Origin of the sequence: Rhodococcus sp. IEGM 1354, from assembly GCF_030056855.1 — a bacterium.
Classification (GTDB): domain Bacteria; phylum Actinomycetota; class Actinomycetes; order Mycobacteriales; family Mycobacteriaceae; genus Rhodococcoides.
In genome coordinates this window covers 112,498-227,840 of record NZ_JASHKT010000006.1, presented here as the reverse complement: position 1 = coordinate 227,840, position 115,343 = coordinate 112,498, and the positions used below count along the sequence as shown (strand labels likewise).

At 64.4% G+C, this 115,343-nt stretch carries 106 protein-coding genes and 4 tRNA genes (2 of these 110 only partly in view); 31 read left to right on the top strand and 79 right to left on the bottom strand.

Annotation, left to right across the window (positions count from 1 at the left end):
• The 17 genes from QM588_RS15390 to QM588_RS15310 all read right to left on the bottom strand — a co-directional run.
• Positions 1–1,963, bottom strand: the 5' portion of a protein-coding gene (locus tag QM588_RS15390; RefSeq protein ID WP_283314500.1) for a polynucleotide kinase-phosphatase. 563 nt of this gene lie to the left of the window's left edge; only the first 1,963 of its 2,526 coding nucleotides appear in the window; the start codon lies at positions 1,961–1,963; its stop codon lies beyond the left edge, outside the window.
• Positions 1,960–3,270: a 3' terminal RNA ribose 2'-O-methyltransferase Hen1 gene (locus tag QM588_RS15385; protein WP_283314499.1), complete on the bottom strand. Its 1,311-nt coding sequence runs from the start codon at positions 3,268–3,270 to the stop codon at positions 1,960–1,962. Before QM588_RS15385 ends, QM588_RS15390 begins: the two co-directional genes overlap by 4 nt.
• 282 nt (positions 3,271–3,552) lie before the next feature.
• Entirely contained in the window at positions 3,553–4,743 is a 1,191-nt protein-coding gene (gene tuf / locus QM588_RS15380; protein WP_008714056.1) for an elongation factor Tu, read from the bottom strand.
• Positions 4,744–4,845: 102 nt separating this feature from the next.
• Entirely contained in the window at positions 4,846–6,948 is a 2,103-nt protein-coding gene (gene fusA, locus QM588_RS15375; protein ID WP_032407315.1) for an elongation factor G, read from the bottom strand.
• 95 nt (positions 6,949–7,043) lie between these two features.
• A complete protein-coding gene (rpsG, locus tag QM588_RS15370) occupies positions 7,044–7,514 on the bottom strand; it encodes a 30S ribosomal protein S7 (RefSeq protein WP_003941856.1) in 471 nt (156 codons plus the stop codon).
• A 1-nt stretch (position 7,515) separates the two neighbouring features.
• Complete coding sequence (rpsL, locus tag QM588_RS15365) at positions 7,516–7,890, bottom strand: 30S ribosomal protein S12 (protein ID WP_027498160.1); 375 nt, start codon at positions 7,888–7,890, stop codon at positions 7,516–7,518.
• 276 nt (positions 7,891–8,166) lie between these two features.
• Positions 8,167–8,676, bottom strand: coding sequence for a DUF3558 domain-containing protein (locus QM588_RS15360; protein ID WP_283314825.1), 510 nt, complete (start codon positions 8,674–8,676; stop codon positions 8,167–8,169).
• Positions 8,677–8,705: 29 nt separating this feature from the next.
• Positions 8,706–9,224 carry a DUF3558 domain-containing protein gene (locus QM588_RS15355; RefSeq protein WP_283314496.1) on the bottom strand — a complete coding sequence of 173 codons (519 nt, stop codon included), beginning with the start codon at positions 9,222–9,224 and terminating at the stop codon, positions 8,706–8,708.
• A 74-nt stretch (positions 9,225–9,298) separates the two neighbouring features.
• Positions 9,299–10,714 (bottom strand): guanine deaminase, encoded by a 1,416-nt coding sequence (locus tag QM588_RS15350; RefSeq protein WP_283314494.1) that lies wholly within the window; start codon positions 10,712–10,714, stop codon positions 9,299–9,301.
• A 46-nt stretch (positions 10,715–10,760) separates the two neighbouring features.
• On the bottom strand, positions 10,761–11,384 hold the full coding sequence (locus QM588_RS15345; RefSeq protein ID WP_032375521.1) for a TetR/AcrR family transcriptional regulator: 624 nt from the start codon (positions 11,382–11,384) through the stop codon (positions 10,761–10,763).
• Between the two features lie 10 nt (positions 11,385–11,394).
• Positions 11,395–12,147: an enoyl-CoA hydratase family protein gene (locus tag QM588_RS15340; RefSeq protein WP_283314493.1), complete on the bottom strand. Its 753-nt coding sequence runs from the start codon at positions 12,145–12,147 to the stop codon at positions 11,395–11,397.
• On the bottom strand, positions 12,147–13,337 hold the full coding sequence (locus QM588_RS15335; RefSeq protein ID WP_283314492.1) for an acyl-CoA dehydrogenase family protein: 1,191 nt from the start codon (positions 13,335–13,337) through the stop codon (positions 12,147–12,149). Before QM588_RS15335 ends, QM588_RS15340 begins: the two co-directional genes overlap by 1 nt.
• A complete protein-coding gene (locus tag QM588_RS15330) occupies positions 13,334–15,325 on the bottom strand; it encodes an acetyl/propionyl/methylcrotonyl-CoA carboxylase subunit alpha (RefSeq protein ID WP_283314490.1) in 1,992 nt (663 codons plus the stop codon). The genes QM588_RS15335 and QM588_RS15330 overlap by 4 nt, the downstream gene beginning before the upstream one ends.
• A gap of 7 nt (positions 15,326–15,332) precedes the next feature.
• Positions 15,333–16,931, bottom strand: coding sequence for an acyl-CoA carboxylase subunit beta (locus QM588_RS15325; protein WP_027498168.1), 1,599 nt, complete (start codon positions 16,929–16,931; stop codon positions 15,333–15,335).
• Entirely contained in the window at positions 16,928–18,076 is a 1,149-nt protein-coding gene (locus tag QM588_RS15320; protein ID WP_283314485.1) for an acyl-CoA dehydrogenase family protein, read from the bottom strand. Before QM588_RS15320 ends, QM588_RS15325 begins: the two co-directional genes overlap by 4 nt.
• Positions 18,073–19,767 (bottom strand): acyclic terpene utilization AtuA family protein, encoded by a 1,695-nt coding sequence (locus QM588_RS15315; RefSeq protein WP_283314483.1) that lies wholly within the window; start codon positions 19,765–19,767, stop codon positions 18,073–18,075. The genes QM588_RS15320 and QM588_RS15315 overlap by 4 nt, the downstream gene beginning before the upstream one ends.
• A complete protein-coding gene (locus QM588_RS15310) occupies positions 19,764–20,576 on the bottom strand; it encodes a TIGR03084 family metal-binding protein (protein ID WP_283314481.1) in 813 nt (270 codons plus the stop codon). Before QM588_RS15310 ends, QM588_RS15315 begins: the two co-directional genes overlap by 4 nt.
• A gap of 94 nt (positions 20,577–20,670) precedes the next feature.
• On the opposite strand from QM588_RS15310, the gene QM588_RS15305 reads away from it, so the two are divergent.
• The 3 genes from QM588_RS15305 (at position 20,671) to QM588_RS15295 (ending at position 24,189) form a co-directional block, all read left to right on the top strand.
• Complete coding sequence (locus tag QM588_RS15305) at positions 20,671–21,729, top strand: endonuclease/exonuclease/phosphatase family protein (RefSeq protein ID WP_283314479.1); 1,059 nt, start codon at positions 20,671–20,673, stop codon at positions 21,727–21,729.
• Between the two features lie 7 nt (positions 21,730–21,736).
• Positions 21,737–22,135 carry an ASCH domain-containing protein gene (locus QM588_RS15300; protein ID WP_283314478.1) on the top strand — a complete coding sequence of 133 codons (399 nt, stop codon included), beginning with the start codon at positions 21,737–21,739 and terminating at the stop codon, positions 22,133–22,135.
• A gap of 200 nt (positions 22,136–22,335) precedes the next feature.
• Positions 22,336–24,189 carry an HNH endonuclease signature motif containing protein gene (locus QM588_RS15295; protein ID WP_283314476.1) on the top strand — a complete coding sequence of 618 codons (1,854 nt, stop codon included), beginning with the start codon at positions 22,336–22,338 and terminating at the stop codon, positions 24,187–24,189.
• Between the two features lie 44 nt (positions 24,190–24,233).
• Here QM588_RS15295 and QM588_RS15290 read toward each other — a convergent pair whose 3' ends face one another.
• The gene (locus tag QM588_RS15290) at positions 24,234–24,863 is read right to left on the bottom strand and encodes a class F sortase (protein WP_283314474.1); all 630 of its coding nucleotides are present in this window, start codon (positions 24,861–24,863) and stop codon (positions 24,234–24,236) included.
• 49 nt (positions 24,864–24,912) lie between these two features.
• Positions 24,913–26,385 (bottom strand): ice-binding family protein, encoded by a 1,473-nt coding sequence (locus QM588_RS15285; RefSeq protein ID WP_283314473.1) that lies wholly within the window; start codon positions 26,383–26,385, stop codon positions 24,913–24,915.
• A 407-nt stretch (positions 26,386–26,792) separates the two neighbouring features.
• On the opposite strand from QM588_RS15285, the gene QM588_RS15280 reads away from it, so the two are divergent.
• Entirely contained in the window at positions 26,793–27,470 is a 678-nt protein-coding gene (locus tag QM588_RS15280) for a TetR/AcrR family transcriptional regulator C-terminal domain-containing protein (RefSeq protein WP_283314472.1), read from the top strand.
• A gap of 222 nt (positions 27,471–27,692) precedes the next feature.
• On the opposite strand, the gene QM588_RS15275 is transcribed toward QM588_RS15280, so the two are convergent.
• Both QM588_RS15275 and QM588_RS15270 read right to left on the bottom strand, forming a co-directional pair.
• Positions 27,693–29,387, bottom strand: a complete 1,695-nt coding sequence (locus QM588_RS15275; RefSeq protein ID WP_283314471.1) for an MDR family MFS transporter — start codon at positions 29,385–29,387, stop codon at positions 27,693–27,695.
• 128 nt (positions 29,388–29,515) lie between these two features.
• Positions 29,516–30,823: an MFS transporter gene (locus tag QM588_RS15270; protein WP_442972931.1), complete on the bottom strand. Its 1,308-nt coding sequence runs from the start codon at positions 30,821–30,823 to the stop codon at positions 29,516–29,518.
• A gap of 72 nt (positions 30,824–30,895) precedes the next feature.
• Here QM588_RS15270 and aroQ point away from each other — a divergent pair, with 72 nt between their 5' ends.
• The 5 genes from aroQ (at position 30,896) to QM588_RS15245 (ending at position 35,251) form a co-directional block, all read left to right on the top strand.
• Positions 30,896–31,330 (top strand): type II 3-dehydroquinate dehydratase, encoded by a 435-nt coding sequence (gene aroQ, locus QM588_RS15265; RefSeq protein WP_283314470.1) that lies wholly within the window; start codon positions 30,896–30,898, stop codon positions 31,328–31,330.
• Positions 31,331–31,409: 79 nt separating this feature from the next.
• Entirely contained in the window at positions 31,410–32,180 is a 771-nt protein-coding gene (locus QM588_RS15260; RefSeq protein ID WP_283314468.1) for a DsbA family protein, read from the top strand.
• 20 nt (positions 32,181–32,200) lie between these two features.
• Positions 32,201–32,785, top strand: coding sequence for a vitamin K epoxide reductase family protein (locus tag QM588_RS15255; RefSeq protein WP_283314467.1), 585 nt, complete (start codon positions 32,201–32,203; stop codon positions 32,783–32,785).
• Positions 32,786–32,919: 134 nt separating this feature from the next.
• Entirely contained in the window at positions 32,920–34,422 is a 1,503-nt protein-coding gene (locus QM588_RS15250; RefSeq protein ID WP_283314466.1) for a C40 family peptidase, read from the top strand.
• 37 nt (positions 34,423–34,459) lie between these two features.
• On the top strand, positions 34,460–35,251 hold the full coding sequence (locus QM588_RS15245; protein WP_081701724.1) for an acyl-[acyl-carrier-protein] thioesterase: 792 nt from the start codon (positions 34,460–34,462) through the stop codon (positions 35,249–35,251).
• Here the strand turns inward: QM588_RS15245 and QM588_RS15240 are convergent.
• From QM588_RS15240 to QM588_RS15210, 7 genes are all read right to left on the bottom strand, one after another.
• Positions 35,155–36,618: an AMP-binding protein gene (locus QM588_RS15240; RefSeq protein WP_283314465.1), complete on the bottom strand. Its 1,464-nt coding sequence runs from the start codon at positions 36,616–36,618 to the stop codon at positions 35,155–35,157. The genes QM588_RS15245 and QM588_RS15240 overlap by 97 nt on opposite strands.
• Complete coding sequence (locus tag QM588_RS15235; RefSeq protein ID WP_283314463.1) at positions 36,608–37,243, bottom strand: energy-coupling factor transporter transmembrane component T family protein; 636 nt, start codon at positions 37,241–37,243, stop codon at positions 36,608–36,610. Before QM588_RS15235 ends, QM588_RS15240 begins: the two co-directional genes overlap by 11 nt.
• On the bottom strand, positions 37,240–37,920 hold the full coding sequence (locus QM588_RS15230) for an energy-coupling factor ABC transporter ATP-binding protein (RefSeq protein WP_283314462.1): 681 nt from the start codon (positions 37,918–37,920) through the stop codon (positions 37,240–37,242). The genes QM588_RS15235 and QM588_RS15230 overlap by 4 nt, the downstream gene beginning before the upstream one ends.
• Positions 37,917–39,038: a thiolase family protein gene (locus QM588_RS15225; protein ID WP_283314461.1), complete on the bottom strand. Its 1,122-nt coding sequence runs from the start codon at positions 39,036–39,038 to the stop codon at positions 37,917–37,919. Before QM588_RS15225 ends, QM588_RS15230 begins: the two co-directional genes overlap by 4 nt.
• Complete coding sequence (locus QM588_RS15220) at positions 39,035–40,168, bottom strand: AMP-binding protein (RefSeq protein ID WP_283314459.1); 1,134 nt, start codon at positions 40,166–40,168, stop codon at positions 39,035–39,037. The genes QM588_RS15225 and QM588_RS15220 overlap by 4 nt, the downstream gene beginning before the upstream one ends.
• Positions 40,165–40,716 carry a biotin transporter BioY gene (locus tag QM588_RS15215; protein ID WP_371828234.1) on the bottom strand — a complete coding sequence of 184 codons (552 nt, stop codon included), beginning with the start codon at positions 40,714–40,716 and terminating at the stop codon, positions 40,165–40,167. Before QM588_RS15215 ends, QM588_RS15220 begins: the two co-directional genes overlap by 4 nt.
• Positions 40,717–40,874: 158 nt before the next feature.
• A complete protein-coding gene (locus QM588_RS15210; protein ID WP_283314455.1) occupies positions 40,875–43,037 on the bottom strand; it encodes an HNH endonuclease signature motif containing protein in 2,163 nt (720 codons plus the stop codon).
• A gap of 75 nt (positions 43,038–43,112) precedes the next feature.
• On the opposite strand from QM588_RS15210, the gene QM588_RS15205 reads away from it, so the two are divergent.
• A complete protein-coding gene (locus QM588_RS15205; protein WP_283314453.1) occupies positions 43,113–43,625 on the top strand; it encodes a GNAT family N-acetyltransferase in 513 nt (170 codons plus the stop codon).
• On the opposite strand, the gene QM588_RS15200 is transcribed toward QM588_RS15205, so the two are convergent.
• Complete coding sequence (locus QM588_RS15200) at positions 43,615–44,562, bottom strand: CPBP family glutamic-type intramembrane protease (RefSeq protein ID WP_283314450.1); 948 nt, start codon at positions 44,560–44,562, stop codon at positions 43,615–43,617. The genes QM588_RS15205 and QM588_RS15200 overlap by 11 nt on opposite strands.
• Positions 44,563–44,771: 209 nt before the next feature.
• On the bottom strand, positions 44,772–45,959 hold the full coding sequence (locus tag QM588_RS15195) for an MFS transporter (protein ID WP_283314449.1): 1,188 nt from the start codon (positions 45,957–45,959) through the stop codon (positions 44,772–44,774).
• Positions 45,960–46,021: 62 nt separating this feature from the next.
• On the opposite strand from QM588_RS15195, the gene QM588_RS15190 reads away from it, so the two are divergent.
• Together QM588_RS15190 and QM588_RS15185 are read left to right on the top strand one after the other, a co-directional pair.
• A complete protein-coding gene (locus tag QM588_RS15190; RefSeq protein WP_283314448.1) occupies positions 46,022–46,564 on the top strand; it encodes a GtrA family protein in 543 nt (180 codons plus the stop codon).
• Positions 46,551–47,084, top strand: a complete 534-nt coding sequence (locus tag QM588_RS15185) for a SixA phosphatase family protein (protein WP_032390682.1) — start codon at positions 46,551–46,553, stop codon at positions 47,082–47,084. The genes QM588_RS15190 and QM588_RS15185 overlap by 14 nt, the downstream gene beginning before the upstream one ends.
• Positions 47,085–47,090: 6 nt before the next feature.
• Here QM588_RS15185 and QM588_RS15180 read toward each other — a convergent pair whose 3' ends face one another.
• A complete protein-coding gene (locus tag QM588_RS15180; protein ID WP_222072580.1) occupies positions 47,091–47,291 on the bottom strand; it encodes a hypothetical protein in 201 nt (66 codons plus the stop codon).
• Positions 47,292–47,448: 157 nt separating this feature from the next.
• On the opposite strand from QM588_RS15180, the gene QM588_RS15175 reads away from it, so the two are divergent.
• The 3 genes from QM588_RS15175 to QM588_RS15165 are packed head-to-tail and all read left to right on the top strand — an operon-like array spanning position 47,449 to position 49,966.
• On the top strand, positions 47,449–48,027 hold the full coding sequence (locus tag QM588_RS15175) for a hypothetical protein (protein WP_283314444.1): 579 nt from the start codon (positions 47,449–47,451) through the stop codon (positions 48,025–48,027).
• Positions 48,027–49,313 (top strand): sensor histidine kinase, encoded by a 1,287-nt coding sequence (locus tag QM588_RS15170; protein ID WP_283314442.1) that lies wholly within the window; start codon positions 48,027–48,029, stop codon positions 49,311–49,313. Before QM588_RS15175 ends, QM588_RS15170 begins: the two co-directional genes overlap by 1 nt.
• On the top strand, positions 49,310–49,966 hold the full coding sequence (locus QM588_RS15165; protein WP_283314440.1) for a response regulator transcription factor: 657 nt from the start codon (positions 49,310–49,312) through the stop codon (positions 49,964–49,966). Before QM588_RS15170 ends, QM588_RS15165 begins: the two co-directional genes overlap by 4 nt.
• 13 nt (positions 49,967–49,979) lie before the next feature.
• Here QM588_RS15165 and QM588_RS15160 read toward each other — a convergent pair whose 3' ends face one another.
• Positions 49,980–51,302 carry an NAD(P)/FAD-dependent oxidoreductase gene (locus tag QM588_RS15160; protein ID WP_283314439.1) on the bottom strand — a complete coding sequence of 441 codons (1,323 nt, stop codon included), beginning with the start codon at positions 51,300–51,302 and terminating at the stop codon, positions 49,980–49,982.
• A gap of 131 nt (positions 51,303–51,433) precedes the next feature.
• Between QM588_RS15160 and QM588_RS15155 the strand changes: the two genes are divergently transcribed.
• The gene (locus QM588_RS15155) at positions 51,434–52,369 is read left to right on the top strand and encodes a LysR substrate-binding domain-containing protein (RefSeq protein WP_283314438.1); all 936 of its coding nucleotides are present in this window, start codon (positions 51,434–51,436) and stop codon (positions 52,367–52,369) included.
• Here QM588_RS15155 and QM588_RS15150 read toward each other — a convergent pair.
• A complete protein-coding gene (locus QM588_RS15150; protein WP_442972930.1) occupies positions 52,345–53,343 on the bottom strand; it encodes an MsnO8 family LLM class oxidoreductase in 999 nt (332 codons plus the stop codon). The two genes, QM588_RS15155 and QM588_RS15150, sit on opposite strands and share 25 nt — an antisense overlap.
• A gap of 64 nt (positions 53,344–53,407) precedes the next feature.
• Between QM588_RS15150 and QM588_RS15145 the strand changes: the two genes are divergently transcribed.
• Entirely contained in the window at positions 53,408–53,782 is a 375-nt protein-coding gene (locus tag QM588_RS15145) for a VOC family protein (RefSeq protein ID WP_283314437.1), read from the top strand.
• On the opposite strand, the gene QM588_RS15140 is transcribed toward QM588_RS15145, so the two are convergent.
• Positions 53,779–54,729, bottom strand: a complete 951-nt coding sequence (locus QM588_RS15140; protein WP_283314435.1) for an endonuclease/exonuclease/phosphatase family protein — start codon at positions 54,727–54,729, stop codon at positions 53,779–53,781. The genes QM588_RS15145 and QM588_RS15140 overlap by 4 nt on opposite strands.
• Positions 54,730–54,865: 136 nt before the next feature.
• On the opposite strand from QM588_RS15140, the gene QM588_RS15135 reads away from it, so the two are divergent.
• On the top strand, positions 54,866–56,506 hold the full coding sequence (locus tag QM588_RS15135; RefSeq protein ID WP_442972929.1) for a GMC oxidoreductase: 1,641 nt from the start codon (positions 54,866–54,868) through the stop codon (positions 56,504–56,506).
• A gap of 23 nt (positions 56,507–56,529) precedes the next feature.
• On the top strand, positions 56,530–57,096 hold the full coding sequence (locus QM588_RS15130) for a GNAT family N-acetyltransferase (protein ID WP_283314433.1): 567 nt from the start codon (positions 56,530–56,532) through the stop codon (positions 57,094–57,096).
• A 17-nt stretch (positions 57,097–57,113) separates the two neighbouring features.
• Here the strand turns inward: QM588_RS15130 and QM588_RS15125 are convergent, their stop codons facing one another.
• Positions 57,114–58,733, bottom strand: coding sequence for an alkaline phosphatase D family protein (locus tag QM588_RS15125; RefSeq protein WP_283314432.1), 1,620 nt, complete (start codon positions 58,731–58,733; stop codon positions 57,114–57,116).
• A gap of 78 nt (positions 58,734–58,811) precedes the next feature.
• Positions 58,812–59,306 carry a MarR family winged helix-turn-helix transcriptional regulator gene (locus tag QM588_RS15120; protein WP_283314430.1) on the bottom strand — a complete coding sequence of 165 codons (495 nt, stop codon included), beginning with the start codon at positions 59,304–59,306 and terminating at the stop codon, positions 58,812–58,814.
• Between the two features lie 68 nt (positions 59,307–59,374).
• Between QM588_RS15120 and QM588_RS15115 the strand changes: the two genes are divergently transcribed.
• On the top strand, positions 59,375–59,737 hold the full coding sequence (locus tag QM588_RS15115) for a nuclear transport factor 2 family protein (protein ID WP_283314429.1): 363 nt from the start codon (positions 59,375–59,377) through the stop codon (positions 59,735–59,737).
• A gap of 38 nt (positions 59,738–59,775) precedes the next feature.
• On the opposite strand, the gene soxR is transcribed toward QM588_RS15115, so the two are convergent.
• A complete protein-coding gene (gene soxR / locus QM588_RS15110) occupies positions 59,776–60,213 on the bottom strand; it encodes a redox-sensitive transcriptional activator SoxR (protein ID WP_283314816.1) in 438 nt (145 codons plus the stop codon).
• 67 nt (positions 60,214–60,280) lie between these two features.
• On the opposite strand from soxR, the gene QM588_RS15105 reads away from it, so the two are divergent.
• The gene (locus QM588_RS15105) at positions 60,281–61,666 is read left to right on the top strand and encodes an MFS transporter (protein ID WP_283314428.1); all 1,386 of its coding nucleotides are present in this window, start codon (positions 60,281–60,283) and stop codon (positions 61,664–61,666) included.
• Between the two features lie 17 nt (positions 61,667–61,683).
• Here the strand turns inward: QM588_RS15105 and QM588_RS15100 are convergent, their stop codons facing one another.
• The 3 genes from QM588_RS15100 to rpoB all read right to left on the bottom strand — a co-directional run bounded on the left by QM588_RS15100 (position 61,684) and on the right by rpoB (position 69,799).
• Positions 61,684–62,073 carry a VOC family protein gene (locus QM588_RS15100; protein WP_283314425.1) on the bottom strand — a complete coding sequence of 130 codons (390 nt, stop codon included), beginning with the start codon at positions 62,071–62,073 and terminating at the stop codon, positions 61,684–61,686.
• A 166-nt stretch (positions 62,074–62,239) separates the two neighbouring features.
• On the bottom strand, positions 62,240–66,196 hold the full coding sequence (locus QM588_RS15095) for a DNA-directed RNA polymerase subunit beta' (RefSeq protein WP_283314423.1): 3,957 nt from the start codon (positions 66,194–66,196) through the stop codon (positions 62,240–62,242).
• A gap of 96 nt (positions 66,197–66,292) precedes the next feature.
• The gene (gene rpoB / locus QM588_RS15090) at positions 66,293–69,799 is read right to left on the bottom strand and encodes a DNA-directed RNA polymerase subunit beta (RefSeq protein WP_135041849.1); all 3,507 of its coding nucleotides are present in this window, start codon (positions 69,797–69,799) and stop codon (positions 66,293–66,295) included.
• A gap of 931 nt (positions 69,800–70,730) precedes the next feature.
• Here rpoB and QM588_RS15085 point away from each other — a divergent pair.
• Positions 70,731–70,943, top strand: coding sequence for a hypothetical protein (locus QM588_RS15085; RefSeq protein ID WP_283314422.1), 213 nt, complete (start codon positions 70,731–70,733; stop codon positions 70,941–70,943).
• Here the strand turns inward: QM588_RS15085 and QM588_RS15080 are convergent.
• The 19 genes from QM588_RS15080 to QM588_RS14990 all read right to left on the bottom strand — a co-directional run bounded on the left by QM588_RS15080 (position 70,937) and on the right by QM588_RS14990 (position 92,952).
• Positions 70,937–73,507, bottom strand: a complete 2,571-nt coding sequence (locus QM588_RS15080) for an aminotransferase class III-fold pyridoxal phosphate-dependent enzyme (RefSeq protein WP_283314420.1) — start codon at positions 73,505–73,507, stop codon at positions 70,937–70,939. The two genes, QM588_RS15085 and QM588_RS15080, sit on opposite strands and share 7 nt — an antisense overlap.
• A gap of 212 nt (positions 73,508–73,719) precedes the next feature.
• A complete protein-coding gene (locus tag QM588_RS15075) occupies positions 73,720–74,634 on the bottom strand; it encodes a hypothetical protein (protein ID WP_283314419.1) in 915 nt (304 codons plus the stop codon).
• A gap of 58 nt (positions 74,635–74,692) precedes the next feature.
• Positions 74,693–75,370, bottom strand: coding sequence for a hypothetical protein (locus tag QM588_RS15070; RefSeq protein WP_283314416.1), 678 nt, complete (start codon positions 75,368–75,370; stop codon positions 74,693–74,695).
• A gap of 83 nt (positions 75,371–75,453) precedes the next feature.
• Complete coding sequence (locus QM588_RS15065; RefSeq protein ID WP_283314414.1) at positions 75,454–76,701, bottom strand: MCE family protein; 1,248 nt, start codon at positions 76,699–76,701, stop codon at positions 75,454–75,456.
• Positions 76,698–77,990, bottom strand: a complete 1,293-nt coding sequence (locus QM588_RS15060; RefSeq protein ID WP_283314413.1) for an MCE family protein — start codon at positions 77,988–77,990, stop codon at positions 76,698–76,700. The genes QM588_RS15065 and QM588_RS15060 overlap by 4 nt, the downstream gene beginning before the upstream one ends.
• Positions 77,987–79,270 (bottom strand): MCE family protein, encoded by a 1,284-nt coding sequence (locus QM588_RS15055; RefSeq protein WP_283314412.1) that lies wholly within the window; start codon positions 79,268–79,270, stop codon positions 77,987–77,989. Before QM588_RS15055 ends, QM588_RS15060 begins: the two co-directional genes overlap by 4 nt.
• Entirely contained in the window at positions 79,270–80,268 is a 999-nt protein-coding gene (locus tag QM588_RS15050) for an MCE family protein (RefSeq protein WP_283314411.1), read from the bottom strand. Before QM588_RS15050 ends, QM588_RS15055 begins: the two co-directional genes overlap by 1 nt.
• The gene (locus QM588_RS15045) at positions 80,265–81,332 is read right to left on the bottom strand and encodes an MCE family protein (RefSeq protein ID WP_283314409.1); all 1,068 of its coding nucleotides are present in this window, start codon (positions 81,330–81,332) and stop codon (positions 80,265–80,267) included. Before QM588_RS15045 ends, QM588_RS15050 begins: the two co-directional genes overlap by 4 nt.
• Positions 81,329–82,684 (bottom strand): MCE family protein, encoded by a 1,356-nt coding sequence (locus QM588_RS15040; protein WP_283314407.1) that lies wholly within the window; start codon positions 82,682–82,684, stop codon positions 81,329–81,331. Before QM588_RS15040 ends, QM588_RS15045 begins: the two co-directional genes overlap by 4 nt.
• Positions 82,681–83,541, bottom strand: a complete 861-nt coding sequence (locus QM588_RS15035; protein ID WP_135041184.1) for an MlaE family ABC transporter permease — start codon at positions 83,539–83,541, stop codon at positions 82,681–82,683. The genes QM588_RS15040 and QM588_RS15035 overlap by 4 nt, the downstream gene beginning before the upstream one ends.
• Positions 83,542–83,546: 5 nt before the next feature.
• Positions 83,547–84,341, bottom strand: a complete 795-nt coding sequence (locus tag QM588_RS15030; protein ID WP_032365269.1) for an MlaE family ABC transporter permease — start codon at positions 84,339–84,341, stop codon at positions 83,547–83,549.
• Between the two features lie 5 nt (positions 84,342–84,346).
• On the bottom strand, positions 84,347–85,531 hold the full coding sequence (locus QM588_RS15025) for an ATP-binding cassette domain-containing protein (protein ID WP_283314405.1): 1,185 nt from the start codon (positions 85,529–85,531) through the stop codon (positions 84,347–84,349).
• Between the two features lie 466 nt (positions 85,532–85,997).
• Entirely contained in the window at positions 85,998–86,384 is a 387-nt protein-coding gene (gene rplL / locus QM588_RS15020) for a 50S ribosomal protein L7/L12 (protein ID WP_032365267.1), read from the bottom strand.
• Between the two features lie 81 nt (positions 86,385–86,465).
• Complete coding sequence (gene rplJ / locus QM588_RS15015) at positions 86,466–87,047, bottom strand: 50S ribosomal protein L10 (RefSeq protein ID WP_032365266.1); 582 nt, start codon at positions 87,045–87,047, stop codon at positions 86,466–86,468.
• A 333-nt stretch (positions 87,048–87,380) separates the two neighbouring features.
• Positions 87,381–89,618 carry an MMPL family transporter gene (locus QM588_RS15010; RefSeq protein ID WP_283314402.1) on the bottom strand — a complete coding sequence of 746 codons (2,238 nt, stop codon included), beginning with the start codon at positions 89,616–89,618 and terminating at the stop codon, positions 87,381–87,383.
• Entirely contained in the window at positions 89,615–90,781 is a 1,167-nt protein-coding gene (locus tag QM588_RS15005) for a hypothetical protein (RefSeq protein ID WP_283314401.1), read from the bottom strand. Before QM588_RS15005 ends, QM588_RS15010 begins: the two co-directional genes overlap by 4 nt.
• Positions 90,778–91,518 (bottom strand): phosphatidylserine decarboxylase, encoded by a 741-nt coding sequence (locus QM588_RS15000; protein ID WP_283314398.1) that lies wholly within the window; start codon positions 91,516–91,518, stop codon positions 90,778–90,780. Before QM588_RS15000 ends, QM588_RS15005 begins: the two co-directional genes overlap by 4 nt.
• Complete coding sequence (locus QM588_RS14995; RefSeq protein ID WP_283314396.1) at positions 91,518–91,715, bottom strand: serine/threonine protein phosphatase; 198 nt, start codon at positions 91,713–91,715, stop codon at positions 91,518–91,520. Before QM588_RS14995 ends, QM588_RS15000 begins: the two co-directional genes overlap by 1 nt.
• A 1-nt stretch (position 91,716) precedes the next feature.
• A complete protein-coding gene (locus QM588_RS14990) occupies positions 91,717–92,952 on the bottom strand; it encodes an SDR family oxidoreductase (protein WP_283314395.1) in 1,236 nt (411 codons plus the stop codon).
• 236 nt (positions 92,953–93,188) lie between these two features.
• Here QM588_RS14990 and QM588_RS14985 point away from each other — a divergent pair, with 236 nt between their 5' ends.
• Together QM588_RS14985 and QM588_RS14980 are read left to right on the top strand one after the other, a co-directional pair.
• A complete protein-coding gene (locus tag QM588_RS14985; RefSeq protein ID WP_283314393.1) occupies positions 93,189–95,135 on the top strand; it encodes a CocE/NonD family hydrolase in 1,947 nt (648 codons plus the stop codon).
• Positions 95,136–95,145: 10 nt separating this feature from the next.
• On the top strand, positions 95,146–96,057 hold the full coding sequence (locus QM588_RS14980; protein ID WP_283314392.1) for an alpha/beta fold hydrolase: 912 nt from the start codon (positions 95,146–95,148) through the stop codon (positions 96,055–96,057).
• A gap of 73 nt (positions 96,058–96,130) precedes the next feature.
• Here QM588_RS14980 and rplA read toward each other — a convergent pair whose 3' ends face one another.
• The 11 genes from rplA to QM588_RS14925 form a co-directional block, all read right to left on the bottom strand.
• Positions 96,131–96,850 carry a 50S ribosomal protein L1 gene (rplA, locus tag QM588_RS14975; protein ID WP_027498276.1) on the bottom strand — a complete coding sequence of 240 codons (720 nt, stop codon included), beginning with the start codon at positions 96,848–96,850 and terminating at the stop codon, positions 96,131–96,133.
• A gap of 83 nt (positions 96,851–96,933) precedes the next feature.
• On the bottom strand, positions 96,934–97,368 hold the full coding sequence (gene rplK / locus QM588_RS14970) for a 50S ribosomal protein L11 (protein ID WP_008713829.1): 435 nt from the start codon (positions 97,366–97,368) through the stop codon (positions 96,934–96,936).
• A 65-nt stretch (positions 97,369–97,433) separates the two neighbouring features.
• Positions 97,434–98,258, bottom strand: a complete 825-nt coding sequence (gene nusG, locus QM588_RS14965; protein WP_283314391.1) for a transcription termination/antitermination protein NusG — start codon at positions 98,256–98,258, stop codon at positions 97,434–97,436.
• Positions 98,259–98,323: 65 nt separating this feature from the next.
• On the bottom strand, positions 98,324–98,785 hold the full coding sequence (gene secE / locus QM588_RS14960; RefSeq protein WP_057472931.1) for a preprotein translocase subunit SecE: 462 nt from the start codon (positions 98,783–98,785) through the stop codon (positions 98,324–98,326).
• Between the two features lie 30 nt (positions 98,786–98,815).
• Positions 98,816–98,888: transfer RNA gene (locus tag QM588_RS14955), tRNA-Trp, on the bottom strand.
• Positions 98,889–99,078: 190 nt separating this feature from the next.
• Positions 99,079–99,504, bottom strand: a complete 426-nt coding sequence (hadB, locus tag QM588_RS14950) for a (3R)-hydroxyacyl-ACP dehydratase subunit HadB (protein WP_283314390.1) — start codon at positions 99,502–99,504, stop codon at positions 99,079–99,081.
• Positions 99,491–100,003, bottom strand: coding sequence for a (3R)-hydroxyacyl-ACP dehydratase subunit HadA (gene hadA / locus QM588_RS14945; protein WP_048316186.1), 513 nt, complete (start codon positions 100,001–100,003; stop codon positions 99,491–99,493). Before hadA ends, hadB begins: the two co-directional genes overlap by 14 nt.
• 91 nt (positions 100,004–100,094) lie before the next feature.
• On the bottom strand, positions 100,095–100,262 hold the full coding sequence (gene rpmG / locus QM588_RS14940; protein WP_027498281.1) for a 50S ribosomal protein L33: 168 nt from the start codon (positions 100,260–100,262) through the stop codon (positions 100,095–100,097).
• An 81-nt stretch (positions 100,263–100,343) separates the two neighbouring features.
• Positions 100,344–100,416, bottom strand: a tRNA-Met gene (locus QM588_RS14935).
• Positions 100,417–100,478: 62 nt separating this feature from the next.
• A tRNA-Thr gene (locus QM588_RS14930) sits at positions 100,479–100,551 on the bottom strand.
• 147 nt (positions 100,552–100,698) lie between these two features.
• Positions 100,699–100,781, bottom strand: a tRNA-Tyr gene (locus QM588_RS14925).
• Between the two features lie 175 nt (positions 100,782–100,956).
• Between QM588_RS14925 and QM588_RS14920 the strand changes: the two genes are divergently transcribed.
• Complete coding sequence (locus QM588_RS14920; RefSeq protein WP_027498282.1) at positions 100,957–101,457, top strand: YajQ family cyclic di-GMP-binding protein; 501 nt, start codon at positions 100,957–100,959, stop codon at positions 101,455–101,457.
• 66 nt (positions 101,458–101,523) lie between these two features.
• Here the strand turns inward: QM588_RS14920 and htpX are convergent, their stop codons facing one another.
• Together htpX and QM588_RS14910 are read right to left on the bottom strand one after the other, a co-directional pair.
• Complete coding sequence (htpX, locus tag QM588_RS14915) at positions 101,524–102,393, bottom strand: zinc metalloprotease HtpX (protein ID WP_283314384.1); 870 nt, start codon at positions 102,391–102,393, stop codon at positions 101,524–101,526.
• 87 nt (positions 102,394–102,480) lie between these two features.
• Entirely contained in the window at positions 102,481–103,500 is a 1,020-nt protein-coding gene (locus tag QM588_RS14910; protein ID WP_032365250.1) for a polyprenyl synthetase family protein, read from the bottom strand.
• A 295-nt stretch (positions 103,501–103,795) separates the two neighbouring features.
• Between QM588_RS14910 and QM588_RS14905 the strand changes: the two genes are divergently transcribed.
• Positions 103,796–105,043, top strand: coding sequence for a geranylgeranyl reductase family protein (locus QM588_RS14905; RefSeq protein ID WP_283314382.1), 1,248 nt, complete (start codon positions 103,796–103,798; stop codon positions 105,041–105,043).
• A 12-nt stretch (positions 105,044–105,055) separates the two neighbouring features.
• Here QM588_RS14905 and QM588_RS14900 read toward each other — a convergent pair whose 3' ends face one another.
• From QM588_RS14900 to QM588_RS14885, 4 genes are all read right to left on the bottom strand, one after another.
• Positions 105,056–105,751, bottom strand: coding sequence for a demethylmenaquinone methyltransferase (locus QM588_RS14900; protein ID WP_027498286.1), 696 nt, complete (start codon positions 105,749–105,751; stop codon positions 105,056–105,058).
• Positions 105,752–105,765: 14 nt separating this feature from the next.
• Complete coding sequence (locus tag QM588_RS14895) at positions 105,766–106,905, bottom strand: glycosyltransferase family 4 protein (protein ID WP_283314380.1); 1,140 nt, start codon at positions 106,903–106,905, stop codon at positions 105,766–105,768.
• 63 nt (positions 106,906–106,968) lie between these two features.
• A complete protein-coding gene (locus tag QM588_RS14890; protein WP_283314378.1) occupies positions 106,969–107,394 on the bottom strand; it encodes a glutaredoxin domain-containing protein in 426 nt (141 codons plus the stop codon).
• Positions 107,387–107,854: a DUF3592 domain-containing protein gene (locus tag QM588_RS14885; protein WP_283314376.1), complete on the bottom strand. Its 468-nt coding sequence runs from the start codon at positions 107,852–107,854 to the stop codon at positions 107,387–107,389. The genes QM588_RS14890 and QM588_RS14885 overlap by 8 nt, the downstream gene beginning before the upstream one ends.
• A 55-nt stretch (positions 107,855–107,909) precedes the next feature.
• Between QM588_RS14885 and QM588_RS14880 the strand changes: the two genes are divergently transcribed.
• Positions 107,910–108,413, top strand: a complete 504-nt coding sequence (locus QM588_RS14880) for a DUF2505 domain-containing protein (RefSeq protein WP_094665472.1) — start codon at positions 107,910–107,912, stop codon at positions 108,411–108,413.
• Here the strand turns inward: QM588_RS14880 and menD are convergent.
• Positions 108,410–110,020, bottom strand: a complete 1,611-nt coding sequence (gene menD, locus QM588_RS14875) for a 2-succinyl-5-enolpyruvyl-6-hydroxy-3-cyclohexene-1-carboxylic-acid synthase (protein WP_283314374.1) — start codon at positions 110,018–110,020, stop codon at positions 108,410–108,412. The two genes, QM588_RS14880 and menD, sit on opposite strands and share 4 nt — an antisense overlap.
• A gap of 62 nt (positions 110,021–110,082) precedes the next feature.
• Between menD and QM588_RS14870 the strand changes: the two genes are divergently transcribed.
• The 4 genes from QM588_RS14870 to QM588_RS14855 are packed head-to-tail and all read left to right on the top strand — an operon-like array spanning position 110,083 to position 114,049.
• The gene (locus tag QM588_RS14870) at positions 110,083–110,670 is read left to right on the top strand and encodes a flavin reductase family protein (protein WP_283314373.1); all 588 of its coding nucleotides are present in this window, start codon (positions 110,083–110,085) and stop codon (positions 110,668–110,670) included.
• Positions 110,667–111,731, top strand: coding sequence for an AbrB family transcriptional regulator (locus QM588_RS14865; RefSeq protein WP_283314370.1), 1,065 nt, complete (start codon positions 110,667–110,669; stop codon positions 111,729–111,731). The genes QM588_RS14870 and QM588_RS14865 overlap by 4 nt, the downstream gene beginning before the upstream one ends.
• 49 nt (positions 111,732–111,780) lie before the next feature.
• Positions 111,781–112,629, top strand: a complete 849-nt coding sequence (locus QM588_RS14860; RefSeq protein ID WP_283314369.1) for a siderophore-interacting protein — start codon at positions 111,781–111,783, stop codon at positions 112,627–112,629.
• A 22-nt stretch (positions 112,630–112,651) separates the two neighbouring features.
• Complete coding sequence (locus QM588_RS14855; protein ID WP_283314368.1) at positions 112,652–114,049, top strand: DUF2252 domain-containing protein; 1,398 nt, start codon at positions 112,652–112,654, stop codon at positions 114,047–114,049.
• Positions 114,050–114,100: 51 nt separating this feature from the next.
• Here the strand turns inward: QM588_RS14855 and QM588_RS14850 are convergent, their stop codons facing one another.
• Positions 114,101–114,544, bottom strand: a complete 444-nt coding sequence (locus tag QM588_RS14850) for a DUF6918 family protein (RefSeq protein ID WP_027498296.1) — start codon at positions 114,542–114,544, stop codon at positions 114,101–114,103.
• A gap of 50 nt (positions 114,545–114,594) precedes the next feature.
• Positions 114,595–115,343, bottom strand: the 3' portion of a protein-coding gene (locus tag QM588_RS14845; RefSeq protein ID WP_283314367.1) for an o-succinylbenzoate synthase. 223 nt of this gene lie beyond the right edge of the window; 749 of the gene's 972 nt are visible here — the last part of the coding sequence; the start codon falls outside the window, past its right edge — the gene reads right to left on this strand; it ends in the stop codon at positions 114,595–114,597.

Genomic DNA, 115,343 nt, shown 5'->3' with positions numbered 1-115,343 from the left:
CGGCGAGGTTACGCTGCCGACTCACGTTCCGTTCCTGCAGTTCGGACACGGCCAGGCCACGCGAGGCCGCCCGAGCGAGCACCGACTCCTCGGCCTCGAGATTCGCCCGCGACACGGCAGCAGGCGCCGCATACTCGGACTTGATCAGGCCCTCCGCCTTGGCAGACCACGGCATCAGTTCGCAGTCGAGAACCAGCCAGTGCGAGGACAATTCATCCCACACGCCGGCCCCCTTCAGAGCGTCGGCCACCCCAGCGATCAGCACCCCGGTCACGGTCTCGTCGAACACCGGCCGACCGGTCCGCGTGTACGCGGTGCCGAGGACACCGTCGGGAGAGTCGAACTTCGCCCGAGCGGCGTCGGCATCGCGGCACACCACGACGACCACCCTCGAACCCATGTGCTTCTCCTCGCAGATCACCGTCGACGCACCGAGCGCCCGATACGCGTCGAATGCCTCCGTCGGGTACTCGAGATAACCCTCTCGTTCCGAGGTACGACTCGGTGCCATGGTCGGCGGAAGGTAGTGCAGCCACTGCGGAGCCAAGGCGAACCGGCTCATCACTTCCAGTGCGCCCGCGGCATTCTCCGGCCGAATCGACACGCGCCCGCGCAGCGCAGTCTCCACTCCGGTCGGTCCGATGACGTCCGACAGGTCCAGCGAGGACGACTCCCGAACGAACCCGCCCAGCGGCCGGGTCGGCTCGTACCAGACCTGCTCCGCCGGCACCGAGACGACCTCACGCTCCGGATACCGCAGCGCCGTCAACTTGCCGCCGAAGACGCACCCCGTGTCCAGACACGCAGTGTTGTTCTCCCACTGCACCTCCGGCACCGGCGTGTGTCCGTACAGAACAGTCGCCGATCCGCGGTAGTCCTGAGCCCACGGGTACCGAACCGGCAACCCGAATTCGTCGGTCTCTCCGGTGGTGTCGCCGTACAGGGCGAAGCTGCGCACTCGGCCCGACGCGCGGTTGTGGTACTTCTCGATCAACCCCGCGTGCGCAACGACGAGTCTTCCGCCGTCGAGCACCAGGTGTGCGACGAGACCATCACAGAATTCGAGCACCTCGCGGCGGAACTCCTCGGTCTCGCCGTCGAGCTGCTCGAGTGTCTCGGCCAAACCGTGTGAGGCAGTGACCTTCCGCCCGCGCAGCGCCTTGACGAGCTTGTTTTCGTGGTTGCCCGGAACTGCCAGTGCTGAACCCTCTGCCACCATCCCCATCACGAGCCGCAGCACGCCGACCGAATCCGGCCCACGATCGACGTAGTCTCCGACGAACACCGCAGTTCGGCCCTCCGGCGGCGTTGCACCGACTGCCTTACCGTCTGCGTCGCGCTCGAGTATGTAACCCAGTGTCGTGAGCAGGCTTTCGAGCTCCGACAGACATCCGTGAATGTCGCCGATCACATCGAACGGCCCGGAAAGCTCCCGTCGGTCGCTCCGCAGCGGGGTACGAACGAACGTCGCCGACGCCACCGCGTCGACGCCGTCGAGGACATGGACCGAGCGAAAGCCTTCTTTGGACAGCCCTCGCATCGAGCGCTGCAACTGGGACTGCTGGCGGCGCAGCACGTCTCGGCCGAACGTCCTGTCGCTGCGGTCCGCGTTGCGCTGTGCGCAGACCGGTTCCGGCACGTCCAGCACGACGGCAACCGGAAGGACATCGTGCTCACGAGCCAAGGCGATCAGGGCCTTTCGAGCCGCCGGTTGCACGTTGGTGGCGTCGACGACGGTGAGCAGACCGGCCCGCAGCCTGGTTGCGACGAGGAATTCCAGGAGCGCGAACGCATCCTTCGTGGCGCTCTGCAGGTTGGGGTCGTTGCTGACCATCCCTCGACAGGCATCACTCGACACGGTTTCGTACGGGCCGAACCGGTCTGCAGCGAAGGACGACTTCCCTGATCCACTGATGCCGACGAGGACGACGAGGGACAGGTCCGGAATCTCGAAGGTACTCACTGGGACTGCTCCTCTCTGGTGAATATTGCGATCTGGGTAGGGCTACCGAGCACGTCGTCGACGGGTCCGATGCGGTCGAAGCGAACCGTGTAGGCGTGTGCGTCGGCCACCGACGTTGCCCACTGCTCGAATTGGGCACGGGTGAACTCGAAGCGGTGATCGACGTGCCGAAAGGCCCCGGTGTCGAGGCCCGGGTACAGCACGTTGTATTCCGAGTTCGGTGTGGTGACGAAGACCATTGTCGGCCGCGCCTCTCGAAAGACCGAGCGCACCAACGCCGGAAGGCGTTCGAGGTCGATGTGCTCGATGACCTCCATGAGCACCATCGCGTCGAATCCCTGCAACCGCACGTCTCGATAGGTCGCCGACGACTGAAGCAGTTCGATGCGTCCACGCTGCCGATCCGACATCTCGTCGAGACGAAGCCTGCGCTGTGCCTTCGCCAACGCACGATCACTCACGTCGGCACCGACTATCCGCTCGATTGCGTTGTGTGTCAGCAATTCACGCAACAGTCGGCCCTCTCCGCAACCCATGTCGACGACCGACTTCGCACCGGCATCACCGAGTGCGGCCAGTACAGCATGTAGTCGCTGCTCGGCCAACGTCGGATCCCGTGGGCTGACGACCTCTTCTGGTGCATCGGGGACCAGACGATCGAGTGCGGACTCGACGAGCTCACGCCGGTGCGCCAGATATCGGGAGGCGATCAACGACGACTCTGGATGCTCGCCGAGCCAATCCCCCGCGGCCCGAACGAGTTTGTCTGCCTCGTCCTCACCGACCCAGTAGTGCTTTGCGTCGTCGAGCACTGGCAGCAGCACGTACAGGTGCCGCAGCGCTGCCGACAGAGTGAAGGTGCCGGTGAGTACCAGATCCACGTATTCGGAGTCGCCCCAGTTCGGCTGCGTCGAATCCAGTGCGATCGGGGTGGTCTCGACATTCCATCCGAGGGGACCGAACAGCCGAGGCGCAAGGTCTATCGCACCGCGCGACGGCGCGGCCGGCATCGTGACGCTCAGATCGATTGCCGCAGAGACCAACTCGGGTTTCGTGGTGCAGACGCCCGCCAGCGTCTGCTTGAACAGGCGAGACAACGCCACAGCAAGCCCGGATGCGGCAGGACTCTTGCCGTCTGTGGCGTCGAGCAGTACTGCGAGGGTTGTCCGCTCTGCCGAGACCTCGGGATACAACACCGTGGTCTGGCCCATGGGCAGGTTGCGAGTCTGTACGCGATCGGGGTGCTTGTGCAACAAATACCCGATATCGGAGGCGTCCGGGAAATCGGTTGTGGCATTTGCAGTCACGGTCAGTAGCACCGCAGCGACGTTACGGGACAGCCGCGTCCGATGCGTCCCATTTTTCTGCCACCTCGGTCCGTGTGAATGGACCATTGCATACGTCTGAGCGGTGCAACGGTCCATTCACCCACTGCGGGCCCCCACCTCGGACCGCGTGAATGAACCATCGCATACGTCTGAGCGGTGCAAGGGTCCATTGACGCGGGCGGCGGAGCCGGCCCCCACACACGCGAAAGCGGCACCCACCAGAAGGTGGGTGCCGCTTTCGTAGAGCTGGGTGAAGCTAGATCACTTGATGATCTTCGTGACGCGACCGGCTCCGACGGTACGACCGCCCTCACGGATTGCGAAACGCAGGCCGACGTCCATGGCGACCGGCTGGATCAGCGTGACGGACATCTCGGTGTTGTCACCGGGCATGACCATCTCGGTGCCCTCGGGGAGGGTCACAACGCCCGTAACGTCCGTGGTACGGAAGTAGAACTGCGGGCGGTAGTTGTTGAAGAACGGCGTGTGGCGGCCGCCCTCGTCCTTGGACAGGATGTAGGCGTTGCCCTCGAACTCCGTGTGGGGAGTCGTGGTGCCGGGCTTGATGATGACCTGTCCACGCTCGACGTCTTCGCGCTTGATGCCACGAACGAGGAGGCCGACGTTGTCGCCTGCCTGACCCGAGTCGAGCAGCTTGCGGAACATTTCGATGCCGGTGACGGTGGTCTTGGTCGAGCCGGGGCGGATGCCGACGATCTCGACCTCTTCGTTGACGTTGACCGAGCCGCGCTCGATACGTCCGGTGACCACGGTGCCACGACCGGTGATGGTGAAAACGTCCTCGACGGGCATGAGGAACGGCTTGTCGGTCTCACGGACGGGGTCCGGAACCGAATCGTCGACGGCCTGCATGAGCTCCAGAACCGACTCGCCCCACTTCTCGTCACCCTCGAGTGCCTTGAGTGCGGAGACCTTGATGACCGGTGCGTCCTCGTCGAACTCCTGCGAAGCGAGGAGCTCGCGGACCTCCATCTCGACGAGCTCGATGATCTCGTCGTCGTCGACCATGTCGGCCTTGTTCAGTGCGACCAGGATGTACGGCACGCCGACCTGGCGGGCGAGCAGCACGTGCTCGCGGGTCTGCGGCATCGGGCCATCGGTAGCTGCCACGACCAGGATTGCGCCGTCCATCTGAGCCGCGCCGGTGATCATGTTCTTGATGTAGTCGGCGTGACCCGGTGCATCGACGTGCGCGTAGTGGCGCTTCTCGGTCTGGTACTCGACGTGGGAGATGTTGATCGTGATACCACGAGCCTTCTCCTCCGGAGCCTTGTCGATCTGATCGAAAGCCGAGGCCTCGTTCAGGTCCGGGAACTTGTCGTGCAGAACCTTGGTGATTGCAGCCGTCAGCGTCGTCTTACCGTGGTCAACGTGACCGATGGTGCCGATGTTGACGTGCGGCTTCGTCCGATCGAACTTCGCCTTCGCCACTGTGTGTCCTCCTGGACTGATCTGTGCGTACCCCTGCGGGGCAAGCACGCGTATGTGTTGTTACTTATTACAGGTCGAGCGTGGTCCAGCAAACGAAGAGATTTACTCTCCGTTGACCTTCGCGATGATTTCCTTCGCTACGTTCGCGGGAACTTCTGCGTACGAATCGAAGACCATGGAGTAGTTAGCGCGGCCCTGCGTCTTCGACCGAAGGTCTCCGATGTAGCCGAACATCTCCGACAGCGGAACCAGTGCCTTGACGATACGGGCACCGCTGCGTTCCTCCATGGCCTGGATCTGACCACGGCGGGAGTTCAGGTCGCCGATGACCTCACCCATGTAATCCTCGGGCGTGATGACCTCGACGGCCATGACGGGTTCGAGGATGACGGGGCTGGCCTTGCGGGCGGCTTCCTTGAACGCTTGTGAGCCGGCGACCTTGAAGGCCATTTCCGACGAGTCGACGTCGTGGTACGCACCGTCGAGCAGTGTGACCTTGACGTTGACCAGGGGGTATCCGGCGAGAACACCGTACTGCATGGCGTCCTGTGCACCGGCGTCGACCGAGGGGATGTACTCCCTGGGCACTCGACCACCGCTGACCTTGTTCTCGAACTCGTACGTCGCGCCGTCTTCGCCCTCGAAAGGCTCGAGCTTGATGATGACCTTCGCGAACTGGCCGGAGCCACCGGTCTGCTTCTTGTGCGTGTAGTCGTGCTTCTCGACCGTCTTGCGGATGGTCTCGCGGTACGCAACCTGCGGCTTGCCGACGTTGGCCTCGACCTTGAACTCGCGACGCATACGGTCGACGAGGATGTCGAGGTGGAGCTCGCCCATGCCGCCGATGACGGTCTGGCCGGTGTCCTCGTCCAGCTTCACCGAGAACGTGGGGTCCTCTTCGGCGAGCTTCTGGATGGCTGTTCCCAGCTTCTCCTGGTCGGACTTGGTCTTGGGCTCGATAGAGACCTGGATGACCGGGTCCGGGAAGCTCATGGACTCGAGGATGATCTGGTTCTGCGGATCGCAGAGCGTGTCACCCGTCGTGGTGTCCTTGAGGCCGATGACGGCGTAGATGTGACCGGCAGACGCGGTCGCGATCGCGTTCTCCTTGTTGGAGTGCATCTGGAAGAGCTTGCCCAGACGCTCCTTCTTGCCCTTGGTCGAGTTGATGACCTGAGCGCCGGAGTCGACCTTGCCCGAGTACACCCGGACGTAGGTCAGCTTGCCGAAGAAGGGGTGAGTCGCGATCTTGAACGCGAGAGCTGCGAACGGCTCGTCTGCGGACGGCTTGCGAGTGATCTCCTTCTCCTCGTCGCCGACGGCGTGTCCGATGGTCTCGGCAACGTCGAGGGGAGACGGGAGGTAGTCGATGACCGCGTCGAGCATGGGCTGAACGCCCTTGTTCTTGAACGCGGATCCACACAGGATCGGGTACAGCTCGCTGTTGACCGTCATCTTGCGGATGGCGCCCTTGATCTCGTCGATCGTGAGCTCTTCGCCGCCGAAGTGCTTCTCCAGAAGCGCTTCGTCGGACTCGGCCACGGTCTCGAGCAGCATCGTGCGGTACTCGTCTGCGCGCTCCTTGAGGTTTTCCGGGATCTCCTGGATCTCGTACTTCTCACCGAGCTTGGTCTCGCCACTCCACACGAGAGCCTTCATCTGCACGAGGTCGATGACGCCCTCGAACTCGTTCTCTGCACCGATGGGCAGCTGGATGACCAGCGGCTTGGCACCGAGACGATCGATGATGGTCTGCACGGTGTAGTAGAAGTCCGCGCCGAGCTTGTCCATCTTGTTGACGAAGCAGATACGCGGCACGTCGTACTTGTCGGCCTGACGCCACACCTGCTCGGACTGCGGCTCGACACCCTCTTTGCCGTCGAACACTGCGACAGCGCCGTCGAGGACGCGGAGCGAACGCTCCACCTCGACGGTGAAGTCGACGTGACCGGGGGTGTCGATGATGTTGATCTGGTTGTCGTTCCAGAAGCACGTCGTGGCAGCAGAGGTGATCGTGATGCCACGCTCCTGCTCCTGCTCCATCCAGTCCATGGTGGCTGCGCCATCGTGAACTTCACCGATCTTGTAGGAGATACCGGTGTAGAAGAGGATGCGTTCGGTAGTGGTGGTCTTGCCGGCATCGATGTGGGCCATGATGCCGATGTTGCGGACCTTGTTGAGGTCGGTCAGCACGTCCTGTGCCACGAGTTAACCCGCCTTGGTGTTGGAAGAGGTATTGCCTGAGCTGATCAACGCTCCGGCGGTATCGGATAGTTCCGAATACCGCCCGAGCGAGGAGATCACCAGCGGTAGTGGGCGAACGCCTTGTTGGCTTCGGCCATCTTGTGAGTGTCTTCGCGGCGCTTCACAGCGGCACCGAGGCCGTTGCTGGCGTCGAGCAACTCGTTTGCCAGACGCTCGACCATGGTCTTCTCACGACGAGCGCGCGAGAACGTGACCAGCCAGCGCAGTGCCAGCGTGGTGGAGCGGCCGGGACGAACCTCGACGGGCACCTGGTAGGTGGCACCGCCGACGCGTCGGCTGCGAACCTCGAGAGCCGGCTTGACGTTGTCGAGTGCACGCTTGAGCGTGACGACGGGGTCGGTGCCGGTCTTCTCGCGAGCCTGCTCGAGCGCCTGGTAGACGATGCGCTCTGCGGTCGACTTCTTGCCGTCGAGAAGGATCTTGTTGACGAGCTGCGTGACCAACGGCGATCCGTAGACCGGGTCGTTGATCAGCGGCCGCTTGGGTGCTGGGCCCTTGCGTGGCATATCAGCTCTTCTCCTTCTTGGCTCCGTAGCGGCTGCGAGCCTGCTTGCGGTTCTTGACACCCTGGGTGTCGAGCGAGCCGCGGATGATCTTGTAACGCACACCCGGGAGGTCCTTCACACGACCGCCGCGAACGAGCACCATCGAGTGCTCCTGCAGGTTGTGGCCCTCACCGGGGATGTATGCGGTGACCTCTACCGAGGTGGTCAGGCGAACACGCGCGACCTTACGGAGAGCGGAGTTCGGCTTCTTGGGGGTGGTGGTGTACACGCGAGTGCACACACCACGGCGCTGGGGACTGCCCTTGAGGGCAGCGGTCTTCAGTTTCGCGACCTTGTCGGTGCGACCCTTACGGACCAGCTGGTTGATCGTTGGCATAAACCGGCTTTCTTCGTGTCGATAAACAGGGATCTAGCAGTTGGAGCAAGAGAACACTGCTCCTCACCCATGACGTCTCCGCGGGTCTCTTGCACCCCGCGGTCGGGTGTGTCGCATACCCCCACACGTCCAGCCGGTTGCGCGCTCTCGAGACGAACGTGCGCACGGCTGTACCTCGCATAGGCACACAAACGGTCCGGCCAGGCCGGACACGACCCATAACGATACCCGGCGGCGCGGCCTCGGGTCAAAACACCCTTCGCTCTGATACGCAACCTATCTGCTCAGGTTGAGTGTGAGGTCTGCCAGCTTCGCGGCCGCCTGGCAGGGATCGGGGTGTGCGACGCCCGGGCGGTACTGCACCCACCACCCGAAGATGCCTGCCTGGTCTGCTCCGGCCGACACTCCGCACGAGTCCGGGTCGTTGGGCCGTTGGGCCTGTATTGCCTTGCGTCCCTGCACCGTTGTGTCGCTGACGGAGTACGTCATCTTCTCGTCCGCCGCCCGCTCCGCGGCCAGGGTGCCGGACTCGAACCAGTTGAACGTCACCTTCACGATGCCCGACGAACCGATCAGATCCCATCGGCAGATCGCTCCGAAGAAGCCGCGAGCGATGTCGTCGGCTCCGGTGGCATCGGCGATCTGGTCATCGGAGACGGCATCGCACTCGGTCAACAACTTGGTGAATTCTTGGTTGCCCGAGCCGGCAAAGGACTCGGGCGTCGCGGTCCCCTGGACGGTCTGGGTGCATCCGGCAACGAGCAACACCGTCGCCGCTGCGGCCATCACGCGTCTCGTCGCCACCGCACGTCCGGTCACTGCTTGCGCTCCACGGTCAACTTCGCCAGCTCGTTCCCGACGTCGCACGGCGGGCGCGCCGGAATTTGCTCGGAGTAGGTGACCGACCAATGGAAGAAGTCGTCTCCGAACTGGACACCGATCTCGCACAGCGGGCCCTGTTCGGCCTCGAATCCGGGGTTGCCGTCGATGGCGATGTCCTTGGCCGGGCGGCCGATCAGCTCGGAACCGGCGCGTTCGCGGCCGATCGGACTGCCGCGGTACCAGGAGAAGCTGACGCTCGGTCCGCTGATGGCCACGGTTTCCCACTGGCAACCGACGGAGTTGCGGGTGACTTGGGCAAACGGTCCGGCACCGAACGCAGTCTGTACCTCGGTGTCGGTGATCGATCCGCATTCACCGAAGAACGGCCCGGGCTCGTACGCGGCCTTGCTGGTCGACGACTCGGGCCCGGTGTCGGCGGCATCGGTATCCGAGCCACCGCAGCCCGCAAGCAGCGCGGCGACCGCGGTGATGACCAGTGCCACTCGCTTCATGGGCGTCCTTCGCGTGCTGGTCCGATGCTGCAGTTCGACGTCGCACAGAACCTATCAACCGAACCGGGCACCGGTCATCTGCCGTGCACAGCGCGTCCCTGGACGTACACGCCCACGACGGCCGGCTCTCGCATGGCCATCAGCAGGGCGAACAGCGTTTGGTCTCCGGCCAACGCCGGGTCGTCGGCCCGCACGCCGTGGTCGATCGCTGCGGCGAGCTGCGGCCACGCGCCGGGATCGACGACGACGAAGTCCGCCTCCTTCCCCGCGTCGAAGTTGCCGATGCGCTCCTCCATGTCGAGTGCACGTGCCCCGGCGAGCGTTCCGGTGAACAGCAGTTCGGCCGGATGCAGCGACAGGCCCGCGTCCCCCGGTTCGGAGATGTGCACCTTGAACGCGTCGGCGAGTACCTGCGGTAGTAGCCACTCGTCACCGCCGCCGAAATCGGACCCGATGGCGATGGTCACCCCGGCGGCGACGGTTCTCTTCCACGGCATCGTGCCCGAGCCCAGGAACTGCTGCGACGTGGGACAGTGCGCGATGGACGTACCCGTCTCGGCCAACCTCGTCAGTTCCGCGTCTTCACAGTGCACCGCGTGCGCCAGAATCGACCGTCTGCCGAGCAGGCTCTTGCCCCCTACTTTCGAGCCCGGCAGGAACTTGCCGTCGTAGGTATCGAGGTAACTCTCGACCTGGTACGCGCCCTTGGTGGCGTCGATCTCGCCGGTGCCCGGTCGGTTGTTCTCGTTGAGGTGCGTGTGGAAGTAGACCCCTCTGCCGCGTACGGAGTCGTAGAGCTCGCCGAGGTTCCTCAGCGTTTCCGTCGTCACCGACAGAGAAAAACGCGGTACGACGGCGACGTGCAGCATCGCCGTGTCGACGTCGCCGGTATCGGCGGCGTGCCACTTCTCTATCTCCTCGGACACCAGGCGGATCGCCTCGTCCTCACCGGTGATCAGTGCGTGCGCCGAGGCGGGGCCGGTGGTCTGGATCCCGCGGCCACTCACGATGCGCAGTCCGTGCTCGAGCGTCTCGGAGAACAAAGAATCCTGTGCGTGCGGGAATGCCGACCCGAACACCATGGCCTGCGTCGTCCCGGCGCGAATGCGTGCTGCGCAGAAGTCGCGCGCAGCGGCCGCCGCGAACTCCGGATCGGCGAAGCGCGACTCGGACGGAAAGATGCAGGTGTTCAGCCATTCGAGCAACTGCCCGCCGCCGTAGGAATCGCCGGCATAGGTCTGTGGGAAGTGGATGTGCGTGTCGACGAATCCAGGCAGTAGGAAGCCGGGCCGATGATCGAACACATCCGAATGGGCGTAGTGCGTTGGTAGAGAATCGAACTCGCCGCAGAACTCGATCCTGCCGTCGTCGCCGACCACGAGGGCACCGTCGGGAATGGACACCAACGCGGTTGCGGCCTCGAGCACCGTGGGCGAGCCCGCGATGTGAAAGATATGGCCACGGTGGACGCGTGCGGAATCGGAAGTCACGAGCCGACTCAAGCACAGGTCGATCGGAACTGCAGATCGTGCGCTTCTAGTGCGCTACCGCTCCTACGGCGGACAGCCGCGCGTTCAGCGAGGCATCGAGCACATCGGCCCAGGCTCGCACGATTTCGACGCGGCGACGCGCGTCGTCGGTCAGGACGTCCGCGAGACCGAGCCCACGCGCCAGGTCGAGCGTCGCCTGAACGAGACGGTGGGTGACGGGATCGTTGTCGTCGACTCCGAGGTTCTCGACGGCCATCGAGTGCGCTCGACGACCGAATCGCTCTTCGAGTGGGACGATCCGGTCGCGCAGCTCCGGGTCGGCCGACGCGGCTGTCCAGACCTGCAGCGCCGCCTTGAACATCGGACCCGTGTAGTACTCGACGAGCCGCTCCACCACCAGTTTCGTTCGGCCGGGGCCGGGCGGAATCTCCTGCGCCTCGCGGCGCGCGTGGTCCATCCGGGTGTCGAACATGTACTCGAGTGCCCCGGTGATGAGGTCCTCACGCGTCGGGAAATGGTGTTGGGTGGCACCGCGAGAGACGCCGGCGCGCTCGGCGACGACCCCGACCGTCGTGGCGCTCCAGCCCTGCTCCGCGAGCGAGTCGATTGTCGCCTCGAGCAGTCGCTGACGCGTCACCCTGCTGCGATCCTGCTTGGGTTCGCGCGCCATCACCATCTCCCTAACTTTCGGCAGCCCAGGACGGCGGCCTCTTCTCCAGAAAGGACATCATCCCCTCTCGGGCCTCCTCCGATGCAAACAACCTGGCCGATTGCTCGGCGACGGCCGCACCGCGCTCGTCGATCTCACGTCGGATCGCTGCGGTGGTGAGCTGTTTCGACTCGGCCAGGCCCTGCGGCGAACACTTGCGAAACATGATCATGTAGTCGGCCACCGCGGCCGCAGGGACGGCGTCGGCCACTGTGACGAGACCGATCTCCTGGGCCGTGGCACCGTCGAACGTTTCCCCGGTGAGGAAGTAGCGACTCGCCGCACGGGAGGTCAGCCGCGGCAACACGGCCACCGAGATGACCGACGCGGCCAGGCCGAGCCGAACCTCCGTCAACGCGAACGAACTCTCGGGTCCGGCCACCGCGACGTCGCAGGCCGCCACGAGCCCCATCCCGCCTGCCCGCACATGTCCATCGATCTGTACGACGACGGGTTTCGGTGTGTCGATGATCAGCCGCATCAGGTCGAGCATCTGGCGGGTCCGCAGCTCCGGTGATGCTCCGGCTTCTCTGAGATCGGCCCCGGCACAGAACGTCGTACCGGTGTGCCCCAGCACGATCGTCCTGACGGCGGGATCCTGAGCCGCAGCCTCCAGACCCGCGGTGAGCTCGGAGACCAGTACCGAGGACAGCGCATTGCGGTTCTCCGGCGAATCCAGCGTCAGATATCCCGTGCTCTTGTACGTCTCGAAGGTAACGGCCATCAGTAGCTTCTCGGCAGGCCGAGCGAGTGCTGGCTCACGAAGTTGAGAATCATCTCCCGACTCACCGGTGCCACGCGCGCGATACGGGCCGCCCCGAGCATCGCAGCCAATCCGTATTCACTGCTCAACCCGGCACCACCGTGGGTTTGGATCGCCTGATCGAGCGCCTTGATGCTGGCCTCGGCCGCAGCGTATTTGGCCATGTTCGCGGCCTCGGCAGCGCCGAAGTCGTCGCCGGAGTCGTAGAGCACCGCGGCTTTCTGCATCATCAACTTCGCCAACTCCAGCTCGATCTTGCACTGCGCCAACGGGTGCGCCAAGCCCTGGTGTGCGCCGATCGGTGTCTTCCAGACGGTGCGTTCCTTGGCGTACTTGACCGCGGCGTCGATGGCGTAGCGGCCCATTCCGATTGCCATTGCAGCGCCGAGGATGCGCTCGGGGTTGAGACCCGCGAACAACTGCATCAGCGCGGCATCGGCCTCACCGACGAGTGCCTCGGCGGGCAGCCGGACGTCGTCGAGGAACAGCACGAACTGGTGATCGGGCTCGACGATGTCCATCTCCATCTGCGTCTTCTGCAGTCCCGGAGCGTCCGTGGGCACGATGAACAGCGCAGGCTTGAGCTTGCCGGTCTTGGAATCCTCGGTGCGTGCGACGATCAACACGGCGTCGGCCTGATCGACACCGGAGATATAGATCTTGTTGCCCTTGAGAATCCACCCTGCTTCATCCCCCGTCGCTCCGCTCGCCCCGTCCCTGTCACGACGCGCAGTGGTGGTGATCTGGTGCGAGTTGGATCCGGCGTCGGGCTCGGTGATGCCGAAGACCATGATCTTGGAACCGTCGGCGAGAGCGGTGAGCCACTCCTGCTTCTGGTCTGCCGTGCCGTACTTGCCGATGATGGTGCCGCAGATCGCCGGGCTGACGACGACGAGCAGTAGACCGGCACCGTGCGCAGCCAACTCCTCCTGCACGAGCGCGAGCTCGTAGATGCCTGCGCCTCCGCCGCCGTATTCCTCGGGCAGATTGACCCCGAGGAAGCCGAGCTTGCCCGCCTCGTTCCACAGTTCGGTCAGTGGCTCGCCCTTGCGAGCCTTGGGCAGCACGTAGTCGATGTAGTTGTACCGCTTGCCCAGTGACGAGACTGCGTTGCGCAGACCCTTCTGCTCTTCGGATTCGATGAAACTCATGCTTGCTCCGCTCCCTGCTCGGTGACTACTGGCGTGTCGGTGACTACTGCCAAGACCTGTCCTACCTCGACTTGCTGACCCTGCTGCACGTTCAACTCGGCGAGCACACCATCGGCCGGTGCAGTCACGGTGTGCTCCATCTTCATCGCCTCCAGCCACAGAATGGGCTGGCCTGCGGTGACGGTATCTCCCTGCGCAGCAGCAATTCTGATGACGCTGCCCGGCATCGGCGCGAGCAGTGATCCGGCCGCCACCTCGTCGGTGGGGTCGGTGAACCTCGGTGCCCGAGCCAATCGGACCGGGCCCAGGGAAGAATCCACGAACACGTCGGACCCGTAGGTGCTCACTGCGAAGATACGACGAATACCGTTGTCGTCCAGCGTCACCCGAGTTGGGGTGTGTTCGACGAGCTGGACGCCATCGAGCGAGACTCCGTCCACCGAGGAGATCAGGCCGACGCGTCCGATCGAGTATTCGACAGTCCTGTCGTTGTACGTCTTGCGTTGTGGCTGCGACCGGAGGTTCCGCCAGCCGCCGGGGAGTCCGCGATTCACCCGCGCTCGCGCGACATTGCTCGCCGCGTCGGCCAAGGCAGCCGCGAGAGCCGACAGTTCCTCGGCCCGGCCTTGTGCGATCGGCCGAGCCAGGACGTCGAGGCCGTGGGTGTCGAAGAAGGCCGTGTCGGTGTCGCCGGCCACAAACGCCGGATGGCGCAGAATGTTGACCAACAGATCGCGATTGGTCTTCAAACCGTGAATGGTGGCGTTCTGCAGTGCTTTCGCCAACAGAGTCGCCGCTCGATCCCGCGTCGGGGCGAAGGAGATCACCTTGGCGAGCATGGGGTCGTACTGCGTTCCCACCACACTGCCCGTCTCGACGCCGGAATCGACTCTGATGTAGCCAGCTTTGTCCGACACCTCGAACTGCGCACCGGGGATGTCGAATCGGTGCACGGCACCGCTCTGCGGCTGCCAGTCCTGAGCCGGGTCCTCGGCGTACAGCCGAACCTCGATCGAGTGTCCTCGTGTCGTGGGCTGTTCGGCCGGTAGCCGCTCCCCCGCCGCCACCTGGATCTGCAGCGCCACCAGATCCAGACCCGTCGTGCATTCGGTGACCGGATGCTCCACCTGCAGGCGGGTGTTCATCTCGAGGAAGAAGAAGTTCCCCTTCTCGTCCGCGAGGAATTCGACGGTGCCTGCTCCCTCGTATCCGATGGCCTCGGATGCCAGCGTCGCTGCCTCGAACAGCTTCTCGCGCATGCCGTCGATGCGTTCGACGAGCGGCGACGGAGCTTCCTCTACGACCTTCTGGTGCCTGCGTTGGATCGAGCATTCACGCTCGCCCACCGTCCACACCGTGCCGAATCGATCGGCCATGACCTGGACTTCGATGTGCCGCCCGGTTTCGATGTACCGCTCGATGAACACCGTTCCATCGCCGAAGGCAGACAGCGCTTCTCGTCCGGCCGCCTCGAGCTCCGACTGCAGTGTGTCGAGACTGCGGACGATGCGCATCCCCCGACCGCCGCCGCCCGCGGAGGCCTTGATCAGTACCGGTAACTCGTTCTCGGTGACCGACTCGGGATCGAGTCGAGTCAACACCGGCACTCCGGCGTCGGCCATCATCTTCTTGGACTCGACCTTCGAGCCCATCGATTCGATCGCCTTGACAGGCGGTCCGATCCAGGTCAACCCGGCGTCGAGTACCTGCCGGGCGAATTCGGCGTTCTCGGATAGGAATCCGTATCCCGGATGGACCGCGTCGGCACCGGCCTGCACCGCGGCGGCGATGATCAGTTCTCCGCGCAAGTAGGTCTCGGACGGGCTCTGACCAGGCAGGCGTACAGCGGAGTCCGCCTCACGCACATGGGGAGATGCCGCGTCGGCGTCGGAGAAGACCGCGACGGTGTCGATGCCCTCCGCGCGGCAAGTGGTGAAGACGCGTCGGGCGATCTCGCCGCGGTTGGCCACGAGGACTTTGTTCAGCATGCGGGCATCACATCCGGAAGACACCGAAGTTCGCGGTGCCTTCGATCGGGGCAGAGGCAATGGCCGACAGGCACATTCCCACCACCGTGCGGGTGTCACGGGGATCGATGACGCCGTCGTCGTAGAGGCGTCCGGACAGGAACATCGGCAACGATTCGGCTTCGATCTGATTCTCGATCATCGCGCGCAGGCCGGCATCGGCCTCCGCGTCGAACGCTTGACCGCGAGCTTCTGCGGCGGCGCGTCCGACGATGGAGATGACGCCGGCCAGCTGTGCGCCACCCATGACAGCGGACTTGCTGGACGGCCAGGCGAAGAGGAAGCGAGGATCGAAGGCGCGGCCGCACATGCCGTAATGGCCGGCTCCGTAGGACGCCCCGAGCAGGATCGAGATGTGCGGCACCTTCGAATTGGAGACGGCGTTGATCATCATCGATCCGTGCTTGATCATGCCGCCTTCCTCGTATTCCTTACCGACCATGTAGCCGGTGGTGTTGTGCAGGAACAACAGTGGCGTGTTCGACCGGTTTGCTAGCTGGATGAACTGCGTCGCCTTCTGCGATTCCTCGCTGAACAGCACGCCGCGTGCGTTGGCCAGGATGCCGATCGGGTAGCCGTGCAACTCTGCCCAACCGGTGACGAGCGAACCGCCGTACATGGGCTTGAACTCGTCGAAGTCGGAACCGTCGACGATGCGGGCGATGACCTCGCGGGGATCGAACGGGATCTTCAGGTCGGTGGGGACGATGCCGAGCAGATCCTCGGGATCGGCGAGTGGCTCGATGACCTCGGTGCGTGGCTCGGGCCCCTTCTTCTTCCAGTTCAACCGGGAGACGATGCTGCGTCCGATGCGGATGGCATCCTGCTCGTCGACGGCGAAGTAGTCTGCGAGACCGGACTTTCGGGCGTGCATCTCGGCTCCACCGAGCGACTCGTCGTCCGAGTCCTCACCGGTGGCCATCTTCACCAGGGGCGGCCCGGCCAGGAACACCTTGGATCGTTCCTTGATCATGACGACGTGATCGGACATGCCGGGAACGTAGGCACCGCCCGCAGTCGAGTTGCCGAACACCAGGGCGATGGTCGGAATGCCGGCCGCCGAGAGCTGCGTCAGATCGCGGAACATGCGTCCGCCGGGGATGAACACCTCTTTCTGCGTGGGCAGGTCGGCACCGCCCGACTCGACGAGAGAGATCACCGGCAGTCGGTTCTGGGTGGCGATGTCGTTGCCGCGGAACCCCTTCTTGAGGGTCCACGGGTTGCTGGATCCGCCGCGGACCGTGGGATCGTTGGCCACGATGAGACATTCGACCCCGCACACGACACCGATACCCATGACGGTGCTGGCACCGACGGGAAAGTCGCTGCCCCACGCGGCAAGTGGGCACAGTTCGAGAAACGCGGAATCCTCGTCGATCAACAGTTCGATGCGCTCACGGGCGAGCAGCTTGCCACGCTTCTTGTGGCGGTCGACGTACTTCTGACCGCCACCCAGCAGCGCCTTGTCGTGTTCGGCGTCGATCTCGGCCAGTTTGGTGTGCATGGCCTCGGTGGCACCGGTGTACTGCTCCGATGCGGTGTCGAGAGTGGACTTCAGCACGCTCATGCCTGGTACCCCAATCGTTTTGCGGCAAGGCCGGTGAGAATTTCGGTGGTTCCGCCGCCGATGCCGAGGATGCGCATGTCGCGGTACTGCCGCTCGACCTCGCTCTCGCGCATGTACCCCAGTCCGCCGAAGAGTTGGACGGCTTGATTGGCCACCCACTCTCCGGATTCGACGGCGGTGTTCTTGGCGAAGCAGACCTCGGCGATGAAGTCACCGTCCTCCTGCATGGACCGCTCGACGAGGGAGCGCGTGTACACGCGAGCGATGTCTATCTTCCGCGCCATCTCGGTGACGGTGTTCTGCACGGATTGCCGTGCAATGAGCGGCTTTCCGAAGGTCTCTCGGTCTCGAACCCACTGCAGCGTCAGATCGAGGCACCGTTGCGCACTGGCGTAGGCCTGAGCAGCGAGAGCGATGCGCTCGGTGAGAAATGCCTGCGCGATCTGAACGAAGCCACTGTTCTCGGCACCGACCAGGTTGGCCACCGGCACCCGGGCGTCGACGAAGGAAAGTTCGGCGGTATCGGAGGCGCGCCAGCCCATCTTGTCCAGCTTGCTGGTGACCTCGAAGCCCGGTGTTCCTCTCTCTACGACGAGGAGCGACACTCCGGCTGCACCCGCGCCTCCCGTCCGCACCGCGGTGACGACGAAGTCCGCACGGCACCCCGAGGTGATGTAGGTCTTCGACCCGTTGACGACGTAATGGTCGCCGTCTCTGACCGCCTTGGTCCGCAGGTGACCCACGTCGGAGCCGCCGCCCGGCTCGGTGATCGCGAGCGATCCGATCTTCTCCCCCGCCAACGTCGGCCGTACCCATTTGTCGATCTGCTCAGGATCTCTCGCGGCAACCAAGTGCGGCAACGCAATTCCACAGGTGAACAGAGAAGCGAACAGTCCGCCCGACGCGCCGGCCTGGTGCATCTCCTCGCAGATCAGCACCGCGTCCGCGAGATCACCGCCGTCGCCGCCGACGTCCTCAGGAAACCCTGCGCCGAGCAAACCGAGAGCGGCCGCTTTCTTGTGGAGCTCGCGCGGGATCTCGCCCTCGCTCTCCCACCGATTCATGTGCGGCGCAATGTCCTGCTCGACGAAACTGCGAACGGTCTTGCGAAGCTGCTGACGCTCCGGGGTAGTCCAGATGCTCATACGAGTGCTCCCTTGTAAGCGAGTGTTTCGGGGATGTCGATGTGCCGCGACCGCAGCCATTCACCGAGTCCCTTGGCCTGTGGATCGAATCTGGCCTGCGACGCCACACCTTGGCCGAGGATGCCGTCGATGACGAAATTCACGGCCCTCAGATTCGGCAACACGTGTCGCGTGACCGTGAGGTGCTCGGCCTCGGGAAGCATCTGCTTCAGGGTGTCGACGGTCAATGAGTGGACGAGCCAGGCGAATTCGTCGTCGGTGCGCACCCACACTCCGACGTTGGCGCTCCCACCCTTGTCTCCGCTGCGGGCGGCGGCGATAGTGCCGAGTGGTAGTCGGATGGTGTACTCGGCGGCTCGCGGTGCCGGCAGCTGCGGTTCGACCAGCGATTCCAGGACTCGCGTCTGCGCCGAGGGTGCGATGCTGCGTTCGGTGCCATCGGCCAGGTGGGCCGTATGCGGTACGTCGTGTGCGTCGACGAAACCTGCGGTGAACACCCCGTACGGGGCTCCGTTTCCGGGCGGTGCGGTGACCGAGAAGCCCGGGTAACTGGCGAGTGCGAGTTCGACCGCTACGGCGGAAAACTGGCGTCCCACCGCGTCGGGGTTACTGTCGCGGGCGACGCAGCGCAGCAACGCGCTTGCGGTTTCCTCGGTCTCGGCGTCGGGCTTGTCGGTACGCACCAGAGTCCAGTCCAGCTCGGTCGGCCGAGCGGGTAGCCACGACTCGAACTGTCTCTGCGCCAGTTCGGCTTTGGCCTCGATATCCAGGCCGGTCAACACCATCGTGAATTCGTTACGGAAGCCGCCGAGTGCGTTGAGCGAGACCTTGTAGGTGGGCGGCGGCGCTTCTCCGGTGACCCCGCTGATCGATACTCGGTTGCTGGACTCCTGCGCCAGGACCGCCGTGTCGATGCGCGCGGTGACGTCGGGGTTCGCGTATCGGCCACCGGTGATCTCGTACAGCAGTTGCGCAGTGACGGTACCTACACTGACGGCACCGCCGGTGCCCTCGTGCTTGGTGATGACGGAGGATCCGTCGGCTTCGATCTCTGCGATGGGGAATCCGGGACGGGACATGTCGGCGATCTCGGTGAAGAACGAGTAGTTACCGCCGGTGGCTTGAGTACCGCATTCGATGACGTGGCCCGCGATGACCGCGCCGGCCAACGCGTCGTAATCGGTTGTCGACCAGCCGAAGTGAGCAGCGGCCGGGCCGACGATGACACTGGCGTCGGTGACGCGTCCGGTCACGACGACGTCGGCACCGGAGTTCAGGCATTCCACGATTCCCCATGCACCGAGGTATGCGTTTGCCGTCAGTGGGCTGCCGAGGCCGAGTTCGCTTGCTCTGCCGAGGAGGTCGTCGCCGTCCACGTAGCCGATCTTCGCGCCGGAATCGAGCTTCTCCAACGCCTCGACCAGTCCGCGAGGATTGAGTCCGCCGGCATTGGCGACAATTTTGACGCCCTTGTCGAGTGCCAGTCCGAGGCAGTCCTCGGCTTGCCGCAGAAAGGTTTTGGCGTAGCCACGGGTCGCGTCCTTCATTCGGTCGCGGCCGAGAATGAGCATGGTCAGCTCGGCGAGGTAGTCACCGGTGAGGTAGTCGAGGTCGCCTCCTTCGAGCATCTCCCGCATCGCGGACAGTCGATCCCCGTAGAAACCGGAGCAGTTGCCTATACGTACGGTCATGCTTTCTCGCGTCCTGCCTTGTCTCGTCCCTGTCCGGGAGGGCCTGCGAAGGCTTGGGCGATGGTGAGCCAGTGTGCGGCATCGGCACCGTCGGCTCGAACGTCCAGGTCGTCGCGGTGTGCGCGCTGGGTGACGAGGAGACAGAAGTCGAGTGCCGATCCGGTGACACGCTGCTCGGCGGCGTCGGGGCCCCAGGTCCACAGCTCGCCCGACGGTGCGGTGAGCTCGATTCGGAACGGGTCCGGCGGCGGAGTCTGCTCGTCGACGGCGTAGGCGAAATCTCTCGTGCGGACACCGATGTGTGCGACTCCGCGGATTCGGTCGGTCGGTACGCGGGTGACGCCCAACGCGTCGGCGACGTCCTGACCATGGGCCCACGTCTCCATGAGACGGGCGGTGGCCATGGACGCGGCACTCATGGGCGGGCCGAACCACTTGATCTTGACGCCCGCCGGGACCTGCATCAGCGCCTCCGTCATGGCGTGGCGGCGGGTTCGCCACGCGCTCAACAGTTCGGGATTGCCCGCTTCCTCATCGGCGGCGTGGTCGACGAAGCCGGTGGGGTTCTCCCAGGCCGTTTTCAGCGTGCGAGCGAACTCCTCCTCGGCCACGGTATCGCCGGACGCTGCAGACGTGGTTCGCTCCGCGACGTGATCCGTCCACGACAGGTGCGCGATCTGATGTGCGATCGTCCAGCCCGCCGCCGGCGTAGGTACCGCCCAGCGTTCGGGTGCCAGCTCGGCCACCAGCGCGTCGAGGTCGTCACCCTCGGCACGGAGATCGCCGACGAGTGAGTCGAGGTCTGCCATGGGACCAGCTTCACAAAGGCACGAGAAAAAAGCAAGCACGCTTGCTTGTTAATTCGTAACCCTACGTTCGCTTGCCGTGTCTACGGTCGGAAACGTGAAAACGTCGAGACTTGTGGCCGTCGCCGTTACCCTCGCCTTCATGGCTGCCGGCTGCTCTTCTGCGGACCCGACCCCCGACGAACCGTCGAGCATTCGGGTGGCGACATTCAACGCCAGTCTCAATCGATCCGCGGCCGGACAGCTGATGGCGGACCTGCGCGGAGAGAACGCCCAGGCTCGCGCGGTAGCCGACGTGATCTCCGCGAACTCACCGGATGTGTTGCTGGTCAACGAGTTCGACTATTCGGGGTCCGATGCCCCGACCCTCTTCAACGAGAACTACCTCGACGGGCAGTACCCGTTCTTCTTCACCGCTCCGGTGAACACCGGCGTCGACTCGGGACTCGACCTCGATGGGGACGGCGCACTCGGTGGCCCCGGGGACGCCTGGGGATTCGGACAGTTCCCCGGCCAGTACGGCATGGTGGTGTACTCGAAATTCCCGATCGACACCGGTTCGGTACGCACGTTCCAGAACTTCCTGTGGAAAGACATGCCGGAATCACTGTTACCGCGCGACTATTACGGAGAGAACGCGGACGCGCTTCGACTGTCCAGCAAATCTCATTGGGACGTGCCCGTCGACGTGAACGGGAAGACGCTCCACGTGTTGGCCTCGCACCCCACTCCCCCGTCCTTCGACGGACCCGAGGACCGAAACGGCAAGCGCAATCACGACGAGATCCGGTTGAGCGCCGATTACATTTCCGGTGCCGACTACCTCTACGACGACAACGGCGTGCGAGGCGGACTCGACGAGGGAGCGTCGTTCGTGATGATGGGAGACCAGAACAGCGATCCGGTCGACGGCGACTCCGTGGCCGGGGCCATCGCACAGGTTCTGGATCTTCCGCGCGTTCGAGATACGGCACCCACGTCCGATGGACATGGAACGGACACAGCAGATTTCGCTGATCCGACGCCGGGTGATCTGCGCGTGGACTACGTACTGCCGTCGGACGACCTGACCGTGCGCGACTCGCAGGTGTATTGGCCCGATCAGGCCGAGCACCCGTCGGACCACAGACTGGTGTGGGTAGACCTCGAAATATGATGCGTGAGTGACCGATCTGCCGATTGTCGAGTTCGCCTACCCGGGCCCACTACGGGACAGGCTGGTTGCGGCCGTGCTGTCAGGAGCGAAGACCAGCACGGCAAGCCTGTTGGCTCAGAACACTGACGAGGAGCTACCGAGGGTCGGCGAACGCGGTGCGGTGGTGAATTCGGCGGGTGCCGTGGTCGGGGTCATCGAGACCACGGCCGTCGTTGTCGTTGCGCTGAGCGATGTTTCGCTGCAGCATGCGCTCGACGAGGGCGAAGGATACATCGATGTGGCGCAGTGGCGTGCCGGACACGAGAGATTCTGGCAGTCCGCCGAAGTCCGCGAGGAGCTGGGCGATCCGAACTTCACGGTGAACGACGACACTCTGGTGGTGCTGGAGCGCTTCGAGCTGACATGAAGGTCGCCCGACAGCTTTGCGGCGATGTTCGAGGCTCGAGCCGCGGACTCACAGCTTTTCGGTGGGTGGGTGTATGGGCACCCTGACGCCAATCCTTCTTCATTGCAAGATAATTGAGGTTGACGATTGGTTCCCATCTCGGTACCATCGAACACACGTTCTACATATTGTTGGAACATCAGCCGGGGGGCGAAGGCACAATGGGCACATCGACGCGTAGCCGTTTCGCGGCCTATCTCGGGCCGCAATCGAAGCCGTACATCGAGGCTGCTTCGTTGGCCGAGATTTTGGATGTCGCGATTCTGGAGAATCAGGCGTGCGCCCGCAAGGTCTCTGTGGCCGCCGCCATCTGGGACTCGTGCATTCATCAGAACGTTCTGGTCGGCGATGTCGTTCAGGATGCGGGCAACTATGCAGCGTCCGAGATTGCGCACGTGCTGGGTTGCTCGAAGACGGTCGCGAACTCGTACGCCGAGATCGGTATGGACCTACGGCTTCGGCTACCCGCCATTGCAGCTGCGTTCGGGGCCGGCGAACTCGATTTGCCCCGAGTCCGTGCGATCTACCGCTGCACTCACAATTTGACGCAGGACGCGGCGACCGCCGTCGAAGGCGAGGTTCTTGACGCTGCCAGACGTCTCTCCCCCGGCCCGCTCGCGACCGAGATCTGGTCGATCATGTATCGCATCGCTCCCGAGGAGGCCGCCGCTCTCCGTAAGGACCTGGAACGACACACCAACGTCACTTACACCGACAAGGACGTGCTGTCGACGCTCAAAGCCGATCTCACCGCTGCCGACGCCGCCGCCGCCTGGCAGCTGATCAACGAGATGGCCGCCACCGTCTGCCGACGCGATCCGCGCAACAAAGGACAGAAACGAGCGGCCGCGTATGTCGCTCTGCTGCACCAGGAATCGTCGATGGCATGCCTGTGCGACGCGAACGACGACCATCCGTGCACGGCCGACGCATCGCGACCTGATCGACGTGCACCACTGACCGTCATCACCGTCGACCTCGCCACCCTCGCCGGCCTACTGTCCAATCCCGCGCACCTGGCCGGACACGGAACCATCGACGCCGAGTACGCCCGCGAGCTTGCCGAGAACTCACACTGGCAGCTACTGCTGACCGAGGCGCGCAACCTCGCCGACAAACTCGGACACGGTGACGACCTCGAATCGATGATCGACCTCGACTCGACAGAAGACACGAACACCGACACTGGCGCTGGCGCTGGCGCTGGGACCGACACCGACACTGGCACCGACACCGAAAACGTCGCCGTGGATGTCATAGACGACGATGCAGTACATGCCGCACCGCTTCGGCCGACATGTACCCCGCATGTGGTGTTTCATCCGCTGGGTCGTGGGCGTCGTCGAAGCAGCGCAGTTCCTCGTCCACTCCGATCGCCGGCGGCAGCCGGAACTCCACCGCGCAGCAGTTGCATTGCCACGCCGTATCGCGGTGCTTTCACTCTGGTGGCCAAGTTCGAGGCGGCGATCGCATGCGAACCCACGCTCGGGGTAGCGCTTCACCCGGATGGGCACGGGGGCCTCGTGATACCGCCACCCGGAGCCCTCGTCTATCGGCCGTCCGGCGGCCTCGCCGAAAGAATTCGCTTCCGCGACCGAACATGCAGGCATCCCGGATGTGATGTCCCCGCGCAGCAGTGCGAGATCGACCATATAGTCCCGTATCTCCACCGCGATCCAATGACCGGCGGCTGGACGATCGACACCAATCTGCACTGCCTGTGCCGCTATCACCACAGCCTGAAGACCATGGGCCTGTGGACTCCGGTCATGCTTACCGATGGCGTCGAATTCTGGGTCTCCAATGCCGGCACCACTGCCGTCACCGTGCCCGCAACAACTCAGCTCGCCGATTGCGGCCACCTACCGACCGTCTACCGCAGACCGAAAGGCGCGGGACGGCAGGCAGTTTTATCGACCTCGACCTCGACCTCACCAAGGCTTCGATCTACCTCGACTTCGGTGCCTCTGTCCACTTCTGCATCCACACCCGACGACGACGTGCCGCCGTTCTGAATACGTAGTCGATGGCGCTGCAGCCGGGCTCGAAAGGCAGAGCGTCAGACCCGATCCGCGTAGACGACGATGTTGTCCTCGTAACTCGCTACATCCGAATCGAATTGGCCACCGCACGTGATCAGACGCAACCCTGGGTGGTCGAGGTCGCCGTACACCTTCTGGGTGGGGAAGGCATCCTTCGGATACTGCTCCACAGCGCTGACGACGAACCGGATGGTGCTTCCATCCTCGGCAGTGACGGACACATCGTCTCCCTGCTCCAGTTCGCGGAGTCGGTAGAAGACACCCGGGCTACCGGCCCAATCGACGTGGCCGGCAACGATCGACGGTCCCAGCTGACCCGGAATCGGCGATCCGGTGTACCAGCCTGCGGGAAAACCGCCCGGCGGGACCTCCATTGCTCCATCGGGATTCAACCCGAGGTCCATCACATCGGAATCGACACCGATCGCATCGATCTCGATACGTTCGGGCGGAGATGCGACACCATCGGCCGAACCACCGCTCTGGGCAGGGACCGAATTCGGTTGAGCAACAACTTCAGCCGATGTCGTTGCTGGAGTTCGAGTCGGAGCGGGCTCATCGGCCGGTGTCGCACACCCCGACACCAGTGCAACCGCCATCAAGCAGGCTGCTGCCGCAGCCCGCACTGCAACCCGGCGACGGGTCACAGTGCGGGATGCTTGTGCAGCAGTATGGATCTCACTGTTCACGTGTTACTCAGCGACGACGACGGCTGAGCGCCAGGGCCGAAACCCCGCCTGCAGCAAGGACCGCGAGCACACTCAGCATCGATGTCATCGACGACGCACTCGGCCGCACGCTGGTGCTGCCATCGCCCGTTTCGACTCCGCCGTTGGGAATCTGCGTGATCTGGCCGCCGGGGTTGTACGTACCTGGCTGGTCAGGGCCACCCGGCTGTTCGGGCGTGCCCGGGGTGCGCGGCTGGTCAGGAGTGTTCGGGGTGTTCGGGGTGTTGGGAGTGTTCGGGGTGTTCGGGGTGTTCGGGGTGTTCGGGGTGTTCGGGGTGTTCGGAGTATTGGGGGTGTTCGGCTTCTCAGGCACGCCCGGTGTGTTCGGGTTGTCCGGCACGTTCGGGATACCCGGAATCGGCGGAAGCGTGATCACCGGCGGCACACCGGGAATGGGTGGCAGGCCCGGAATCGGGGGTACTTCGATCACGATCGGCGGCGTACCGCCACCATCACCCGGTGTACCCGGTGTACCGCCACCATCACCCGGTGTACCCGGATTACCGCCACCATCGCCCGGTGTACCGCCGCCGCCACCCGGTGCGGTCGTCGTTGTCGTGGTTACCGGCGGCGTCGTCGTGGTGGTCGTCGTGACCGGCGGCGTCGTCGTAGTGGTGGTCGTGACCGGCGGCGTCGTGGTCGTAACCGGTGGGGTGATCCCACACTCCGCATTGCTGATTGTGTTCGAGTCGAGGGTGACTGCACCGGTCAGAGCCAGGAGTCGACCCCTCACATCGGCATTCGTCGTCGCAGTGATCGACGCCTGCGCCAGGATCGTGCCGACGAAATCGGTGCCGGTACCGAGAGTGGCCGAGCTTCCCACCTGCCAGAACACGTTGCACGGGCTGGCCCCGTTGATCAGGGACACACTGCTGTTCGAGCCCGTGATGAGAGTGGATCCAGCCTGGAAGATGAAGACCGCAGCGGAATTGCCTTGCGCATCGAGCGTCAGAGGCAGAGATCCGGTCAGTCCGAGCGTGTCGCCCTTGTACAGACCGGCATACCGTGTGGTGCCCCCTAGCTCGACTGGAACCAGTTCGGGACCAGACCTGTTGGCAGCGTCGGTGTACGCAACCTGCAGAGCAGCTTTCGCATTCAAGGCCCGTTCGTTCTTGTCATCGATCACGCCGTTGGAAATTTGGCCTTGCAGCAGGCCGCTGACGCTCGAAGGGTTCCCGTCACCTGGGCTCACACCCACGGAGCCGGATATGTCCGATCCGCCCGCGTCGGTCACGGTGGAACCGGCAAGAATTGCGTACGGGTCTGCGGCACCGAGACCGACGGTGGGGACAACGACAGCAGGCGATTGAGCATCGGCCGATGAGGCGTTGACCAGCATGAGCGCGGTGGTCGCCAGTGCGACGGTACCGACGAGGGGAATCAAGGCCGAGCCCTTGCGTCGGGATGTGGACGGCGCAGGACGATGTTGCGGAGAGTACATGATGTGTACCGATCTGCTCGAGGAGGTGCCAGTGAGACTTGTTGTCGCACAAAGCATTTAAAATATCGATTCCCCCGACGAGATTCGATGTGGTCTGCAGAGGTACCACGACGATCGACGATGGTCACTGGAACGATCCAGGGGCGCCGAGGTCTCGCGGTATCCGTAGTTCGATGGCGTCGCCGGCTGGCTGTTCAACCGCGCGACATGGGTAGAGGGGGCGCGGAGGCTCGTGGCCCACTCCGCAACAGCGAGTTTCCCCGTATCTCTACGGTGTAGAACTACAGCACACCATGTGTAGGGTCGGGGGTCAAGCGAAAAGCGTTGGTGAACAATAAGATTGTTTTTCGACCGAAAACCGTCGGCACGCCGCTTATCCGAATAACCGAAAATGGTGAAGCAACGTGATGACCCCCTCGGATCGCAGCAGCCAGCATGCACGGGACAGAATCGACCACGAATTCGTCGTGTCGGCCGCCCTCGCCATCATCGACAGCACCGGACTCGACAGCCTGACCATCCGCAGCCTGGCCGTCTCGATCGATCGCGACCCCATGACCGTGTACCGGTACGTCGCCACCAAGGAAGCCCTACTCGACGCCGTTGCCGATTCGATTCTCGGCGACCTCGTGTCGGTGGACGGATCGGACACCGACTGGAGACGGCAGCTCACGATCTTCGGCCGGCACTACCGCGAACTCGCGTTGGCACACCCCCGCGCGGCCATTTTGTTGGCGACTCGGCCACGAGCAACTCCACTGGGCCTGGGCACCACCAGGTCCCTGATGTCACTCGAAGGCATATTGAGCCTGCTCGCCACCGCGGGATTCACTGTCCCCGAGGCACTCTCGGCCTACCGATTGCTGATGTCGCTGCTCCGCGGACACGTTCTCAGTGAAACGCAGGAGACAACGGACAAGCCGGACGAGACGGTCGACAGGCTCAGCCTCGCGTTACGCAGACTCCCGGTCGAGGATTTTCCGATCATGTCCGTCCTGCCGTCACTGATCACCGCATACGACGGTGCCCACGAACTCGATCGCGGATTGGACGCACTGTTCGACGGCCTGCGTCACAACCCGTGACCACAGATCGAGTTCGGCGGATGGGCGCGATTGTCTGCACCGCATCACGGGTGAACAAGTCCACCGACATCGCAGCGCACAACGCGGGTTTCTCGACCGACACACCATGCGAGGTACCCGGGACCATTACCGGCTCGGCGACCGGCACAGTGCGGTAGAACTCGGCCGGCGACGTAGGCCAGACGACCCACCGGATCCCCCCAGTTCTGCGAATTCACGCCATCAATGCAAACCTGTGCCCACGTCGTTCGCTCGTTCTTCGTCGCGCTGCTGCTGAGCCGCGGCCAGGCCTGACATCGTTCGTAACGGAACCTCTTTGAGAAAGAGCACCAGGACGAATCCGAGGAGCATCAGGATCGATACGGCCAGGAACACGTAGTCCATCGCATCGGAGAAGCCGATACGGAATGGCTCGGCGAGCGCGGGATCGAGCTTCTGGATGAACGAACTGTCCTGCAAGGCGCTACCCGCAACGGATGCATCACCCGAGGCGATGGCTTTCGCGAAGCCGGACTCCAACGGATCGGCACTGGTGGCCGCGCTCTGCACGGCCTGCTGGAACGCGGGCGTCGAACTCGCGGCGACCAACGCATCGCCGGTCTTGGGGGTCAGCTGCGTGAACAGCATCGACAGGAACACCGCCACGCCGACAGTGGCACCGATCTGGCGGAAGAACGTTGCCGCCGAGGTGGATACTCCCATGTCCTTGGGCGGCATGGCATTCTGGATGGCCAACGTGAGCGGCTGCATCATCGAACCCAGACCGAGACCGAACACGCCCATCACGACCATCGTCTGCCACAACGGGGTGTCGGCATGAACGTAGTGGAACGTGAACATGGCGATGGCCATCAGCGCCGTGCCGACGATCGGAAAGATCTTGTACCGCCCCGTCTTCGAGATGATCGAGCCCGACACGATGGACGCGATCATCAAAGCGCCGACGAGCGGCAAGGTCTGGTAGCCGGCGAGAGTCGGTGACGAACCCTTGACCACCTGCAGGTACTGCGGCAGCAACGAGATGCCGCCGAACATGGCTGCGCCTGCGATGACACTGACGGCAATACACAACGAGAACAACGGGTTTCGGAAGAACCGCATGGGGATCAGGGCGTCGTCGCCCATCTTGATCTCGGCGAGCACGAACGCGATGACGCCCACGATGCCGATTCCGAAGCACAGCAGTGCCCGCGGCGAACTCCATCCCCAGACGCGGCCCTGCTCGGCGATGATCAGCAGCGGCACGAGCCCGACACTGAGCAGCACTGCGCCCCACCAGTCGACACGCGCTTCGCGGCGGTACACCGGCAGGTTCAACACCCGCCACACGACGACGAGCGCGATGATTCCCAGCGGAACGTTGATGTAAAAGACCCAGCGCCAGCCGGTGATACCGAGGATGGACGACTGCCCGGCCAGCAGACCGCCGATCACCGGTCCGAGCACACTGGACGTACCGAACACAGCCAGGAAGTAACCCTGATACTTGGCCCGCTCACGCGGGGGCACGATATCGCCGATGATCGCCAACGCCATCGACATCAAGCCACCTGCACCCAACCCCTGGACGGCGCGGAAAGCGGCCAGCTCGTACATCGATGTCGCGATGCCGCACAGCATGGACCCGACGACGAAGATCGAGATGGCCGTCATGAAGAACGGCTTGCGTCCGTAGAGATCGGAGAGTTTGCCGTAGAGCGGGGTCGAGACAGTCGACGTGATGAGATACGCCGTCGTCACCCAGGCGAGAACGGAGAACCCGTTCAGGTCGTCGGCGATGGTACGGACCGACGTCGACACGATGGTCTGATCGAGAGCCGCCAGGAACATACCCATCATCAGGCCCGACAGAATGGTCATGATCTCGCGGTGCGAGTACTCGCCGCTGACCGCAGTGACTCCAGGTTCGGCGGTCATGTCAGGTCCCGCGGTCACTTCAGGCTCGCTTACCATCTCTTTGTTGCACCTTTACGTAACGTTTGCTTGTGTCCTACAACAATATTCGGACCACCAGCATGCTCGCAGAAAGCCGACTAAGCAAAGGTTTATTTGCGGCGAATCCGGTCTCGCACCTCACGCATCGTGTGCGGGTGAATGCCGTCGGCCGCGAGCACCTTGCGCGTCTTGCGCCGCGTCGCCAGCACCCCGACGATCGCGATGATCCACACGGGAAACTGCACCAGCATCGCGACCCGGAAACTGTCGAAGTCGTAACCGCCCATGGCATCGAGAATCCACCCGATCGCAGCGATGACCAACAGCGATGCCAGGAAACCGCCGATGTTGACCATTCCTTGAGCCGTCCCCAGATTGGCACTCGGATTGAACGTACGGGCGAGGTCGAATCCGATCACCGACCCCGGCCCACCCACGGAAATCACCACGACGAGAAGAACGAGCAGCCACAGCGGCGCAGGTCCGGGCAGCGACAGCACGATGGCCCACATCGTGGCGTTGCTGACCATGATCGCCAGCACCAGCCAGGATCGACGCATCGGGTAGCGCCCGGTGAGCAAACCGAGCACGATGCCCGACGCCACCGCCGACAGCACCGACAACGTCAGCAGCGCTCCGGCCGTCGACGCCGACAATCCCTGAGCGGTGGTCATGTAGGGCACACCCCACAACAAGGCGAACGTGGTGATCGAGAACTGGGTCCCCATGTGCGAGAAGAATCCGAGCCGCGTCCCCGGTCGTCGCCACACCTCGCCGATGGAGTCCAGCGTCTGCCGCAACGACGTCGGCTCCGGTTCCGGAACAGTGCTGTCGTCGGGACGATCTCGAATCAGAGCGAGTGCCAGGACGAGCGCGAGCACCCCCAGTGCCGCCGCGCTACCGAAAGCGAACGTCCACCCCGGCCCGTTCAACAGAATCAGAAACGGCACGGCCGAGAGCACCTGCCCGAGCTGACCCAGCAGCCCGGTCAACTGCGACACGATCGGCACCCGCCGCGGCGAGAACCAACGCGGCACCAGACGCAGGACCGAGATGAAGGTCAGCGCGTCGCCGATGCCCACGAACGCACGCGCCGCCACCGCGACCGGCAGCGAATCGGTGAGCGCCAACGTGATCTGCGCCGACGCCATGATCAACGCACCGGCGGCGATCATCTTGCGCGAACCGATCCGATCCAGCAGCACTCCGGCCGGAATCTGCATCGCCGCGTACACGACCACCTGCAGCACCACGAACGAGGACAACAGAGACGGGGAGATCGAGAACCGGTCCGCAGCGCTCAGCCCTGCGACCCCGAAGGCCGTTCGATTCAACACCCCGATGACATACGCGAAGACACCGATGCCCCACACCACCCATACGGTTCTCCCCGTAGTCACCGTCTTCCCAATGCTCACGGGGCAATTGTGTCAACCACGCTGTGAAATGATCGACTCGGTAGTTCGCCCAGCAAGAAAGTGAGTGACGTCATGGCCAAGCAAGTGCTGGTGCTCAACGGTCCCAACCTGAACATGCTCGGCACCCGCCAGCCCGAGGTGTACGGCCACGCAACCCTGGCCGACGTCGTCGCCCTGTGCGAGAAGACCGCTGCCACACATGGACTCGACGTGAAAGCAGAGCAGTCCAACCACGAGGGACAGTTGATCGACTGGATCCACGAGGCACGCGGGGTGGCGTCGGGCATCGTCATCAACCCCGGCGGACTGACTCACACGTCGGTGGCACTGCGTGACGCCCTCGTCATCCCCGAGGTCCCGATCATCGAGGTGCACATCTCCAACGTGCACGCCCGTGAAGATTTCCGGCACCACTCCTTCGTCTCTCCGATCGCCAGCGGAGTCATCGCCGGACTCGGCATCGACGGATACCGATTCGCAATCGAACGACTCGCAGCACTTATCTGATACGGCACTTACCTGATACGGCACTTACCTGATACTGCTCTCATCTGACACTCAGGTTGCCCTGCATAAACTGGTCGCCGTGAACACCAGCAACAAGGCACCGAGAGACAGCAGAGCGTCCAAGGACATCAGGGCAATGCAGAACGGCGACAAGAATCGCCGAACGTTGATCCAGATCGTCGTCGCAGTCGTTCTCATCGCGCTCGTTGCAGCCATTGCTCTGTTCATCGTCAACAAGGATTCGACGTCGGGTGAGGCATCACCCGACGCGAGTTCCACATCGGGCCCACAGCTGACGCCCACGTCGCTCACCGCGAACGGTGCCATTCGTTTCGGCAACCCCGACGCCACCACTGTCGTCAGCGTCGTCGAGGACTTCCAGTGCCCGGCCTGCAAGGCATTCGAGTCGGTCAGCGGATCGACTCTGCAGCAGCTGGCGGACGCAGGCAATGTCGCCGTCGACTACCGTCCCATCTCCATTCTCGACCGCTTCTCGAACGGCACGATGTACTCCACCCGCGCTGCGAGCGCGTCGATCTGCGTCGCCGAGAACGATCGGGACAGTTGGATGAACTGGCACAACTCGATGTTCGCCGAGCAGCCCGCCGAGAACGGCAACGGTCTGCCCGACGACAAGCTCGTCGAGATCGCCGCCGCAGCCGGTGCCGACTCCCCCGCCACCGCGTCGTGCATCACCGACGGTAGTTACACGGACTGGGTCACCACCCAGACGCAGACCGTCATCGGCGAAGGCATCAACGGAACGCCGAGCGTCCGCGTCAACGGCACCGACGTCGCCACCCCGACACCCGAGAACATCCTCGCTGCCGCCGCGGCAGCCGGAAACTGAGCAGCAACCGGTAACCGACCATGAGAACTCGCGCCGGCGCTGCTGTCTTCACACTCTTCAGCGCACTGGGGCTCCTCGCCGCACTGACCCTGACGATCGAACGATTCAAGCTCCTCGAAGACGCGTCCTACGTTCCGTCGTGCAGCCTGAATCCAGTCCTCTCGTGCGGGTCGGTGATGGTGACGAAACAGGCCGCTCTGCTCGGATTTCCCAATCCGATCCTCGGAATCGTGGCGTTCTCCATCGCCCTCGTCGCCGGTGTCCTGTGGCTCGGCCGCGTCGAACTCCCGCACTGGTTCTGGCTCGGACTCAGTGCCGGCCTGCTGCTCGGCGAAGTGTTCGTGCACTGGCTGATCTTCGAGAGCCTCTACGAGATCGGTGCCCTGTGCCCGTACTGCATGGTGGTGTGGGCGGTGACGATGCCACTGTTCGTGCTGGCTCTGAGCCGCACGATCAGTACCGCCTCCAGTAACCCGGACGAACGCCCGGGCACAGTCGGCCGTCTTTTCCTCGAATGGCGGTGGACGCTGCTCGCCGTGTGGTACGCAATCGTCGTCGCGCTCATCGGAATCCGGTTCTCGGACTACTGGGGCTCGTTGCTCTGAGTTTCGCAGCTCTGACAGTTTCGCAAAACTCATGAGTCGATCGGCTGCACCGTGCATGATGGTTGCAGCACCCGGGTGAGTCTGATCACAGCTCCTGGCTCGGGGAAGAACGATCGAGTAACAGGAGTCGAAGCATGGCAGGCGATCCCTTCGCAGTCATCGTTGCCGTCATCGTGTCTGCCGCAGGCGCAGTCGCCGGAACGGACGCCCCAGCTCCACTGCAGAATCAGGCGGTGAAGGATCAGGCAGCCGCGGTCGCTGCCGCTGCCGAGGACCAGGGCAAAACGATGTCCGATCAATGGGCAGACCTGATGGGCACCATGCCCGAACCCGCCGCCGACGTCGCAGACCGGACCCTGAACGACGCCGCCGAGGGACTGCACACCGCCGTCGAACCGATGCTGCCGGACCTGCCCGCGGTTGCCGACATCGAGACGCCGAACGCTATCGCCGCTGCAGGCGCTGCAGCGCCCGGGGCGGTGTCCCCAGCTGCCGGGGCGGCCGCGGCCGCCCCGGCAGCTGCGATCACTCCCAGCGCCCCGCTTCCCTTCAGTGTCTTCTCGTCCGGTACGGCATCCAGCGCCGTCGCCGGGCTCGCCACCGGCGCTCTGCAATTCGCCGGCCGGACGTACACCGCCGCCGACATCGCGACCCAGACGGCGTTCATGGCGTCGGCCGAAGCCATTCGGCGAGCACTCTTTCCCGGTCTACCCATCACGTTCACCGGCATCAATGTCGGTCCGATCGGTCTGGGTGCGGTGGGAGCGATCACCGCGTTCGTTCCGTGGTTGCAGAAGGCAGGCAACATCTGCGGCGGCGTCAAGGCCACAACGATTGCCGCACTCTATGCCGCAGAGAACGGATTCCGGTACGGCCCGACAGCTCCGGTATCGAGCACCGGTGCACAGGGACCCGGCCAGTTCATGCCGGGAACCTGGGCAACCTACGGCAAAGACTACGACGGCAACGGCGTGGTCGACGTCAACAGCATCGGTGACTCGGTCATGGCGTCGGGGACGATGCTGTGCGACATCTACGGGCAGGTCGACGGCTGGAAGCGCGCAGGCAAGGTATCCGGTGACACGACGGACCTCACCCTCGCCGGATACAACGCCGGAGCGGGCGCAGTGCTGCGCTCGGGTGGAATGCCCTCGGGGACAGTCGATTACGAGACGCAGACGAAGCCCTACGTAGCGCGCATCCGGGCCACCGAGGCGCAGTTCGCGGCCATCCTCACTCCGTTCGCCGGGCTCGATCTCACCGGGATGGGCGGGCGGGCAGTGCAGTTGGCGATGGACTACCTGGGACTTCCGTACGTGTGGGGCGGCGGAAACATCAACGGGCCGTCCGGCGGCGGATTCGACTGCTCAGGCCTGACGTCCTACGCACTGTTCAAGGCCTCGGGCGGAAAGGTCACCCTGCCGCGTACATCGGAGACGCAGTGGAACGTGGGCACCGAGGTGCCGATGGCCCTCGCCCAGCCGGGCGATCTGCTGTTCGGCAACTGGGGCGCGGCGGGCCCGGGACACGTGGCGATCTACATGGGCAACGGGCAGATGGTGCATGCGCCCACCACCGGTGACGTGGTACGGGTGGCACCGGTGTTCGACGGAATGCGAGCCCGCCACATCCTGTAACGGGTATCGCGTGGGTCCACCCGCGTACAGTGCGGACGTGACCAATGCACGCGTGGAACCGGCCGGCTTCGACGACGAACTGGCACCCGAGCCGCCGCCCGGCGAGGGCTTCGAGACGAGCTGGCCGGTACGTACCGGCGACATCGACCCCAACAACCGTCTCCGGTTCGACGGGGTCGCGCGCTACCTGCAGGACATCGGCACCGACAATCTCGACGCCACCCCTCTGGGTAAGACCGACCCGATGTGGATCGTCCGACGCACCGTCATCGACGTCTTCGAGCCCATCCACTTTCCCGACCGCGTGCACCTGCGGCGCTGGTGTTCCTCGATGTCGACGCGGTGGTCCAACATGCGGGTGGCGGTGACGACCCCCAAGGGTGGTCGCATCGAAACCGAGGGCTTCTGGATCAACATCAGCAAGGACACCGGCATGCCGACGCGCATCAGCGACGGGGCACTGGAGATGCTGGCCAAGACCACCGATCAGCACCGGTTGCGCTGGAAGGCGTGGCTGACCGAACCGGTACCGTCGCAGTCCCAGAGCGACATCGAATTCCCTTTGCGTGCAACCGATATCGACCCTTTCAATCATCTCAACAACGCGGCGTACTGGCATGCGGTCGAAGAACTGCTGGTCGACTTGCCGCATCTGGCCGCAGCGCCCCACCGCGCCGTCATCGAATACCTCACGCCGGTACTGGCAAACGAACGCGTGACGCTGCGTCACCGCTACGAGGGCGGAGCGCTCACCGTCTGGTTCGTCGTCACCGGGGCCTCGGGCGAGCCGACGGTTCGGACCGTCGCCAAGGTTGCACCCAAGGCCTGACGATCGAGCTTGCCCCGCGGGGTACGCGGCAAACCGTCGACGATTGCCATGACGACGGGCAGACTCGGGCCCGGCAGCAACGAACGCAGGTGCCGCCGTATCTGCGCCACCGTCGTTGACCTGTCCTGTGCCACAACCACTCCGGCGGCCGGTACCTCCCCCGCTCGGTCATCGGGCAGGCCGAGCACTCCGGCGTCGAGAACACCGGGGACCGATAACAGCGCCGCCTCGATCGGGGGCAACTCGACCATGAGTCCGGCTCGGACGATCGTCTCGTTACCGCGGCCGAGCAAGGTCAACCGGCCCTGGTCGACACTGCCGCGATCACCGACCGTCATCCACCCGTCGACCGGCCCGTCCGTCAGAATGGTGTGCTCGCCCACCCGGCTCAGATAGCCGTCGAACAGCATGTCGCTGCGCACGTGCAGCAGTTCTCCCCGGGTCTCCACCTCGACGCCGTCGAACAGCGCACCCTCGATCCCCGCCCCCTCGATCCCCGCCCCCTCGGACGTTCGACGGTCGTAGGAGACGAAGCTCAGTTCCGACGCGCCGTAGAAGTGCGTCATGGTCGCGTTCGGTAGCACCGTGGCAAGTGCCGCCCGACCCGACTGCGGCCATCGCGCCGCAGACGAGAGCACCTCGCGGACGCTCGGGTACTGCACGTTCGACCGCGCGATGTCCCAGGCGATCGTCGGTACCGAATACAGATGTGTCGGAGCATCTTCGAGAGCAGCAGCCGCCGTGCGCAGGTCCACCGTCGCGCCTCGGGTCAGCCCGTGCAACGCACCGTAGAGAAAGTGCGTGTGATCGAGAGTTCCCGATGCAGACACTCTGTCGCCCGGACCGAGATCGAACAGAGAATCGGAACGGTCGAGCGTGGCTGCCCAGGACGCCTGATCACGAACGAACAGTTTCGGTGGGCCGGTGGTTCCGGACGTGACGCCTACGAGCAGTTCGGCGCAACCTGCGGGTGAGTCCACGCTCACGGAATTGTCGGTGGCGAGCTGCCGGGGTGCCAGAACTGTGTCTGCACCCCATCTGTGCAATCGTGCGCGCTGACGCGGATGCGCCACGATCAGCGACGGTGCAGTGACCGACATCGCGTCGGCGAATTCGCCGGGTAGCAGATGTCTGTGCAGCAGAACGACACTCACGCCGGCATGCATCGCGGCCGCGACGACGATCAGCGACTCGATGTCCGACGTCGGCAACACCGCGATTCGATGCATCCCGGCCATCGACCCGGCGGTTCTTTCCACCCGACGCCACAGATCCCGGTACGTGATCCGATCTGTCGCGTCGACGATTGCGATGTCTGACCGATCGCAGTGCTGCGCTATCCGTGTGGTGAGAAGATCACTCGTCATCATCTACACCGTCGTCGTCCACACCGTCGTCGTCCACACCACGCGCCACCAGCGCGTCGCCCATCGCATCGGCAGTGCGGAGCGCACGCACCAACACCGGTGTGGCCAGGGCAGTCATCGACCACTGCAGGCCGCGGGCCTTTCGGGCCTGCGACACTTCCTGCACGATCGACGCCAACAACGGTATGCAGCGAATCGCAAGGGCCAGAAGCAAACCGATACGATCCGGGTCGACGCCGAAGCGGCGGACGGGACCGAGAGCTCGGGTGACGGTATCGAGCATGTCGGTCACACGGGTGGTCAGCGTGACCAATGCGGCCAACGCGACGGAGACGATCAGCACTCCGCAGACCACCACTGCGCGTTGCCAGGTGGTGATGATCACCTGGAACACTCCGATGATCAACAGCATCCACAACACCGGACGCAGTTGCGCCAGAGCGACTTTCACCGGAATGCGGGCGACCGCGAACAGTACTGCGACCATCACGGCAACCACACCGACCTCGAGCGGTGTGTGTGCGAAAATCACCGTCGCCAGAATGGCAACGATCAGCGCCAGCAGTTTCGATCCCGGACTCATCCGATGCAGCAACGAATCACCGGGGCGGTAGAGACCGATCATCCGATCAACTCTCGGTAGGCCGGTACTGCGGCAGCCGGGGTGCCGTCGAATGCGATGCGCCCGTCGTCGATGACGATGACGCGCTCGAAACCGTCCAGCAACGCCAGCTGATGAGTCACGACGATGACCTGCTGGTCCATTGAATTCAAGGCCTCAGCGACGACGCGACCGTTACGCAGATCGAGCAACGTAGTCGGCTCGTCCGCGACGATCACCTCCGGCCGCCGGATGAGGACGGCCCCGATGGCTAGCAACTGCTTCTGCCCACCGGACAGCAGATGCGCAGGGTGGTCGCGGTGCCGATCGAGTCGAAACCGGACGAGCATCTCGTCGACACGCTCGGCCACCTCGGTCTTGCTGAGCCCGGACCTCCGCAGCGAGAACGCGAGATCCTCTGCGACGGTGGGCATGACGATCTGAGAGTCGGGATCGGTGAACACGAAGCCGACCTTCTTGCGAACCTGCGCGCCCTTCTTGGCCGCGTCGACGCCGTCGACCGTGACCCGGCCGGTGTCGGGCTTGATCAACCCGTTGATCATACGGGCCAACGTGGATTTCCCCGACCCATTGGACCCGATGATGCCGACACGGCGTTCGTCGAATTCGAGATCGATGCCGCGCAGCACCTGGCGCTCGCCGAAGGCGTGAGAGATGTTCTCGAAGGCGACCGTACTCATGACACTCTCTCCACCAGCATTGCTATTCCCTGCCCGCCGCCGATAGCGCAGGCCGCCAACCCCAGCGCGGGGCCTCCGGGCTGCAGCATACGAGAGAGCAACCGCACCAACAATATTGCGCCCGACGCTCCCCACGGATGCCCCATTGCGATGGCGCCACCGTCCGGGCAGATGCGGTCCTCGTCGATACCGAGTTCGTCCGCGACAGCGAGTACGACCGACGCGAAGGCCTCGGTGATCTCGACTGTTTCGATGTCGCTCAGCGCCACCCCGGTGCGGGCGAGCAGTTTGTCGATCGCGGGTACCGGTCCGAGCCCGGGGAGGGCAGGATCGGACCCGGCCACAGCGCTGCCGAGAATGCGCAGTGCCGGCATGCCTGCGGCTCGGTCGAGGCTGGTCACCGCCAGAACGGCTGCGCCGTCGGAGATTCCACACGAGTTACCCGCGGTCACGGTCCCGTCCGTGCTGAACGTGGGGCGCAGCCTGCTCAGACGCTGCGTCGTCATGTTGGGCCGAATGCGCTCGTCGGTAGCCATGTTGTTCACAGACACGATTTCGGCGGAGAAGTCGTACGCTGCCGCTCGCGCAAAAGACCGTGCGGCATAGGCATCCTGGCGTTCGCGACCGATCCCACGACGCCGGGCGAGGTCATCCGCCGCAACCCCCATGTCGGGGTCGTCGAACCCGTCGGGCGCGAACGGCGCTCGGGTGTAGCGGACAGGCTCCGCGTCGCCGACGGGCGGCCAGAACCGCCACGGGCTGGTACTGGCAGATTCGACTCCCCCGGCCAGAATCATCGTCTCGTCGCCGCTCCGGATACGCGACGCGGCCTGGGCGAGCGCGTCCAACCCGGATCCACACTGGCGATCGACGGTGACTCCCGGGACGGCGACGCCGAGCCCGGCACCCAACGCCGCCACTCGGGCGACGTCACCGCCTGGGCCGAGGCAGTTGCCGAGAATCACGTCGTCGATCGGAACACCGAGCGGATCGATCTCTGCGGCAACAGCTTTCAGGACAGGTACGGCCAAGTTCGGTGCCGTGGCATCGGCGAACCCGTGCCCTGCGATACCGATCGCGGTGCGTTTACCCGCGACTACAACGGGTGTGGGCGTCATGCCAGTGCCCCTCTGGCTAGTAGGGCCCCTCGTGCGATTTTGCCGCTGGCGGTGCGGGGCAACTGCTGTACCACCGTCCACCGCCTCGGTAGTGCCTCTTTGGCCATGATCGCTCGGGCATCGGCGCGCACCACGTCGAGATCGCGCGAACCATCGAGTTCGATGACAGCAGAGACTGTTTCGCCGAGAACGGAGTGCGGGGTCCCGATTGCCGCGGCGGCGAGGACGCCGTCGATCGAGACCAGTATTCGCTCGACGTCCTCGGCGATGACGGTGGTGCCGCCGACGTTGATCGCCGCATCTCCGCGCCCGTGGACGACGAGCTCCCGGCCATGCACGTCGGCCAGGTCGCCGACGGCGAACCAATCACGTGCACTCAGGGCGGCGTAGGGGGACCGCACGAACAGGTAACCGTTGTCGGTGCGCACCTCGACGTCGCGAAGCAGCGCCAGTGACGGCTGCTCACCCACGACCCTCGCTGCGATCAAGGACAACTCGGCGGCCCCATAGTATTCGATCAGTCTCACACTGGCCGGAACGCACTGGGCCGCAACGGAGTCCAGCATCGTCCCAGCAACGACCGCGATCCGAAGGTGCGGCATCTGCGGGGCGACGTCCCGCAACACCGCAGGGACCGCATGTACCACCGTGGCCTGCGCCTGGTCGTCGGTGACACAGGCACCCAGCCACAGCGCATGCAGTGCCGCGAACAGATGCATCGTGGCGTGCAGGGGGCCGGTGATCGCTACCGAATCGGTGGCACGGATGTCGGTGATGTCGGTGAACTCGGCGAAGCTGTCGAGCCAGGACGACGCGGTGCGCGCGAGCGGCTTGGGTCGGCCGGTGGAACCGGAGGTCGCCACCAGCAGGAAGGCATCGGGATCATGGTCGCCGCCGCGTTCGGGCCTGGCCGCCGGGTCCTCGACATGCACGGCGCTCCCCTGCCGAGCCGCCGCGAGAACGCAGACCAATGCGTCCGGCAGATCCAGTGCTGATGCGTCGTGTGATTGGGCGTGTGCCGGGAGGTGAGGCCACTGCTCGACGGCGGCGTCGAGTTCGGCGTAGGTGAGACTGCGACCGCGCCAGACGATGGCGGTGTCCTGGTCTCGACCTCCCAGCGTCGGAATCACGCCTTGATCAGTCCCGGGTAGGCGCGGTGCACGCTCTTGGCCACGACCGTGGCGACGACGACCTTCGCTATGTCGCCAGGCAGGAACGGACCGTTGGTGGTGATCGCGGCCCAGAGCCCGACGTCGGTGCGGAGCAGCAATCCGATGGTGCCGAAGATGTAGATGACGAGGATCCCGCCGACTGCGTTGATCAGCAGTCCGAGCACGATCGAGTACTTCGGCAGGATGCGGGCGGTGAGCCAGCCGATGATCAGCGCTGCCGGAATCCAGCCGATCAGGTATCCGACGGTGGGGCCGGCCATCGCCGCGAGGCCGGTGCGTCCGCCCGCCAGCAGCGGCAGGCCGATCATCGTCAGGGCGAGGAACACCAGTACTGCGGCCGTACCCTTGCGTGGCCCCAGAACTGCGCCGGCCAGGATGATGCCGAGGGTCTGCAGGGTGATCGGGACTCCGGAGAAGCCCACTGTGATCGATCCCGGCAATCCGAGCGCGGCGATGAGCGCCGCGAACACCGCGATCTGCGCCATGTCGCGGGCGGAGACGTTCATTCGACCGACCTTACGGCTCGGCGGGCGAGTACTGCTGTCGATACCTGACACGGTGGCTCCTCGAAGAAGGGGCGATCACCTGCCCCAGATACTTGAACGGCGTTCAAGGTAGCAGGTGCGTGGCCCTGACCACCTTTCGGGCACCGGCAGTGCCGGCGTCAGAAGGGCGCGGGATCGTATCGACTCCAGTCCTGTCGTATGCGTGCGTGTACAACGCGGCAATGCTCGAGATAGGCCCGCCTCTTCTCTGCCAGCCTCTTCCTTGCCGAGTCCGTCGAGGCAGTACGGAAGTCCGCGAGCGTCGGGGGTGCGGATCCGCTGTAGTCGAGTTCCCATCGGGTCGGTTCGGACAGGGATCTCACCGGTTCCGCAGACCGTTTCTGACGTCTGCTGCGACCCGCGGGCGATCCGATCGAGAAGTCCGGCAACGTGATCGAGCGCAAACCGAGCGAGTTCGACCACAGAATCACCCCTCCGGCCATCATCGCCGCCGACCACGTTTTCGAGGTCTTGGCCTGATGATGGAACACGCAGACCGGTTGAAGATTGGTCACGATGGTCCAACCTCCCCGCCGCGGATCGTCCTGATCGAACGGCACCAGATGATCGATCTGGCACCGCGCCGACGGCACGTCGCATTGGGGAAACGTGCACGTGCGATACGCGGCCCGAACGACAGCAGCGACACGGGCACTGGGTCGATAGGTCACCGCAGCCTGAGACGGACCGGACTCCCCGCCGTGGCCGTCGGGAAAGATGCCCCGGGCACGCTCGGGCTTCTCGGCAATCCAGGCGAGCCACCGCGCGACCAGCCCATCGCGGACAGACTCCTCCCCCAGCACAGGGGCTGCGGGTGAACGCGCACAGCCACCTGCCCCGCGTATCGACGGAAGCTCGCCGGCGCCGCGCACGCGCCCGATGCCCACCACTCGACGTAGCAACAAACCGGTCGACAACCGCACGCCTGAGTCGTGTCTGCTGTCCGGGTACCTACTGCTACCCGGGTCTCGCCCGCTGCACTCACCGCGCTGCGAGCCTCCAACGCCGTCCGGGCCTCCTCCGCGACGATTGTCCTGGTCGCCGCCGCCTGGACCCGCATCGCCGTCAGGACCGGCATCGCCGTCGGAACCGCCAACGCCGTCAGGACCGGCGTCGGGACCAACGTCGTCGTCGGGACCGGAATTGCCATCGGGATTCACGTCGTCCGGGTCACCGCCATCCGGCCCTCTGCTAGACGGTCCTCCACCTTTCGGGTCACCGCCAACCGGGCCGTCACCGCCAACCGGGCCGTCACCGCCCTCACCGCCCTCGCCGCCGCCGTCACCGCCGTCACCGCCCTCGTCGTCGCCGGGACTGTTTTCTTCGGGTTTGAGCATGTCGACCAACTCGGTCAGCATCGCCTGCCATTTCGCGTCGGTGGCGACGACGCGCGCCACCTCCGGATCGATGGGCGTCCCGTCCGCCAAGGTCCCGGGATCCGAGGACAGTCCCAGCAGCGTCTCCACCGCCACCACGATCTGAAGGAGATGCCCGCGCCGAGGAGGGAGATCATCGGCGGCACCGGCAACCGGGCACTCGTCACCGAGATCGCACTGGCAGACCAGCGAATGCTCGGCGTGCAGCAAAGCCATCAGTCCGGCGGCCCGCAGCATCCCCGTCGACCGCGGATCGTCCTTGCAGACAGTCCCCACAATCTCGATGATGAGTGCATCCGCCTCGGCCGCTTCGAGATCCGTGATCTTTGCAATGAGCGACGAAATACCCCCAGGACCGGGGCGGTCGATCCGCACTCCGACCTCTTCGGACTTCGCGATCTCACGGGCCTGCTCGGCACCGTCCGGATCGGCCTTCATCCACAACCGCCAGATTCGGTTCCGCAAAGCCTGCGGGCGCATTCGACCCCCTGCGGCGCAAACCTCGTATTCGATTGTCGAGATGGTCTCGTCACTGGCGCGATGCAACACCGACGTGATGGTGACCACCGTCGACCAGTCGAAGCTACCGGTCACGAAACGCAAGGCCGTCAACGGCATTCGATGTAAACGCTCGGCGACATCGTGCACCACCGACGCATCGCGACGCGTGCCGGTCATCGTGACGGCCAAGTCGCACAACGCGCCGCGGACGGTCTCGCCGGGATCTCCGTCAGTGGCCTCGGCGGCCTCGAGACGCATCTCGAGTACGTCGCAATACGCGAGCACAGTCGCTGCCCGTGCCAGGTTTTCCTGAACACGGCTGAGCGCGATGACATCGAGAAACCCCGCGATACAGTCATCGACCGACGGCGTCTCCGCCGCTCCCCACCCCCCGGTATCGAACATGCATTCGATAATACGAGAGGGGTCCGACGAGAAAATTCGATTCACTCACCGAGTTCGGGCCGGTATAACGACACGATGAGCAGTTACTCGATCCGCGACGTTCGGCCCGGCGACGAGCATCGGATCGGCACCGCACACGTTGCGATATGGAAGGCAACGTATGCGGGAATGATGAACGATGCGAAGTTGGATGCGATGAGGCCCGAGCATCGCATCGAACGGTGGGAGCAGATCATCGCCCACCGCGACGAGTCGTCGGCGCGCGGAGTTCGCACCCGATGCGCAATAGACGTCGCCGATTCAGGCGTCGTCGGCTTCGCGACCGGAGGACCCCCGCGCGACGAAAACCCGCCCGCGCCACGAGAATTGTGGTCGTTGAACGTTCTTCCCGAACACCACGGCACCGGCATTGCACTGGCGTTGATGAACGACGTACTAGGTGAGGACACTCCCGCTGCGTATTTGTGGGTGGCCGCGGCCAACGAGCGCGCGGTTGCCTTCTATCGCAAGAACGGGTTCGAGCTGGACGGCGAAGTCCGCTTCGACCCGACGTGGGAATGCCACGAAGCGCGCATGGTCAGGGTTTGACGGGCGGTTCGTTTCTGGATCGGTCGGGGTTCAGGTTCTCGGGATTCAACACGACTTCGGTCACCATCGGCGTCGTCTCGACGGTCCGATCGTTGTACCGGACAGCCACCGTATTCGGCAGGAACGCATCGAGAGCGCGGGGCGTGATCCACCACAGCAGGGCGGCGAACAGGATCAAGATGTTGATCCACTGCAGCACCGTCGCCGAATTGTCGGACGGAATCACCCGATCGAAGACCTGAATGTTCATCACGAATCCATGAATGGCGATCAGCACCCACAATTGCCGATATCGGTAGTACACCCACACCGCCGCAGCACCCCACAGCGCTGCCCAGAGGAACCCGCCGCCGCCGAAATACAGGTACAGGAAGCCCCGCAACGTTGCCGACAACCCCATGATCGCCCAGATCGGCATCCTGCCCACCAACAGCAGAACCGGAAGAGCTACCAGAATCGGCTCTTCCCTCAGACCGACAGCGAGCGCCGAAACGACTGCCAGCCAATCGGATTCGACAGATGCAGGGATCGAGAACCCGAACCGGAGTATATCCAGTCGAGACAGTACGAGCACTGTCGCCGACGCCGCGCCGATCGCAGCACACCATGTCAACGCAGCCTCGCGCGCAGAGCCATGCCGCAGAGGCAGCACCGCCGGCAATGTCCGTCGCCGCGCGAGATACACCGCGCCGATCGCTATCGCACCCACCGCGACCTGTAGCGCGCCGACCGCGAGATCGGTCCACTGATCGTGCATCGTGAGAATCGGTGCCGGAGCGTGCGGCTCACGAAAACGCCACAGCGCACCCACCAAGCCGATGAAGAAAACGACGACCCACCCGGCCACCAGAGCGAGCGCCAGAGCAGCCGTACCGGTGACAGACAGCGCCCGCCTGCGGGACTTGTCACGGAGACCAGAGTCGGCATCGGTCGCCATCAAGTCACCACCATTCACTCATCGCCGCATACAGCATCGCGTCTCGCCATTCCCATATGGCCTCTCACCCCGCCGAGACCGTAACTCCGGACTTTGTCTATCACGCACGAGACCAAAATTCAGTACCGCGCAGTCACGGTGACATTTCCCGATCAGCTCACGCCAACCGAGACTCGTCGGCTTCACCTCGACTCTCCGACTGGTCGAGATCAGGTGGACTGCACTGGGAATTTGCGGCCGTACAGCCACCCGATCAGCGCGACGACGACGCCCGCGGCAGCGATCGCGGCCAATACCGACCCGAAGCCCGATGCCTCGACGACCCGCCCGACCACCAACGGTGCCAGCAGAAATCCGGCACGCGAGATCAGCGAGACGGTCGAGATCGCCGCAGCCGACGAGACACCGGGAAGCCGCCCGGCCAGGCTGAACACGATGGGAAACAGCGGACTCGACCCCAGGCCGGCGACCGCGAATGCAGCGATGACCAGTACAGGCACGTCGACGGCGAGCACCGACAGCCCCGCGATGCCCGCAAACGCGACCGCTACCAGCGCTGCGCCACCCGTCAGTACCGACGACGGTCCGAACCGATCCACGATCCGGTCACCCACCAGGCGTCCCACCAACATCGCTGCAGAGAACGCGACGAACGCCAGACCGGCAGCGCCAGGACCGGCACCCTCCTCGGTCGTCATGTACACCGCACTCCAGGACTGCGGAAAGTCCTCCATCAAGCCGGCCAGCAGAACCACCGCACCGAGCATTGCGAGCGCCGCAATCGGACGGCCGACGGCCGGCTGAGGAGTTGGCCCGTCGGCGGACTCGTCCGGCCGCGCATCCGGACCCAGCAAACCCCGGCCGACCGCCGCGAGCGCCAGAACCAACACCACGGCGACGCAGGCGAAGTGCACCGCGACCGGAAGGCGAGCACCTGCGGCCGCGGCACCCGTCACTCCGCCCACCACAGCCCCCACACTCCACGCCGCGTGAAAGCCACTGAGCAGAGATCGACCGGCACGCTCCTCGACCAGCACTCCCTGAGCGTTCATGGAAATGTCCATCACCGCGTCGGCCCCGCCGAGCAGGACCAGAGCTGCCAGCAACGTCCACCACGACACCGCCACAGCGGGGAGCACGAACGCCCCGCACAACAACAGTCCCGACGCAAGAACAGTCCACCGACTGCCGAACCGGCGTACCAGCGCAGCCGCAACGGGTGCTGCGGCGAGCCCACCGACACCGACCCCCGCGAGGGCGAAACCCAGCGTGGCGACGTCGATGGACAACGAGTTCTGGATCTCGGGGATGCGGGGTGCCCAGTTGGCGAACACGGCGCCGTTGACGAAGAAGACGATCAGAACGGACAAGCGAGCACTGGTTTTCGGGCGGCCCATAGTGCCGCGAGCATATCGTTCATGGGACTACGCAACCCGTTACTCGAGGTACCGTCGATGGGATGCATGTGTCCGACCGCCTCACCGACCACGTTCCCGAGCGTTGGCTCGCGCCCCTCGTCAAGCACGCCGAGGCTCTCAAGTTCCTCATCGTCGGAGCAATCACCTTCGTCGTGACCGTCGTGCTGTTCTTCGGCTTGAAGTGGACGATCCTGCAGGACAAGCCGGTGACAGCCAATGTTCTGGCCGTGCTGATCGCAACGATCGTGTCGTACGTTCTGAACCGGGAATGGTCGTTCACTGCCCGCGGCGGACGACGTCGTCATCACGAAGCGGCGCTGTTCTTCGCTGTCGCCGGGACCGGTCTGGCCATCAACCAATTGCCGCTCTGGGTGTCGAGTTACGTGCTGGATCTGCGCGCTCCCAACGTGTCTTTCATCACCGAGAACATCGCGGACTTCGTCAGTGGATCCATCGTCGGCACCCTGCTCGCCACCGCCTTCCGGTGGTGGGCAATGCGCAAGTTCGTTTTCCCCGAGCCGGCGAACGTCGTTCCCGATGAGATTGCCCTGACCGTTTACGGTGGACGGCATGGCGACCACTAGGACTCTCGTGCTGATGCGGCACGGAAAATCCGGCTATCCCGACGGCGTGCCCGACCACGAGCGGCCACTGGCTCCGCGCGGCCAACGGGAGGCAGGACTGGCTGGAGCCTGGATCACCGAGCACGTCGGCTCCGTCGACGCCGTGTTGTGCTCGACGGCTCTGCGCACTCGCGAGACCTTGGCCGCCACCGGCCTCGGCGATGCACCCACCCGTTTCGAGCGAGACATCTACGGTGGATCGGCCGACGAGATCATCGACGAAATCAAACTGGCGGACACCTACTTCGACGACGTGACCGTCTCGACACTGTTGGTCGTCGGGCACGAGCCCGGAATTCCCTGGACGGCACTCGAACTGGCCGTCGACGACGACACCGACGTGGCCCGCGAAGTGCGACACCGCTTCCCCACCTCGGCAATCGCCGTGCTGACCACCGAATGCAGCTGGGCCGAGCTGGCAGCAAGTACCGCCACGATCACCGAATTCTGCATCCCCCGCGCCGATTCCGACGGCGCGTAGACCCGACTAGCGGTTCCGGAGATACAGGTATCCGGCACCGCCTGCGGCGATCAGCAGAATCAGCGCGGCGGGAAATCCGAGAAGCCACCACACCACTGCGAGCACCACCAATGCTGGTGCGGCGGCAATCATTGCAATACCCGGATTCTCGCGAACCGTTTCCAGCGCGGACTGTGCATGGACTCTGTCGATCTTCTTGCCTGCCATCGTCGACTCCCTCTTCGTGTCCCGTATGCGTATTTCCACAGTAGCGCGGCCTACTACGACTTTCGGTGGACCGCCGCGTCGTACGTCGGTAGGAATCACCAGCTACGACGCCTCGGCAGGGGTGTTCGCACGAGGGGTGCTCGGGTGAGATCGAGGCATGAACAACCCGATCCTGCTCACCATCGCCGTCTGCGAAGTCGGTTTCTGGGTACTGGTCCTCGGCGGCCTGTGCTTGCGCTACCTGGCTCGGATGCGGCCGGCCAGCACCGTCACTCTTGCCCTGCTCCCGGTCCTCGATCTCGTCCTCGTCGCAGCGGTGGCTCTGGATCTGCATCGCGGCGGAGACGTCGAGTTCGCTCACCGTCTCGCCGGAATCTATCTCGGTTGGACCCTCGTGTTCGCACACTCCACCGTGGCCTGGCTGGACGTGCGCTTCGCCCACCGTTTCGCGGGAGGACCGGCACCGTCCACACCACCCAAGACCGGACCGCAGGCCTACCGCAACGAGATCCGAGGATTCGCGAAATGGCTGTGCGCTGCCGCGATCGCACTGGCCATCACTTACGGACTCGCCGCCACCGTGGCAGACTCGGAGCAGGCAGCAGCGTTGAAAACTGTGGTGCAACCACTCGGCGTCATCACGTTCTTCTGGTTCGTCACCGGACCGCTGTGGGTGCTGGGAACCAAGAGCCCTGGGCACGCGAAAGATATTGCAGGAGAACGGAGTCGACTCTGATGGTGAGCAGGTCCCGGATGCCGAACACGTTTCGCCCCTCATGGCGGCCGCGTAATCCGGTGGTCCTGCCCGTCGAGATGCTGCTGGCCACCGTCGTCTACGCCGCATTTCAACTCTCGACGGGCATGGTCGGCGATACCAGAGACGAACTCGTCGAGAGCCCGGCCTTGGTCACGGTGAGTGTCGTCGCAGTATTGGCGATGACAGCGGCGACCTGCGTCCGCCGAACCTACCCTGTGTTCTCGTACTCGACTGTGGTCGCGATCAGCGTGGCACTCATCCTCGTATTACCCGAGCGCACTTTGGGTTTCACTCCCCTGTACTGGTTCGCGATCGCCGCGTTGGCAATTCGCGTGAGCGGCCCGAGACTCTTCGTTCCCCTCGGTGCCGGATTGATACTCGAAATACTGGTCAGTGTCGATACACGCCTGTCCTATCCCGACGCAGCAGCCGGACCTGGCGGAACCGTGGGAGTAGTGGCCGAACAGATCGCCAACCTGGCCATCAACTACACGGTGCTCATCGCGCTGGGCAAATACATCGCACGTGGCCGGGCCCAGGAACTGGAGAGCGAGGCGGCATTGGGGCGGGCCGAATCGGCGCACCGGGAACGCCTGGAGACAGCTCTGGACAACGAGCGGCGCACCATGGCACGCGAATTGCACGACGTCGCGGCCCATCACCTCACCGGCATGCTCATCCAGGCCAAGGCTTCGAAGACTCTCATCACGAGCGACCCCGAGCAAGCACGCGAACTACTCACCGGCGCAATCGGACACGGTCAACGCACCCTCGACAGTCTCCGCCAAATTGTCGGCATCCTGCGTCCGACCGACAATGACGGCGGCGCACCACAGCCCATGATCTCCGACATCACCGACCTCGTCGAACAGTCTCGAATGTCGTTCGCCTCCATCGACCTCGACGTCACCGGCGACGCAGCCCGAACGGACAGCGCGGTGCAGCTGACATGCTTTCGCATCGTGCAGGAGTCACTGTCCAATGCCCGACGCCACGCGCCCGGTTGCGCCTCGCTCGTCCAAGTGAGTACCGGGGCCTCGACTGTCGAGGTGACCGTATCCAACACGATCGCCTCCCCCGCCTCCGGCCAGAGCGATTCCTCGGGGCAGGGATTCGGCATTCCCGGCATGCGGGAGCGAGCAGCCCTGTTCGGCGGGACACTGGAGGCCGGGCCCAGTGAGCTCGGCGAGGACGGGCGCTGGGTGGTGCGTGCACGACTTCCGGTCGACGGCAAAATTTCCCGGCCTGACGGGGTACCGGCATGATCAGAGTACTGATCGTCGACGATCAACCGGTGGATCGGCAGGGATTCGAGCTGTTCCTGGCCGACCACTCCGCCATCGAGGTCGTCGGACATGCCGCATCGGGACGCGATGCCGTACAACAGGTCTCGGTACTGCAACCCGACGTCGTACTGATGGACATCCGGATGCCTAACGGTGATGGGCTGACCGCAACGAGGGAAATCCTGGCGCGGTTCGACGAGGTTCGCGTCATCGTCGTCACCACCTTCGATCTCGACGAGTACGTGTACGCCGCGCTCGACAGCGGTGCATCCGGATTCCTGCTCAAGGACGCCGATCCGGACGAGCTCGCCGACGCCGTGACGACCGTCGCCGCCGGCGGAGCGGCTCTGTCGCCGCGCGTCACCCCACGGTTGATGGCGGAGTTCGCGCGACGAGGGACACCACAGCGATCGGCGAGAAGCGCTGCACCACAACACGGCCTGAGCCTGCGCGAGATGGAGGTGGTGCAATTGCTCGCGACAGGGCTGGGCAACAGCGAGATCGCCCGATCACTGCGACTCGAGCAGAGTACGGTCAAGACCCACATCGGCAACATCTGCCGCAAACTCGAGGTCGGCACCCGAGTGCACGTGGTGATCTGGGCCTACCGCAACGGCCTGGTGAGCAGCTAGCCCTATCCGAGTTCTAGGCCGCTGAACGTTCCTCGTCGTCCGCTGTCTCGTCGGTAAGTTCCAGCATCGACCCGGACTTGTCGGTGTACTGGAAGTGCGGTCGCTTGTCGCCGATGTACGACGTCATCCACGACACCACCGCAACGTAGCGGTTGCGGAAGCCCACCAGGTACATCAGGTGCACCGCGAGCCACATCAGCCAAGCGATCGGTCCGGACATGTCGACCTTGCCGAACAACCGAGCCACCGCACTGAATCGGCCCACGATCGACATGCTGCCCTTGTCGACATACTTGAACGGCGTTCCCGCGTCGACCTTTCCGATGATCGTCTTGGCTACGTGGCGGCCCTGCTGCATCGCGACCGGCGACTGTCCCGGCAGCTTGTGCAGCGAGGTCACGTCGCCGATCGCGTAGATGTCCTTCGCGGTACCGACAGTGAGGTCGTCGTGCACGAGCAACCGACCGGCCCGATCGGTCTCGCACCCGGTGCGCTCGGCGATCGTCGCAGCCAGCTCACTGGCCTGAACGCCGGCCGACCAGATGACCGTCTTGGCCGGGTAGGTGCGCGAGGTCTTCGTGTCGACGTCCTGCACAGTCACGACGTCGTCGGCGATATCGGTCACCATGGCACCGGTGACGACGTCGACGCCCGACTTCTCGAGCTTGGTGCGGGCATAGGCACTGAGCTTGCCGCCGAAAGCGGGGAGTACTTCTTTCACACCGTCGACGAGGGTGACCGTGACGTCGTCGGGTCCGATATCGGGGAACGAGCCGGCGAAGTAGCGGTGCGCGAGATCCCTGATCTGGCCGGCCAATTCGACGCCGGTCGCGCCTGCACCGACGACCACGAAGCTGAGCAGCTCCTTGCGTACGTCGAGATCGGAGGTCTGGTGCGCCTTTTCGTAGCAGCTCAGAATCTGCTCTCGCAGGGCGATCGCGTCGTCGACTGTCTTGAGCGCGAAGGTGCGGTCCTTGAACTCGTCGCGACCGAAGTACGCCTGAGTAGCCCCAGTGGCGACGATCAGGCGGCCGAATCCGATGGTGTGGCGTTCGCCGCCACCGACGTAGGTGACCTGATGGCTCTCGGGGTCGACGTCGACCACTCGGCCCAGACGCACGTCGGCGGAGTCGTACTGCGCGAGAATGCGCCGGATCGGCGGGGCGATCTCGCCTGTCGAGATCATCCCGGTTGCTGCCTGGTAGAGGAGCGGCTGGAACAGGTGCTCGGTGGTGCTGGAGATCAGAGAGAACGTCACACCGGCCTTGCCCAGAGCCTTGGCCGCAGCCAACGCTCCGAATCCCGAACCCACGATGACGACGTCGTACGTTTTCACAGCACTTCCCTTTCCGAGCACACATTTCTTGTAGATCGAAGAACTACCTCCATGAAACTCCGCGGTTCCTGCGCTATCAACGCGAAAGTTGAAATAGCATCCATGAGCAGAACTCATGGATGGAGGACGCCGTGGAGCTGCGGCAACTGAAGTACTTCCTCGCGGTCGGGGAAGAACTCAACTTCTCGCGTGCCGCCGAGCGGTGCTACGTCTCGCAATCGGCGATCAGTCTGCAGATCTCCAAGCTCGAACGCGAGATCGGTGAGCCGCTGTTCGAGCGCACCTCACGCACAGTCCGATTGACCGTCGTGGGAGCACAATTGGTGTCCATCGCCCGCCACATGGTGGAGCTGGAACAGGCCGCTCTGGCGCTGACGACCAGGCGCCGAAACCAGCTCCGCCTCACCGGAAACATGACCTTCGCCGCGAACGCCATCTCCGCAATCGTCGCGGTACGTGAACGACATCCCGACGCCGAGATCGACTTCGTTCTCAAACGATTCGCAGAACAGATCGAAGCCGTGACATCGGGCGACTGCCAGGTGGCACTGATCCGCGGCAGCGTCGAACGCTCCGGTCTGCACGTGACCGAGTTGTGGACCGAGGACCTCGTCGTCGTCCTCGCAGAGGGCCATCCCCTGGCCGGGGAACCCAACCCGAGCCTGAGCCAACTCGCCGAATATCCACTGCTGCTTCCCAAACGAAGCGAGCAGATACTGTTGCACCGCGTCATCGAGCGCGAGATGAAACGCAGCGGGCTACCACTGACCTTCGGCCCGCCCGTGGCGTCCGATCACACCGCGAGCGCCGAACTGCTCAACCACCCGCAATGCTGGTCGATCCTCTACGCCAGCACGGCCGAGAGCACACCCAAAACCGGCCTCGTCTTTCGCACCGAGGCCGACCGTCGCCTTCGACTACCGGTCTCGGCAGTGGTCGACGCCACCGTGCCGGCCACCGACATTCAGCGCGATCTGGTTGCCGCGCTGGCAGATACGGCACCGGCCCAGCCCGCAGCTCCGGTTCAGCCCACAGCTCCGGTTCAAAAAACAGCGCCGGAGAGCTGAGCGAAAGCGGCGTCCGCAGCGAACAGTTCGGCCCGGTCGAACGTCGACGTGGAGGCCATGACCTCGTCCGCGCCGGTGCGCTCGATCAGCTCGTCGAGCCGTGGCCGGACCTGCTCGGCCGTGCCGAGGATGGTTGCTTCCAACGAGGATTCGATCCGATCTCTGGTCCGCGGCGTCCACCGAGCTTCGTCGATCGACGAGGCGGGTTCGAGCGCCGGGAACTCACCCTCGCGCCGTGATCGCGCCATCGCCCACGCCTCTGGGAGGGCGAAACGGCGCGCATCTGCTGCGTCCGCGGCGATCGTCACATCGAGCGAGACGACGACGTACGGATCCGGCAGTTGCGGACTCGGCCGAAAGTGCTTGCGATACTGCGCCAGTGGATCGTTCCCGCGCAGTACCGGGCCCCCGACGACCACCGGCAACCCGGCACGGGCAGCAACCTCCAGACCGGCACCGGTGGCGAGCACGAACATCGGCGGCGGCGTAGTTGCCGGCCGCGCGGTCACAGGACCGGACCCGTCCAGATACGAACGCACTTCGGCGACGTCGGCCTCGAACGTATCCGGGGCGTCACGATCTCGACGCAGAGCAGCGCGCACCGGCTCGGTGAACCCGAGGGAACGCCCGACGCCGAGGTCTATCCGGCCCGGAAAGAGCGACTCCAACATCAGAAACTGTTCGGCCACGACCAGCGGTTGATGGTTCGGCAGCATCACCCCGCCGGATCCGACGCGTATACGCGAAGTCTGCGACGCCACCGCCGATGCGAGAACCGCGGGCGCGCCCGAGGCGATGCCGGGTACCGCATGATGCTCGGCCACCCAGAACCGGTGCAGCCCGAGCTTTTCGGCGTGTACGCCGCGTTCGACGGTATGACGGAGCGCCGCGGCGTCGTCGACACCTACCCGCGTGCGAGATCGATCGAGCAATGAGAAGAACACAACAGCTGCAACCGGCGAGGCGTCGGGCATATTTCTCGGAACGACCTGCTCATCGCGGACCGAATGTGTCCGCAATGGGGCTCATCATTGCTTCATGGCTCTCACCATGAAGATCGAACTCATCACCGTCCCTGTCACCGATGTCGACCGCGCCAAGGAGTTCTACACCTCGATCGGGTTCCACGCCGACCATGATGCACGTCCGTGGGAAGGCATTCGGTATGTCCAACTCACCCCTCCGGGATCGGCGTGCTCCATCGCCATCGGCGAGGGCATCACCGACGCCGAACCCGGTGCCGGCGCGGGAATCTTAATGGTCGTCGACAGTGCCCAGGAGGCCTACGACCACCTCACCGCGGTGGGCCTGACCGTCGAGCAGCCGAAGGACGAGGGCTGGGGAACGTTCGTGTACTTCGCGGACCCCGACGGCAACAAGTGGTCGCTGCAGCAGTTGCCGGCCCAGCCCTAGTTCGGAAAGCCCTGGTTCGGTAAGAAAGCCAATCGCGCCAGGATGCCGCGGTGGTCGGAGCCGGGGACGGTCACGGCCTCGACCGAACGAACCCCCATGTCTGCCACCAGAACATGGTCGATGGCAATGACCGGCGGGTGCCAGGTGTGCGCCGGATAGGTCCTGAGCATGCCGGCTCCGGTGGCCACTGCGGCGTCGACGAATCGGCCGTCCTGCAGGTCGCGGTAACGCCGGTGGTCCTGCGTGGCATTGAAGTCCCCGGCCACCACGACGGGTCCGTCGTCGGCGGGGATCTTGGCCAGCAGCTGCCGGAGCAGCCCGAGCTCACGTACCCATTCGGACGGCTCCCGCGGCCACGGCGGAACAGGATGCACCGCGAACACCAGCGGCCGACCCGGCATCTGCACCCGCGCCGACAGCAGTTCGGTCACGAAGCCGTCGTGCCGCTGCTCGTCGGCGAGTGGGAATCGGCTGTAGATGCCGGTTCCATTGCCTCCGGGCCCGGCGCTGACGTGGGCGTACGGTAACTGCTCGGAGAGCCTGGATCGAAGGCTCGCGTCGGCCTCGGGCGTCAACTCGACGAGAGTGAGCACGTCCGGTCGGTGGTGTTCGACGAGCGCGATCAACGCATCCGGATCAGCCTGGCCGAGCCAGATATTTGCGTGCAGCACCGTCAGGTCCGCGGCCCGGGGCCTCGGCGCGACGCGGCGGTAGCGGAGCCGGAACTGGGTCGCGACCGCCGCGGCACAGACCGCCAGTCCTGCCGTCAGCCCCCACCCGCCGAAGGCCACACCTGCCAACACCGTTCCGGGCACGGCCGCGAGCATGAGGACATGTGCCAAAGCCGCGGCGACGGCCATCGGCTGCCCACGCCCGTCGACCAGGTGCGCGACGACCCCCGTGACCGCTACGACGAGCAGTAATACAGCTACCGATGCCGACACCATGAGCGGAGTCTGGCAGGCAAACCTGAGGCCGAGCTGGGAGGCGTCCCGAAATACGACCGGACCGTTGGCTTTATTGTCGCAAACACGACAGAATCGGGAGCGCTGTCCGCGAGGTGTCCGAGGGGGAAGTACTGCCGTGAATAGAAGGCAACTGTTGCGGTTGGCCGCTGCCGGAATGCTCGGCGCCGCCGCAGCCCCGGTCCTGAGCTCGACCGGACTGGCCGGATCCCCCGTCGCCGGCGCTCTGCCGATCGGAGCAGACCGCATCCGGTCGCTGGTACCCGAACTGTTCGCCGACCCTCCCCGCCCACCGGACCACTCGCCCGTCATCGTCATCGGTTCCGGCTTCGGCGCCAGCGCCGCCGCCCTACGCATGGCCCAGGCCGGCACCGCGGTGACCGTCCTCGAGCGCGGACTGCGCTGGCCACGCGACCCCTGGCGCGAAATATTCACCGCGGACATGACCGCCGACGGCCGCGGACTGTGGCAGCAGACCTCGTTCACCAACATCACCGGTCTCCCCGTCGGACCGGTCGACCTCTTCGGCGGCGTCCTCGACACCACCCGCTACGAGAACCTCTCGGTCTGGCGCGGCGCAGCCGTCGGCGGCGGCTCCGTCGTCTACACCGGCGTCACCATCGCACCGAACAAGAAATTCTTCGACCTCTCGTTCGGCGGACGCCTGAACTACGACGAGATGGCAGCGACCTGGTATCCCAAGGCCCGTTCCATGCTCCGGCCGTCGGCGATGCCCGAGGACGTCTACAACAGCCCCAACTTCGCTCACTCACGAACCTGGGACGATCACGCCCGCCGCGCAGGCTTTCGCCCCGAAGCAGTCGACGGCAACTGGAACTGGAACGTCGTGCGCGACGAGATCGCCGGCCGCTCCCGGCCGTCCGCCACCGTCGGTGAGAGCACCTTCGGTAACTCCAACGGTGCCAAGCACGACCTGACCCAGAACTACATCCCCCAAGCCGAAGCCACCGGTAACGCAACGGTGTGCCACAGCCACCGCGTCGCAGCGATCGGCAGCGAATCCGGCGGCCGCTACCGCGTCGACATCGAACGCCTCGACCCGTTCGGCAACATCGTCGAGACCCGGACACTCACGTGCGACGCCCTCGTCCTCGGGGCCGGATCCATCGGTACCACCGAACTGTTGATGCGTGCTCGCACCACCGGCGCATTGTCGAACCTCAACGAATTCGTCGGCACCGGCTGGGGCACCAACGGCGACGCCTCGATGACCAGGTCCCTCGGACCGATGTCTGCCGGCCCTCAAGCTGCGCCCTGCGCATCCCGCATCATCGACGACTCCGGACTGCCCCTGACCGTCGAGAACTGGTACACCCCAGGCGTTCCCGTGAACATGGGCTTCCTCGGCTCGCTCGGCATGACCATCGACCCGTTGCGTGGAAACTTCGGATTCGATTCCACTGCAAACAAATTGACCCTCAACTGGCCCAAGGGCGGCAGCCGCGACACCGTCGAGGCCCTGCGTGCCGTGCAGAACCGCATGGCTCAGGCCGGCGGCACCGTCGTCGCCGCCGAACCGTTCACCCGCGATGTCGACGACACCTTCACTGCCCACCCCCTCGGCGGCGCAGTACTCGGTGACGCCACCGACGATTACGGTCGAGTCAAGGGCCACCCCGGGCTCTACGTCGTCGACGGTGCCCTGATCCCGGGTAGTACCGGCGCCGCCAACCCGTCACTGACCATCACCGCACTCGCCGAACGCAACGTCGCTCAGATCATCGCCGACGGTCGCTGAGCCGTCTGTCCATAGGTTCACCCATGCACCATCCCGCCACCCGACTTGCCGAGAATCACGATCTGCTGCCTGCGGCCGATACCCTGCGCGACGCATTTGCCGACTACCCATGGACGCGATGGGTGATCCCGGCCGATGACCACCTGGCCACGCTGCAGGAACTCCAGCAGCTGTACCTACAACACGCGCATCGACACGGAATCGTATTGCTCACCGCGGACTACGCCGGGGTCGCGGCACTACTTCCCGCAGATGCCCCTCCACCCGATGACGAATCCATGGCGAGGATCATCGAACTACACGGAGATCGGATCGATCGACTGCCCTCCGGTGAATCACCACCGGGGTCATGGACACTGGAAACGCTTGGTGTGCAACCGCATCGGCAAGGGCACGGGATCGGCGGACGACTGCTCGAGAAGGCCGTCGACGAAGCACGGCAACGTGGCGCCTCCGGGTTGGCCTTGGACACGTCGGATCTGCGAAACGTGCGCCTGTACGAGCGGGCCGGGTTCCGTGTCTCGAGCCACGCCGCACCGAGTGAGGGCCCCGAGGTGTGGTCCATGGTCCGTACATTCGGCACGGATTGAGCCTGCGGCATCAGGCGCTACCCCAGCTGGATCTCCGGCCGCCCCTCCGGAACGGTGACCGTCATGGCTGTGCGAACCGGCTTACCCGGCGTCGACACGGCATCGAGAACCCTGACCTCCGAACGCCATTCGGTGTTCGTCAGCGTGCTGCGAAGATAGCCGCGACGGGCATTTCCGTACTTGACGTGCGGCGAACCGTCGGCGATGGCAGCTCCGGTGGAGTCGACATCGGCACCGTCCTTGCCCGACGCTATGGACGTGGTTGCGATCTCGACACCTTGGATCGGCGACACTTGATCCTGGTAGTCGCGGCGCAATTCCGACACGATCGTGCGGTGAATGTCGCCCACGATGGATGCCACGTTCTTCGTGCCCCGATTCCGGGCTCCGTCGAGAATGCGATGACGCGAGGCCTCGTACCCGCTCCACGGATCCATCCCGACCTTGCGATCGTCACCCTGTCCCCGCGCCAGATCGGCGATGACCGTCTGGTGCGCCAGGAAGTTCCACTTCGACGGTGAAGCGAATCCATCGAGAATCCATTGTTCCTGTGCCGCACCGGTAATGGTGCGCGACGAATCGGCCGTCTCGGCATCCTGGGCATGCTCGCCGTCCCCATGCGCCTGATCGCTGCGATACTGCCGGGTGTCCAGCACCGAGAAGTCCACCAGATCACCGAACGAGAACCGGCGATAGACCTTCATGTCCGGGCCTACGGGCTTCAGATTCGCGCGCACCGGGGTGTTCTCCCACCACGCCTTGAACGCATCGGCCCTGCGTAGCAGGAACTCTCGTGGATCGTCGTTGTCCTGGCTGATCTGCGAGGCCCAGTTGTTGTCCACCTCGTGGTCGTCGAACGTCGAGACGAACGGTGCCGACGCATGTGCGGCAGCCAAGTGCTCGTCTGCCTTGTACATCGCGTACCGGTCGCGATAGTCGCCCAGCACCATGGTTTCTCGAGCGGCCGACTCGGTGCGAGGCTCGCCCGCCCGCGCACCCTCGTTCTTGATCGCGTACTCGTAGATGTAGTCGCCCAGAAAGAACACCACATCGAGATTCGAGGCCGCAAGGTCCTGGTACGCACCGAAGTAGCCATCCTCCCATTTCTGGCACGACGCCCAGGCGAAATCGAGCTTGCTCAGCGGCTGCCCAAGTGCAGGTGCAGTTTTGGTGCGACCGACGGGACTCGCATGTGGGCCGACCAGGAAACGGTAGAAGTATTCGCGCGCCGGCTCGAGCCCGCGCACGTCGACGTGAATGGACCAACCGTCGAATTCGGTCGCCAGCTCGATGCCCTGCGCCACGATGCGGCCGAATTTCTCGTCGGCGGATATCTGCCACTGGACGGGCACCACGCCCGGCGTCATCCCGCCCAGCGGGGCGAACGGGTCGGTGGCGAGTCTGGTCCACAGCACCACCGAATCGGGCAACGGATCGCCGGAAGCAACACCGAGACGGAAGGGATAGTCGGGGGTGATCACCGACTGCGCACCTACCGTCGCAGATGTCCCCGCGATCTCCGGTGTGAAGGCCAGCGCCCCCACCAACGCACTCCACGTCAGAAACTGTCGACGCGTTGCGCCGGCCCGCAGAGAAATGTCGCGACCGATCCTGACGTCGTTACCTCGGTTCACCATTGTCCGAGACTCTCGTGCGACCGACAACTGGATTCGTCATCGATCCGACGGGCAGGTGAACTCCGTGTGTCGCCTCGGTCACTGCGGCCGTGGCAGCGTCCCGTTGGCTCGCACATGGTCGCGCAGACGAGTGAGTAGCGGTTCGAGAGTGGCGATGTCCTCGGGTGCGAGCCCGTCGAAGAACAATCGCCGAACCACGTCGACGTGACCCGCCGCCGATGCGTCCAGAGCGGCCCTGCCCGCCTCGGTGAGCACTGCGTCCGTGGCGCGCCCGTCGGTAGTCGACACCGTGCGATCGGTGAGCCCTCGTGCGGACATCCGCGCGAGATGATGGGAGGCCCTGCTGCGCTCCCAACCGATCTCCGCAGCCAGTTCGGCCACCCGGCGACGCCCGTCGGGACTGTCCGCCAGTGCGACCAGCACCGAATAGTCGGCCAGGGACAGACCGTGATCCTCGGTCAGCTGCCGGTTCATCTCGAACGTCATCTGCAGCGACAACCCCATGTAGGCGCGCCACGCCGATTCCTCGGTGGGCGTCAACCACGGAGTGGTTTCAGGGTTACTGGGTGACATGTCACGTACTTTCTGCGATGCTGGGTCCGGGGCACCGAACCCCCCACCACCAACCCTAGGGGTACACCATGGATCGCAGCACTCCCGCAGAGCTGGCACGCCGCAACGTCGTCGAAGTATTCAACACGAACGACGACGCGAAACGACGCGAACTCATCGAGTCCATGTATCACCAGGACGCGGTGTTCTACGACGCCGAGAACACCGCCACCGGGAGAGAGTCGGTCATCGAGGCGATTCGAGCGCTGATCGGGCCGTCCGAGGGTCTGACATTCGCCGTCACTGCCGAGCCCACCGCCCTGGGTGACGTCGCCCGAATCTCCTGGGCACTGTCGCCGCCCGACGCCCCCGCCGTAGTCTCGGGCCAGGACTTCGTCGTCGTGAAGGACAACCTGATCACCGAGCTGTACACGTTCATCGACCAGGCGTAGCCCGCTACCCACAAGACTCGACACCGCCGACGTACGCGTCAGATGAGCCGCGCCCCGGGGCCCGCCTTGCCCAGCTCGTCGCCTGGATTGAGCAGACCGCATTTGTTCAGGGAGAGACATCCGCAGCCGATGCAGCCGGTGAGTTGCTCCTGCATCCGCGCAATCGACTGCTTCCGATCCTCCAACCGCTGGTTCCATGCAACCGAAATCTTGGCCCAGTCGCGCTTGTTCGGGGTGCGCCCCGACGGTAGGGACGCAAAGACCTCGGCCACCTCGGCAAGCGGTATTCCGAACCGCACCGCCACCTGAATCAGCGAGATCCGCCGAATTGCGTGACGGGGAAACTTTCGGACGTTGCCCGCCGTCCGCTCGGCGGGAACGAGCCCGAGAGTCTCGTAGTACCGGACCGCAGACACTGCGGCACCGGTTCTGGCCGCGACCTCCCCGATGGACAGCAGTTCGTCACTGATACGGATCATGCTGCCTCCCAGCCGACACGACGATTTGACCTCGAGTGCACTCGAGATCCTAGCCTTCCACACCATGCACTCCCCCACCGAATCCACGACCGGAACCTGGCGACAGCTACTCGGCGCTCGCTACCTCGGCACCGCAACCGTTCTCGCCGGCGGCGTCGCGCTGTACGCCACGAACGTCTACCTGACGACCAGCCTGCTTCCCACGGCCATCGACGAGATCGGCGGCCAACGCTACTACGCCTGGACCGCAACGGTTTTCCTCGTTGCGTCCGTCATCTCCTCGATGTTGGTCAGCAAAGTTCTGGCCACTCGCGGACCTCGCGGTGCCTACCTGATCGGCCTGACGGTCTTCGCTCTCGGGACCGTCGTGTGTGCCGTCAGCCCCACGATGGAACTCTTACTGGTGGGCCGCACAATTCAGGGCGCAGGAGGTGGCCTACTGGCCGGACTCGGCTACGCCGTCATCAATGCCGCACTGCCGCAACATCTCTGGACGCGAGGTGCGGCTCTGGTCTCGGCCATGTGGGGCGTGGGAACGTTCGCCGGACCGTCCGTCGGCGGCATCTTCGCGCAATTCGGAGCCTGGCGAATGGCCTTCGGCGTGCTCGTTCTCGCAGCTCTGGCCATGGCCGCCCTCGTCCCGCGAGCACTGCCCGCCCACACCGGTGAGGCCACCGAACCCAGCCCGGTACCGACACTGTCGTTGACCCTGCTCACCACAGCTGCCCTGCTGGTGAGCATCGCCGGAGTGGTCTCCAACCTCGCGATCACCGCCGCAATGGTCCTGGGAGGAGTACTCCTCCTGATCGCCTTCGTGGCCGCCGACCGTCGCGCAGCGCACGGCGTGCTCCCCCCGTCGACCTTCGGCGCGTCCGCGCTGAAATGGATATACCTGACCATCGTCGTCCTCGCCGTCGCGTCCACGGTGGAGACCTTCATCCCACTGTTCGGTCAGCGCCTCGCCGGATTGGCACCGCTGGCCGCCGGATTTCTCGGGGCCACACTGGCGCTCGGATGGACCCTCGGCGAAATACCGAGCGCCTCGGCCACCGCTCCACGCGTCGTACGACGCATCGTCATGGCCGGCCCGATCCTCGTCGCGGCCGGATTGTGCATCGTGGCAGCGTTTCTCACCGACCAGGCAGGTCCCGGTTCGATCGCCACGTGGGTAGTGGGTCTGATCGTCACGGGCGTCGGCATCGGAATTGCGTGGCCACACTTGGCAGTCGGAGCCATGACATCGGTCGCCGAACCGGGCGAAGGCGCACGAGCCTCGGCCGCCATCAACACTGTTCAGCTGATCGCCAACGCCTTCGGAGCAGCTCTGGCGGGAGTACTGGTGAACCTCGGAGAACCATCGACGCTGCGGTCGGCTCAGTTGCTGCTGTTCACTTTCGCGGCGCTGGCATTCATCGGTGTGGCAGCGGCGGCGCGATCGCAGCGCGCATAGGTTGTCGGCTGACCGGATCAGGTCTGTACGACCCAGATCGAATTGCCGTCGAGGTCTCGCAAGGCGAACATCGGCGGCACACCGTCCACCTCTTCCATGAAATCGTCGAGATCGACGCCGCCGAGAGCGCTGAGCCGCTTGTGCTCGGCCGCGACGTCAGCTGTCTCGACACCGATGGACCCGCCACCGGGCGTACCTCCCATGGGCGGGTTGAGAGCGAGCCGCGCCGTCGATCCCGGCGGGGCCACTTCCAACCACCGATACTCGCCTTCGGGGCCGAAGCGCAGATCACCGCGAATCTCGAACCCCAGAACGCGGGAGTAGAAATCGAGGGCTGCGTCCTGATCGGCGACGGTGAACATGGCCACGCCGATGTTCACGATGGTGCTGGGTGTTTGATCGGTCATACCGGTACCGACCCGAGTGCCGCGGGAAACTCACCGCGCCCCCTCCACTTAGAACAAAGCCCCGCACCGACCGAGGTCGATGCGGGGCTTTGCCTGCTGACTATGTCGTCGTGAGTGGAAACTCGTCGTGGGCTACGAGTTTCTGCTCACGTGCGACGGAGTCGCTCTAGCGGTATTCGTTGGAGAAACCGTAGTCGTCGAGCGGCACTGCAGCGCCGGTTCCCTGGCCGAAGCCGTCCGGGCTGTAGTACTGATCGTCGTACGACGGCACCGCGTATGCCGCGGCACGTGCCTCTTCGGTCGGCTGCACCGTGATGTTCCGGTACCGGTTGATGCCGGTACCAGCCGGGATGAGCTTACCGATGATGACGTTCTCCTTAAGACCTATGAGCTTGTCGCTGCGGCAGTTGATCGCCGCATCGGTGAGCACACGAGTGGTCTCCTGGAAGGACGCTGCCGACAGCCACGAGTCGGTGGCCAGCGACGCCTTGGTGATACCCATCAGGACCGGACGTCCGGCTGCGGGCTCGCCACCCTCGGAGACGACGCGACGGTTGCTCGACTCGAATTCGCTGCGCTCGGTGAGTGAACCGGGCAGGAATTCGGTGGAGCCGCTGTCGATGATCGTCACGCGACGGAGCATCTGGCGCACGATCGTCTCGATGTGCTTGTCGTGAATCGACACACCCTGCGACCGGTACACCTCCTGGACCTCGTTGACGAGGTGGATCTGCACCTGACGGGGACCCATCACGCGCAGGACCTCGTGCGGATCGGCAGCACCTTCCATGAGCTGCTGGCCGACCTCGACGTGGTCACCGTCCGCCAGAAGGCGCTCGGTGCCGTCGTCGTGCTTGAAGACGCGCAGACGCTGACGCTTGGAGAGCTTGTCGTAGACAACCTCTTCGCCGCCGTCGTCCGGGACGATGGTGATCTTGTAGAAACGATCGCCGTCCTCGAGCTGGATGCGTCCCGACACGTCCGCGATCGGAGCCTTGCCCTTCGGCACACGTGCCTCGAACAGCTCCTGCACGCGAGGCAGACCACCGGTGATGTCATCTCCGGCGACACCACCCTGGTGGAAGGTACGCATGGTCAGCTGGGTTCCGGGCTCACCGATGGACTGTGCGGCGACGATACCGACGGCCTCACCGATGTCGACCAGCTTGCCGGTGGCCATCGAGCGGCCGTAGCAGGTGGCGCAGACGCCGGTGCCGGTGGTGCAGGTCAGCACCGAGCGAACCTTGACCGACGTGATGCCCGCAGCGAGCAGCGCGTCGATGGCCGGGTCACCGAGATCGTGTCCGCGAGCGACGATGACCGTGCCGTTCTCGTCGACAGCGTCGTTCGCCAAGGTGCGGGCGTACGTGCTGGTCTCGACGTGAGCGTCGCGGATCATCTTGCCGTCGGCGGTCTTCTCGGCGATCGTCGTGACGATGCCGCGCTCGGTGCCACAGTCGGTTTCCCGAACGATGACATCCTGCGAGACGTCGACCAGACGACGCGTCAGGTAGCCCGAGTCGGCGGTACGAAGCGCCGTGTCGGCCAGACCCTTACGAGCGCCGTGCGTGTTGATGAAGTACTCGAGGACCGTCAGGCCTTCCTTGAAGGAAGACTTGATCGGACGCGGGATGAACTCACCCTTCGGGTTCGTCACCAAGCCCTTCATGCCGGCGAGCGAGCGAACCTGAGTCATGTTTCCGGCTGCGCCGGACTTCACGATCATCGGGATCGGGTTGTCGTCGGGGAAGTGGGCCTCCATGGCCTTACCGACCTGCTCGGTCGCGTCCTGCCAGATCTTGACCAGTGCGGAGTTGCGCTCGACCTTGTCGAGTGCACCACGCTGGTACTTCTTCTCGATCTGATCGGCCTGAGCCTCGAAGGTCTCCATGATCTGCGGCTTCTCCGGCGGCACGAGGACGTCGGAGATCGAGATGGTGACACCCGAACGCGTGGCCCAGTAGAAGCCTGCGTCCTTGAGCTTGTCGACGGTCTGAGCGACGACGATCATCGGGTAACGCTCGGCGAGATCGTTGATGATCGTCGACTGACGCTTCTTCGGCATCTGCTCGTTGACGAACGGGTAGTCCGCCGGGAGCAGCTCGTTGAAGAGCACGCGTCCCAGAGTGGTTTCTGCGGTCCATGCCTCGCCGCGGTTCCAGCCCTCGGGGAACAGTTCGTTCTCGATGTCACGCGGCGGGCGCTGCGTGGTGAGACGAACCCGAATCTGCGACTGCACTGTGAGCGATCCACGATCGACGGCCATCTGAGCCTCGGCCGGGGAGGAGTACGCCCCGAACTCGGCCTGATCGGTCGATGCGTCGACGCGCTCGCCGACAGCACCGGCGTCCAGACGCGTCAGGTGGTACAGACCCGTCACCATGTCCAGACGCGGCATGGCGAGCGGACGGCCCGATGCCGGCGAGAGGATGTTGTTCGAGGACAGCATCAGCACGCGTGCCTCGGCCTGAGCCTCGGCGGACAGCGGGAGGTGGACAGCCATCTGGTCACCGTCGAAGTCGGCGTTGAACGCCTCACACACGAGCGGGTGCAGCTGGATGGCCTTGCCCTCGACGAGCTGCGGCTCAAATGCCTGGATGCCCAACCGGTGCAGGGTGGGTGCACGGTTCAGCAGCACGGGGTGCTCGGCGATGACCTCTTCGAGAACGTCCCACACCTGCGGACGCTGACGCTCGACCATGCGCTTGGCCGACTTGATGTTCTGCGCGTGGTTCAGATCCACCAGACGCTTCATCACGAACGGCTTGAACAGCTCGAGTGCCATCAGCTTCGGCAGACCGCACTGGTGCAGCTTGAGCTGCGGGCCGACGACGATGACCGAACGGCCCGAGTAGTCGACGCGCTTGCCGAGGAGGTTCTGACGGAAACGACCCTGCTTGCCCTTGAGCAAGTCGGAGAGCGACTTCAGCGGACGGTTACCCGGTCCGGTGACCGGACGTCCACGACGGCCGTTGTCGAACAGGGCGTCGACCGACTCCTGCAGCATCCGCTTCTCGTTGTTGACGATGATCTCGGGAGCACCGAGATCGATCAGACGCTTGAGGCGGTTGTTGCGGTTGATGACGCGGCGGTACAGGTCGTTGAGGTCGGACGTCGCGAAACGGCCACCGTCGAGCTGCACCATCGGACGAAGCTCCGGCGGGATGACCGGGACAGCGTCCAGGACCATGCCCATCGGCGAGTTTCGGCCGGCCTGGAATGCGGCGACGACCTTCAGACGCTTGAGCGCGCGCAGCTTCTTCTGACCCTTGCCACTGCGGATGGTCTCGCGAAGAGATTCCGCCTCGGCATCGATGTCGAAGGTCTGCATGAGCTTCTGGATCGACTCGGCACCCATGGCACCGGTGAAGTACTCGCCGTACCGGTCGATGAGCTCGCGGTAGATGAGCTCGTCGACGATGAGCTGCTTGGGAGCAAGCTTGGTGAACGTGGTCCAGATCTCTTCGAGACGATCGAGCTCACGCTGCGCGCGGTCACGGAGCTGACGCATCTCGCGCTCGCCGCCGTCCTTGACCTTGCGACGCACGTCGGACTTGGCACCCTCGGCTTCGAGCTCGGCGATGTCGGCTTCGAGCTTCTGCGCACGAGCCTCGAGATCGGCGTCGCGCTGATCTGCGACGGCCTTCTTCTCGACCTCCATCTCGGCCTCGAGCGTCGAGAGCTCGTTGTGGCGGAGCTCGTCGTCGACCGTGGTGATGACGTAGGCAGCGAAGTAGATGATCTTCTCGAGATCCTTCGGAGCCAGGTCGAGCAGGTAGCCCAGACGCGACGGCACACCCTTGAAGTACCAGATGTGCGTGACCGGAGCGGCCAGTTCGATGTGACCCATGCGCTCACGACGAACCTTGGCGCGAGTGACCTCGACGCCACAGCGCTCACAGATGATGCCCTTGAAGCGGACGCGCTTGTACTTGCCGCAGTAGCACTCCCAGTCCCGAGTGGGGCCGAAGATCTTCTCGCAGAAGAGGCCGTCCTTCTCGGGCTTGAGCGTGCGGTAGTTGATGGTCTCCGGCTTCTTGACCTCGCCGTAGGACCACTGACGGATGTCGTCCGCAGTGGCAAGGCCAATGCGAAGTTCATCGAAGAAGTTGACGTCGAGCACGTAACTTCCTTTCCCCGTTATGGGTGTTGTGCTGGAAGAGCAAATGAGAAGAACGCCTGCCGGATCCGCTGTGCGCAGATCCGGCAGACCACTGAACTACTGAGCTAGATCGTCGACCGTTGCAGCTTCGTTGCGGGAGAGGTTGATTCCCAGATTGGCTGCGGCACGCTCGAGGTCCTCGTCGTCACCGTCGGCCATCGTGATGGCTGCGCCGTCCGAGGACAGCACCTCCACGTTGAGGCACAGCGACTGGAGCTCCTTGAGGAGCACCTTGAAGGACTCGGGGATACCGGGCTCCGGGATGTTCTCGCCCTTGACGATTGCCTCGTACACCTTCACGCGGCCGACAACGTCGTCCGACTTGATGGTGAGAAGCTCCTGCAGCGTGTACGCGGCACCGTAGGCCTGCATGGCCCAGCACTCCATCTCACCGAAGCGCTGTCCACCGAACTGAGCCTTACCACCGAGGGGCTGCTGCGTGATCATCGAGTACGGCCCGGTCGAACGAGCGTGGATCTTGTCGTCGACCAAGTGGTGCAGCTTGATGATGTACATGTAGCCCACCGACACCGGGTACGGGAACGGCTCGCCGGAGCGGCCGTCGAACAACGTGGCCTTTCCGTCGGATCCGACCATCTGCTCGCCGTCGCGGTTGGGAATCGTGCTCTCCAGCAGGCCGGCGAGCTGATTCTCCTTGGCACCGTCGAACACCGGGGTGGCGATGTTGCTGTCGGCCGGAGCCGCCAGCATCTCCTCGGGCAGGCGTTCGGCCCAATCGGGCTTGCTGCCGTCCGCGGCGATCTGCACGTTCCAACCGGTCTTGCCGATCCAACCCAGGTGGGTCTCGAGGACCTGACCGATGTTCATACGCCGCGGCACACCGTGGGTGTTGAGGATGATGTCGATCGGGGTGCCGTCGGGCAGGAACGGCATGTCCTCCTGCGGGAGGATCTTGCCGATGACGCCCTTGTTGCCGTGGCGGCCGGCGAGCTTGTCACCGTCCTGGATCTTGCGCTTCTGAGCCACGTAGACGCGGACCAGCTCGTTGACGCCGGGAGGCAGATCGTCGTCGTCGTCGCGCGAGAAGACGCGGATGCCGATGACCTTTCCGTTCTCGCCGTGCGGAACCTTGAGCGAGGTGTCGCGAACTTCGCGAGCCTTCTCACCGAAGATGGCGCGCAGCAGGCGCTCTTCGGGGGTCAGCTCGGTCTCGCCCTTCGGCGTGACCTTTCCGACCAGCACGTCGCCGTCACGAACCTCGGCACCGATACGGATGATGCCGCGCTCGTCGAGGTCTGCGAGGACCTCGTCGGAGACGTTCGGGATGTCGCGAGTGATCTCTTCGGCACCGAGCTTGGTGTCGCGAGCATCGATCTCGTGCTCCTCGATGTGGATCGAGGTGAGAACGTCCTCTTCTACGAGGCGCTGCGACAGGATGATCGCGTCCTCGTAGTTGTGGCCCTCCCACGGCATGATCGCCAGCAGCAGGTTCTTGCCGAGTGCCATCTCACCGTTCTCGGTGCAGGGGCCGTCGGCGAGGACCTGGCCGGACTCGACGCGCTGTCCCTCGTCCACGATCGGACGCTGGTTGGCGCAGGTGCCCTGGTTGGAGCGCGCGAACTTGCGCATCCGGTAGGTCTTGCGCGATCCGTCGTCGGCCATGACCGTGACGTAGTCGGCGGAGACCTCTTCGACCACACCGGTCTTCTCGGTGATGACGACGTCACCGGCGTCGACAGCAGCACGCAGCTCCATGCCGGTACCGACGATCGGAGCCTCGCTGCGCACCAGCGGGACGGCCTGACGCTGCATGTTCGCGCCCATCAGGGCACGGTTGGCATCGTCGTGCTCGAGGAACGGAATCATCGCGGTAGCGACCGAGACCATCTGACGAGGCGAGACGTCCATGTAGTCGATGTCGTCGGACGAGACGAACTCGACCTCTCCACCCTTACGACGGACGAGAATCTTGTCCTCGATGAAGTGACCCGAATCGTCGACCGGAGAGTTCGCCTGTGCGAGCGTGTGGCGATCCTCCTCGTCGGCGGTCAGGTAATCGACATCGTCGGTCACCTTGCCGTCGACGACCTTGCGGTACGGGGTCTCGATGAAGCCGAACGGGTTGACGCGTGCGTACACCGAGAGCGATCCGATCAGGCCGATGTTCGGGCCTTCCGGGGTCTCGATGGGGCACATGCGGCCGTAATGCGAGGGGTGCACGTCGCGGACCTCGAGGCCGGCGCGCTCACGAGAGAGACCGCCGGGTCCCAGTGCCGACAGGCGACGCTTGTGCGTCAGACCCGACAGCGGGTTGTTCTGGTCCATGAACTGCGAGAGCTGGGAGGTTCCGAAGAATTCCTTGATCGCAGCGACGACGGGACGGATGTTGATCAGGGTCTGCGGCGTGATCGCCTCGACGTCCTGAGTCGTCATACGTTCGCGCACGACGCGCTCCATGCGGGACAGGCCCACGCGGATCTGGTTCTGGATGAGCTCGCCGACGGTACGCAGACGACGGTTGCCGAAGTGGTCGATGTCGTCGACCTCGACGGGAACCTCGACGCCGTCGGGTGCGGTCATCGAGGTCTCACCTGCGTGCAGACGCACCAGGTACTCGATGGTCGCGACGATGTCTTCCTCGGTGAGGGTCGACGCCACGATCGGCTGACCCGAGTTCAGGCCGAGCTTCTTGTTGATCTTGTAGCGACCCACGCGAGCGAGGTCGTAGCGCTTGTCCTTGAAGAACAGGTTCTCCAGCAGGGTCTGCGCCGACTCCTTGGTCGGCGGCTCGCCCGGACGCAGCTTGCGGTAGATGTCGAGGAGTGCCTCGTCGGTACCGGCGGTGTTGTCCTTCTCCAGCGTGGCCATGAGGATCTCGGAGAAGCCGAAGCGCTCCGTGATCTGCTCGGTGGACCAGCCGAGAGCCTTCAGCAGCACCGTGACGGGCTGACGACGCTTGCGGTCGATACGGACACCGACGGTGTCGCGCTTGTCGACGTCGAACTCGAGCCATGCACCGCGACCGGGGATGACCTTGACGCTGTGCAGGTCCTTCTCGGTGGTCTTGTCGATCGAGTGATCGAAGTAGACGCCCGGAGAACGCACCAGCTGCGAGACGACGACGCGCTCGGTGCCGTTGATGATGAAGGTGCCCTTGTCGGTCATCATCGGGAAATCACCCATGAAGACCGTCTGGCTCTTGATCTCGCCGGTGTTGTTGTTGATGAACTCGGCGGTGACGAACAGCGGAGCTGCGTACGTCATGTCCTTGTCCTTGCACTCATCGGTCGAGGCCTTGACCTCGTCGAATCGTGGATCGGAGAAGGAAAGAGACATCGAGCCCGAGAAGTCCTCGATAGGAGAGAGCTCGGTCAGGATGTCCTCGAGTCCGCCGGAGACACCGCTGTCTCCGCGGGCGGCGGCACGGTCGCGCCAACTCTGCGCACCTACCAGCCACTCGAACGAGTCCGTCTGTACATCGAGGAGACCGGGTACCTCCAACGGCTCGCGAATGTTCGCGAACGAAACCCTCCTCGGGGCTCCCGGTGTTCCGACAACTGCCTTGGTCTGGCTAGAGACTGCCAAGATGCGTCCTTCCAGCACCTCACGCGGGTCGCGCCGTTCTGTCAACCGAAACGACATGGCGACCGCCGCTGTATCTGTTTGCTATATGTGGGGCGAATTTCGGCTGGTCGCAACCAGACCGAATCCCCATCACAGAGGCCAGAAGACGGTGCTTCGAGCAACAGCGATCGAGAGGTGGACAGGAGGCAGCCAGCGCAACGTCCAAAGGTACCCCAAATGTGCGCACAGCGCAAAGGGGGCATCAAAAGTAACACCCGAGGTCGGTTCTCGCACCGAGTCGAGGAAAGCGTGTCGCCACGCCGTCTCGAACAGGTGTGCGCCCGATACCGCATGGGGGTGCTCCTGACGACAAGAGTGACCCTTGCGCCTCCCTTCGTCAAGAGGTCCGCCGGAAACCGACGCATCGACCGGGCCCGCGGCAACCGATGTGACGACCGCACACACGCGATTCCGGCGGCCCTCCCCACCGACACGGCAGCTGTTCACCCCTCCAGTTCACCGAGGCGGGTCATTCCGCCGATCGCAACGAATCGGACCAACAACCGCCGTAAAAATTCTTCCGAGGAACTCACTGCCGAGAGCTCGCCGCCGGGGAACGCGCAAGCGGTTCGCCGATCGACTCGCCCGGCAATTCGCGGGATCGGTTCGCCCGAGACGACGACCCCGATGAGGGTTGCGCCCAACGATTACGGGTCGGTTGCAGATCCTTTTGCGAAATCACGAAAAGTATTGTTGTGAACCGTAATCCATTCGCAACCGCAACGGACGTGTGCGACCGGCGTTGCATACCAACCCGATTCACGCAACTCTCCGATTGCTGTGAAAATTCGACCCTTCGTCTGATTGTGTTCACTTCGTCGCAACCGAGTCGGCGACGAAGGGGTTCGATTCGCCGACGCACGGCTTTCTTGCGCGAAACGAACGCATTCGCACAACAACCCTATTCGTGGTGACGTCAGCTGGTATCCGGCCACATCTGTTGTGGGTCAAACATTCTGACACGCAGACCGGCCTGGAGATCGATCGTCTCCTGACCGAGAACTCCCGCGCCCCCTATGCCGTGCTGTGGGCGTACATCGACGTCAACCGTCCACACACCGACACGCCGGCGGAACCGGAGGTCCACCTGCTCTCGCGACCTCCGGCCCCAGTCACCTACTGAGCGTCCTCACGCCACCGGGTGGCCTCGGCGAGCGTGAAGCCGTGAACGTCGGCGAGCGCACCCAACCGCTCGACACTCTCACCGTCCAGAGTGGTTCCGATACTGCGGAGCGCGAATTCGCTCGACAATGCGATCAGCATCGTCTCGGCCATGCACGCGTACGTCAGGCCCGGAGCCAACCCGTAGGTCAACCCGAAGTCCGAGCCCGACGGCACCCGCACGATTCCGCCGTCGAACACCGTCACGTCCGGCCGCTCACCGCGAACGTCGCGACCGATGTTCGGCGGCTGCGCCACGTCGCAGACGATGGCACCCTGCATCAGGTCCGTCGGATCGATCAATGCATGCGGAGCCGACGTCGCCGCGATGACGATCAACGAATCCTGAACAGCAGCAACAGGATCGGTGAAGAACTCGACGTGCCGCGAACGGATCAGATCGTCGAGGTCGCCGACGACCTCGGCGGCAGCGACCGCCAGGTCACCCGAACCCCCACCGGCACTCGCCACCATCTCCTGCGCCGCCGCCCACAACTTCGGCGCGATCACCGAATTCTCGCCGCGCCTGCCCACCAACGCGATACTGCCGACCTCACCGGCCAATTGCTTGCCGATGGTTCGTCCGATCGCCCCACCCGCACCGAGAATCGTCACCCGAGCTCGAGCGACATCGATACCCCGTTCCTGACACACACGTCGGACGGCCCGCAGACTCGCGGCCGCGGTGAAGGTGTTGCCCGTCGTGATCGGCCGAGATGTCACACCGAGACCCAGCCCGTTTCCGGTGATCACCGACGAATACCCGCCGAGTCCGATCACCGTCGCGCCGCGCGAGACCGCCAGTTCGACGGCCCCACCCACTACTGCCAGCGCACGCTCGGTCGGCAGCTGCAGCAACTGCTCGGAGGTGTACGGCAACCCGATCAGGTCGCCGTGCGCAGTGGCGTCTCCGAATCCGGACACCCGCCCGCTACCGATGACGAACGAGGCCGGATCGAGCTCGGACGTCGACGCGGCGAATCGCTCCAGCAAGTCCTGTCTCTCGGCATTGTCGAACACCTCGAGCGCAGGATCGAACGCAGCGAAGAAGCCGAGATCGAGAGGATGGGCGATGAAGGCAAAGCGTCGATCGCCCGGCCATACCGCGATGTCGGGAATACGGCCCGGACGTAATGCCGTGAGCGCCGCGGGCGTTGCGACTGTCGGGCGCCCGAGCAGATGCCCGAACAATCCGTCCAGGTCCCCCTCGGCCGCGTAGCCGAGCGCGCGATCGAGGGCAGCAACCAGACGCGAGCATGCCGCCGACGAGACCGTCAACGGTGGTTCGATACGAATCACCCTGTTGCCGAACAGAGTCGGTGCCACGCGAATACCCTCGACGTTGAGCAGATACGAGCAGATCACCGCGGACAGGTTGTGCTGATCCGCGATCGATCCGAGCAACGACTGCCGTCCGACGAAGTTCACATCCGCGGTGAGTTCGATGCCCAACAGCAATCCGCGACCGCGTACCTCGGTGACCACCGAGGGGTACTTCTCGGCCAGACCGGCCAGATCGTTCTTCAACTGTCGCCCGAGCGCGGCGACTCCGGTGACCACCGCGCACTCGTCTCGGGTCAACTCCTCGAGAACGGCCAGGCCGACCCGTGCGGCCAAGGCGTTGCCCGCGAACGTCGACGTGTGGCGAAGCGCGAAACTCTCCCCCACCAACTCCGGGCGGCACAGCACCGCGCCCACCGGCACGATCCCGCCGCCGAGCGCTTTCGCGAGAGTCAGAATGTCGGGAACCACGCCCTCGTGCTCGGCTGCGAACATCCGGCCGGTCCGGCCGAGTCCCGTCTGCACCTCGTCGAGCGCGAGCAACACACCGTGGCGGTTGCAAATCTCCTGGACCTGCCGCAAGTAGCCGTCGGGCGGGCACACCACGCCGCCCTCACCCTGAATCGGCTCGACGAGGAACACCGCATAGTGATCCGGCGCAGCCGCCAGAGCCGCGTCGAGTGCCGCTGCATCGCCGAACGCGATGTGGTCGAATCCCGATACCGGAGCCCCGAATCCACTCTGGTACTTGATATTCCCCGTCGCCGACAGCGCCCCGAGCGTCTTGCCGTGAAAACTGTTCCCGGTCGTCAACACCCCGAGGCGGCCGGTATGGGCCCGCGCGATCTTCAGCGCCACCTCGGTCGCTTCGGTGCCGCTGTTGACGAACGTCGTACGCGTCAATCCCTCGGGTGCGATTCGCCCCAGACGATCCGCCAGTTCACCTGCGGCGGTGAGCACCGAGGGCTGCACGAAGATGGGCTCGCCGCTGCACCGAACATCGTTGATCGCCTGCCAGATCGGCGTCGGCCCGTGCCCGAACGGCAGCGCCCCGTAGGCACCCGCGAAATCCAGATAACGACGGCCCGCCGAATCGAACAGCACGGCGCCGTCGCCGCGGACGTACTCGCGGTCGAGATTCAGGGCAGTCAGCAGTCGGTACAACTCGGGATTGAGGCTGCCCGCAAATCCCGAGCGACCCGATCGCTCGGGTACCACAGATACATCGATTGTCGTGTCAGTCATGACCAGCATGCTCCGTTTTCATCGGATCCATCCCTGGCCGTCGAGCATCGATTGGTTGTCCCGAACAACCAGGGCTCGCCCCAAGCCAGGACGCAAACGCGATGGTAGACCTGGCCAGGGACACCGACGGAGACCGTGAAAGCAACGAAAAGCCCCGTCCGAGCAGCACCGAAGCTGCATCGGACGGGGCCGAAATATCGACCGGCCGGGGTCTACTGGTCGTCGATCGCCGACAACTTCCAGGTGCCGTCGATCTTCTCCATGTTGACTGTCAGAGGGCCTTCCGCACTGCCGGAGGCAACGCCGTTCTGAGTCGCGCTGATGTTGACGTTCGCGATCAGTTCGGCCTTGTCGTCCTCGAGTCGCGAGACGCCGATGTCGGTGACCATTGCCTCGGTCCCCGTATCAGTTTGCACCACAGCAGATTTGGTGGTGTCGGCGGTGGAGTTGAACTCGTCGAGCATCGACTGATTGAGCACCGCCCGCGCCGCATCGAAATCTGCATCGATCGTCTCGGCCTTGTACGTGTACAGGGTCTGCAGAGCGTCGGTAGCTGCCGACGTCACCTCTTGCGTCCCCGAAGAATCCACCCACGCCTTGTTGTCGATCGTCGCAAACGGCTTGAATGCAGCGACGGCTGCGAAAGCACCGAGAACCACGGCGATGACCGCAACCACGATCACATGCTTGAACCCGATCCCCGACGCCGACTTCGGCGATTCGGTCGTCTCGGTCGTCTCGGTCGTCTCGGTCGAGGTGGGCGCGACCGGTTTCTTCAGCCCGGCTTGGGACGGGCGCGACTTGTCCTGCTGCGTGTCGACGGGCTGCGTCTCGGCCGGTTGTGTCGTGGCCGTATCCGTCTCGACCGGATCTGTCTTGTCCAGTCTGGGCTTCTTCGACGCGGGTGTGGTGCCGACGGCTGTCTCGGTAGCCGTGGCGTCGGGTGCCGTTGTCTCGGCTGCCGTGGTGTCGGGTGCCGTTGTCTCGGCTGCCGTGGTGTCGGGTGCCGTTGTCTCGGGTGCCGGTGCTTCGGTCTCGGCCGACGTCGGCTTGGCGGTACCGGCTACCTTTCGGCGTACCTTGCTGGTGGTCGTGGGGGGAACGATCTTGCGACGCTGGGGAGGCACTGCAGAACTCCTTCGAAACGTACTTCGGTACAGATGGACGACGGCGCTGCCGGCGAACTCAATTGCCGCCGGTGTTCGGCTGGGGAGCCGGCGTCGCTTCCGTACTGGGGTCGACCGCATTCGGATCGGTAGGACCGCCCGGTTCCGTAGGAATGACGGGATTCGTGTTCGGGTTGTCCAGTGAAATTCGCGAACCGATGGGATCGACTTTGTTGGTCTTCCACACCCCGTCGACCTCTTCCATGGCCATGCGCAGGGTCAGCTTGCTGCGCTCCACGCGGTCGGGCCAGGTGGTGGTCGTGGCGATGACGACGAGCGCTGTCGCGGTGTTCTCGTCGGTGCTCAGCTCCGTCACGGTGCCGTGCAGCACCTCGGCCTCACTCTTGGCACCGGACTGACGGACCTGATCGGTGATTCCCGACCGTGTCTGCTCCAGATCGTTGAGCATCAGATCGCCGGAGATCGAGGACTTCATGTCGTCGAAGGACTGATCGATGTTGGCCGCGTCCACGGTGTTGAGGTTGACCGCTGCCTGCTGGGCACCCGTGAGCGCCGCGTCGCGGGTATCGGCGGTGGGCTTCTGGCTCAGCAGCGCGGTGCCCCACCCGTAGCCGAAGAACACGGCGGCTGCGAGCGCCGCCACGGCGATCACCGTGACGACGGCCAACAGAATCTTTGCTGTCTTGCTTGACCCTGGAGCCGCGGGCGACTCCAGGGCTTCGGTGCTCGAGTTCACACTGCCACCCTACTACTCGGTAATATCCGGCCGAACCGCTCTCGGCCCGATAGTGATGCTGAGCAGCAGTTCCTCCGGTTTTGCTACTTCGGCGTGACGCCGAGGAGCGGTGCCAACTGGGTGGCGATGGGGTTGAGGTTCAGCTTGTCGGGATCGACCTTGGGCTTGAGGTCCCACGGCTGCGGGACGTCCGGATCGGCGAACACGATTCGGTTCGCGCTACGAACACCGGTGACGCTGCCCTGCGGCGTCGCACAGTTCGCATCGAGGTTCAGCGGGTAGTTCTCCCGAGTCTCGTCGAAGTTCGGATTCTTCCGCTTCTCCTCGTCCAGGATCGCCTGGCTGCCCTCGTAGCCGACGGTGCACGGCGGCGGGTTGTTGGTTTCCAGCAACAGACCCTGATGGATAGTGCCGTCGTTCGGGACGATGGTGGAGATACCGGCACCGAGCGCAGGCAGGAACGTCAGGAACGGACGGAGGGCGACGGTACGCGGCTCGGCCTGAGCTGCGACCAGTGCCAAATTGTTGATATCGGTGGTCAACGCCGGGCCCGCGTCGGTGATCAAGCCACCGAGCTGATCACCGGCAGCGGTACCGGTGTCGATGAGCCGGCGAATATCCGGGTCGCTGGACTTCAGCTGAGCCGTCACCTGATCCAGGCTCGTGCTGAATTGACGAATCAGATCCGACTGCTCGGACTGAGTGTTCAGCACCGGCACCGAATCTCGCACCAACGACAGTGTCTGCGGCAGAGCCTCGTTGGCCGACGCGGAAATGTTTCCGAGCGAATCCACCAACGACTGCAGATCGGCACCCTTGCCGTCGAACGCGACGCCCAGCTCGTTGACCACGCGGGTCAACGTGTCGAGCGGGACCGACCGCACCAGAGTGTTGGTGTTGGCCAGCACGCTCTCCACCGGAACCGGAGTAGTCGTGTTGGCCTGCTCGATTTGCGAGCCGTCGACCAGGAACGGACCTTGATCGGTCTGCGGCTGCAGGTCGACGTACTGCTCACCGATCGCGGAACGGTTCGCCACCACAGCTTTGGTGTCGGCCGGGATGTCGGGTCCACCGTTGTCGAGTTTGAGCTCCACCTGGACGCCGTCCGACGTCAACTGCAGAGCGCCGACGGTTCCGACCGGCACACCGCGGTACGTCACCTCGGCGTTGGAGAAAATGCCTCCGGAGTCGGCGAGGTTGAGTGCGACGTCGTACTGCCCGAACCCGAGCATGTTGTCCAAACGGACGTACTTGCCACCGACGTAGATCAAACCGAGCACGGCGACCACGACGAACGCGACCAACTGAAAGCGAACGAGCTTCGATCTCACTGTCCAACTCCGAACTGCTCGAGCAAATCGTTCAACGGTGCCAATGGATCCGCTGGCGCGGGCGCTGCTGCGGCCTCACCGGCGGGTGCACCGGGTCCGGGAACCGGCGACGGAATGATCGGCGGCAACGGCAACAACGAGATCGTCGGCCAGCCCGGACGCGGGCCGTTTCCGTTGTAGTACGGATTCGATGGATCCACGACCGGCAGCGTCTTGCCGTACTTCGGCTGGATGTAGACCGGATCGCCTTCTCCGACACCGAAGTTGCGCAACGCCGTACCGATCGAGAGGTCCAGCGAGAGGAACAGGTTCGCGGAGTTGCCCTCGATGATCTTCTCGGTCCCGTCCGCGAACGGCAGTGTCGGGATCACCGCAAGTGAGGTGACCACGTCGTCCGCCGAATCGGCCAGCGCCTGCAGGGTCGGGCGCAGGGCGCGAAGATCTGCGATCAGATCGTCCTTGGATCGGTCGATCACGTCGGTACCGACTGCACCGAGCCGATCGAGCGAGCCCAGCATCTGAGTCAGCTGCGGTCGCTGCTTCTCGAGAACCTCGGTGGCGATGGGCAGATCCTTCAGTACCGCGTCGATCTTGTCGGTCTGAGTGTTCACTCGCCCGCTGAGGGTATCGAGCCCGTCGATCGCGCGAGTGATGTCGTCACGCTGCTGATTCAAGCCGTCGATCAGCGTATTGGCTTGCTGCAAAAGCTCTTTGGTCTTTCCCTCGCGACCGTCGAACGCAGTGCTCAGTTCCTTGACGATCGGCGAGAGCTGACCGACACCACCGCCGTTGAGCAGTAGCGACAACGCACCGAGAACCTGCTCGATGTCGGTGGCGTGGCGGGTGCGGTCGAGAGGGATCGTGGCACCGTCCTGCAGGCGAGCAGCTTCTTCGTCACCGGGAGGTGCCGAGAGCTGAACGAACTTCTCGCCGAGCAGGTTGGTCTGCTGCACCGACGCGATTGCGTTGGCCGGTAGGTCGACGTCGGAATTGAGGATGACGTTGACGTCTGCAGTCCATCCCTCGTTCGGGACGCTGATCGAGTCGACGCGACCGACGGCCACACCGTCGACCTTGACTGTCGACTGCGGCACGAGATCGAGTACATCGTCGAACTGCACGGTCAGGTTGAACGGGTTGTCGCCGACGTCGGCACCACCGGGAAGCGGGATCGCGTAGATGCCGGCCGAGGAGCATGCGCCCGCCGACAGAGCGACCACACACACGCCTGCCCCGACGACCAACGAACGCTTGACGCGTGCCCTGTTGCGATTCACAGCGGTACTCACTGTCCCCCACCTCCGATGTACGACTGCTCGAGGCCTGGCATCGAGCTGTTTCCGAGCCTGGGTGACACGACGCCCGGAACGGTGCCCGGAACCGATTCGTTCTGCTGCGTGTCGTTGGTCAGAACACCGAACGGCAGCACGAGCCGGTTGTTGTCCTTGATCGGGGCCTGGATCATGGTGGTGATGTTGGCGCACTGATCGATGATCGGCTGCATCTGAGCACCGAGTGCCTCGAAGCGAGGATCGCCGGGAACGAGCTTGCCCAGGTCGATCAGTCTGCAGAGCGTTCCCAGCGGGTCCTGGGTCTCGTTCTGAAGGTTTGCGCGCGAAGCGAGAGTGCCCGACTCCGCGTCGTATGCGTTGACCAGGTTGCTGATCGCCAACGGCAGCAACGTCAACGTCTGCACGAGCTGCTCGCGGTTGTCGGCGAGGGTCTGAGTGGGGACCACCAGACCGTTCGCCGCGGTGGTCAGTTCCGTCCGGTTGTCGGCCACGAACGTGGCGACGTCACCGAGGGAGATCGACAGCTGATTGAGCGCTGCGCCCAAATCCTCGCGCTGGCCCGACAGAAAACCGGTCAGGTCCGCGAGTTGGCTGTTGAAGTTGCGTACCTGCTGATCATTGACGGCCAACGCGCTGACGAACGTCTGCAGATTCTTGATCGTGTCGAACACGTCCGTGCGCGAGTCACTCAATGTCCTACCTGCGGCAGAGAGCTGAGTGATGCTGTTGCCCAACGCCTCTCCGTTGCCGTCGAGATTCTCGGCACCGGTGTTCACCAGGTCGGTCAGTGCGCCGTCCTTGTTCGCACCGTCGGGCCCGAGGGCGGTGGAGAGATCGTTGATCGACTTGTACAGCTCGTCGACCTCGACAGGCGTGGCAGTGCGGTCGCGACCGATGGTCGTGCCACTGGCCATGGTGTCGCCGCCGGTGTAGACGGGCGATAGCTGCACGTAGCGATCGGCGACGAGCGACGGGGTGACCTGCACGGCCTTGGCGTCGGCGGGGATGTCGATGCCACGGTCGACGCGCATGACGACCTCGACGTCCTCACCCAACGGCGTGACCGAATCGACGGTACCCACCTTGACTCCGAGGACTCTGACCTCGGATCCCGAATAGATGCCGATCGACTTGTCGAAATAGGCCGTGATCTTGGTCGTGCCGGCCCTGGTGAACAACCACCAGGCACCGACTGCCACAACGAGAGCCACGATGACGACGACGGCAATGATGGCCAACTTGTTCTTGTTCCGCGGTGCTGCCTGAGTCTCGGTCATCAGTTGCCTGCCAACGTGTCGAGCGCGGGCTGGCGGTAACCAGGTATCAACGGAACTCCGGGAGGTGTGAGGTTGGCCAACGTGATGTCGAGCCATCGGCCGTTACCGGTCACGTTGGTGTAGAGCCGGATGAACGGCTCGTACAGCTTCAGCGCCCGGTCGAGGTTGTCGTTGTTGCGTTGCAGGATGTCGATGACGCCGTTGAGCTGCTGCAACATGGGGTTGATGGTCGCCTCGTTGTCACGAACCAGACCCGTCAGCTCCTGAGACACTCGTTGAGTGCCGGTGAGCAACTGCGAGATTGCCTGCTGACGATTGTTGAGCTCTTCCAGTAGTGGACCGGCATCGGTGATGAGCTTGTTGAACTGCTCGTTGCGATCGGCCAACACCTTGGAGGTCTCGCCGGTAGCTGCGAACAGCTTCTTGAGCTCCTCGTCGCGACTGGCCACTGTCTGCGACAGTCGAGTCACGCCGTCGAGCGAGGCACGAATGTTGGCCGGCGTCTCCGAGAAGGCCTCGGACAACGTCCGCATGCTGTTGGCGAGCTGATCGGTGTCGATGTCGCTGATCGTCGAGGCCGCATCCGAGAACGCGTCGATAACGTCGTACGGGGATGTGGTGCGCTCGAGCGGGATCGGATCCTTGGGGCTCAATGTGTCGGGTCCACTGGGGTCCAGGGCCAGGTACTTCTGTCCCAGCAACGTCTTGATGGCGATCGCGGCGCGCGACTCGTTACCCACCCAGGCATCCTGGACCGTGAAGTCCACCAGCACTCGATCGCCTTCGAGCCGAACGTCGGTGACCTTGCCGACCTTCACACCGGCGATACGTACCTCGTTGGAGGGCTTGAGTCCTGCGGCTTCACTGAACTCCGCGGTGTACACCGAACCGGCCCCGATGATCGGGAGACGGTCGAGGAAGAACACCGACATGGTTGCCAGCAAGATGATGGCGATCCCCAATGCGCCGATCGTTGCCGGACTGCGTCGAGATGTCATTGCTTGATACCCCCAGCTTTGCAGCGATCTGCCGAGTTCGTGTACAGGGGCTGGTTGACGGTCGGAAGCCCGGTCGGCAAGTTCAGGTTCGGCGAGAACCCCGGTCCGGCGACGATGTCGATACCGCACAGGTAGAACGTGAACCAGGAGCCCTGTTGGGCCGTACGAATCAGCTTGTCGAGCTTGACCGGCAGATTTCCGAGGACCGCGTCCACGTCGTCGCTGCGTCGATTGATGGTCTCCGACAACGTGTTCAGCGCAGTGATCGAACCCTGGATCGAGGGGCGCGTCGGCTCGAGCAGGTCCGCCGTGGCGTTCGTCAGGCCGGCCAGTGAGGTCACGGCCGAGCCGACGACATCGCGGTCGGCCGACAGGCCCGACACGAGCTGCTGAGTGTTGACGATGAGGCTGTCGAGCTGGCCGTCGTTCTGGTTGACCGTTGCGAGAACGTTGTTGAGATTGGTGATGACCTGGCCGATGACCTGATCTTTGTCGGCCACGGTATTGGTCAGGCTCGCGGTGTTGCTGACCAGATCGCGGATGGTGCCCGATTCCCCCTGGAACACCTGGATGATCTGGTACGAGAGCTTGTTGACGTCATCTGCGCTGAGCGTGGTGAACAGCGGGCGGAATCCGTCGAACAAAGTCGTCAGGTTCACCGCGGGCTTGGTCCGCTCGAGCGGAATGGTGGCTCCCCCGGTGATCTTCTTGCCCTGATCGCCCGAACCCTGCTCGATGGCGATGTAGCGCTGACCGACCAGGTTGCGGAAGCGAATGGTGGCCGTCGAACTCGCCGGCAGCCAGTCTCGACTGCTCAGCGTGAAATCGACCTTCGCCTCTCGCTCGTTGGCGATCTCGATCTTGTCGACCTGTCCGACGCGAACGCCGGCGATCCGGATCTCGTCGCCCTCGTTGAGCGAGGTGACATCGGTGAACATGGCCGAGAACTTGGTTCCACCACCACCGCTGGAGTTCGCGATGGTGAAGGCCAGGGTGGCCGTGGCGATGATCGTGATCACGGCGAACACGACCAACTTGATGATCGGCGCGAGAAGGCCCCTCATGGCACGGTCACCTCCACTCCTCTCAATGCCGGTGCGCCGATTGCGGCGGCCCACGACGGAACAGTCTCTGGTGCAACACCACTCGCTTGTCCGTAGATGACGGCAAGGGTGTCACGCTCGAAGTCCGAGCCCTCGTAGCGCGCGGGCTCCGCAGACGCGGAGACAGCGGGAACGATGGAGCTCTGAGCCGACTTCGGTGGGCCCTGCCCGGGAATTTCCTGCGGGCCGGGGTTGCGTGTCGGTACCTGGTAGGACCCGTCGTTGACGGAACCTCCCGGGTACTGCGGGAAGAACTCTCCCGGTGCCGCGGGCTCGAAGCAGGTAGCTCCGCGGTCGTCGAACAGGCGTGGCTCGTCCTGGTTCGGCAAGTAACGGCCCTTCGGGTTGACGAACGATGCGGACACGTTGATGCCGGGGTACTCGTCGCCCTCACCGAGGACGACCTTGCCGCGCCTGGCACCTTCGGCGAACTGGGTGAAGGTGCAGCCGAACGTCGGCGAGAACTCGGCCAGCAACTCGAGGGCCTCTCGCGAATTCGAGGCGAGACCGATCAGGTTCTCGGAGTTGACCTGCAGGAAATCGGCGGTCGTGTTCGATGCCGACGTCAGCGAGCCGTAGAGGGTTTCGAGGCTGGACTGCCGCTCGACGACCGTGTTGCCCGTCGTGCGCAGGTTGTCCAGTGCCGAGACCAGCTCCGGTGCAGCATCTGCGTACGTCTGGGAGAAGTCGGCGAGACCCACCAGTGTCTGCTGGATGTTCGGCAGTTCGGTGTTGAGACCGGAGACGACGTCGGTGAGGTTGTCGATGGTCTGACCGAGCTGTTCGCCGCGACCACTCAGGCCCTGCGCCAGCGACCCGAGGGTGTTGGCGAGATCCTGCGGCGGGATGGCCTGCAGCAGCGGCAGCAACCCGTCGAGCAGTTGCCCGACCTCGATCGCATTGCCGCTGGTGTCCTGTCGGAGAACGGTGCCGTCGGAAATCGGCGACGCCGTGTCGTTCTCGGGCACGATCAGCGAGACGTAGCGCTCTCCGAACAGGGTCTTGGGCAGCAGCCGCGCCGTGGAATTCGACGGGATGAGCGGAGCCTTGTCCGGATCGATGGCCAGCTGCGAGGTGACGACACCATCGACGGTCGACGCCGAACGCACCTCGCCGACGATCATGCCGCGCACCTTGACGTCCGCATTGAGCGGCAGGGCGTTTCCGACCGAGTCGGTTTCGAGGCTGACGTTGACCACCGACTTGAACGTCTTGTTGTAGGAGGTAATGGACCACCCGAGGAAAAGAATGAGCACGAGAAAGAATGCAAGTCCGAGCAATACTCGCTTCAGTCGCGACGGCGAGTCGATCATCCGGCAACCCTCACTGTGGTGGTCGTGCCCCAGATCGCGAGGCTCAGGAAAAAGTCCAGTACCGCGATCGTGACGATCGCCGTACGTACTGCGCGACCCACCGCGACGCCGACGCCGGCCGGCCCGCCGGAGGCGTGGTAGCCGTAGTAGCAATGGATCATGATCAGTACGAACGCGAAGATGAGCACCTTGAGGAAGGAATACAGCACATCTTCGGGCGGTAGGAACAAGTTGAAGTAGTGGTCGTACGAGCCCGAGGACTGCCCGTTGAAGATCGTGCTGATTCCACGGGAGGCGACGTACGAGGCGAGCAGACCGACGATGTACAGCGGGATCACCGCAACGAACCCGGCGATCATGCGGGTGGTGACGAGGAACGGCACGCTGGGCACCGCCATCACTTCGAGAGCGTCGATCTCCTCCGAGATCCGCATCGCGCCGAGCTGGGCGGTGAAACCACAGCCGACGGTGGCCGACAGGGCCAGTCCGGCGACCACGGGCGCGATCTCACGGGTGTTGACGTACGCCGAGAGGAAGCCGGTCAGAACCGAGCTGCCGAGCTGTTCGAGGGCTGCGTAACCCTGCAGACCGACGACGATGCCGGTGAAGCCGGACATCATCACGATCACGCCGATGGTGCCGCCGATGACGGCGAGTGCGCCACTGCCGAAGGTGACCTCCGCCAGCAGACGGAGAACCTCTTTCTTGTAATGGACTGCAGTCTTCGGGATCCACCCGATGGCCCGCAGGTAGAACGACATCTGCTCGCCTGCGCGATCGAGCACGTTGAGCGGAGCATTGCCGACGCGTTTGACGCGCATCAGCGTGCGGTCACCGCGACCTCTGGCGATCGTCATCGCGGTTACGCTCCCTTCGCTGGTACGACCTGGAGGTAGACCAGGGTGAGAATGAGGTTGGCGAAGAACAGCAGCAGGAACGTGATGACGACCGTCTGGTTCACCGCTTCACCGACGCCCTTGGGGCCGGGGTTGGGATTGAGGCCCTTGTAGGACGCGATGATGCCGGCGATGAGACCGAAGATCGCCGCTTTCGCTTCTGCGACATACAGATCGGGGAGCTGCGCCAGCGCGGAGAACGACGCGAGGTAGGCACCGGGGGTACCGCCCTGCAGGATCACGTTGAAGAAGTAGCCGCCGACGATGCCGACGACCGAGACGAGGCCGTTGAGCAACAGGGCCACCAGGATCATGGCCAGTACTCGCGGAACGACGAGGCGGTGAACCGGGTCGATTCCCAGAACCCGCATCGCGTCGATCTCCTCGCGGATGGTGCGTGAACCGAGGTCGGCGGTGACGGCAGAACCGGCGGCACCGGCCACCAGGAGGGCGGTCACGATCGGACTGCCCTGCTGGATGACCGCGAGCACGCTGGCGGCACCGGTGAACGACTCGGCACCGAGTTGCTTGATCAGCGAACCGGTCTGCAGCGAGACGACCGCGCCGAACGGAATGGCGACCAGTGCCGTCGGCAGAATCGTCACGCTGGCGATGAACCAGGCCTGCTCGATGAATTCGCGGAACTGGAACGGCCTACGGAAAGTGTTTCGGACCACCTCGACGAACAGTTCGACGATGTTGCCCGCTTGCGTCAGAGCGGCGTTCGCCGGCGCGAACGCGGACTTCTTCGATCCCCCCATGTCTGCTACTGACCCCGACCTTGTGTTGGAGCTTGGTAGCCCTGCTGATCATGTCCTTGGTCGTAGCCTTGCTGGCTGTACCCCTGTTGGTCGTAACCCTGCTGGCCGTACCCCTGTTGGTCGTAGCCCTGCTGGTCGTAGCCCTGCTGGTCGTAGCCCTGCTGGTCGTAGCCTTGCTGGTCTGCGTACGCCGGCTGACGCTGCCCCGAGTCGGTGCTGTCCAGGCTCTCCTGGATCGCGACCTGAGCGCTGTGCGGCAGGGTGTGCATGATCTGGCGCACCCGCTCCTGCCTGCGTCCGACGGCCTGTCGCACCGGCGTACCCGGGGTGGCCTTCATCTGCGGCACGATGCCTTCGACGTCGTCGACGCCACCGGCGTGGTGACCGGCGTCGACCATGGCCTGCTCCTGCGCCATCTGCGCCTCGTCCTTCTCTTCCGACATTCCGATCGGCCCGATCATCGTGCCGTTCAGGAATTGCTTGACCACCGGCTCGTCACTGGTGAGCAGCACCTCACGGGGTCCGAACATGACCAGCTGACGACGGAACAGCATGCCGATGTTGTCGGGGACCGTTCGAGCCAGGTTGATGTTGTGCGAGACGATGAGGATCGTGGCATCGATGTTGGCGTTGATGTCGATCAGTGTCTGCGAAATGTACGTCGTACGAACAGGATCGAGGCCGGAGTCCGGCTCGTCGACGAGAATGATCTCCGGGTCCAGCACCAGCGCGCGGGCGAGGCCGGCACGCTTGCGCATACCACCGGAGATCTCACCGGGCAGCTTGTCCTCGGCACCGAGCAGACCCGTCAGTTCGAGCTTCTCCATGACGATCTTGCGAATGTCGGACTCGGACTTCTTGGTGTGCTCGCGAAGCGGGAAGGCGACGTTGTCGTAGAGGTTCATCGAGCCGAACAGGGCACCGTCCTGAAAGAGCACTCCGAACAGCTTGCGGATCTCGTAGAGCTCACGCGAGGAGCACTGCAGGATGTCGGTTCCGTCGATGAAAATCTTGCCCTGCTCGGGGCGAAGGAGACCGATCAGCGACTTGAGAAAGACCGACTTACCGGTACCGGAAGGACCGAGCAATGCACTGACTTCACCCTTCGGCAGAGTCAACGTCACGTCCTGCCAAATCTTCTGTACACCGAAAGACTTGGTCAATCCTTCGACCGAAACCTCGACTCCCACGCTGACCTCCACAATTCATACACATCGACCCGGATGTGGGTTGCGTCACTGTATCCCATGCACGTGTCCGCTCCGACACAGGAGCTTACCGCCCAGTAAGAACTTCCCCGAGTCAGGCTGTAGAGCTTGCATCAGTGTGGCTCATCTCACGCGAGCCGGTCGGGAAGTCGCCCGAACTGTGACAAGTCCCTGCCGTCGGATTCTGTGACAAGACACAACCGCACCCGGCCGAGACCGTTCGGAAAGCTTCGGACTTCGGCGTTAACGAGTAAACAGTGACGCGTTGCCGATGTCCCGGGATCGACGAGACTCCGTGATCGGTCACAACGCAGCGCAGTGCGATCCGCATCGAACACAGGAAAAGGCTCCATCGGACACAAAAAAGGGCCGCCCTCACCGAAGTGAGGACGACCCTTTCTGTGCGCCCGATTTTCAGAACGCGAAGTACGACTGCAATGAAGCGGTCTTACTTGACGGAGATCTTTGCGCCGGCAGCTTCCAGCTTCTCCTTGGCAGCCTCGGCTGCATCCTTGGCGACCTTCTCCAGGATTGCCTTCGGAGCGCTCTCGACGAGGTCCTTGGCTTCCTTCAGGCCGAGGCCGGAGACGACCTCACGGACGACCTTGATGACCTGGATCTTCTTGTCGCCGGCCGACTCGAGAACGACGTCGAACTCGTCCTGCTCTTCGGCTGCCTCAGCCGGAGCGCCTGCTCCGCCTGCTGCTGCAACTGCGACGGGAGCAGCTGCGGTGACCTCGAAGGTCTCCTCGAATGCCTTCACGAACTCGCTGAGCTCGAGGAGGGTGAGCTCCTTGAACTGGTCGAGCAATTCTTCGGTGCTGAGCTTCGCCATGGTGGCGGTCCTTCCTGTAAGTACCTGGCCGCTGATCCGCGACATGGTGTTGGTGTGGAGCTGTTCGCTAATGCCAGCGGATCAGCTTTCGGCGGGAGCTTCCGCCGGTGCTTCTGCTTCTGCAGGGGCCTCGGCTGCGGCAGGTTCGCCCGCAGCCTTCTTCTCCTGCAACGCGAACGCCAAGCGGGCGAACTGCGATGCGGGAGCGTTGAACAGGCCTGCAGCCTTCGACAAGTTGCCCTTCATGGCGCCGGCGAGCTTGGCCAACAGGATCTCGCGAGACTCGAGGTCCGCGATCTTGTTGATCTCGTCCACGGACAGCGTTGCGCCGTCCATGTAGCCGCCCTTGATGATCAAGGCCTTGTTGTCCTTCGCGAAGGCCTTGATGGCCTTCGCAGCGTCGACCGGCTCGCCCTTGATGAATGCAATGGCGGTCGGTCCGACGAACAAGTCATCGAGGCCGGTGATGCCGGCATCGGCAGCTGCGCGCTTGACCAGGGTGTTCTTGGCGACGGAGTACGTGGCACCTTCGCCGAGCGCACGCCGGAGCTGAGTCAGACCGGAAACCGACAGGCCACGGTATTCCGTGACGACGGCAGCCGTCGAACCCTTGAACTGGTCGGTGATCTCCGAAACTGCGGAGACCTTTTCGGGCTTTGCCATACTTCGCCTCCTCTCGTGGGAAGTTGTGTCGATCGCGAGAGGGCCGGAAAACGACGAACGCCCCGGTGCAGGAAGCACACGGGGCGTGAACGAGCAGGCAGCCGAAGCTGCACGACAGGTTCCCTACCGCGTTCTCCTGCGTGGGCCGTCCGAAGCGATCTCGGACCTTCAACCGCACACCTGTCAGGAAATTTCCCTCGAGAAGGCGGTGACCAACGGTCTTGGGTAGAACTTGATTGGGCGGAACGAAAGAAACGCACGCACTGCGAGCACATTCCTTCTGGACCGTCGACCAGGCTACAACACCTCCGGGGTCAACTCCAAAACGATCGACTACTGCCCTGCCCCTGGCCACCAGTTTCGCTCGCCGAACAGCTTCATCATCGCCGGCACCATCATCATCCGCACCAGAACCGCGTCGAACAGCACGGCGACGGCGAGCGCGAACCCGAACTGTTGGAGTTCGAGAACATCGGCGGTGAGGAAGCTGGCGAACACGGCGATCATGATCGCGGCCGCAGCAGTGATCGGCCTGGCGGTGTGCTCGAGGCCGTCGACGATCGCGGTGTCGTTGGCACTGGGGTCGTTCACGCTGCGTCGGTTGCGATGCGAGACGAACACCTCGCGCATCCGGCCGATGAGAAACACCTCGTAATCCATCGAGAGACCGAAGACCACGGCGAACACGGTGACAGGCAGATACACCTGGATGTAGCCCGGACTGTCGAACCCGAGTAGCGACGATCCCCATCCCCACTGGAACACCGCCACCGTCGCACCCAACGCCGCCCCGGTGACCAGCACATTCATCGCGACCGCCTTGATCGGAATCACCACGCTCCGAAAGACGATGCCGAGATACACCAGCGAGAAAGCCAGCACTGCGAACACGACCCACAGGAATTTTCCCGAAATCTCCTGGGAGGCATCGACGACGAGGGCCGTGGTTCCACCGACCGATACGGTGGTGCCGTCGCGGTCTGCGGCAACAACTGCCTGCGACCGAATCGACGCGACCAGGTCGGACGCCTCGGTCGAGTCGATCGGCACCGAGGGCACCACGATCAGGAGCGTTCGGCCGCCGTCCTGCTGGGCCAGGGCGTAGTCGACGCGACCGTCGGCTCGGATGTCGTCGGCGAAAGCCGCGACGGTGGCCGCCTGCGCCGGTTCGAGAGGACGGTCACCGCTGCCGGTGAACACAACAGTGATCGGCGAAATCGTTCCAGGAGCGAACTTTTCGGTGAGGACCGAGTTGGCACGGCCGCTCGGCTCCGCGGCAAGGGCGTCGGCTCCGAGGTCCACCCCGTACTGGATGGTTCCGATCGGCACCAGGGCGGCCAGCAGCACGGCCGCGGTGACGGCCGTGTAGCGCCACGGGCGTTCGATGACGTGCCGCGCCCACCGTGACCACCACGTGGGTATCGCGGCATCGTGCTCACCGACCGCCGGAGGCTGAAACCTCTGCGGCAGTGACAGTGTCGAGATTCGCGGGCCGAGGACCGCGAGAATTGCCGGTAGCAGCGTCCAGGCCACCACGACGACGCACGCCACCGTCAGCGCTACGACGAACGAAATGCTCTGCACCGCCGGAACATCGACGATCGCCAGAGCTCCGAGCGAAATGAGTACGACCAGACCGGAGATGACGATCGTGTGCCCGGCCGTTCCCATCGCGGCACCGACCGCAGTGTTCGTTCGAGCCTGGCCTCTCGGCTCCCCGGGTTCCGAGGCGCGGTCCATCTCTTCGCGGAACCGACTGACGATGAACAGGGCGTAATCGATGCCGAGACCGAGACCGAACATCGACGCCACCGTCGTTACGAGGACGTCGAAGGTCATGACGTGCGAGAGCAGCGAGAACACTCCGAACGCCGCCAACACTCCGATGCCCGTGGTGACGAGCGGCACGATGCCGGCGACCACGGATCCGAGAGCCAGGATCAACAGCACGAATGCCAGTGGCAAGCCGATACTTTCGGCCCGGACGGCGTCGTCGGATTCGACTTTCGTCAGATCGACGGTCATCGGCGAGTAACCGGTGACCGCCACGTCGATACCGCCGGCGGACGCCCCGTCGATCAGCTCCTGCATCCGTTCTGCTGTCGCGATCCGGTCGCGAGGGTCGCCGCCGACACCGACGAAAGCCAGTGCCGACGTTCCGTCCTCGGAGATCTGGGGCACGAATCCGGCCGTCTCGTAGGGATCGACGACTCGCAGCACATCCGGGGATTGCCGGAGCGCAGAGACGGTCTCACCGACGCGTTCGCGGAAAGCGGGATCTGCGACGCGGACCCGATCCGACGTGAACGTGACGACGAGCTGCTCGGACCCGAACGAGGAGAAGTGCTGCTCGACGAGCGCGTCGGCTCGACTCGATTCGGTACCGGGGACGGAGAAGTTGGCTCCCACCAACGAGTTCTGCAGTGCCGGGTAGAGCGCAGCAGAACCCACCGCGAGCAACAGCCAGACGGCCAGCACGAGCCATCTGTGACGACCGACAGTTTGCCCCCAGCGGTCACCGATACCGAGCCTGGTCTGCGCACGGTCGAGCACCACCGTCCGATCGATCATGGCCGAGGCAGCTCGAGATCGCGGTTGTAGATGCGGTACGTCCGGTGCGGGGTCTGCTCCATGCGGGTCAGCACCGATCCCTTCATCCACGGGCTGTCGTCGAGCACCGGCGCTGCCTCGACTCGGGTGTAGCCGAGATCGCGCATCCGCACCGACAACTCCATGATCAGCAACGACGACACCGCGCGATCGGGGCAGTCCGGGTCGACGAACAGCATGTCCACCCGCACCCCGTCGATCACGTCCGTTCGGCTCGGCTTCTTGACGTGCCACAGCGTCACCAGGTCTCGCAGCCACCGCGACTTCAGGTGCGCCGCCTTGGCCGCGGCCTGATTGACGTCCGGGATACCCATCAGAAATCCGACGGGCTTGCCGTCCAACTCGGCCAGCAGGGTGAGCCTTCGATCGAGGACCGGCAGCATCATCCTCAGCAACTCGAAGAGTTCGACGAAGGACAGCGGTGAGAAGCCCCAGAAGTTCACGAACGTCTTGTTGTAGAGATCGCGCACGATGCGCGCGTCGCGGCGAACCGTTCGGTACTTCATCGACCGGAACGTCACTTCCGAACGCGCCTTGATCTTCTCGAAGATCTGCATGTGCCGCGCATACTCGGGGCGATTGTAGATCACGCACGGGTCGTCGAACAGGTAGCTGTAGAAGTCCTTGATCCCCACGAGCCCCCACTTCTCGAAATGGGCTGCGTAGTAGAGAGGGTTGTGCGGCATACCCACCAACGGAAGAGCAGGCTCGTCGTCGACGACGATGCCCGCGCTGTAGAACATCGACGGACCGAAGGGCCCGGACATCGCGCCGAGCCCGCGCTCGGCGAGCCACGCCGCTGCGGCATCGAGCAGGCCGGTGGCGACCTCGTGATCGTCGACGGCCTCGTAGAACCCGAAGAAACCGATGGACTCACCGGTGTACTGGGTGAAGCTCGTGTCGTGGATGGCCACGACTCGGCCCACGACGACTCCGCTCTCACGTGCGAGGAAGGCCTGGGTGTCGCGGGTCGACGCGATGGCGACCGGCGGCGAGATCAGGATCCGATCGAGATCCATGGGTTCGTCGGGCAATCGGTACGGATCACCCTGATAGACCAGATCGGTGACAGCCTTGAATTCGTTCCAGTCCTGAGCGGACTCGACCCGGTCGACAGTGATCATCGTTCCTTCTCACATGAAATGTTGTCTGCCACCGGGATCGGTGAGCGCGCCACGACGCTCTCCCCCGCGAACACGTACTGGCCCGGTCGGACCGTGATGTTCTCGACGAGTGCGTCGGGGACGAACACGTCGCACTGAGACCCGAAGCGGATCATGCCGTACTGCTCGCCGCGTTCGACGGTGTCGCCGACGGCGACGTGCGCGACGATCCGGTCGACCCACAGATCGGCTATCTGCGTCACCGTCACCACCGACCCCGACGGATGTTCGATGGAAATGGTGAGCCGCTCGTTGCTCAGTATGTAGTCGCACCCCTCGTCGTACGGGGTGCGACGCGTCAGCAGGTTCGCTCCCACTCGCGCCATCGACTTGTTGAACGGCGCCGCGGAGCGATGACGACGCATGCCGATGGTTCCCGAGATCGGAATCCTGTTGCGGTGCACCGAATATTCGGACATATAGATCCCGATGAGGTATCCGCTCTCGGTCGCTGCCACACCCGCGATCTCGTCGAGTGGAATGGTTCTGCCCTTCTTGACCGCGAATACCGTCGAACCCGCATCGACACGTTTGACGTACGTGACGAAACCGTCGGCGGGTGCCACCACCGACAGCGGATTGGCCGGCGGAACCCGATGCGGATCTCGAAAGAAGAACCGGGTGCGCCAGTACAGGAACACCCCGAACGGTGCGGCCACGGCGACACCCACACCGACGAGTGCTCGTCCGAGCGACATCAGAGATGTCGCTGTTCGTCGATGCTCTCCGACCAGGTCACGAACGCGTCGGCTGCCCGGTGTCGCAGCAAACCGGGTAGCAGTCCGATGACGCCACACACGACGTAGAAGCCAACGGAGAGAACGGCATTGGTGATCTCGCGGCCGAGGGAGAGTTCCCGCAACCGCACCGAAGTCGGCTCGAATCCGTCTGCCACGTCAGTTGACGACAGGGGTGAGCGTCTTGAGCTGGGCCTTCTCGAAGTACAGCTCGAAGAGCCTGCGGTGATCGCACCACGAGGTGTCGTGGTCGACGGGCAAGATCGCCTCGGGCTTGTGCACCAACCGCATGAGCTTGTCGATGTTGTCGGCAAGCATGGTCTCGGCGAACCGAGGAGAGATACGGACGCTGACTCGTTCGACGAACTCGTCCCAGCTCACCAGGTCGAGGCCGAGGAGCTCGGCGTACAGATCGTGTCCGTAACCGGTCGGGTTACTGGGCAACAACCGAGTCAGCGGGTGGCTACGCAATGCGTTACCGGCCATGACGTCGCACATCACGTCCACCGGGACGTAGTTCATTCCCGGCCCGTCCCAGATCGCGCCGGCGGCGATCGCCAACTCCACGATGCGCCAGAAGCTGTAGACGCGGCCCGGATCGAGGCCCAACTCGGTACTGCCGAGGATGTAGGGGGCTTCGGCCAGCGTGACGGAATAGGTGTCCGACATCGACAACCACCCGAGCAAGGTGGCGTTGACCCACTTCATCTGGGCGTATCCGGAGTACCACCACGAGTCGGGACGACGGAAGTCCTCCGGTTTCTGATAGAGATGCGCGCCGATGCTGCCGACGTACGTCAGGTGCTTACGGGCCGAGGTGATACTGAATTCGAGGATGCGCAGCACGCTGACGAACCAGTCGTCCCGCAGCTCGGCGTAGCTCTCGGTGTAGTCGGTCGAGCTGGCGCAGTTGAAGATCTGGCCCACACCGGCGGCGAGTTCGAAGTACCCGGCCTTGTCCAGACCGAAGCGGAACGAGGTCGGCGTGCCTTCGACGATCCGAATCTTGTCTGCATCGACCACGATCTCGTACTGATCGAACGTGCGCTGGAGTCGCTCGCGAGCCGACTCCTCCTCGGTGGGACGCACCACGGCGTACACGACGTCGACGGCGGAGTCCCGGGTGAGACGGCCGATCAGATGCGCGCCGAGAAAGCCGTTCGCTCCGAACACGAGCGCCGTGTCGGTACGCGGTGGCGCCATGCTCGCAACGCGGCGACGGGTCTCCTCGTCGATGAACGGCCGCAACGCGGTGGGATCGCCGTTGCTGAGGGCAACGACATCGGCGTACTTGCCGGCAAAGCGTAGCCCCGGGCATTCGCTGGTGATCAGTGCGTCCGCGTGCGGCCAGATAGGCCGTTGCGATCCGTCTCCGAACAGTGCTTCTACGTGCATTCGTACTCCCCTGCAACGGTCGGTGTCCCACATCACTCGGACTGGCAGACGTTAACAACGCAGCGCCCGTCGTAGTCGCTGGTTTCGAAAGTCTGGTACGCCCCACAGCGTGACTCAACCGGCGTTGAGAATGTTCCCAACAAAACACAGAACGGAGGCCGTCTCGTTGGAGCACACCACGACCGATTCGCGTTCCACAGGACAAAGAGGGTCGTTCGAAGGTCTAATCGTTCTCCATGACCGCCGTCGAGCCCCACCCCCTCCTGAGACCACCGCGCGACCCCAGCGGCGGCGAGGCCGCGCAGGCCTGGGCAGCGATCACGGCGCAGGCTCCGCAGTACCCACGAGTGTCCGTCTCGGCCGACGTGCGCATTCCGATGAGCGACGGTGCGGCCCTGCGCGCATACGTCTTTCGCCCCGCCGATGCGTCCGGGCAGCCGGTACCGGGGCCGTTCCCGACGGTCCTGAACCTGACGCCCTACAACAAGCTGTTGATCAAAGGCATCGACACGATCCTCGAAACACCGATACTCGGCCGAGCCATCAGAAAGTTCTCGTCCGCATTCGACCTGACCGGTACCGCGTTCGACGGCATCACCGAGATCACTCGTGTGGTCGCGGGCGGAGCCGCGGATCTGTTGTCGGTCAACCGACACCTGGTCCGCAGCGGCTACGTCCAGATGATCGTCGACGTTCGAGGAACCGGAAGCTCCACCGGCACCTGGGACGTGCTGGGCACCCGAGAACAACTGGACTCGATCGAAGTGATCGAGTGGGCGCGCCGGCAATACTGGTGCAACGGCAGAATCGGTATGGCAGGCATCTCGTACTCTGCGATCAACGCACTGCAGGCGGCGGCCAAGAGACCCGACGGGCTCGACGCGATATTCGCCGTCGAAGGTTCGGTGGACATCGTTCGCGAGATCTTCGCAACCGGAGGCGCGACCTCGGCGTTCATTCCCCTGTGGCTCGCTGCCGTCAACGGACTCAAATGGGCACCTGCGGTACGAGGAATCGATACCCTCGCCTGGCTTCGCGACCGCGTCCGATCACCCGCGACCGATCTGTTCGATCTGGCCAAAGGCTTTGTCACGGGCAATGATCCACGAATCTACGACGATGCGTACTACGACACCATCGACGCAGTCATCGAGCACATCACCGCACCGACCTTTCTTTACGGCTGCTGGCACGACATCTTCGGCAGCTCCGCCCCGGACATCTACAACCGACTCGCTCTCGAACGCGGCTCCAAACAACTACTCGTCGGCGACGGTTACCACGTCAATCCCGGAATCGGCTTCGGCGAACCGGGTTTTCCACCACGACTGGACGTACTCGAGCGAGCCTGGTTCGACAGGTGGCTGTGCGACATCGACAACGGAATCGAGAACTACGGGCCGGTCACCCTACGACAACAGGGCGGCAATTGGACTGCGCACGGCCGCTTTCCGGCTCCCCGGGCACAGTCGCGCCGGCTGTATCTGTCGACCGAAAAGTCGAACACCGCCGCCCACGCCGCCGGCGACGGCAGCCTCGCCTTCGAGCCGTCCGCGTCGTCGGGCGTACTGACCGTACGTCCGTCTCTCCGTGCTGTCGTATCCCGCGACACCACACAGGTTCTCGCCGGCGTCACCGCTTTACTGGGCGGCGGCTTCACCTACGACAACCGATTCGCCGAAGGCGCCGCCGCTACGTTCACCACCGAACCCGCCCGCGCGGACGCCGTGCTGTCGGGATCGATGAACCTGCATCTGCGCGTGATCTGCCGCGCCCGAGAAGCGTTGTGGGCGATCATGATCTGCGACGTCGACCCGAACGGTAAGTCGACAGTGCTGAGCAACGGGGCGCTGCTCGCCTCTCGCCGAGCCGTGGACGACGAGCGATCACTGTTCGCACCGAACGGCGACTACACCCGGCCGTACCACCCACTCACCAAGGCCGCTGTGCTGCCGGTACCCGTGGGGCAGCCCATCACACTGGACATCGACATTCTCGGCACCGAGGCTGTGATCGCGGCGGGTCATCGCCTCCGGTTGGCCGTATTCGCCACCGACGCACCACGGTTCATCCCCATCCTGCCGGACATCGTTCGTACTCGATTGCGACCGCAGGACATCGCGATCGACCCACACGATCCCAGCTACCTGGTGGTTCCTGTGCTGGGTGACCCCGACTGGTAGGAACGAGAACATGAGAATCGAACAAGGCATCGCGCCGTCGAACTCCATCGACATCGCGTACGAGGACATGGGATCGGTCGACGACCCCGCTGTACTGCTCATCATGGGTCTGTCCGCGCAGCTGACGCTGTGGCCCATGGACTTCTGCACGCGTATCGTCGACGCCGGCTATCGAGTGATCCGCATCGACAACCGCGACATCGGCCTGTCGACGAAGATGACGGGTCGAAAAGTGCACGGCTGGCAGATCCTTCGGCTCCTTCGACACGAACTGGGAATGTCCTCGAACGTCCCGTACACGATCGCCGACATGGCCGCCGATGCGGTAGGCGTACTCGACCACCTCGACATCGACTCCGCGCACGTCGTCGGCGCGTCGATGGGCGGAATGATCACGCAAGTGTTCGCCGGTAGCTACCCGCAGCGAACCAAGTCCGTGTCCATTCTGTTCTCGAGTACCAACGAGGCATTCCTGCCACCGCCGGATCCCCGGGCACTGCTACCGCTGATCGGTGGAGTAGGCAAAGACGCCACGAAGGACGAGATCATCGCGCATTCGGCCAAGACACTGTCCACGATCGGCTCCCCCGGCTTCCGGACCCCGCTCGAGGAACAACTCGAAATCGCGCAGGTGATGTACGAACGCAACTACAACCCGTCCGGCGTCATTCGGCAGATGGCTGCCATCACCGGTACCGGCAGCCTCAAGCCCTACGCACAGAAGATCAACGCCCCGACGACCGTCATCCACGGGACCGCGGACAGACTCGTGCGGCCGGCCTGCGGCAAGGCCATCGCCAGGGCGGTTCCCGGCGCGGAGCTGACCCTCATCGACGGCATGGCGCACGACCTGCCGGCAGCATTGCTCGACCGAATCAGCGGCATCGTGCTGAGGAACTTCGCCCGCGCGAACGCGGCGTAGATCTCAGGCGCGGCGATACGACGAAGGCCGGCCTCCCCAAGGGAGACCGGCCTTCGTTCGGAGCTGAAAGAAATTACGCGTTCGCGTCGTCCTCGAGGAGGTTGCGAGTGCGGTTGGGATCGACCTGGACGCCGGGTCCGGTGGTGGTCGAGACGGTGACCTTCTTGACGTAGCGACCCTTGGCCGAGGACGGCTTCGCACGCAGGATCTCGTCCAGCGCGGCACCGTAGTTCTCCACCAGCTTGGTCTCGTCGAACGAGGCCTTGCCGATGACGAAGTGCAGGTTGGCCTGCTTGTCGACGCGGAAGTTGATCTTTCCGCCCTTGATGTCGTTGACGGCCTTGGTCACGTCGTTGGTGACCGTGCCCGTCTTCGGGTTCGGCATCAGGCCACGCGGTCCGAGGACACGGGCGATACGGCCGACCTTGGCCATCTGATCGGGGGTCGCGATAGCGGCGTCGAAGTCCAGGAATCCACCCTGGATACGCTCGATCAGATCTTCTGCACCGACGACGTCGGCTCCTGCTGCCTCGGCTTCAGCAGCCTTCTCACCAGCGGCGAAAACAATAACCCGAGCGGTCTTGCCGGTGCCGTGGGGAAGGTTGACGGTGCCGCGCACCATCTGGTCTGCCTTGCGGGGGTCGACGCCGAGTCGCACTGCGACCTCGACGGTGGGGTCGAACTTACTCGACGCGGTCTCCTTGGCCAGCTTGGCGGCTTCCAGAGGCGAGTAGAGGTTGTCCTGGTCGATCTTGGCGGCCTGCTCGAGGTAGGCCTTACTGCGCTTTGCCATGTCTTACTGTCCTTCGTTCGAGTTCAGAGTGGTTGACGAGCCTGGCCGGCTCTCCCACGTGTGATGCTTGGAGAGGCTGAGAATCAGCCTTCGACCGTGATGCCCATCGAGCGAGCAGTACCGGCGATGATCTTCGCGGCCTGATCGATGTCGTTGGCGTTGAGGTCTTCCTGCTTGGTCTTGGCGATCTCGCGCACCTGATCCATGGTCACCTTGGCGACCTTGGTCTTGTGCGGCTCGCCGGAGCCCTTCGCCACGCCTGCAGCCTTGAGCAGCAGCTTGGCAGCGGGAGGAGTCTTCAGCTTGAAGTCGAACGTACGGTCTTCGTAGACCGAGATCTCGACCGGCACGACGTTGCCGCGCTGCGACTCGGTCGCGGCGTTGTACGCCTTGCAGAACTCCATGATGTTGACGCCGTGCTGGCCCAGTGCGGGGCCGACGGGCGGTGCCGGGTTGGCGGCACCGGCCTGGATCTGAAGCTTGATGATCCCGGCTAGCTTCTTCTTCTTCGGGGGCATGTCTTGTTTCCTTGTATTCGCTCGGGTTTCTTGCGGTTGCTACTGCAAGTCTGTGCGGTCGGCTTCTAGATCTTGGAGACCTGAGTGAAGCCGAGCTCGACCGGGGTTTCACGGCCGAAGATCGATACCAGCACCTTGAGCTTCTGCTGCTCTGCGTTGACCTCGCTGATGCTGGCCGGGAGGGTCGCGAACGGGCCGTCCATGACGGTGACCGACTCGCCGACCTCGAAGTCGACCTCGATGGTGGGCTTCGACGTGGTCTCGCTGCCCTGCTCGGCAGTGCCTGCGGCCGCTTTCGCGTCCTTCTTGGCACCTTCCTGCGGCATGAGGAACTTGACGACCTCGTTGATGGTCAGCGGCGACGGACGTGACGTCGCACCGACGAAACCGGTGACGCCGGGGGTGTTACGAACCGCACCCCAGGACTCGTCGTTCAGTTCCATGCGGACCAGGATGTAGCCGGGCAGAACCTTGCGGTTGACCTGCTTGCGCTGGCCGTTCTTGATCTCGGTGACCTCTTCGGTGGGAACTTCCACCTGGAAGATGTAGTCACCGACGTCGAGGTTCTGCACACGGGTCTCGAGGTTGGCCTTGACCTTGTTCTCGTATCCGGCGTAGCTGTGAATGACGTACCAGTCACCGGGAGCGCGGCGCAGAGCCGCCTTCATCTCGGCAACGGGATCCTCGGGCTCGGCTGTCACATCTGCATCGGCAGTCTCGCCGTCCTCGGCGGGGACATCCTCACCGGTGGCAGCGGCGACGTCGGCCTTGATAGCTTCGTCCGTCTCGCGGTCCTGAGCGGCCTGCTCCGCTTCGAGGCCCTGCTTGGTCGCCTCGACATCGGCGTCGAATGCGGCCACTTCGGTGGCGTCGTTGTGCGGCGTGCTCACGTCAGCACCCTTTCTCTAGTTCCTGCTCGGTTCGATCGTCGAAAAGTCACGGCAACTGCGTTCGGTCAACCGAACAGCCAGCCGACGCCCTTGATGAACAGCAGATCGAGGCCACTGATGAACGCGACCATGAACGCCAGGAAGACGAGCACGACGGTGGTGTAGGTGACCATCTGCTTCTTGTTCGGCCAGATGACCTTCCGAAGCTCGGCGACGACCTCGCGGAAGAACTGCAGCAGACGCAGAAACACATTCGGCCGCTTGTCGAGCTTGGCCTTGCCGGATCGAGCCTTGCCCGGAGTGGCCTTCGCGGGCGCGGCCTTCGTCATCGACACGCCGGCGGCGCTGCCACGGGACCTGCCGGACGCACGCTTGCCGGTGGGAGCCACTGCGCCTGCAGCGGCATCATCTGCGGTTGTGTCAGCATCGGAGAGACGGCCCTCGGAGCCAGGTGCGACGTCGTCTGGAGCCGAGGAGTTCTCGAACTCCTCCGATCGACCGTCGCGCTTACCGCGCTCCTCGCTCACGTCGTTCCTCTCAGTTGCTGACACCTTGGGCAGGGGCGACAGGACTTGAACCTGCAACCTACGGTTTTGGAGACCGTTGCTCTACCAATTGAGCTACGCCCCTTCGGCCGAAAACTTCTCGGCCGCTCTGGTGTCCACCCGACGCATTCACGCGAAACCACACAACCTCCGAGGAGGACGCGGGCAGCGCACAGCGCTGGATTACCCCAGAAATCTCAGTGTACTGCACACCCTTCGGAACAGATAAATCCCGTCGTTCCGGCAGCTCGGTGGCCGTCCGGATCGACCCATAATCAGGCCAAGCGAACCGTAGCGGTCGCTCGCCCGAAAATCTTCTTGCCCTCGAACTTCGCCACGATAGCGATGACGGCAGTTCGCTCGTCCGCATCCACCGACTTGATCTTGCCGGAGAACTCGACCGCAGCCGCGGAGTCCGCAGACACGTAGACCGAGCTGGTGAAGCGAACGTTGTATTCGGTGACCGCGCCAGGATCACCCAGCCACGACGTGACGAACCCGGCACCGAGGCCCATAGTCAACATGCCGTGCGCGATCACGTTGTCCAGGCCGGCCAGGCGGACGACCTCGTCGCTCCAGTGAATCGGATTCGGATCTCCCGAGACACCCGCGTAGTTCACCAGATCGCCGCGCGTGAGCATGACGACTCGCTCCGGCAACTCGTATCCGACGGAGACGTCGTCGAAACTACGAAGCGCCATGCATGATCACTTCCTTGACCGCGTGCGCGATGTTCTCGTCGACCTCGCCGCCGGTACGCGCGACGATGGTCGTCCACGTCGTCTGCACGACCTCGCCGTTCTGGTCGGTGACGATGTTCTTGGTGGTCATGATGTCGCTGCCACTCATCTGGCGGAACGATTCGAGGTGCACATCGCACACCAATCGATCGCCGACCTGAATCGGGCGGTGAAACTGCAGCCGCTGATCGGTCTGCAGAATCTGGCTCGGGTCGTACCCGGTGATGACCTCTTTGAACATCCGCGTCTGCGCGATGATGCCCACCAGCGAGATGAAGGTCAAGGGCGCGAGGAGACCGTCGTAACCGAGGCCCTTCGCTGCGTCCTCGTCGTGATGCGCGGGATGGAAGTCCTGGACCGCACGCGCGTACTCACGGACCTTTTCGCGGCCGACCTCGTAGAAGTCGTCGACGCGGTAATGAAAACCGACCATGGACGCCGCGTGAGCGGATACATCCATGGCCGGAATTTCAGATGACGCCGAAGCATCGTGTGGTGCTTGTGACACGGTGGAAACGACCTTTTCTACCCTTGCAGAAGGGCAGTTGGAACTAGCGAGACTCGCGGTGCGCCCGGTGCGTGCCGCAGTTGGAGCAGAACTTCTTCAGCTCGATGCGGTCGGGATCGTTCCGACGGTTCTTCTTGGTGATGTAGTTGCGGTGCTTGCAAACCTCGCAGGCCAAGGTGATCTTGGGCCGCACATCGGTGGAGGAGGCCACTGGACGCCTACTTTCGGGTAAATCTGATCTGGGTCAATCAGGACTGTTCATGCGTGCTACTTGCCGTGCTTGCCTACTGTGTAGCGGTGACCGGACTTGAACCGGCGACGCAACGATTATGAGTCGTTTGCTCTACCAACTGAGCTACACCGCCTCAGGTGCTCATCGTCCACCATCCCACGAAGGGAACGCGGCGTCGAGCCATCCAATCCAGCGAGCCCCCTAACGGAATCGAACCGTTGACCTTTTCCTTACCATGGAAACGCTCTACCGACTGAGCTAAGGGGGCGAGCAACTACGCATGTTGCCGTGCGCTGAAGCCTTCAAGAGGTTACACATTCGGAGCACCGACTACCAAATTGCGTGGTCAGCGAGCCGTTCACGTCCCTCTTCACATGGAAACCCCAGCGAGAAATCCTCGCCGGGGTTCCAGGTGTGGCAGATGTAGGATTCGAACCTACGTAGGCATAAGCCGACGGATTTACAGTCCGCTCCCATTGGCCGCTCGGGCAATCTGCCGTGCTGCGATCGAAGTCCGTGCTGGTCTTCGGCGCGGTGAGAAGAATACAACGAACGTCCCCCCGGAACGCAAACCGGGTGGATACGGTCGGTAGCGGGCCGATAAAGTCCCAGCGGGATGTGGACCGACACCACCGCAGAAACAAATTTTCGATTCGACTGGAGAGTGTGAGAAGTGGCTGATTCGTCCTTCGACGTAGTGAGCAAAGTCGACCGTCAGGAAGTGGACAACGCTCTCGGACAGGCCGCGAAGGAGCTGGCGACCCGCTTCGACTTCCGAGGATCGGACACCAGCATCGAGTGGTCCGGCAGCGGCGAGTCCGAGACCATCGTCATCACGTCCGAATCCGAGGAGAAGGTCAAAGCAGCTCTGGACGTCTTCAAGGAGAAGCTGATCCGACGCGACGTCTCGCTCAAGGCCTTCGAGACCAACGACCCTGCCGCGTCCGGCAAGGTCTACAAGGTCACCGGCAAGCTCGTGCAAGGCATCAGCACCGAGAACGCCAAGAAGATCTCCAAGAAGATCCGCGACGACGGCCCCAAGGGCGTCAAAGCGCAGATCCAGGGCGACGAGCTGCGCGTGAGCAGCAAGAAGCGCGACGACCTGCAGGCAATCCAGCAGTTGCTCAAGAACGAGGACTTCGGCATCGCCCTGCAGTTCGTCAACTACCGGTAGAGCGCCGCATGTGAGTGGAACCTCGTAGCAGACTACGAAGTTCCACTCACATGCCGCAGGCTCCGGTCAGTACGGCCGGTGGCCGGCCATGCGCTCGAGCCGTTCGATTCGGTCGGCCATCGGCGGGTGGGTGGCGAAGAGTGCGCCCGCCTTGTCGCCGATGCGGAACGGATTGGCGATCATCAGATGCGATTCCGCGGCCAGCCGCGGCTCGGGCGGCAGTGGTGCCAGCTGCACCCCCTGCTCGAGCTTGCGCAGTGCCGACGCCAGGGCCAACGGGTCGCCGGTCAGCTCGGCACCGGACTGGTCGGCCTGATACTCGCGAGACCGAGAGACCGCGAGGCGAACCAGGCTGGCCGCAATGGGTCCCAGCATCGACACCAACAGCAGCGCGAGCGGGTTCGGTCCCCCGTTGCCGCGTCCACCGAACACGTTCGCAAAGAAGGCCAGATTCGCCAGGCCGGAGATGACCGAGGCCATGGCACCGGCAACCGACGAGATCAGGATGTCGCGGTTGTACACGTGCGAGAGCTCGTGCCCGAGTACCGCTCGTAGTTCGCGCTCGTCGAGCATGCGCAGAATGCCCTCGGTGCAGCACACGGCCGCGTTGCGCGGGTTTCGCCCGGTGGCGAACGCGTTGGGATTGTTGGTCGGGCTCACGTACAACGCAGGCATCGGCTGATGCGCGGCCGTCGCCAGTTCCCGCACGATTCGGTACATCGCGGGCTGTTCGAGCTCGCTCACCGGCACCGCATGCATCGACTTCAGAGCCATCTTCGCGCTGTTGAAGTACGCGTAACCGTTGACGCCGACGGCCAGCACGATCGACCCGATCAGAATCATCGAGTTACCGAACAACGAGCCGATGAAGACGATCAGCGCAGACATCCCGACCAGCAGGCCGAATGTCTTCGCACCGTTGGCGTAACTGTTCATCGTGACGGGTGCCTCCTCGTACCGGGTGTTCCTACCCGATTCAACGACGGCACCCCGACCTGCAGTTCCCGGCCACCGAGTGGGCGACTACCCCACGCGTTCGACGGTGTAGTTCACCAGTCGGCCCAGGGCGTCGTTGGCCGGTCCCTGCGGCAGCAGTGCGAGCTCGGCGTGGGCGCGGTCGGCGTACTCGCCGAGGGTCTTCTTGGCCGCGACCATGCCGGGTGATCGCTGCAACAGCTCCAGGGCCTCGGTGACCAGCGCATCCTCGGTGACCGGGCCGGCGAGGATCTCGCGCAGGCGGTCGCCGTCGGCGCCTTCCTCGCGGAGCGCGAACAGCACCGGCAGGGTGTGCACGCCTTCCCGCAGGTCGGTGCCGGGAGTCTTACCCGACTGCTCGGTAGCCGAGGAGATGTCGATGATGTCGTCGGAGATCTGGAACGCGGTGCCGACAGCGTCACCGAGGCGCTCGAGGCGTCCCACGTGCTCGGCATCGCCGCCACTGAACGTGCCGCCGAAGCGCCCACAGGAGGCGATGAGCGACCCGGTCTTCTCCCACACGACCTTCAGGTAGTGCGCGATGGGATCGTCGGTGCTCTTGGCCCCGATCGTTTCGCGCATCTGCCCGGTGACCAACTCGGCGAAGGTCTCGGCGATGATGCGGACGGCGTCGGGTCCGAGGGTGGACACCAGACGCGACGCATGTGCGAAGAGGTAGTCACCCGCGAGAATGGCCACACTGTTGCCCCAGCGTGAGTTCGCACTCTCGGCTCCGCGGCGCATCGACGCCTCGTCCATGACGTCGTCGTGATAGAGCGTCGCCAAGTGCACCAGCTCGACCACGGTGGCGGCGGTGACGATCGCCGGATCTGTCGGCGACGGCCCCAGCTGGCCGGTCAGCACGGTGAACAGGGGTCGGAATCGCTTGCCGCCGGCCTTCGCCAGATGCAGAGCAGCCTCGGTGAGGAACTCTTCGCCGTCGGACAGTTCGCTGATCATCAGCTCTTCGACGCGCGCGAGACCGTCGGCGACGGATCGAGCGAGCTCCGGGTCACCCAGGTCGACTCCGGCAACGACCGTTACTGCGGTCGCGTCGTCTGTACTCACGATGTTGATCCCTGTCCTGTCGTCGGCGTCGAGCGGCGATGGATGACGGAAACTGCTGCTCGGGTACTACCGTAGTGAACCTAGTGTGCACACTCGCACGACGGTGCCGCCCACCACAGGTGACTATTCCCTCACCGAACCGAGCCCGAGTCGCTTCCCGACGCGCCCTCCAGGGTCGAGTGAGTGAACGACGTCACCGCTACGACGGTGAACACGCCCGATGAGCAGGTCCTCGACAACGGTCGACCGAAGGCCCTGACGGCGCAGCACCGCGGCAATCGGGATACTGGGATCTGTGACCTCATGCAACCCGGCCCCGCCCTCCTCGACCGATGTGTTGGTCGTGGGCGCGGGCCCCGCAGGATCGTCCGCGGCAGCGTGGGCAGCGCGTTCCGGCCGCGACGTCGTACTCGCCGACGCGGCCGTCTTTCCCCGGGACAAGACGTGCGGCGACGGGCTGACTCCGCGCGCGGTCGCCGAACTCGATCGGTTGGGCCTGGGTGAATGGGTTCGCGGTACCGCGCGCAATCGCGGGTTGCGCCTGAGTGGGTTCGGCCAGGAACTCGAGCTCGAATGGCCGAGCAAATCATTCCCTGCGGTGGGCAGCGCCGTCCCGCGAACCGAATTGGACGACCGCATTCGCCGTGTCGCCGTCGAGGCCGGGGCTGTGATGGCCGAGGGTGCCAAGGCTGTGTCCGTCACGCGCGACGGAAATGCGGTTCGATCGGTGACGCTGCAGACCGGCGAAGGCAGCCACGACATTGCGTGCCGCACTCTGATCGTCGCCGACGGCGTCCGGTCCACGCTGGGCAAGCAACTCGGACGCCAGTGGCACCGCGACACCGCGTTCGGCGTCGCCGCCCGCGCGTACATCACGTCTGCTCGTAGCGACGACGAATGGATCAGCTCGCACCTCGAACTGCGCGACGGCGCAGGCACGCTGCAGCCAGGCTACGGATGGGTCTTCCCGCTGAACGACGGCAACATCAACATCGGCGTCGGCACGCTGGCCACCGCCACCCGGCCGGCACCGGGAGCCCTGCGTCCGCTGCTGGACCTCTACACCCAGCAGCGGCGGTCGGAATGGGAACTGACCGGCGAGCTCCGGTCGGTCGCGTCGGCGCTGCTGCCGATGGGCGGGGCGGTCTCCGGCGTCGCGGGGGTGAACTGGGCGATCATCGGTGACGCCGCAGCGTGCGTGAACCCACTCAACGGTGAGGGCATCGACTACGGACTCGAAGGCGGCCGCATGGTCGTCGACCTTCTCGATCACGCCGACCTGACCGACGCATGGCCGACTGTGCTGCGTGAGCACTACGGTCAAGCCTTCTCCATTGCTCGACGCCTCGCCGGACTGCTGACCGTGCCGAGATTTCTGCCCGCAGCGGGCCCCGTGGGTATGCGCTCGCGGGCACTGATGAAAGTTGCCGTCCGGTGCATGGGCAACCTGGTCACCGAGGCCGACAGCGACCTCGTCGCTCGTACCTGGCGAACCGCGGGAACCACGTCACTGAAAATCGATTCGCGGCCGCCGTTTTCGTAGCCGCGCGCGGCCTCAGGGCCGAATTGCCTTGTGCAGAGCCACGATTCCGCCGGTGAGGTTGCGCCACTGCACGTCGGTCCAGCCGGCGTCGGCGATGCGCTGAGCCAACTGCTCCTGGGTGGGCCATGCGCGAATGGACTCGGCAAGATAGACGTAGGCGTCGGGGTTGCTGCTCACTGCGCGAGCGACTTTGGGGAGCGCCTTCATCAGGTACTCCATGTATGCCGTGCGGAACGGGCCGAAGACCGGGGTGGAGAATTCCGACACCACAAGACGCCCACCGGGTTTGGTGACTCGGGCAATTTCGCGCAGACCGGCATCGAAGTCGGAGACATTGCGAAGGCCGAACGAGATAGTGGCGGCGTCGAAACTGGCGTCGGCGTACGGAAGCGCCATCGCGTCACCGGCGACCATCGGCACTCCGCGGGAGAGTCCGGCTCGGAGCATCCCTTTGGAGAAGTCGGTGGCGACGCACCAGGCTCCGCTGCGTCCGAGTTCGACGGTGGAGACGCCGGTGCCGGCGGCGAGATCGAGAACCCGCTCGCCAGGCTTCAGGTCGAGGGCTCGGCGGGTCAGCTTGCGCCAGCTGCGGTCCTGGCCGAACGACAGAACGGTGTTGGTGATGTCGTAGCGGCGGGCGACGCCGTCGAACATCGACGCCACCTCGTGGGGCTCTTTTTCCAGGGTTGCGCGCGATGTCGTGGCCACGAACTCCAGCTTACTCAGGCTGCTTCGGTCACCCGTGGCGCTGTGATGCCTTGCACGTCGTAGTAGTGGGAGATCAGCTCATCGCAGATGGCAGGCCAGGTGCGGTGCAGAACCGATCGGCGGGCGGCGTTGCCGAAGCGGGCGCGGGTGGTGGGTTCGGCGAGAGCGCCGACGGCACTGGGCAGCAGCTCGGTGAACTTGTCGACCGGCAACAGGTAGCCGTTGCGGCAGTGCGAGACCAGATCGCGGGGTCCGCCGGCGTCGGGACCGATGACGGGGACTCCGCTGGCAAGGGCTTCTTGGACTGCCTGACAGAAGGTTTCGTGTTCTCCGGGGTGAACGAAGATGTCGAAGCTGGCGTACGCCTGCGCGAGTTCGTCACCCCCGAGTTGTCCGGTGAAGATCGCATTCGGCATCAGGGCCCGCAGCGCTGCCGTATCAGGTCCGCCGCCGACGATCACCAGCTGGATCGACGGATCTGCGGCCAGCACGGCAAGCCTCTCCACGTGCTTCTCGGGGGCGAGCCTGCCGACGAACCCGACGATCAGTTTCTCGCCTGCTCCCCACTGGCTCCTCAGGGTGGCCGACGCGGCCGAGGGCGCGAACCGAACCGCGTCCACTCCCCTGGCCCACCGGTGCACGCGCGGGATGCCGTGCTGCTCGAGAGCGTCGACGGCCGACGTGGACGGTGCCAGAGTGCGGGCCGCTCCGCGGTGCAGTCTCCTGGTCCAACGCCACGCGGCCTTCGAGGTCAAGCCGAGGCCGTAGCTCGCGGCGAAACCGGCGACATCGGTCTGGTAGACGGCGACGGCAGGCACGTCGAGGCGGTTGGCGGCGGCCAGACCGCCCGCTCCGAGCAGGAACGGGGATGCCAGATGCACGACGTCTGGCGCGAAGGTCCGTAGCGCCGAGACCATCCCGAGGCCAGGAACCCCGACGGGCAGGGAGCTGACCTTCGGCACCATCACGGACGGCACTCGGTGGACCGGGACGCCGCTGTGCCAGGTCGCCGCTCGCGGTCCCGACGGGTTGTCGGGAGCGACGACGATGGCGTCGTGCCCGGTCTTCTCGAGATGTTCGAGGACACGGATCACCGAGTGGGTGACGCCGTTCATGTTGGGCAAGAACGATTCCGCAACGATGGCTACTCGCACGGTCCTCAGTGTGGGTGGCCACGCGGTCGCCCAGGCATGGACGACGTTACGTGTGGGCCAACGTCACACGAATTGCTGGGCGACCCACGACGGACTCGGGTTGGTGCGGTGTCCGGTACCCACGAACACCGTCGGAACCGTCTCGTTCCCGTCGTTCACCGACCGAACCCGGGCTGCGGCAGCAGCATCTGCGCCTATGTTCGTCCACACGGCCTTCTTTCCGCGGAGCAACAGCGCAACACGCAACCGAAGGCAGAAGATGCAACCGGGACGCCAGTAGATCAGCGGCACCGATTTCTCGGTCGCGAGTACTCGCGACGCGTCGTCGGACAGAGAGCGGGGGTACAGCACCGGAGTGGTCAGAACGAGCAGGAACACCGCCACGAGCACCATCACCACGATCGAGGAGGCGATAGTGCCGAAGTTCACCAACGCGAACCCGGCCACTGCGGCGACAGCAGCGATGACCCACTGTCTGGCATTACGCATTCTGTGCCTCTTTGCGCTGGGTCTCCTTGCGACGTAACCAGAACAACACCGGCCCGGCGATCAGCCACGTGACGACGATGACCGATCCGGCAGGAACGATGGCCACGGCGGCGTCACGGCCGGCAACCCGCACCAGCAGGTCGCTGTCGTCGTCGTCGGAGTCCGCCTTGTAGTACTCGACCTCGATGCGCTGGCCCACGACGAGATTGGTGGGGTAGAGCACGCCGAGTCTGGGGTTGTGGGTCACGCCGTCGGGGGTGATGAAGCTGACCGCCGAACGCAATTTGCCCGCCGACAGCACCTCGGCCGTCGCGACACCTTTGTCGGAGTCGATGGTGACGTCGTTTCGCCAGGCACCGACCACCAAGAGGACCGACAGAACCGAGATGGCGACCGCGACCACGAGCACGACCAGCCGGATTCTGTGCAGAGTTCGGCTGCCCCTCTCGGTGTCGTTCACAGCATTGAGGTTACTTCGCGGCCGGTTCGCCTCCGCTCCGGTAGCCTCTGTGCTCATGTCGCGCAGCTTCGAGTTCACCGTCGAATCGTCCAATCCGCCCGCTGACGTGCATGCCGCACTCACCAGTGAAGACCAGTGGGCCGCTCGCTTCGCCAAGGCGAAGAAGACGGACGGGTACGAGATGACCAAGCACGACGACGGCGGCTTGACCGTGGACATCACCGAGGAGGTCGGCACGTCCGAACTGCCCGGGTTCGTCACGAAGGTCATCAAGGGCAAGCTGATCGTCTCGCGTACCGACCACTGGGGTCCGCTCGAAGGCGACCACGCCGAGGGCACGCTGGTCGGCGGTACCACCGGTCTGCCCGCGAAGGTGAACGGCACCCTCTCGCTTCGCCCCGACGGCACCGGAGCCAAACTGATCGTCAAGGGCGAGTCGACGGTGAAGATCCCGCTCGTCGGCGGCAAGATCGAAGACCTGATCAACAAGATGATCAAGGACATGATCGATCAGGAAACCGGCGAAACCCTCGAATGGGTTGCTGCGCAACAGAATTAGAGACGGGCCCGGATCGCTGCATGTAGGTCGCGCAGCCCGGACCGTTCCGTGGTCACTTCCAACACGCGGATTCCGTCGGCGTGGCCGGTGAGCTCGGCAGCCACTTCCGCCACGTCCACCAGACGATGTTCGACGCGGTACGCCCCGCACAACGCTCCCAGGTCCATTCCGTGCGGTGTTCCGAACACCCGCTCGAACACACCCGCGTACTGCGGGTCGCCCTGTTCGAGAAGCTCGAAGATGCCGCCGCCGTCGTCGTTGGCGACGACGATCGTCAGATCGTCCGGACGCGGCTCACCGGTGCCGATGAGCAGACCCGCCGCGTCGTGCAGGAACGTCAGATCACCGAGAAGGGCCACCGTGCGGCGCTTTCCGGCCATTGCCGCACCGATGGCCGTCGAGACGGTGCCGTCGATGCCGGCGACCCCGCGGTTCGACAGAACCTTCACCCCCGGGATCGGAGTCGAGACCAGGGCTGCGTCGCGCACGGGGTTGGAGGCTCCGAGCACCAGCTGATCTCCGGGCTGCAAAGCCGACATCACCGCGTCGGCCACATGCAGCCCCGTCGGCTTGGAGTGCTCTCGAAGTTGTTGGTGCACAGCAATTTCGGCGCGTTCCGATACGGCAGCGCAGCGTGCGATCCATGCGGGATCGGGCGCGCCGGTGGTCACGGCACGGGTGCCGGTCGCCAGCACGTTGCCCGAGACGTCGGGCCAACGCGGGCCGGTGGTGAGCGCGATGACGTCCACTGCCGGATCCGCGAGCAGCGCGGAGACCTGCCGGTGCAGGGTCGGGCGTCCCGTGATGACGGCTTGACGCGGCTTCAACTGCGCCAGAGCCAAGGGATGCAACGCAATTCCGTGCAGGGGCGCGGTCGGCTCGGCGACGGTCGGCAAGCCGGCGAGCTCCGGACGAACGGCACCGCCGTGCCCGGAGACGACGACGGTGTCGACCGACAGATCGAGTTCGACCGGCACGTCGAGAGTCGCCTGGGTGGTCGACGTCCACGGCATCCCGTCGGGACGTCCTTCGGGCCGGGCCCCCGGATCACCGAGGGCGGGAACCAACGGTTCACGCAGTGGAATGTCGAAGTGCACCGGCCCGGCGTTGCCCGAGCGCGCACCCCGCGCAGCAGCGATGACCCGCGAGACCGCGCTTCGCCACTGACTGTTCTGCTTGGGTCCTTCCTCGGCGAGCCCGAGGCTGATCGTCGCGCGAACCTGCGACCCGAACAGGCCCAACTGCTCGATGGTCTGGTTGGCACCGGTGCCGAGCATCTCGTACGGCCGGTTGGCACTGATGACGATCAACGGGATCCGGGCGTAGTTCGCCTCGAGCACAGCGGGCCCGAGGTTCGCCACCGCTGTTCCCGACGTCATCACCACCGGAACGGGTTGGCCACTGCCCAGACTCAGTCCGATGGCCAGGAATCCGGCGGTTCGCTCGTCGATCCGCATGTGCAGTCGTAGCCGGCCGGCCGCGTCGGCTTCCTGCAGAGCGAAGGCCAACGGGGCGTTGCGCGAGCCGGGACAGAGCACGACGTCTTCGATCCCGCTGCGCGCCAGTTCGTCGACGACTGCAGTGGCCTGAGCGGTGGACGGATTCACAGTTTCCAGAGTGTCAGATGCTCCGGTCGGCCGCCGCAACCGGGCTTTGACAGTATTGAGGCGTGCGCACAGTCTTCCGGCCCGACGAGGTCTCTTCCCGCCGCTTCTACCAGCTACTGACCGCGTCGGTGGTCCCCAGGCCCATCGCGTGGATCTCCACGGTCTCGGCCGACGGTGTGGCGAACCTCGCGCCTTACAGCTTCTTCACCGTCTCGTCCGTGGAGCCGCCGGTCGTCCAGTTCACCTCGGTGGGCCGCAAGGACAGCCTGCGCAACATCGAGGCCACCGGCGAGTTCGTCGTCAACCTGGCCACGGCACCGTTGGTCGATCAGGTCAACGGCAGCTCGGCAAGCTTCGAGCACGGCGTCAGCGAGTTCGAGGCCGTCGGCATCGAAAGCGAACCCAGTGCGATCGTCACGCCGCCGCGAGTAGCTGCGGCCCCGATCGCCATCGAAGCCACCCTGCATCGCGTCGTCGAGGTGGGCAACTGCTTCGTCGTCATGGGCACTGTCGTCGCCCTGTCGGTTCGTCCCGAATTCCTCGCCGAGGACGGCCTACCCGAGTTCGACGCCATCGCCCCGCTCAGCCGCCTCGGCCGCGCCGAGTGGGGTCTGCCGCCCGAGGTTCGCGAAATCGAGCGACCTTCTTGATTCGCTGGCTGCTGCTGGTTCTCGTCACGGTCGCACTGACCGTCGGGGCCGATGCACTGGGTGTGCCGTCGGCTGCGTTGTTCGTTGCACTGCTGGTGGCGATTGTGTTCGCGCTCGCCGGATGGGCTCCGACGACCGGAACCGAGCGAGCGCCACTACCGCGCAGACTCGGCATGGCGGCGCAGGCAATCCTCGGCGTCGAGATCGGAACGCTCGTGCAGAGCGACACTCTGAGCTCGCTGGGCGATACCTGGCTGCCGGTACTGCTGGCATGCATCGGCACCCTGTTGCTGTCGATCGCGGCCGGTGCGCTGCTGGGGCTTCGTAAGGACATCGATTCACTGACCGGCTCCTTGGCGCTGGTCGCAGGAGGAGCCTCGGGACTGGTGGCGATCACCCAGGAGTTGGGCGGCGACGAACGCGTGGTCGCGGTGGTGCAGTACTTGCGCGTCGTGCTGGTGACCACGACGCTGCCATTGGTCGCAACCCTGGTGTTCGACGCCCAACCCGGACAGTCGTCGGTCACCGCCGACGTGCACGAGGCGCTCTGGATCGACCTCGCCTTCGTCGTGATCTGCGGCGTCATCGGGGTGGTGCTGGCCAAGGCGATCCGGCTGCCCGCCCCCGCCCTGCTCGGCCCGCTGATGATCGCCACGCTCGCCGACGTGCTCGGCGTCTCGTTCGACGCGTCAGTCCCAACGCTGTTGCTGTGGGCGGCGTACATCGTCATCGGCTGGCAGGCCGGACTGCGGTTCACCGTCGCCAGTTTGAAGTCGATCTCGCGGGTCCTGCCCGCATCCCTGATGTTGATCATCGCCGTCACCGTCTGCTGCGCGATGCTCGGCCTGTGGCTGGCGTCGGCGACGGGGACGAGCGGCTACGAGGGCTACCTCGCGACCACTCCCGGCGGGGTGTACGCGGTGCTGGCCATCGCAGCGTCGACCGGGGCGAACGTCACCTTCGTCGTGGCCGCCCAGGTGATCCGCGTGTTCATGATGTTGTTCGCAGTACCCGTCGGAGCCAAGGTGGTCCAGCGCTACCGGCGCGGTCGGCCCGAGTGAGAGATCGACGGAACCCCATTGCAGCTTAGGGTCGGCTAACCTGTGCGGCATGGGTAAGTACCTCAAACCGGAGAACCCCGCGTTCTACCGTCTCACCGTGCTCGGAAGCGACCGAATCAGCCCCAGCTTCATCCGGGTCACCCTCGGCGGCGATTCGCTGTCGAAGTTCCGCTACATGGGCTACGACCACTGGTTTCGGCTGTTCCTGCCGCAGCCGGGCCAGGACGAGCCGCGCATCCCCAGCGCCACCTCGATGCTCTGGTACGCCCAGTATCTGACGTTCTCGAAGGACACCAAGCCGGCGGTCCGTAACTACACGGTCAGCCAGTACCGCGCTGCGGGGGAGGGCACGTACGGCGACGGCCCGGAGCTGGATGTGGACTTCGTGGTGCACGGCGAAGTAGATGGTGGCGGCGGAACCGGTGGTCACAGTGGCCCGGCGTCGTCGTGGGCTGCTCGGGCGGTCCGAGGCGATCGAGTCGCGATCTTCGACGAAGGGCGTATCTACACGTTCGACGGACAATCGAGTTGGCAGTTGCTCGTCGGCGACGAGAGTGCTGCCCCGGCGATTCTCGGCATACTGCGGTCGTTGCCGGCCGACGTCCGGGTCGAGGCCTTCATCGAGGTCCCTACCGCCGCCGACATTCAGAAGCAGGACGTGCAGGCAGGCGTCGAGATCGAGTGGATCGTGCGCCCCGACCCCCTGGCCAAGCCGGGCGAGGCCGCGCTGGCCGCGGTGCAGAAAGCCGAGCTGCCGGACGGCGATACGTTCGTCTACGTGGCAGGGGAACAAGGGCTGGCGACGGGCCTGCGCAGATACCTGGTGAACGAGCGTTCCGTACCCAAGTCGCAGATCTGCTTCACCGGATACTGGAAGTTCGGTAAAGCCGCCCCGTAGCGCTCGATTAGTGTGACTTCACATGCCCGGCTCCGGAAAAGGTCATACCGTCGTCACCGACTCGGCAGCAGTCGACAGCGCGTCGTTCGCCTCGCTGCGAGCCCGTCCTCTCCCCCGAGCCGAACGATACGAACTGGGTCGACGCCTGCGCGACAAGGTCCCGATCGCATCGCTGGGCGACTGGACACCGCCGCCGGATCGACCCGACCCGGTGCAACAGATCGAATACTCGCACCAGGGCCGGATCGAATGGCTCATCCCCACTCGTCTCGAGCGCATGGTCGAGTCCCCGTACGGCTTCCTGCGCGGGACGGCCATCGTCATGGCCCGCGACGTGGCGATGCTGCCGTCCACCGGCATCAACCCGGTAATCAGTGGCGACGCCCACCTCGGAAACTTCGGGTTCTACGCCTCCCCCGAACGCGACCTCGTCATCGACCTCAACGACTTCGACGAAGCGCACCCGGGTGCCTGGGAATGGGATCTACGACGCCTCGCCGCGAGCATCTGGGTGGCCGGCCGACAGAACGGACGCAGCGAGGATCGGTGCCGCGATGCCGTCGCCGCCTGCGTGTCCGCGTATCGAATCGAGGTCGCGCGCCTCGCCGACGAACCACTGATGTCGCGTTCGTTCCAACGGCTGACGGCGGAAAAGCTGCAACGGGACGCCACCGCGGGATCGTTGCGCAAGGAGATCAAACGCGCCACCAAGAAGGCGCGTCGACGCACCAGTGACCGCGTGTTACCTCGATTCACCGAGGAGCACGAGGGCAAGCGCAGGATCGTCGAGGAGCCGCCGATCACGACGCGCATCTCGGCGAAGGACGAAGAGCTCCTCGCCGTCGGACTGGACGAATACCTGCTGACCCTCACCCCGCATTGGCGTCGGGTGCTGGGGGGATACACGTTGATCGACGTCGCGCATCGCGTCGTCGGAGTCGGAAGTGTCGGGCTCCGGGCATACGTGGCACTGCTCGAGGGCACCAGCGAGGACGACGTCGTGTTCCTGCAGCTCAAGCAGGCCAGACGGTCGGTGCTCGCCCCGTACGTGCACGGCGAGTCCGCATGGCACGACCATCAGGGACAACGCGTAGTGGAGTACCAGCAGGATCTGCAGACGGTGAGTGATCCGCTGCTGGGATGGACCACCATCGCCGGACGGCAGTACTACGTGCGGCAGTTCCGCAACATGAAGGGAACGATCGACCTGTCGTCGATCGATGCACCCGCGCTGGTCGACTACGCGCGAGTGGTGGGGCGACTACTGGCCAAGGGGCACGCTCGCACCAGCGGCGCGTCGATGATCTCGGGATACACGGGCGATTCCGATGAGCTCGACGTCGCGCTGTGCCGCTTCGCGCGGCTCTACGCCGACCAGACCGAGGCCGATTGGGAGTGTTTGAGCGCTACGCGCATGTGAGTGGAAACTCGTACCCTGCTACGAATTTCCACTCACATGCGGCGAAGCCGCTCAGGCGTGCTTGGCGACCAGATCGCCGACGCGCGGCAGTGCCTCGGTGACGTTCTTCTTCGCCGAGCCACGCAGGCTGCCGTAGAACTTCTTGACGACGGACTTGTCCGTCTCCTCGATGCGCGCATCGGTGACCGAGAGCAGAGCGTCGGACGCGGCATCTCCGTTGGCGGCGAGGTACTCGCCGAACGTGCCCTGCGGAGCAGCGTTGTACGACTGCCAGAACGGGTCGAGCTTGTCGACGAAATCGGGCCACAGAGCCGAGACCGCATTGTCGATGTAGGACGGGCCGACCTTCTTCACTGCGCCGTAGCCCCCCTTGACCGCGAGGCCACTCGCGCCCTTCTTGTCGGCTACCTCGGCGTCGATCAATGCCAGTACGTCGACGCGCAGAGCGTCGGCCTTCGACTCGTCGAGCAGCGAATCCTTCAGTGCAGCAACCACTTCGAACTTCCTCCCAGATGTCGGCGGCCCCACGCGGACCGGGCGCAACACTACCGCAGCAGCGCGTGGCAGCGCCGCACTCGCTCGATCCACCACTGGGTGCGCTCGGCGTCGGCGCCCAGTTCGATCAGCGCCTGCGGATCCGGTTCGACGCTCCGAGCCGGGTACGTTCCATCGACCACCTCGGGTGCCGGTGCAACGTCGCGGACGAACAGGCTGCCCGTCCCCAGTCCGCAGGCGAATTCGAGATGCGGCAGCGCGGCGGCAGCGGCGAGCCCGGAGGCGATGCCCACAGCCGAATCGAGTGCACTCGACACGACCACCGGCACGCCGTACTCCCCCAGTTCACCGGCCAGCTCCAGCAGTGCGCGCATGCCGCCGAGCGGAGCGACCTTGAGTACCGCGATGTCCGCGCCGCCGGCCCGCACGACCTTCATCGGATCCTCGGCCCGCCGGATGCTCTCGTCCGCGGCCACCCGAACTCCCGGAGCCCGGCGGCGAAGCTCGACGAGCTCGGCAACGGTGGCGCACGGCTGTTCCGCGTATTCGAGTGGGCCGTCCGCAGTGAGAGCAGCCAACGCAGCGACTGCCTCGTCGACGGTCCAGCCACCGTTGGCGTCGATCCGCACCCGCGGCACCAGCTCGCGCACCGCGCGTACCCGGGCCACGTCGTCGGCCAGATTCTGTCCCTTCTCGGCCACTTTCACCTTCGCCGTTTCGGCCCCGGGTGAGCGGCTCAGCACGGCCGCCACGTCGGAGGCGTCGACCGCGGGCACGGTCGCGTTGACCGAGATACGTC

Coding starts and splice junctions, on each gene's coding strand:
- rpsG (WP_003941856.1), bottom strand. CDS start 7,514: ATGCCACGCAAGGGCCCAGCACCCAAGCGGCCGCTGATCAACGACCCG.
- rpsL (WP_027498160.1), bottom strand. CDS start 7,890: ATGCCAACGATCAACCAGCTGGTCCGTAAGGGTCGCACCGACAAGGTC.
- QM588_RS15360 (WP_283314825.1), bottom strand. CDS start 8,676: ATGGCCGCAGCGGCGACGGTGTTGCTCGTTGCCGGATGCACCCAGACC.
- QM588_RS15355 (WP_283314496.1), bottom strand. CDS start 9,224: ATGAAGCGAGTGGCACTGGTCATCACCGCGGTCGCCGCGCTGCTTGCG.
- QM588_RS15345 (WP_032375521.1), bottom strand. CDS start 11,384: ATGGCGCGCGAACCCAAGCAGGATCGCAGCAGGGTGACGCGTCAGCGA.
- QM588_RS15340 (WP_283314493.1), bottom strand. CDS start 12,147: ATGGCCGTTACCTTCGAGACGTACAAGAGCACGGGATATCTGACGCTG.
- QM588_RS15335 (WP_283314492.1), bottom strand. CDS start 13,337: ATGAGTTTCATCGAATCCGAAGAGCAGAAGGGTCTGCGCAACGCAGTC.
- QM588_RS15330 (WP_283314490.1), bottom strand. CDS start 15,325: ATGCTGAACAAAGTCCTCGTGGCCAACCGCGGCGAGATCGCCCGACGC.
- QM588_RS15325 (WP_027498168.1), bottom strand. CDS start 16,931: ATGAGCGTGCTGAAGTCCACTCTCGACACCGCATCGGAGCAGTACACC.
- QM588_RS15320 (WP_283314485.1), bottom strand. CDS start 18,076: ATGAGCATCTGGACTACCCCGGAGCGTCAGCAGCTTCGCAAGACCGTT.
- QM588_RS15315 (WP_283314483.1), bottom strand. CDS start 19,767: ATGACCGTACGTATAGGCAACTGCTCCGGTTTCTACGGGGATCGACTG.
- QM588_RS15310 (WP_283314481.1), bottom strand. CDS start 20,576: ATGGCAGACCTCGACTCACTCGTCGGCGATCTCCGTGCCGAGGGTGAC.
- QM588_RS15295 (WP_283314476.1), top strand. CDS start 22,336: ATGGGCACATCGACGCGTAGCCGTTTCGCGGCCTATCTCGGGCCGCAA.
- QM588_RS15285 (WP_283314473.1), bottom strand. CDS start 26,385: ATGTACTCTCCGCAACATCGTCCTGCGCCGTCCACATCCCGACGCAAG.
- QM588_RS15280 (WP_283314472.1), top strand. CDS start 26,793: ATGACCCCCTCGGATCGCAGCAGCCAGCATGCACGGGACAGAATCGAC.
- QM588_RS15275 (WP_283314471.1), bottom strand. CDS start 29,387: ATGACCGCCGAACCTGGAGTCACTGCGGTCAGCGGCGAGTACTCGCAC.
- aroQ (WP_283314470.1), top strand. CDS start 30,896: ATGGCCAAGCAAGTGCTGGTGCTCAACGGTCCCAACCTGAACATGCTC.
- QM588_RS15255 (WP_283314467.1), top strand. CDS start 32,201: ATGAGAACTCGCGCCGGCGCTGCTGTCTTCACACTCTTCAGCGCACTG.
- QM588_RS15250 (WP_283314466.1), top strand. CDS start 32,920: ATGGCAGGCGATCCCTTCGCAGTCATCGTTGCCGTCATCGTGTCTGCC.
- QM588_RS15240 (WP_283314465.1), bottom strand. CDS start 36,618: ATGACGAGTGATCTTCTCACCACACGGATAGCGCAGCACTGCGATCGG.
- QM588_RS15235 (WP_283314463.1), bottom strand. CDS start 37,243: ATGATCGGTCTCTACCGCCCCGGTGATTCGTTGCTGCATCGGATGAGT.
- QM588_RS15230 (WP_283314462.1), bottom strand. CDS start 37,920: ATGAGTACGGTCGCCTTCGAGAACATCTCTCACGCCTTCGGCGAGCGC.
- QM588_RS15225 (WP_283314461.1), bottom strand. CDS start 39,038: ATGACGCCCACACCCGTTGTAGTCGCGGGTAAACGCACCGCGATCGGT.
- QM588_RS15215 (WP_371828234.1), bottom strand. CDS start 40,716: ATGAACGTCTCCGCCCGCGACATGGCGCAGATCGCGGTGTTCGCGGCG.
- QM588_RS15210 (WP_283314455.1), bottom strand. CDS start 43,037: ATGTTCGATACCGGGGGGTGGGGAGCGGCGGAGACGCCGTCGGTCGAT.
- QM588_RS15205 (WP_283314453.1), top strand. CDS start 43,113: ATGAGCAGTTACTCGATCCGCGACGTTCGGCCCGGCGACGAGCATCGG.
- QM588_RS15200 (WP_283314450.1), bottom strand. CDS start 44,562: ATGGCGACCGATGCCGACTCTGGTCTCCGTGACAAGTCCCGCAGGCGG.
- QM588_RS15195 (WP_283314449.1), bottom strand. CDS start 45,959: ATGGGCCGCCCGAAAACCAGTGCTCGCTTGTCCGTTCTGATCGTCTTC.
- QM588_RS15190 (WP_283314448.1), top strand. CDS start 46,022: ATGCATGTGTCCGACCGCCTCACCGACCACGTTCCCGAGCGTTGGCTC.
- QM588_RS15185 (WP_032390682.1), top strand. CDS start 46,551: ATGGCGACCACTAGGACTCTCGTGCTGATGCGGCACGGAAAATCCGGC.
- QM588_RS15180 (WP_222072580.1), bottom strand. CDS start 47,291: ATGGCAGGCAAGAAGATCGACAGAGTCCATGCACAGTCCGCGCTGGAA.
- QM588_RS15175 (WP_283314444.1), top strand. CDS start 47,449: ATGAACAACCCGATCCTGCTCACCATCGCCGTCTGCGAAGTCGGTTTC.
- QM588_RS15170 (WP_283314442.1), top strand. CDS start 48,027: ATGGTGAGCAGGTCCCGGATGCCGAACACGTTTCGCCCCTCATGGCGG.
- QM588_RS15165 (WP_283314440.1), top strand. CDS start 49,310: ATGATCAGAGTACTGATCGTCGACGATCAACCGGTGGATCGGCAGGGA.
- QM588_RS15150 (WP_442972930.1), bottom strand. CDS start 53,343: ATGCCCGACGCCTCGCCGGTTGCAGCTGTTGTGTTCTTCTCATTGCTC.
- QM588_RS15145 (WP_283314437.1), top strand. CDS start 53,408: ATGGCTCTCACCATGAAGATCGAACTCATCACCGTCCCTGTCACCGAT.
- QM588_RS15140 (WP_283314435.1), bottom strand. CDS start 54,729: ATGGTGTCGGCATCGGTAGCTGTATTACTGCTCGTCGTAGCGGTCACG.
- QM588_RS15130 (WP_283314433.1), top strand. CDS start 56,530: ATGCACCATCCCGCCACCCGACTTGCCGAGAATCACGATCTGCTGCCT.
- QM588_RS15125 (WP_283314432.1), bottom strand. CDS start 58,733: ATGGTGAACCGAGGTAACGACGTCAGGATCGGTCGCGACATTTCTCTG.
- QM588_RS15120 (WP_283314430.1), bottom strand. CDS start 59,306: ATGTCACCCAGTAACCCTGAAACCACTCCGTGGTTGACGCCCACCGAG.
- QM588_RS15115 (WP_283314429.1), top strand. CDS start 59,375: ATGGATCGCAGCACTCCCGCAGAGCTGGCACGCCGCAACGTCGTCGAA.
- QM588_RS15105 (WP_283314428.1), top strand. CDS start 60,281: ATGCACTCCCCCACCGAATCCACGACCGGAACCTGGCGACAGCTACTC.
- QM588_RS15100 (WP_283314425.1), bottom strand. CDS start 62,073: ATGACCGATCAAACACCCAGCACCATCGTGAACATCGGCGTGGCCATG.
- QM588_RS15080 (WP_283314420.1), bottom strand. CDS start 73,507: ATGACTGACACGACAATCGATGTATCTGTGGTACCCGAGCGATCGGGT.
- QM588_RS15055 (WP_283314412.1), bottom strand. CDS start 79,270: ATGACCGAGACTCAGGCAGCACCGCGGAACAAGAACAAGTTGGCCATC.
- QM588_RS15050 (WP_283314411.1), bottom strand. CDS start 80,268: ATGACATCTCGACGCAGTCCGGCAACGATCGGCGCATTGGGGATCGCC.
- QM588_RS15045 (WP_283314409.1), bottom strand. CDS start 81,332: ATGAGGGGCCTTCTCGCGCCGATCATCAAGTTGGTCGTGTTCGCCGTG.
- QM588_RS15040 (WP_283314407.1), bottom strand. CDS start 82,684: ATGATCGACTCGCCGTCGCGACTGAAGCGAGTATTGCTCGGACTTGCA.
- QM588_RS15035 (WP_135041184.1), bottom strand. CDS start 83,541: ATGACGATCGCCAGAGGTCGCGGTGACCGCACGCTGATGCGCGTCAAA.
- QM588_RS15030 (WP_032365269.1), bottom strand. CDS start 84,341: ATGGGGGGATCGAAGAAGTCCGCGTTCGCGCCGGCGAACGCCGCTCTG.
- rplL (WP_032365267.1), bottom strand. CDS start 86,384: ATGGCGAAGCTCAGCACCGAAGAATTGCTCGACCAGTTCAAGGAGCTC.
- rplJ (WP_032365266.1), bottom strand. CDS start 87,047: ATGGCAAAGCCCGAAAAGGTCTCCGCAGTTTCGGAGATCACCGACCAG.
- QM588_RS15010 (WP_283314402.1), bottom strand. CDS start 89,618: ATGATCGATCGGACGGTGGTGCTCGACCGTGCGCAGACCAGGCTCGGT.
- QM588_RS15005 (WP_283314401.1), bottom strand. CDS start 90,781: ATGATCACTGTCGACCGGGTCGAGTCCGCTCAGGACTGGAACGAATTC.
- QM588_RS15000 (WP_283314398.1), bottom strand. CDS start 91,518: ATGTCGCTCGGACGAGCACTCGTCGGTGTGGGTGTCGCCGTGGCCGCA.
- QM588_RS14990 (WP_283314395.1), bottom strand. CDS start 92,952: ATGCACGTAGAAGCACTGTTCGGAGACGGATCGCAACGGCCTATCTGG.
- QM588_RS14985 (WP_283314393.1), top strand. CDS start 93,189: ATGACCGCCGTCGAGCCCCACCCCCTCCTGAGACCACCGCGCGACCCC.
- QM588_RS14980 (WP_283314392.1), top strand. CDS start 95,146: ATGAGAATCGAACAAGGCATCGCGCCGTCGAACTCCATCGACATCGCG.
- rplA (WP_027498276.1), bottom strand. CDS start 96,850: ATGGCAAAGCGCAGTAAGGCCTACCTCGAGCAGGCCGCCAAGATCGAC.
- rplK (WP_008713829.1), bottom strand. CDS start 97,368: ATGCCCCCGAAGAAGAAGAAGCTAGCCGGGATCATCAAGCTTCAGATC.
- hadB (WP_283314390.1), bottom strand. CDS start 99,504: ATGGCGCTTCGTAGTTTCGACGACGTCTCCGTCGGATACGAGTTGCCG.
- hadA (WP_048316186.1), bottom strand. CDS start 100,003: ATGGATGTATCCGCTCACGCGGCGTCCATGGTCGGTTTTCATTACCGC.
- htpX (WP_283314384.1), bottom strand. CDS start 102,393: ATGAACAGTTACGCCAACGGTGCGAAGACATTCGGCCTGCTGGTCGGG.
- QM588_RS14890 (WP_283314378.1), bottom strand. CDS start 107,394: ATGCGTAATGCCAGACAGTGGGTCATCGCTGCTGTCGCCGCAGTGGCC.
- QM588_RS14880 (WP_094665472.1), top strand. CDS start 107,910: ATGTCGCGCAGCTTCGAGTTCACCGTCGAATCGTCCAATCCGCCCGCT.
- QM588_RS14860 (WP_283314369.1), top strand. CDS start 111,781: ATGGGTAAGTACCTCAAACCGGAGAACCCCGCGTTCTACCGTCTCACC.
- QM588_RS14855 (WP_283314368.1), top strand. CDS start 112,652: ATGCCCGGCTCCGGAAAAGGTCATACCGTCGTCACCGACTCGGCAGCA.